We start from the raw sequence: 115,343 nt of genomic DNA on the forward strand, positions 1-115,343 counted from the left end.
CGGGCGACATCAATCAGAATCCGCTGCTCTTCGGGCTTCCCGTTCCTGATAATACAGCGCCTACGCTTCAGCGGCTAGCCTGGTACGACCGCGACAAGGGCATCTATGAACAGGCACCGCATATTCTACCCATACACCGGGAGGGTGCGGCTTCCGCTCATGCTGTGCCGGCGTCCTGGTCACCGGCGCCTTCGGTGCTGATCGTACCGACTACCCGTATCAGCTTTGCGCTATCGGCTTTCGACACGCAGAGCGGTTCGGCCAACCCCAATGGGATCTATGAGGCGGGACTGTATGTCGATGATCAACCGGTCATCGGTTTTCAAATGAACAATATCAGCTACGACAATACGCGTAACATCAATGCGCATATCGACTATCGGACGCGGGAGAAGGGCGGGCCATTCCTTCAACAGTTGTTCTTTTTACCGGGCTATCCCGCGCCTTCCATTTATAGCTGGCCCCCGGGCTCTCATGGCGACGGCGTGGTCCACCTTGAAGATCGCCGTCTCCATGCGATTCGCATCGTGGTGAAGGACCCCTATGGCAATGAATCCGACCTGCGGTTCCGGGTACGATACCTGCCGGCTCCCGGCCCCCCGCCGCCTCCGCTGGCACCGGGCGGCTTTGTGCCGGGCGGCGCCGAGCCCGTTGCCTCGCAAGCAGCGCCATCGACGGGGAAAAAATTCTACGTTGGGATGGTCGACGGGATCGAAGCTCCTGATGTCGCCTTTTTCCTTGGGGAGAAAAGCCTTTATGATTCCGTCACCATCGGCGCCGCGACAGTGGGCTATCCGGGTTCGGGGCTTTCGCTGCCCGGCGGGGTCTCCAGCGTGCAGGCCATTGGCGCGAGTTGGATACCGCTGCTGGATCCCATTCTGGTGAGGTTGCGGCCCCTGTCGCCGGCGACGGCCGACCCACCGCAGGCGGTAGCCGGAGGAAGTTCTTTAGCCGAGAGTTCGCATGCCCTGACCGGTGAAAGATCGAGGGTCGACCGGATCGTGATGGTTTGTTTCAACGGCGCCTCGAAGGATGTCGAACGCCCTCAATGGCAGGATGGCTGGGCTTCCGCCCACTTTCGGGAGTTCGGTAACTTCCAGCTGGTGGAAGACCGGGATGCGCCCGTCATTTCGTTTCCAGGTGAAGCAGAAGGAGCGAACCTGAGCAGGACCGGGAGGCTCGTCGTTTCCATAAAGGATAACCTGGGAGCGCTGCGCAACTTCCGCGCGGAGCTTGACGGCGCATGGCTTTGTTTCAGCAATGACAAAGGGCTTGCCTATATTTATAAATTCGATGAACATTGCCCGCCGGGATCGCATACCCTCCGCGTCAGCGTCGAAGACGTGGCCGGCAACCGGGCGGAAAAAGAACTTCACTTTACAAGATAAAACAGGGCGGGTGCAGACCCGCCGGCCGAAGGCCCATCATTAGACCGTGAACGGGGGGATGGGTTAATTTTCGGATAACCCATCCCGGTTCACCAGACTATGACGCAGTTACAAGAAGGCGATAAGGCCCCGGCCTTTACCGGGAAGGATGCCGCCGGCGAAAAGATCTCGCTGGCTGATCACAAAGGGAAAAAAGTAGTGTTGTATTTCTATCCCCAGGACGATACGCCCACCTGCACGGTGCAAGCCTGCAACCTACGCGATAATCTCTCCCTTCTGAAGAGGGAAGGTTTCTCGGTGATCGGCGTAAGCCCCGACGATGAGAAGAGTCATCAGAAGTTCGGGAAGAAATTCGGGTTACCGTTTCCGCTGATCGCCGATCCCGGGCACAAGATCATCGACAAATACGGTGTATGGGGTGAAAAGCAGTTGTATGGCCGCAAATACCTGGGACTGCATCGGACCACTTTTCTTATCGATGAGAAAGGCGTGATCCGAAAGATCTTTTTAAAGCCGAGGAGTAAGCAGCATGCGGAGGAAATCGTCAAGGCCTGGAAGGAGGTTCAATGAGCCATTCAACTTCACCGAAGGTAAACTGGCGGTCGATCACATCCTTCGTTAGCAGTTGGCCATGCGGGGTCACTTCTTTCACCACCGTTTTGAATACTGCATTTTCTTTTTTCAGCCGGACGTCCCGGCCGCGGCCGAATAAGTGATCGTTGTATTGCTGCAATTGCGTGATGGCGCCGCCGGTCTCCAGCTCTGTATACCGTTTATCCAAAAAAGCGCCCAACGACCGGGCGAGCTGCAACGAATCGAAGGACTTGCCCGTTATTTGACGCAGGGAAACGGGATTGCGTGCTTCGGGAGGAAATTCCACCTGGTTGATGTTGATCCCCATCCCCGCGATGGCGAAGAGCCACCGGTCTCCCTTGAAATGGTTTTCGATGAGGATGCCCCCTGCCTTTCTGTCATTCCAGTAGAGATCATTGGGCCATTTGATCGTAGTCGGCTCCTGGCCGGCATAGTGGCTGAAGAGGTCCCGACATGCAAGGGCCACGGCTACGCTGAGGCTGAACCCGGCTGTGGGGGGGAGTGCAACTGGCTCTAAAACAGCGGTAAGGATGATGTTTTCACCAGGGGTGCTCATCCAGCGGCGACCGCGCTGTCCTTTGCCGGCCCATTGGTCATGGGCAAAAACGAGGGTACCGTGCGGAGCGGCGCCTGCAGCGGCTCTGGCCATGGCATAGTTGTTGGTGCTATCCACCGACTCTAATTCAATAAAAGAGTGACCGATCGGCAAAAGATTCCTATTTTTGATAGAACTAAAATAAGATTTTTCAACAAACGCAAATTTACCTCGGTTTCTCATAAAAATTTGATTATCACAAAAACGTATTGATTATTGGAACAGCTTTCTATCCTGACTACCCGCAAGCGCAACAGCGTTGTCCGATTGACGAGGAATTCGAAAATTTTCAAAACGATTATCAAAGCAATACAGGAGAAAAAGGGTGAGGGGATAATTTCCCTGGATTTACGCAAAATCCCGGAGGCGGTAGCGGATTTTTTTATCATTTGTGAGGCCGCAAGCACCACCCAGGTAAAGGCCATCGCCGATTCGGTGGAATATGAGGTAAACAAGAATTGCGAAGAACTCCCCTATAAACACGAAGGCAGACAAACCTATCAGTGGGTTTTGATCGATTATGTGAATGTAGTGGTCCACGTGATGCTGCCGGAAAATCGCCGTTTTTATAAATTGGAGGACATGTGGAGTGATGCGCCCCAGGAGCAGCATCAGTGATAGAAAACCAGGACGAACCGACAATTTAACAGGTTATTTTGCCGTTTCATGGTTTTTTTTGAACCTTTTCACCGTATAATTTTTATTATTAATACCGCTAAACAACACGGATACATACAAAAATGCCACAAGACGATCTGAAACAAAACGATAAAAACAATTTCCCGAGATTCAGACCGAGGGGGGATGACGAAAATGGTCAGAGAAAAGGGCCAAAGTTCAGCATTTATTGGATTTGGGGGATCATTGCCGCCGTACTCATCGGGTTCAACTTGTTCGGTTCTTTCTCGCCGGATGCGCACCCTGCGGACGAGCTTGATTTTCGCAGGACCATGCTGGCCAACGGGGACGTCGAGAAGATAGACCTTATCTCCAACAAGAACCTCGTCCGGGTATACATCAAAAAGGATAGTCTCAACAAGCCTTTTTACTCGAAATATAACAAGCAAAATTCCTGGCCGGGCGGAATGAGCAAGGACGGTCCGCAATTCGAGTTCCGGGTCACTGACGTCAAGGACTATGAGAAGATGTTGCGGGAGTATTTTACCAATCACCCCAACCAGGAAGTTGCGATCAATTCCAAGCAGGAAGGCGAATGGTTCGGCCCCTTGCTGAATTTCCTGTTGCCCCTGCTGATCATCGTGCTCATCTGGGTGATGCTGATGCGAAAAATGGGCGGACAAGCCGGTTCCGGAGGACCGGGTGGCATCTTCAACATTGGCAAATCCAAGGCTACCCTCTTTGATAAAGGGACGAAGGTGACCATCACCTTTAGCGATGTCGCCGGTTTGGACGAAGCCAAGGTGGAGGTGATGGAGATCGTCGATTTTCTAAAAAATCCCAAGAAATATACGGCTCTCGGCGGCAAGATCCCCAAGGGGGCACTGTTGGTCGGCCCTCCGGGAACGGGTAAAACCCTATTGGCGAAGGCCATGGCCGGTGAGGCACAGGTTCCCTTCTTTTCGATGAGCGGTTCTGACTTTGTCGAACTGTTTGTAGGGGTGGGCGCCAGCCGGGTTCGCGATCTGTTCAAACAAGCCCGGGAAAAGGCTCCCTGCGTGATCTTTATCGATGAGATCGATGCCATCGGCCGCGCCCGTGGCAAGAACGCGATCATGAGCAACGACGAGCGCGAGAGCACCCTCAATCAGCTGCTTGTGGAAATGGATGGTTTCGGCGGCGACAGTGGAATTATCGTACTGGCCGCCACCAACCGGCCCGACGTTCTGGACACCGCGTTACTTCGTCCCGGCCGTTTCGACCGGCAGATCTCGATCGACAAACCGGATCTCAAGGGTCGCGAAGCCATCTTCAAAGTGCATCTCAAACCGATCAAGATCTCCAGCAAGCTGGATATCCATAAACTGGCCGAACAGACACCCGGTTTTGCCGGCGCCGACATTGCCAACGTCTGTAATGAAGCCGCGCTCATCGCCGCCCGTAAAGGGAAGGAAACCGTTGAAATGGAAGACTTCCAGGATGCGGTGGACAGGGTCATCGGCGGGCTGGAAAAGAAGAACAAGATCATTTCCCCAGACGAAAAGCGGATCATTGCCTATCATGAATCCGGCCATGCGATATGCGGCTGGTATCTCGAGCATGCGTACCCGCTGCTGAAGGTGACGATCGTGCCGCGTGGTGTTGCCGCGCTTGGCTACGCCCAGTATACACCAAAGGAACAGTATCTCTATAATACGGATCAGCTGTTTGACCAGATCTGTATGACGCTTGGCGGCCGAGCCAGCGAAGAGTTGAATTTTGGAAAGATCTCTACAGGTGCGCAGAACGACCTGCAGCAGATCACCCGCATCGCCTATTCGATGGTGACCGTATACGGGATGAACGATAAGGTCGGCAACATCAGCTTCTATGATCCCCAGGCGGAGAACACCTTTACAAAGCCTTATTCCGAGGAGACCTCGCGCATCATCGACGAAGAGGTGCGGAAGCTGATCGATAAGGCCTATGAAGCCACGAAGTTGTTGCTGACGGAGAAGACCAGGGAAGTGAAGTTGCTGGCGGAAGCCCTTCTGGCGCGGGAAGTCCTTTTCCAAAGCGACGTGGAAGCCCTCATCGGCAAACGTCCCTATGAAGAGAAGCGGGCGCTCGACGTTTCAGAGAATGGAGTGCCGCCCGCCGTGATCGTACCTCCCGCTACCGAAGAAGTAAAATAGACTATGAAGGTATCCTCGGCAAAAGAGAATATTCTGAAAAAGATAAGGCAGGCGTTGAGTGAATCAACGCCTATTCCTTTTCCACAAAGTGAAGGCTACGCCTCCGTTTTCCATCCTTCGCGGCAGGATCTTGAAATAGAGTTTGCCGAACAGTTTACCAAGCTGCAGGGCAAATTCATCTTCTGTGTCGACCACGCCGAACTGGTCGCCCAGCTGAACGTACTGATCGCAACCCTGGGATTAAAGAAACTATACTGTCGCGAAGAAAAACTGCGGGAGGTGCTCAAGGAGCAGGCCTTTGACGGGTTCTCCAATGCGGAACTGGGAGAATGTGATGCGGCGGTGACCACCTGTGAAGGGCTGGTGGCCCGGACGGGCACGATCATCCTCAGCAGTGCTGGGCGCAGCGGCCGGACGGTCAGCGTGTATACACCCGTGCATATCTGTGTCGCCTACACCGATCAATTGGTCTATGATATCCGGGACGGGCTCATCGGATTGAAGGAGAAATACGCGCAACAGCTTCCATCGCTGATCACCTTTGCCACCGGGCCAAGCCGGACCGCCGATATCGAGAAGACGCTGGTGGTCGGTGTACATGGGCCCAAGGAAGTGTACCTGTTTCTGGTAGATAGACAATAGAACAGGGCGGACCAGCCCGTAGGCGCAACAATATTGAACTTATGCAGATCCCGCCTGGAAAAAAAGTTTACTTTCTCTCCGACTTCCATCTTGGCGCCCCCAACCATGCCGCCAGCCTGGTCCGGGAACGACGGATCGTCGAATTCCTGGAACGCATCCGCCGGGATGCTGCGGTCATCTTCATCGTCGGCGATCTCTTCGATTTCTGGTATGAGTACCGCACCGTGGTGCCCAAGGGGTTTATCCGCATCCTCGGAAAAATGGCGGAGATAACGGACTCGGGTATTCCTATCCATTTCTTCATCGGCAACCATGATATGTGGATGAAGGGATACTTCGAGGAGGAAATGAATATCCCGGTGTATCATGAACCAAAGGAATTCGAATTCAACGGCAGGAAATTTCTCATCGGCCATGGGGATGGGCTGGGACCCGGCGACCATGGCTATAAGTTGATGAAGAAGATCTTCCGCAACCCGGTATGCCAGGCGCTCTTTGGGGTCCTGCCGCCGGCCGTCGGGGTTGGCATCGCGGGTTGGCTTAGCCGCCGCAGCCGGGCCGTTACCGGCTCGGATGATGCTATTTTCCTGGGTGAGGACAAGGAATGGCTGATCATCTATTGCCGGGAGGTGCTGAAGCGGGAGCAATTCGACTATTTTATTTTCGGGCATCGTCATCTGCCCATCGATTTTTTATTGAACAATACGGGCAGCCGCTATATCAACCTGGGGGACTGGATACGTTATTTTACGTATGCAGTGTTTGACGGGGAGCAGCTGCTGCTGGAAAGTGAGACTCCCGAAACGGCTGATAAAATCGTTCGCCAATGAACTGCCGCCTTCTTGTTCTCCTTTACCTCCTGCCGGCCCTGTTCGCCGGGGGGACGGCCCGGTGTCAGCAGGCGTCGGCGGACAGTAGCTCGCCTTTTCACCTGACGCGGACCATCGGTCAGGACATCGTCGATTTCAGTGTTGACAATCTGGGTAATATCTATGTCCTGAGTAAGGATAACCGGCTAAAGAAGCTGGGCGCGCAAGGAGATTCCCTCGCCGTCTTTAACGACGTAAGGCGGTATGGGCAGATAGCCAGCATCGATGTGACCAACCCGCTGAAGATCCTTGTCTATTACCGCGAGTTTGCGACCATCATCGAACTGGACCGGTATCTTAACATCATCAATACGATCGATCTGCGGAAGCTGAATATCCTGCAGGCAAAGGCCGTTGGGCTGGCTTATGACAACAACGTGTGGGTGTTTGATGAACTGGATGCAGTTCTTAAGAGGATTGGCGATGACGGGTCGCTGGTCGATAAGTCCAGCGATTTCCGGCAGTTGTTCGACAGTGTACCCGATCCTACCATCATCCGCGATCAGGCGGGTTTTGTCTATCTCTACGACCCTGCGAAGGGGGTCTATATCTTCGACCATTACGGCACCTTAAAAACGCATCTTGACCTCCGCGGCTGGCTGGATTTCGATGTCATCGAAAAGAACCTGCTTGGCCGGGATGACCGCAATTTCTTCCGGTATCAGCCCGGGACCCTGAACATGCAGGAGGAACCCATCCCTGCCGCTTATGCCGGCGCGATCCGCATCCACATAACGCCGTCGATCATCTATGTGTTGAAAAAGACGGGTCTGGAGATCTATAGTCGCAAATAGATATATCTATCTTTGCACCATGCACGACTTTTGGAATAGCATCGTCTTTGGCAACCCCCTGAGAACCTACGTCATCGTCGCAGCCACCATCCTTATCGTCGTCGCTCTCAAGCGGGTGATCGCCCGGCTGATCGCCCGGCTGATCTTCCGTTTTGTACGGCGGATGGGCTCGGGGCTGGACAAATCGGCCTTCCTGGATCTGCTGGGCGGCCCGATCGGGATCTTTCTGGTGTTGTTTGTTTCGATCACTTCGATCGAGAAGCTGCATTTCCCGGGCGAACTCGAGTTCGATATCTATGAGGTCAGGTCGAAGACCATCGTGCAGGCGATTGCCGTGATCGTGCTGATCGTCAGTTTTATCTGGCTGTTGCTGCGGCTGGTGGACTTTATTGCGCTGGTCCTGCGGACCAAAGCCAAGACCGGCGGCGGCGTGCGTGACAACCAGATGATCGTCTTCATCCGCGATTTTCTCAAGGCCGTGCTGGGGATCATCGGTATCCTGATGGTGCTGCACTCGGCGTTCAATGTGGACGTTTCGACCTATGTTGGCGGATTGGGTCTGGCGGGCGCCGCCATCGCTCTTGCCGCAAAGGAAAGTATCGAGAACCTGATCGCCTCTTTTGTCATCTTCTTTGACAAGCCTTTCACGGCCGGCGATGTTCTGAAGGTGAACAATATCTCGGGTACGGTGGAGAGGATCGGGCTTCGTAGTACCCGTATCCGGACCGATCAAAAGACCTATGTCACGGTACCCAACAAACAGATGGTGGACAGTGTCGTCGACAATCTCACTCTGCGGACCCAGCGAAAAGGGGAACTGCGGCTGGAGTTGAGCCTTTCTTCTTCCGCGGAGCAGCTGGATGCGTTTGTTGCCGGTATCCGCAAGATCCTGGTGAAGGACAAGGTTCAGAACAGCACGGTTTTTCTAGACAATATCACCGGCAGTGCTTATCTGGTCAATGTGGATTACTTCTCCGCGCCGGTGGTGATCGATGAGTTCAATGCCTTGAAGCAGCAGGTGAATCTCGAGGTGCTGCGGTTGATGGAGGGGATGGGACTGAGTATTGCCGGGTCGAGTACGACGATCACGCTTAGTCCCGCCACGGGCGGGACGGCCGAAGGCCAAAAATGAGCGCTTCAACTCAACCTGAGCCGGCGAAGGCACAAGAGGCGGCGGCTTGCCGGGGGCGGTGATTTTCAAGTCAAGCCGCCGTTTGGTAAAAATCTCTGGGCCGTTCCCATTTTCGCACTGTGGTAGAAGACCTGCGCGGACTTAGAAATTCTTACTCACGATATCCCCGATCTCGGCCTCCCACTGACCATTCTTCCCATATTCAACGACGCGGCCCACTTCTTTTCCTCCTTTGAGGACGATAAAAGTCGGGGTATGCGCGAGATGCATGTCCTCGGGGAGATGGTTGAGCGCGTGCTTCTGGCGATCGACGGCAACGAACCGCACCTGGTCGCTGCCGATACCGGCTGCGTCCATCAACAGGTAGAATCTGGGCAGCAGGGTCTGGGTATCTTCACACCAGGTGCCGCCTAGAACCAGGAAACTGGCCTGGCTGCCTTTGGCCCGCAGAACAGAGACCGTTTCGGTATTGGGGGTATAGCCTGCCTGGTTCTTGTGAAACCATTTGAAGGCGGTGTCGTTCTCCAGCACATCGCGTTTGACGGTGCCTTTCAGCATTTTGCTGTTGCCGTCGGTTGAGATTTCGTATTCGGATTGAGCGTGAGTGAGGATGCCGATACCGATGATGAGTACGACAAGGAGCAGATGCTTCATATTGGGGTTGATATTAAACCGGGGTTATAGGAGGACATGGGATCAGAGTTGCGCCTTCCATTCGACGAGAAAGGCCTTTATTTGTTGCAGCCGCTGGATGACTTCGAACCGATCCTCGGCTTTTTTATTCTTCTTGAGGAAATCCTTTGCGCCTTCGATGGTATATTTCTTTTGACGCAGGAGGTGGTAGATGAGGTGGAGATTCTTGATGTCCACCGGGCGGAAGTAGCGATCGCCCTTTTTGTTCTTTTTTGGCTGGAGGATGTCGAATTCCGTTTCCCAGAAGCGCAGGAGGGATTGGTTGACCCGGAACATCTCCGATACTTCGCCCATCGTATAATATTGCTTGCTGAACAGCACTTCGTCGGTTGGGATCTCGATGAGCTGGGCTTCGGCGGACACTTCCTTCAGGGATTTGCGGCCGCGCTTGGAGGGGCCGTGTTTTGCTGCCGCCGATCTGCCGGGTGGGGTCCGGCGTCGGGTGGTGGGGGCGACGAAGATGGGATCCTCCGCGGACTGCGCCGGTTCGGCTGATGCGGCGATCTCCGGTTCCGGCGTTGGCGCTGCGGCGATGGGCTCGGGCTGAACTGCTGGCTCGGGCTGAATGACGTGAACGGGGCGAACGGTGGGCTCGGGTTGAACGGCGGGAACAGGTTGAGCGGGTTGGGCGGGTTGAGCGGCGGCCTCGGGCCGAGCAGTGGGCTCGGGTTGAGCGGCGTGAACGGTTGGGATGGTATCAACGGTGTGAATCGGTGGAACAGCATGAACGGTTGCGGCCGGTGTTGCGGCCTGCGGCTCTTCTGCCAACATCTCCGACTCTTCTATCGGCGCGGGCGAACCAAAGAGATTGCCATTGGTGACCTTAACCGTCGGGCGAGTGGCTATCCCGGAGCTGGCCTCCGGGGGTGGTGATACCGGGGGCGCGGGCGGTGAAGGCTGTTTGAAGGATTTGACCCGCACTCCGACCCCGCCTGCGGCGAGGTATGGACGCGCCGCTTCATCCCCTGTTCCATTGCCCGTGGCGGGCGGAACGGGCTGTGACTGCGGCTCGGGACCGAAATCCAGTGCTATTTGGGTCAGGTTGCTGCTCATTGCACGTTTGGGGGCTCAAAAATCGAGCCGATGGCCCTTTGGGCTTTTTTTTAGGTTCCAGGATACCCAGATTAATCAAAACTTTGGTTACTCGACGCGGCCAGCTTCAGCAGGCGGTCATACTGCTCGGGGGTAATATCGTTGTAAAAATAGTAAACGGGATCGACGGGATCGCCATTGCGGTGAACCTCATAGTGACAGTGCGGGCCGGTACTCTTACCCGTACTGCCTACCCAGCCGATGATCTCACCGCGTTTGACCTTCTCTCCTGCCTTCACCTTAACCCGGAACATATGCCCATAAAGGGTGCCGTAACCATAGCCGTGGTTGATAACGACATGGTTCCCGTAACCATTGCCTGTATTGCCGGCGACTTCAACCGTTCCGTTCGCGGTGGCGTAGATGGGAGTGCCCTGGGGCGCCGCGAAGTCAAGCCCTGCGTGGAATTTCGTGGTTTTATATACCGGGTCGATGCGGTAGCCAAAGCCGGAGGCGATGCGGCTGAGGTCGTGGTTGCTGACGGGTTGGATGGCCGGGGTACAGGACAGCAGCTGTTCCTTGTTCTTTATAAATCCGTCGATCTGTATATAGGATTTTGTCTGGTTGGCCATGCGGGCCGTAAGCTGGTTGAGCGTAGCGGCAACGGACAGGTACAGGTTCTCCTGGTCCATGCCCTGGACGAGCTTCAGCTCCTGCTCCTGCTGGTTCTGCCGGGCCCGGGCGCTATCGGGGATGGGTGCCGCCTCGAAGATGGCGCGATAGACGTTGTTATCCCTTTTTTCGAGTTCGGACATCTGCTCCTGCAGTTTCTTTACCTTTTCGTCAAGGGTATAATAATTGTCCTGCAGGGCTTCATTGCGTTGCATCAGCCGTTTTTCATTGGCTGAAGGGAAGTATTTATAGGCGATGGAAACGAGTATCAGCGCGGTGACGATGGCAGCCGAAAGAAATCCCAGAACGCGCAACAAGGTCACCCGCAGGGGAGTCTCCAGCTTTTCATAGCGGAGGGTATTGGTGTTATAGTAATACTTGATCTTCTTCATCGGCTACCAGACATCCCATTCAATTGGGGGTAGAACGGTAAAACAGCCTGATTTGGTGTACCTTTGCACGGCTTTTAATTCGAAAGCCGTGCGCACAAATATAACAGGTGCGAGCCAAATAACAACCAAAGATTGTTCCGTTTATGATGACCAGTGCCGAAATAAGAAGGAAATTCCTGGACTTTTTCGTGTCGAAAGGGCATACCATCGTGCCTTCTGCCCCGATTGTCGTGAAGAATGACCCCACATTAAAATTTACTAATGCGGGCATGAATCAATTCAAAGACTACTTTCTCGGTAACCGGAAGTCCCCTCAATCGCGGGTAGCCGATACCCAGAAATGTCTTCGGGTGAGCGGAAAGCATAACGATCTTGAAGAGGTGGGCGTCGACACCTACCATCATACCATGTTCGAAATGCTCGGTAACTGGAGCTTTGGCGATCCCGCCGATCCTTCCAAGGGCTATTTCAAAAAGGAAGCGATCGCCTGGAGCTGGGAGCTGCTGACCGAAGTGTACGGCATTCCCAAAGACCGGTTATATGTCACCGTCTTTGAAGGCGACAAGGACAGTAACCTGGCGCCGGACACAGAAGCCTCCGACGAATGGAAGAAGTGGATTGCCGCCGATCGCATCCTGTTGGGCAGCAAAAAAGACAATTTCTGGGAGATGGGGGACACGGGACCCTGCGGGCCGTGCACGGAGATCCATGTCGATTGCCGCACCGACGACGAGCGTGCCCGGGTGAATGGCGCTTCTTTGGTGAATAACGACCATCCGCAGGTGATCGAGATCTGGAATAACGTGTTTATGCAGTTCAACCGGCTGAAGGACGGAAGTCTGCAACCGCTGCCCGCAAAACATGTGGACACGGGGATGGGCCTCGAGCGGCTGGTGCGGGTGTTACAGGGCAAGCAGTCCAACTACGACACCGACCTCTTCACCGGGACCATCGGCAAGGTCGCCACTATTGTCAAAAAGAGTTATACGGCCGGGGACAGCCGGCAGGATGTGGCATTCCGGGTGCTCGCCGATCATCTCCGCGCCATCTGCTTTACTATCGCCGATGGTCAGTTGCCTTCCAATACGGAGGCCGGCTATGTGATCCGCCGCATCCTGCGGCGCGCGGTCCGTTATTATTATTCTTATCTGGACTATAAGCAGCCGCTGCTGTTCCAGCTGGTGCCGCTGTTGGCGGACCAGTTTGCCGATGTCTTTCCGGAGTTGAAGCACCAGGCCGATTTTGTGGCCAAAGTCGTGAAGGAAGAAGAAGAGGCGTTCCTGCGGACCCTCGAAAAGGGGTTGAAGAAGATAGACGATATCGTTCAGGCGCGCAAGAAAGCCGGATCGGCCACCATCGACGGCTCGGCGGCGTTCGAGCTTTATGACACCTACGGCTTCCCCGAAGACCTGACGGCCCTGATCGGCCGGGAGAATGGACTCGAAGTGGATAAGAAGGCCTTTGAAGCGGAGATGCAGCAGCAAAAAGCCCGGTCGCGTGCGGCTACGGCTATCGACACCGAAGACTGGGTTGTGCTTGTCGACAACCCGCTGATGGAATTCGTCGGCTATGATTCCCTCGAGACCAACACGCAGATCGTCAAATACAGGAAGATAAAGGCAAAGGGCAAAGAGTCCTGGCAGCTGGTGTTCGAAGCGACGCCGTTCTACGCCGAGAGCGGGGGGCAGGTGGGGGATACCGGTGTCCTGCATTCGAAGGGCGAGGCCATTGCCGTGCTGGATACGAAAAAGGAAAACGATCTGATCGTTCATTTTACCGATAAGCTGCCTTCGGATGTCGAAGCGCCGGTCATAGCCACGGTCGACAGACCCAAGCGCAAGGCCACGGAGGTCCATCACTCCGCCACCCACCTTCTGCATGCTGCGTTGCGGAAGGTGCTCGGCACTCATGTCGCACAGAAAGGATCGCTGGTCAATGACGGCCAGCTGCGTTTCGACTTCTCGCATTTCGCGAAAATGACCGACGAAGAGATCGCCTCCGTCGAGGTGCTTGTCAACGAGAAGATCCGGGAAAACATCCCTGTCATCATCCGCCAGATGCCCAAGGACGAAGCGCTGAAACTGGGCGCCATGGCGCTCTTCGGCGAAAAATATGGGGATGTCGTCCGCGTGGTCATGATCGATCCGCGGTACTCGGTGGAACTCTGTGGCGGGACGCATGTCGGCGCCACGGGAGAGCTGGGCTTTTTCAAGATCCGGCATGAAGGCGCTGTTGCCGCCGGTGTCCGCCGGATCGAAGCGGTGAGCGGACCTGCCGCCGGGACCTTCCTCACGGAGCAGTTCGCGGAGCTTCGTGCTGTCCGGGAAGCCCTCAAGCACCCCACACAGCTGGCGAAGGCCGCGGAGACGCTCGTCGCCGAGAACAGCGAGCTTAAAAAGAAACTGGAAAAGGCCGAAGTGAAACAACTGGCCGAGCTGCGGCAACAGCTTCTGCAGCGCGTCCAAACTATCGATGGTGTCGCCTTTGTCGGCGAAGTCGTCGAGGTAGGCAGCGCCGAGGCGGTGAAAAAGCTTTGCTTTGATCTGAAATCCGGCCTCGCCGCGCTTCCCGGCACCCCGCCCTATCTTGCCGTGCTGGCTGCGAACATCGATGGAAAGGCGGCCGTGGCTGTCCTGCTCGATGAGCAACTTGTCGCCGGCCGCAACCTGCAGGCGCCCGCGATCATCAAGGAACGGGTAGCTCCGCTCGTCAAAGGCGGCGGCGGCGGTCAGAAGACGCTTGCGACGGCGGGTGGGCAGGATGTGAGCCAGCTGCCGCAGGTAGTTGCCGCGGTGCGGGGATTGCTGACGGTCAAATAAAAACCTCACTAGCTTAGATACCGCAAAAGAGACAGTGCATGGAAGAGCAATCGCTCCAACCCGATTCAGAAATGCTCATGACCCTTGTGACCATGAAGATGCCCTTTGGTAAATACAAGGACACGCTGCTGTGTAATCTTCCCGTATCCTACCTGGAATGGTTTCACCGGGAAGGCTGGCCCAAGGGCAAACTGGGGATGCTGCTGGCGACGATCTATGAGATCAGGATCAATGGCTTGGAGAAGCTGCTCGAGCCGCTGAAAAGATCTGCCGGCGGCTTTTAATTTTAACATTTCCGAAATCTTTCGTATTTCCGAAAATCCCCCTATATTTGATCTACGAAAATCAACGTAGATCAATCCATTCAATAATTCAAAAACTGACGTGATGAACAATCCACTCCTAAAAATGGCGGGACTTGCTGCTCTGGTCCTGTTCCTGCACACTCCGGGCGTTGCCCAGACCCAAGGCTATGCTGAGTCGGACGACAATGATACCACCCCCAACCGTACGCGCTCCTTTGACGAGATCACTATCCGGCATAAGGGCGACAAAGACGCCAAGGTGACGGTGGAAATAAAGAACGGGGAAGTATTTATCAATGGGAAGCCGGCCTCGGAATACAAAGACGAGGACCTGACCATCACCAAGCGGAAATTCAAGACCCTTGGCGGCGGCGCCTATGCTTTTTCCGACCGGGATGGGGAAGCGATGACCCTCACGCCCTTCCGCAACTTTAACGGTGGCGGCTTGAGTTATGACGTAGCGCCCCGGGCCCGCAAATCCACTTCGGGAGCTTTTCTGGGTGTGACCTCTTTAAAACAGGAGAACGGTCCCGACGGTGCCAGGGTGGGGGACGTATCCGAGGGAAGCGGCGCCGAAAAAGCGGGTTTGAAAGAGGGCGACCTGATCACGAAGGTCGATGATAAAACCATCGGTGGCCCGGAAGATCTTTCGAAAGTCATCCACGGCTACAAACCCGGTGACAAGGTGGCGATCACCTTTAAGCGCGACGGCAAAGAACAAAAGGTGACGGCCGAGCTGGGCAGATCCAGGAGCAATAATTATTCCTATGGCTTTGGCGACGGCATGCAGTATAAAATGGCTCCCGAGATCAAGCGAATGATGGTCCCGAGAGAATATAAGTATAATCTCTTTGGCGACAATTCCCTTCGTCTGGGTATCCACGCGCAGGATACCGAGGACGGCAAGGGGGTAAAGGTGTTGGATGTCGATGACGAAACCGCTGCGTCGAAGGCCGGTATCATGGAAGGTGATATCATCACCCGTTTTGACGGCCAGGAAGTTAACAGCGCCACGCGGCTCGCCGAACTGGCCCGGACGACCCGCGAGGATAGAACAAAAACCAGTATCAAGGTCAACCTGACCCGTGGGGGCAAGGCGATGGAGGTAGAGGTAAAAGTCCCGCGGAAGCTAAAGACGGCCGATCTGTAATGAGCCGTGACCGCAAATAATAAGCGTCCCCGGAGAGGGGGCGTCCCCCGGCAAAGAAGCCTCTTTACCGGACATCATGAAAAAAGGCGGTGCCTACTTTTGACCAAGGGGCGCCGCCTTTTTTTCGTAGATTTGCCAACTGCCGGCAGGCATATTCACATGGCAATCAATTACGATGCATACGAGATTGTAATCGGGCTGGAGGTGCACGCACAGCTGCTTACCCAAACAAAATTATTTTGCGGGGATCCGGCGGCTTTTGGCGGCGAACCCAACACGCATGTCAGCCCGATCACGCTGGGTCTGCCGGGCTCTCTGCCCAAGCTGAACCGGAAAGCGGTGGAGTATGCGATCCGCATTGGGCTGGCCTGTCATTGCGAGATCGAACGCAACAATTTCTTTGCCCGGAAGAACTACTTCTATCCCGACCTGCCCAAGGGCTATCAGACCTCCCAGCATACTACGCCCGTATGTAAGGGCGGCTGGGTCCGCATCAGGACCAACGCGGCCGAACGCGATATCCAACTCAACCGCATCCACCTGGAAGAAGATGCCGGCAAGAGCCTACACGATGCGATCCCGGGTGCTACGGCGCTGGATTTCAACCGGGCCGGCGTGCCGCTTATAGAGATCGTGACCGAACCCGATCTGCGCAGTGGCGATGAGGCCTATGCTTATCTCACCGAATTGCGCAAGATGCTTCGCTACCTGGAGATCTGCGACGGCAATATGGAAGAAGGCAGCATGCGTTGTGATGCGAATGTCTCGGTCCGGCTAAAAGGCGAGACCCAACTCGGTACCAAGGTCGAAGTGAAGAATCTGAACTCGATCCGCAACGTGAGAAGGGCCATCGAAATTGAAGCGCGCCGATTGATCGAACTGCTGGCCGCCGGCGAGCCGATCATTCAACAAACCCGGAGCTTCGACGCCGCGGAAGGAACTACGTTCGCGCTGCGGACGAAAGAAGAGGCCAACGATTACCGGTATTTTACCGATCCCGATCTTCCGCCCTTCCAGGTGACGGATGCTTTCCTGGAATCGATAAAGGCGTCGCTCCCCGCACTGCCGGAACAGCTGATCCAGAGATATATCCAGGAGCTGCAGCTGACGGAATATGATGCGCGCAATCTTTGTGATGACCGCGATAGCGCTGCCTGGTTCGAACAACTGATCGGCCATACTGCCAGCTATAAAGCTGCTGCCAACTGGCTGCTGGGCCCCGTGAGGTCCAACCTCAACGAAAAGGGTCTCGAATGGAAGGATTTGCCCTTGCGGCCGGAAGCGCTGGCCGGGCTGATCCGGCTGGTCGAAGAGGGGAAGCTCAGCTTCTCCATCGCCGCGGAACGGGTCTTCCCGGTGCTGATGAACGAACCACAGCGGGACCCACTGGAGGTCGCCACCGCGCTGAATCTGATCCAAAGCTCCGACACCTCGGAGATCACGGGCTGGATCGAACAGGCGCTTGCCGGAATGCCCGATAAGGTGAAAGAATATAAAAAGGGAAAGAAGGGGCTTATCGGTCTGTTCGTGGGAGAAGTGAAAAAATTGTCCAAAGGCAAGGCGGATCCCAAGCTCACCAATCAATTATTACTCGAAAAACTGGAAAATTAAGGATATGACAAAAAGAATTGCAGCGTCCGTTCTCGTGGCCTGCCTGGTCCTGACCTGGGGTTGTCAGGCGAAGAAAAAAGGAACCTTCTCCGTATCCGGCAGCTTTAAGAACGGGGATAAGCTCTCCGCTGTCGAAGGGCCGATCTCAAAGGTTTATCTGATAGAGGTGGTCTATGGAAAGGACCAGCCGCCGATCATTCTCGACTCGGCAAAGCTACCCGCCGGCAACGGCAGCTTTAATGTCGCCGGCATCGCAAGCGGCCAGCAGCTGTTCGAGCTGGTGTTCGGCAACAATGCGATCACGGTTCCGCTGATCAACGATGCGGCCGATGTGCGGGTCAACGTCGATCTCGGCAAGAAGGATGATTTTTATGAGGTAAGCGGATCGGAAGGGAGTAATCAGCTGAAAGAACTGATCACCATCTTCGGGAAGAAGAACTATGCGGTGGAAGAAAAAATGGCCGAACTCGACAGTCTTAAAGGCGCCAATGCTCCCGATAGCCTGCTGATCGCCTTCACCAATAAAAAGAACAATGCCACGCAGGATCTCAATACTTATCTGAAGCAGTTCTTCAACACCAGCAACAACGCGACGATCTGCGGGATCGCGCTTGGCTGGGCTTCCCGCACTTTTACAAAATCCGAGTTCGAAGCAACGCTGACCGATCTGCTGCATAAGTATCCCGACAACACCGTTCTGACCGGGCTGAAACAAAGCTATGATCAGCAACTTGCGACGATGGCCGAACAGGAACGCAAGAGCCAGGAGAACAGCTGGGTCGGCAAGCAGGCGCCCGATCTTTCCCTTCCCGATGTCAACGGAAAGACCGTTTCTCTTGCTTCCTACAAAGGCAAATATCTGCTCGTCGATTTTTGGGCAAGCTGGTGTGGTCCCTGCCGGCAGGAGAACCCCAACGTGGTAAGGGTCTATAATGAATTCAAAGGCAAGAATTTCGCCATCCTCGGCGTCTCCCTGGATAAAGACAAGGACAGCTGGCTGGCGGCGATCCAGTCGGACCGGCTGGCATGGACTCATGTCAGCGATCTGCAATACTGGAACAGCAAGGCTGTTCAAACCTTTGGCTTTGGCGGTATTCCTTATAATGTGCTTATTGATCCGCAGGGGAAGGTCGTTGCCGAGGGACTTCGGGGCGAGGATCTGGAAAATAAATTGAAGGAAGTATTAACTAATTGACATCAAGTATGATATTAAAAAGAGAATTCACCATTGGTGGGTTCTCCCCGGCAAGCGAAGCTTAGCCGGACATAATTGAGAAAGGGGCCGTCTATTTTTAATCATAGATGGCCCCTTTCGTTTGCACTAATCAAATACCATTAACCATTAAACCTTATCCTATTAATAAGCAAATTAAGGTCTCGCCAATATTCTGGTGTAGGGGAAACCCTACGTTTTTACACCGTTTTTGGTTAGAAAGTGTAACTTCAACGTATTAAGCTCATAGCAAATGTTCTCTATGAGACGGATAAAACGCTGGTGGAACTCGATGGTGTTTGGCGGCACCCGCCAGCTGCTTGCACATGACCCTCAAAGAAGAGTCACGATCGGCGTAAACCTGATGTCCTTATCGATAGGCATTCTCAATGTCACGATCGGCACCTTCGTATGGCTGATCACCGGAAAGGGGAATGTACTGGCCGCCGTCTCCATAGAAACCGTGCTGCTGGCGATGCCGCTGGTACTCAACCGCTACCGGAGGTACAACGAAGCCGGATTATCGATCTACCTGATCATGAGCGGGGCAACCTTCTATTTCGGCTGTGTGCTGGGCAATGCCGTCAACTCGCCCCTGATGATCACCTATCTCATCGGCGTCTCGCTCTTTATGTTCTCGAGCCTGGTTTACAGGATCATCTGCGCCAGCAGCTCCATCATCATCCTGGTCCTTATCGAACAGAACTACAAGTATGGCTTCATCCAGCCGATAGCGACGAGCTATGATAGCCAGATCATGCTGAGATGGGCTGCCTATGCCGCCATGATCATCCTGGTCATCTTCACCTTTAGTCTGTTCTGGAAGAACAACCGGATCCTGTTGATGCAGTTGGAGAAACAGACCGAACAGGTGAAAGAGAACCTGGAAAAAGAGACACAGGAGAATAGGAACAAGGACCGGTTCATCACCAACGCGAGTCATGAAATGAAGGTCTCTTTTCACAGCATTTTCTCGGTGATCAGCGTTCTTGTCAACGATGTCCAGACGGCAAGATCGCCCGAGCAGCTTATGAAGAGGATCAACGACCTGAAAGCCGCCTGCAAGATCTCCCAAAGCATCGTCGACAATATCCTCGAGTTCGAGAAATATGAGGCCGGTATTCCGACGACGACGCGGGAGAACCTCTTCAACCCGCGACTGCTGTTCCAGAACACGGTCGAGATCTACAAATACGTCGCGATGGAGAGTAAGATAGAGATAAAGACCGTTATCAGTAAGGATATCCCCGAGCATATCCGGACCGATGATATGAAGATCCGGCATATCCTGACCAACCTGCTGCACAATGCCATCAAATATGCCCCCGATTATTCGATCGTGCAGGTAAAATGCAAGGTGAAGGACAATGCGTTGGTGTTTAGCGTACATGATAAAGGCGAAGGAATCGGCAATGACGATGTCGATATCTTCGCGCCCTTCGTCAGTAAAAACCCCGATGGACTTGGGATCGGATTGTTCATAGTAAAGGAGATGATCACTGTTCTCAACGGGAAGATCGATGTGATCAGCGACATGGAGGGGACCACGTTTTCGGTGTCGATCCCGCTGCAGCCGGTGAGGTATGGCCTCTCAACGGTTTCCCCGCATCACAACTAAGAGTAAACAGCTATCCTTTCTCTGCGAACAAATCCTTAGATTAGTGTCGATTAAACCTTTCCTATATGCAACTCCATAGAATTCCCATTCTGTATTGTCCCTTCGTGGGTGCAATACATCCGCTGGTAAATGACCTTGAAGAACATAGTTTGCAGTGGCTGCTCGATCTTAAACTGGTGGGAGATCACGAGACCTATCTGCGGTACAAACGAAACAAATTTCCGTTATTCATTGCAAGGACGTTTCCGCACGGTGACTTCATCGATATCTGTACCTGGTGCGATCTGAACAGTCTGCTCTTTATCGTTGACGATCTCTTCGATGCAAACGACATCATCAAGGATAAAGATTCTTTTGAACAATTCCAAGGTGGGATCATGGATATCCTGTTACGGCGCCGATCCTGCAGCGAGGTGGAAGGACCGGTATTCACGGCCTTTGCCGATATCTGGGGACGGCTTTGTCTCCGGTCGACGGCCGCCTGGCAAAGTAAATTTATCGACTGTATAAAAAAGATGTTTGGCGGGTTGTACTGGCAGTTCAGGAATATTCATCTTGGGATCTATCCGGGTTTTGACGAGTACCTGCGGATCCGGCAATATCTCGGGGCATCCCATCTTTCCACCGACAGCCTCGAGGTAACGGGCAAGGTCTATCTGCCGGAAGAGGTGTATGAGGATGCAATCGTCAGCCGGCTGACAGAACTCAGCAGGAATTGCGTATGTTTTGCAAACGATCTCTTTTCGCTGAGCAAGGAATCCGAAGAATCGCAAAACGCGGGAGAATACAATCTGGTAGGTGTCATGAAGAGAAAGTATGGGCTTTCCTGGGAAGGTGCGATCCAGAAAACGGCGGCGTACCATGACGATCTTGTCCGGGAATTTATATTCCTGTCCTCGAAAGTCCGCTTTTTCGATGCCGGGATCGATGCCATGCTGGCAAGGTATATCCGGGAACTCGAGATCCAGATGATCGCCAATATCGAGTGGTCCACGCGGGATACCGACCGTTATCCGCATATCTACGGCGACGCCCCGGCGAGAATAGAATTATACAATTAAACCCCTGAAAGTACATGCAATACCGGATCTTGTTGGCGGATGATCACAGTATGCTTCTGACCGGACTCAGAGGACAGATAGAAACCCGGTTCGGCTATAAGGAGATCAATAGTGCAAGAAGCTGTAATAAAGTTCTGGAGGAGTTGAAGACGAGGGAATACAGTCATCTTATTCTCGATATCAGTCTTTCCGACGGCTCGTCGCTTGAGATCCTGCATGTTATCCGGGGGCTGTATCCTGCCCTGAATATCATGATCTTTTCCGCTAAGCCGGCCGCAGCCTTTGAAAAGGCCCTCAAGAAATACCAGATCCAGCATTATTTGTCCAAGGAGGCGGATGAGGAAGAAACCATCGCGGGCCTGCGGCGGTTCTTCAATAATGAACCAATGCCCTCGCGGGAGTCGACGCCCAATCCTTTTTCGAAACTCTCGCCGCGCGAACTGGAGGTGTTGCCTTATCTCTTACAGGGAAAGGGAACCAATGAGATCGGGTCGTCGCTGAATCTGTCGCCGAGTACGGTCACGGAGTTTAAGAGCCGGATCTTTAAGAAGACGGAGACGCTGAATGTCGCGGAACTGATCAATCTGGCGATGGCGTATAACATTACATAAAAATCCCCTCACAATCAATTTGTTGTGAGGGGATTCGGGTGGTCCCGTCCAGAATCGAACTGGAATCCAGGGCTTCGGAGACCCTTATACTATCCGTTGTACTACAGGACCTTACCAAAAGAAAAGCTCTTCGCGGCGGAGGAGGAGCAGGCACTTTTGGGGAGGGCAAAATTACAGAACTATTTCAACAATCCCCGCAGGTTGGTGCTAAATATCTTTACGGCGATGGCCAGCAGGATGACCCCGAAGAACTTGCGGATCGCGATCATCCCGGCCGGCCCCAGGATGCGTTCGATAAAATCCATGGATTTGAGGACGATAAAGATGAAGAGCAGGTTGACGAGGATCCCCAGCAGTACGGTGGTGGTCTCGTAGTTTGCCTTCAGGGACATGATGGTTGTCAGGGTGCCCGAGCCGGCGATCAGCGGAAAGGCGATGGGGACGACCACGCTGGCCTTGGAACCCGGCTCGCTTTTAAAGAACTCCACTCCGAGCACCATCTCCAGTCCGAGGATAAAGATGACGATCGATCCGCCGACGGCAAAGGATCGCTGGTCGACGCCGAGGATATGCAGGAATTGCTCGCCGCCAAAGAGGAAGAGGACCATGAGGGCGCCCGAGATAAGGGTGGCCTTCCCTTCGTGCAGGCCGCCGATCTTTTGCTTCAACGCATGCAGCAGCGGGATGCTGCCGATGATATCGATGACGGCAAACAGGGTAAAGGTCACCGTGAGCAGCTGGTTGAAGTCGAAGGTCTTCATAAATGCGATTTTGTGTAAAAGCTGCTGGGTTTGTGCTGCTCTTTCTCCGGGGGCGCCGGATTGGAAAGAACGGTATGCGCCCAACCGCCGGCGGCGGGTTGGATCCGGATGACACAGCCATAGTGCAGGGAGAACGCCTTAAAGCTATCTATCAGCGGGGTGCCGGTGAGCCCTGCCAGGATGCTGCGGATGACGCCGCCATGCGCGACGATCGCGATGGGCGAGTTCCCGACTGCGGCGGCGGCGATGACCTCCGCCCAACACCGGCCCACCCGGCTTTGCAGATCGATATAGCTCTCCCCGCCCGGGATGCGGATATTGACAAAATCCGCCATCCAGGGGTTGATCTCTTCCTTTGGCAGTTCGTCCCAGGTCTTCATCTCCCACTCCCCGCAATGGATCTCCATGAGTTGCTCCCGCAGAAGCACCGGCACATCGGGAAAAAGGCGGGTCGCCAGCATCGAACAACGCCGCAGCGGACTGCTGTATACCGTGGCGAACGCCGGAGGCAGGCAATCGCGGATGACCGCCACCTCTTCTTCGAAAGTGGCAGTTACATCGAGATCGGTCTGCCCGTAGCAGATGCCTTTGGCGACGTCCGGGGTAGTATGGCGGATCAAATAGATGTCTGTCATAGCGATAGTATGGGGTGGCGAGACTGGTGGCGGCCGGCCTTTCAAAGGTACCGCCAAACAATTATAAAACCGAGGTAGATAACGATCTCCGTCACTTGTTGGATCGCGCCCAGGCAATCCCCGGTATAGCCGCCGATCCACTTTTTAAAATAGCGGTAGAGTTCGTACGTGGCATAGAGGGCCGGCAACACGGTAAGGAGAAAAGGCCAGGGCAGGAAGGCGAAGGGCGCCAGCGCAAACGCCGTGGCAAGGATCAACGCGGGAATGGAGAGGCGACCGCCAGTCATGGAGACCGATTTGCTCTGATCGGGATTACCTGCATAACTGCCGGTCTGTAAGACCAAAACGGCCATCAGGCGGCTGACACTATGCGCGGCGATGAGCGCGAGGATAAAATAACGATAGTGGTAGAAGATCAGATGCGTGGGCTCGCCGGGCAGGGCGATGAAACCGGGCAGTTCCCGTAGCAGCGCAAATTTCGTCCCGAGTATAAAGATAAGCCCGATCGCCCCAAAGGCGCCGACCCGGCTGTCCTTCATGATCAGCAGGATCTTCTCCTTTGTCCATCCGCCACCAAAGCCGTCACAGACATCGGCAAAGCCATCCTCATGAAAGGCGCCGGTGACCAGCAAACTGGTACACATTGAAGCGATGATGCCCACATCGGTCGAGATATAACGGCCAAACACCAGGAAGAACAGTGCGCTGAGTGCCCCTACGATCCAGCCGACCAGCGGAAAATACCGGGGCGCCTGTTGCATCAACCCCGGCTGATGATGAATGCTCGCGGGTACCCTTATCCGCGTCAGGAACTGGACGGCTGTCAGGAAAACCTTCCATTCCTTATTCATCCGATGCTGCTTTGCTTACGCCCGCCGATTCGAAAGAAGCCATCTCGCGGAGAAAATGGATGGCAGACTGCAACAATGGATAGGCCATTGCGGCACCCGTTCCCTCGCCGAGCCGCATCCGAAGATCCAGCAGGGGCCTGGCGCCAAGGTGGTCAAGCATGGCTACGTGACCGCTTTCGCCGCTGGTATGTGAAAAGAAGCAATTGTCCTGTACGGCGGGATTCAGCAGTTTTGCCAGCATCAGCGCTGCGGTCGTGATGAAGCCGTCGACGAGCACGACCATCTTCAGCTCTGTGGCCTTTTGATAGGCGCCGACCATCATGGCGATCTCGAATCCGCCGACACAGCGCAGAATGGTCATCGCATCGAGCTGAGCCGTGATAACGGCGAGATGCCGTTCGTATGCTTTTCGCAGGGTTTGCTTTTTCAGCAGGAGCTGTTCGTCATTGACGCCGGTACCACGTCCGACGCAGTCTTCGACGGCGATGCCGGTGCAGTAACTCATGATCAGGGCTGCCGACGAGGTGTTGCCGATACCCATTTCGCCAAAGCCGATGCAGTTAGTGCCGCCGGCATAGAGTTCGGTGATCACCTGCTTGCCGAGTTCCACGGCCTTTGCGGTCTCATCGGCGGTCATGGCTTCGGTTTCGAGATAATTGCGGGTACCATACCCGATCTTTTGCGTGATCAGCTTGCCCGGGAAGAGCCCGGCTTCGAAATCGAATTTCACCCCGGCATCCACGACGGTGAGCCCGAGATGATGTTGCCGGCAGAAGACGTTGATGGCCGCTCCCCCGGTGATGAAGTTGAGCACCATCTGGGCGGTGACGGCCTGGGGGTAGGGATTCACCAGCCCGGTGGCGGCAATGCCATGGTCTCCGGCAAAGACGACGATATAGGGTCTGTTCAGCTGGGGATGGGTCGTACCCTGAATGAGTCCGATCTGCAGTGCGATCTCTTCCAGCCGGCCCAGGGCACCCAGGGGTTTTGTTTTGTTGTCGATCAGCTGCTGCAGCTGCCCGCGAAGGGCGGGCTGTGTTCCCGTTTGCATAGTTGTTTATTTTACTTTGAGCGGTAGCCCGCTGACCATAAAGATAACCTCATCGGCCTTTGCGGCAAGCGATTGATTGATCCAACCCTGCAAATCGGTGAATTTTCTTCCGCTTTCGGTATCCGCGTGGAGACCCATGCCGATCTCGTTGCTGATGAAAATAAACTGACCTTCCTGTTGCAGCAATCCCTTCACTTCCTGCTCGCAGGCGGCGAGGCAGGCGTCGATATCATATTTCAGATCGGAGAAGAAGTTGGTGATCCAAAGCGTGACACAATCGATGACGACCACTTTCCCCGCGAGCGGAAGACGGGAGAGCCATTTCTCTTCCTCCAGCAGGGTCCAGCGGTGGTCCCGGTCCTGTTGATGGCGATCGACCCGCTGTTTGAACTCGGCGTCCCAGATGCGCGCAGTGGCGACATAAACAGGACTGGCGCTCCGGTCGAGCGCCAGCTGCTGCGCGTAGCGGCTCTTGCCGCTACGCGCCCCGCCGGTGATAAAGATTAACATGTTATAAATGTACGCTGATTCCCGCCATGAAATTGAATCCAAAGCTGGTATAGCCGGGGATATCGAAATAACGCTGATCGGTGATGTTCTTGAAGTCCGCGAACAGCTTCAACATCTTCCCGAACCGGTATTCGGCATATCCATTCAGGGTGTAATAGGCAAAGCCGTCGGCCATCCCGCGTGCCCCGCCATAGATATCGTCGATCCGCTGACCCACGGTCCGCAGGGCCAGGCTGAGGAAGAGCCCCTTCGTCGCCTGCACTCCGACGGAGGCATTTACGAGATTCTTTGGCCGCTGGTACAAATTGTTAAAGGTTGTGTCCTTGGCGCCGTTGCCGGTTGTCGTCACCGTGCCGGCGGTGTAGGTGTAGTTACCTGTAAAAGACCAGATCCCGTATTTATAAGCAGCCTCCACTTCGAAGCCATGGGCATCCTCTTTGTCGAGATTCTCATATCCGCTACCCGAAAAGATGATCTCATCCCTGGAATGCCGGCGGAAATAAAGCGCCCGCAGGTTCAGGCCCGATTGGTTGTACTGGATACCGCCTTCTCCGCTGATCGTCCGCTCCGGCTTGAGGCCATCGGGGTTCCGGTAAGGCGAGTACAGCTGGTAGAGGGTCGGCGCTGAAAAGCCCGAGGACAGATCGGCAAAAAGCTTCAGGCGATCGTTGAGGACAAAAGAAGGGTTCACCGAATAGGTGAAGACCTTCCCGTACCGGTTAAAGCTGTTGTACCGGCCGCCGAGATCGAGGTTGAACCCGCCAAGATTCTTCAACAGCACCGAAGCATAGGCGGCAAACTGGCGGACCCGCGAGCTGTCACTGCTGAGTGAATCCTTATAACTGAAGACCTGTCCCGGATTATAAAAATCCTCGCTGACCCCAAAGTCGGTCTCGTTGATCCGCTGGTTGCGGTAGTCGACGCCTGCCAGGATATCGACATGTTTGGAGACGGTGATGTTGCTGTACAGATCGGCATAGTGTGAACGACCCGTGAAATCCGAGGTGCTGTAAGACCCGCCCTGCAGGATCGCCATCGAAGAGTCATCCAGGTAATGGCGGCTGACGGTGTTGTAGTTATAGTTGAAATGCAGCATGGCTGCTCCCAGCGCATAGTCGCCACCGATACCCGCCTGGGTGTTCTTGTTCCAGGAAGTGTACTTCCGGTCGTCGGTATAGGAGCCTCCGTCGAGATCGGTGGAATAACGGCTATACTGGAAGTTGGCGCGGAGCCCGAACCGGTCGGTTACCCGCTGACTGATATTGGCCATCACGAGGTTCTCGTTGAACCCGTCATGATCGAAGTTGCCTTTGCCGGTCGTGTCATAGGCAGTGGAGACCCCATCGCTGCGCAGGTGGGTATACTGAACATTATAGGCCGTGCCGCCGACCCTTCCGTCGATGCCGGCCGACCCCCTAAACGTGCCGAAGCTGCCCGCGGAAAGATTGGCCGAGGCGTTGAAGGGCTTGCCATCGCCTTTCTTTGTGATGATGTTGATGACACCTGCCACTGCATCGCTGCCATAAAGAGTGGACTGGCTGCCTTTCAGGATCTCGATGCGTTCCACCTCATCGGTATTGATCAGGTTGAGATCGAAGTTGGTGCTGGTCCCCGACGGGTCATAGGCCGGGATGCCATCGATCAGGATCAGGGTCTTGCCGGCCCCGGCGCCCTGAATGTAGACGCTTTGGACCGAACCCAGGTTGTTCTGGGCGCCCGCAACCACTACGCCGGCCTGGGTATTGAGCACTTCCGTCAGTTGTTTACCGCCGCTTTTTTCCAGCTGTTCGCGGGTGATGATGTCGAGTACCTTCCCGGTAAGCGCTTGCTTCACCGGGTATTTGGTGGCTGTTATGACCACCTGGTCCAGCTGTTTGCCGGTGGTGTCCGAAAAATTCTGGGCAAATACTGTCTGGCTGCCTGCCAGCAGTGTCAAAAAGAAAAAATGTTTCTTGCTCATTGCAGTTTTTTTGTCCGGCCGAAGGGGGATGATGCGAAGGGAATAGAAATAGACAGGGCCGTCACATAGCGCCATCAATCCCGCTTTTCACCCGAAAGCCATGAATGTTGTTTAATCGATCACTGGCAGGTCTTCTGGCTTATGTCCTCACCGGCTTACCTTCCCATCCGTGGGCCCACGGACAGTGGTATGAAGTGTTGCCGGGTGATTTTCCGCGCCGGCCGACGCCGGGAGCGGAAAGACATTTACAGCTACGGGGATAGCGCCGGATTTGCACCGGTCTTCCCTTTTAATGACGCAGGAGCGTCAACCAAGATCGGCGGCGAAAGTACGCCTTTTTCGGATGCCGGTGCGACACGGTACAAAAATTGCTGCTTAACTCGCTTATGAGAATAGACCACTTTTATGAATATTGGCCGATCATCGACCGGCCCGATATCGAGTGGCCGGGTGGCAAGCGACTGGCGGTTTATATTGGGCTGAATATCGAGCACTATGAATCCGGAAAACCCTCGGTCGGTATCCTTGAGAAGTCGCCGGGACGGGATCCCGATCCCCTCAATGAAGGCTGGCGGGACTATGGCAACCGGGTGGGGGTATGGCGGATCATGGAGTTGTTCGACCGCTTTGGTATCCGGCCCAGTGTGCTGCTCAACTCGGATGTCTGTAAGTATTACCCGCGGATCATCGAAGAGGGCAACCGCCGCAATTGGTCTTGGGTAGCACATGGCAGGAATAATTCCATGTTTGCCGGGAACAAACCGCCCCAGTTGAAGCTGGATGAGGAGCGCAACTATCTCCATGATGTTCTCTCGACGATCCAGCTGGCGACCGGCAAGGCCTGCAAAGGCTGGCTCGGACCGATGGGATTGAGCGAGACCTATGACACGGTGGATCTGCTGGCCGACGAAGGCGTGACCTATGTGCTGGATTGGATCAATGATGACCAGCCTTACCCGCTAAAAACTTTTCACGGGGAGATCATCTCGGTCCCCTATTCGCTGGAAATAAATGATTTACCGTTGTTTCTGCAACGGGGGCTCTCGGGCCCAGAGTTTGGCCAGATGATCATGGATCAGTTCGATGTCCTTCACCGGGATTCGAGTGGTATCGCCCGGGTCATGGCCATCGGCATCCATCCCTTCATCGTGGGTCAGCCCCACCGGTTCAAATATTTCGAACAGGCGATGGCCCATATCGCCCGGCAAAAAGATGTCTGGTTTACCACGAGTGATGAGATTGCTGCGTGGTATATGTTGAATTATTACCACACTCATGTCCAAAAATTACGGGAAGTGGAAATCCTTCAGGGCTTCTAACAATCCCGCGACGGAGTCGGATTGCCGGCTCCCGGCGGCGGTTTGGAGAATCCAGACAGGCCTGCCCTGCTGTTCGAGGATGGTAATGCGCGCACTCGCCGCGGCCGCGGGGACATCCGGAGCACTCGCTGTCCCGGTCATGGCGTTACTCCGATCTCCCGACATATCCGTGGCCATCCCGGCTTCCTGTACGGTAAACCCTTCGCGCTGCAGTGCCCGCCGGGTCCAGAAGGCAACCATTCCGCTGCTGGCGAGTTGAATGGAACGGTCTCCGTCGCGATGGATGCGAAATACGCCGGTGGACCTGTCGAAGCTCACGTCTTCCTTTTCAAATGCCGCCTCGAATATGCCATCGAGGACGAGGTCTTCGGGAGTACCTTTGTGCATCGGCGCCGCGGACTGGAGCAGCCAGACCTCGTCGGCCACCTGTAAGGCCAGGTCCAGTTCGTGGGTCGACAGGATGATGCCTTTGTTCATCTCCCGTGTCAGCTGGTGCAACAGCCGCATCAGCCTGATCCGGCTGGGGAGATCGAGATGCGCCGTCGGTTCGTCGAGCATCAATATGGGGGTATCCTGGGCCAACGCCCGGGCCAGCATCACCTTTTGACTTTCGCCGTCGCTCAGTGTGTGCACTTTTCTATCGACGAGGGCTGCGATATCTGCCGCGTCGATGGCCTGCCGGATGATGGCTTTATCCGTTTCCGTGAGGATGCCGAGCCAACCCGACCAGGGATACCGGCCCAGGGCGACGAGCGACCAGACATTCAGGTTACTGCCGCCGACGCGATCGGTCAATACCAGGCTGATCTGACGGGCGAGCCCGGCGGAGGAAAGTCCCGATCTTCCCGCGATCTCCACGCCGCCACTCAGGGCGGGCTGGAGGCCGGCAAGGGTCTTCAGCAACGTCGACTTGCCGGAACCGTTAGGTCCGAGCAGGCAGATGAGTCGTCCTGCCTTTACCGTCAGTTCGGGCAGCTGCGTCGAGACGAGGGTCTTCTTTCCCCCGCTGTGATACCCCGTCTGCAGGCTCCTGGTGATAAGCAGCGGTGCGGTATTCATCAGTAGACTTTTAGATTCTTTGTACGAAGGAGCAGATAGATGACCACCGGTGCACCCACCAGCGAGGTGATGATATTTATGGGCAACACGGTCTGATTGCCCGGCCACTGGGCGATGCTGTCGCAGAGCAGGAGCAGGATGGTGCCGATGAGGCAACTGGCGGGCATCAGGATGCGGTGACTGGCTGTGTTGAAGGCGCCGCGGGCCAGGTGCGGAACGGCGATGCCGAGAAATCCGATGGGGCCGCAGAAAGCGGTGATGCTGCCCACCAACAGGCTTGTACTGCAGACGATGATGAACCGGGCGCGTTCCACTGTCAGGCCCATGCTTCGTGCATAGTTTTCGCCCAGGAGCAGGGCATCCAGTCGCTTCGAGGAGAAAAAGGCCATGATCAGTCCGGTGAGGATCATGCCGGTGAAGATCGGCAGCTGACTGCCCGTCACGCCGCCCAACGAGCCGAAGGCCCAAAGCAGGTATTCCTTCACTTCTTCGGGATTGCTGAAATATTGCCAGATGCTGGTGATGGCGATGGTGATGCTGCTGATCATCAGCCCGATGATCAGCATCGTGACATTATCGCGTACCCGGCCCGAGAGCATCAGCACAAAGAACATCGCGAGGGCGGCCCCGGCGCAGGCTGCGCATGTGACCAGCCAGCTGCCGCCCACGCCTAATTCTTTTATCGCATAAAGTGTGGCTGTGCCGCCGCCGGCCAGCATGACGGCGGCTACCCCCAGGCTTGCACCGGCTGTGATGCCGAGAACGCCGGGGTCGGCCAGCGGGTTACGAAACATCGTCTGCATCTGCAGTCCGCCCACCGAGAGCCCACAACCTGCCAGCACTGCGGTACAGGCCTTTGGCACCCGGATCTTGTCGATGATATACCGCCAGGTCTCGTCCCCGGTGGAGGAGGAGAAAAGGATATGAAAGACCTCCCGCAAAGGGATGCGCACCGCGCCTGCCGAAAGATCCAGCAGGAGGGCCAGCAGCAACAAGAGAAAGAGGCCGACAAAACGTCCTTTCAGCGCGATACTCATTTCAGCTGTTTATAGTAGTACAACGTATCCTGCGGCAGGGCATCGGGGTGCAGGATACGGATGAGATCGGCCAGCACCCGCTGGGGATTCGCCGCACCCGACTCCCAATAATCATTGGACCCGATATCATTTACCCGCCGGTTGAAATTATAGACGGCGCCGGTCTTAAAGGAATGGAAGTCCGCAAACCGGCTATCTTTCTCCGCGATCTCTTTGCGGCTGTCCACATAACCGACGTTGAACCAGAAATCGGCCTTCAGGGCGATGGGAATGACGGCTTCCACATTCAGGGCGAGGCTGCCGATCCCTTTGGTGGCCGACCAGCTATAGTCGGCGCCGGCATCCCGGAGGAATTGCGCCATATAGCTTTCGCCCGCCGGCGTATACCAAACGCCTTTCCAGGGCATCGCGATAATGACCGAGGGTTTTTTCTTTGCGGCGCTGCCGATCGCGGCCAACGCAAGATAAGTCCTTTCCACGCTGTCAAACTTTTTCCCGATCTCTGCTTCCCTGTCGATCAGCGCAGCGAACAGCTTTGCCCATTCGGCGCGGCCAAGCGGTGTCGTTTCCAGCCACTCAGCGTCGGGTAGGACAGGGATGCCGGCATCGGTCAAGGTCTTATACTGGCCATAGGCGGCATCGGGATTGGTCGAGGTGATGACCACCCCCGGATGCATGGCAATCACCAGTTCGTTATTGGTATTCCCGTCGATGCCTACCTGTTTGATCCTGCCCGTGCGGATGTGTTCGCGGACGATGGGGGCATTGACATATTGAAAGTTGCCGAGTCCCGTGATCCTGTCGGCTGCGCCGGCGAAATCCGCCAACCCGATATGGATCGAAGAAAGCACGGTCATCGACCGGACAGGAGTGTGGATCACCGGGATCCCCGGGCGACCGGCGGGCGGGGTCTGGCCTTCGTCCACCAGCAGGTAGCGCAGGGTATCGATCCGGCCCGCGGCCCGGTTCAGGATGCTGACTTCGCGGTAGCCATTGCGGTTGTCGATCCGGAAGCCATGTGCATATTTCAACACGGTATGACCGGCGGCGGGCCGGTCGATATTGGTGGAATTCGAATCCGTGGCGTGGCCGGCCGGTTGCTGTGACTGGCCACAGCCGAAGGCAAACAGGGTTACCAATAGGGAAAAACGAAGGAGGCCGGGGCTTCCGGGGTTTCTGGACATAGCGTCTTTTGCTTTTTTGAGGTGTCCAGCCTGCCTTTTACCCGAAAGCCGGCTGATGGATGATCCTGGCAGGTCTTCTGGCTTGTGCCGGGCCCGTATACCTTCCCATTCCGGTTTGGCGGAATAGTGGTTAGAAGTTGGACGGGACCCCAGACTGGCACTTACAGCTACGGGTATAGCGCCGGTTTCTCACCGGTCTTCCCTTTCAAGCCGCCAACGGCGGCACCAGGATCGTGGTAAAACTAATGCATTCTGCGCGAAAAATGGCGGCGGTCCGTCAAAAACGGACACGGAAACGCCGCCGGCGGCCCGTGTTGGTTCTCAGCTATTGATCTGCTGCTACCTATCTGACTGTTTTACGGCCCGCGAAGCGGGCCGTATTTTTTTGTAGCTTGCGGGCCAGCTTTGATCGAATAACATGAGTATCCGAAAAATTTTGTTGACGTCGCTTGGTGAAAAAAGATACCTGTCCCTTTTGTCCAACAGCTTCCAGCTTTTATATCCCACGGGAATGCTGGGCAAGGACTACCAGGATATCTACTTTCTTAAAAAATTCATCCGGAGCGGGGATTGGTGTATCGATATCGGCGCCCATCTGGGCTATTTTACGATGGAGCTCAGCCGGCTTGTCAAACCCGGGGGGAAGGTGTTTGCCGTGGAGCCGATGAGCAAGTTCAACAGCGTGCTGGGCAAGCTGCTGGCCTCACACAAGGCGCAGAATGTCACCTTATATCCTGTTGCCCTGGGCGGAGACGGTGAATTCGTCGAAATGGGTATCCCCGAGGTGGGTCAGAAAAAGCGTTTTGCTTATGCCCGGGTGATGGAATCCAGCCCGCAGCTGCAATATGTCGAATCGGAGAAAGTAAAGAACTGGCAGGGAGACCAGCTGTTCAAAGACATAACGAGACTCGACTTCGTCAAGTGCGATGTCGAGGGGCTGGAGTTCAAGGTCATGTCCTCGATGATCGGGACGATCCGGAAGTATCAGCCGATCCTGTTGTGCGAATTCTTCGACCGGGACGAACGCATCCGGTTGTTCGAATTGTTACAGTCGATGGGATATCAACTCTTCAAGCTTGAAGGCGGGAAATGGCGGGCGATCGACGTTTATGCGGAAGGTGGTGTCATCTCTCAAAACAATTACTTTATTCCCCCCGCCCGGCGCGAGCAATTTCGTTCGCTGTTTGCTTAAAGCGCGTAATTGACGGAGATGCCTGCAAAATAATTCCTGCCCGGCGCGACATTATAATAACGGCCGGCGGCCGCGTTGAAATCATTTCCCAGGCTATACTTTGTATTTCCGGCATTGTCGACGGCCGTATAGACATCGAACTTCAGCTTTCCCAATACCCGCCGGTAGCCCAGGCGGCCTCCCAGCAAGCTATATGATCCGGCAAAGGCCGTATTGGCATCGTTTAGTGCGACCCGGGTGGAATACGTATAGGTCATATTGAGGTATAGGCCTGCCCGCAGCGCCATATCCAGTCCCGTTACTACCAGCTGCGGCGGCACGCTGGGCAGGCGGTGGCCGGAGAAGCTGGACGTATCCTGGATGAAACTGCTGTAGTGGAAGTCATGCCAGGTGTCGCTGACAAAGACCCGCAGATCGGAAACAAACGCTTTCGGCTGATCGATGACCCGGTAAGAAAGAAAGGTCTCGAGCCCGTGCTGATCGGTACTGCCGGCGTTGACGGAATACATCACGCCGCTGGAATCGATCCGCTGAACGATGGCATTGCGGATATGGAAGGAAAACGCATCGATGTCGAAGAAAAGCCTTCCGTTGAGGAGGCTGCCGCGGGCGCCGAGTTCGTAGTCGATGCCGTCCTCGGGTTGAAGCGGGGGGCCTACGACGCCATTGCTTTTTTCTATCTCGGAAACGGTCGGTGTGGAAAAGCCGCGGGAGGCGCTTGCATAGACGGAAATGTCGGGAGTGATCCGCTTCAACAGGGCGATACGCGGTGCAAACTTGTTATCAAAGCGAACCGGAACCATCACCGGAGGTATCGAGGAGACGCGGGTGATATCGAGGGCCGACTTGTTGAAACTTCCGCCCAGGGTGAGTGTCCAGCCGTCCTGCATCCGAAGATCGGCCTGGGCGAAGGTGAACCAGGTCCAGTTGTTGAGTTTATCATCGGTTTGCAGTGCACCTTCGACGCCCAGCTTGTTGAGGTAGTCCCGGGTCTCGAAAAATCCTTTCTGTGCTTCGGCGCCGAAGTTGACCTGCAGATTACCGATACCCAGTTCACTCTTATACTGAAAGGCCGTCCTGCCGCCGAAATGCGGTTCCTGCCGGTATTCATAGACCCGGATGCCGGGGTTTGTGAAATCGGTGTAGGCGCCATAGACCGAACTCGTATTCTGCCAGTGGGCATTGAAATGATATTCGTTGCTGATGCCGGCCGTAAAATTCTTTTGGAAGATGGCGGCCTGCGCCTGGATCGCTCCGGGCTGGGTGCCGACGGGCGGCCGGGCCATCCTTGCGTTGGAGTCGTACTCGGCCTGGTTTAGCCCACCCGGCGTCTGATAGTAGAGGTCGCCATAGAGCATGTATGCATGGATCGTTTGTTTTTCGCTGGTCTTTATCTGTGTCTCCCAGGTGGCGATGTCGCGGCGCATCCGGGTCTGCTGGCGGTAGCCGTCGCTGGTCTGATGCGAATAGGCGAAGTGATTGCGATGGTCGTTGTCACCGGTTCGCAAGTCGACATTAAAGCTATTTGTCGCAAGGTGCTTTGTGTCGTAGGCATAATTGCCGGCCGTATAGTCCGCGCTGACCCCTTTTTCCCAAACCGCCGGCATCCCGCTGATGAGTACGGCGCCGCCGATGCCTGCGCCGTAGAGACTGCCGGCGGTTCCTTTAATGATCTCGAGAGACTGGATATTATAAAATCCCAGTTGATTGAGGTAGGTGTTGCCGCCGGGATCGGTGAGCGGGATCTCGTTCCAGTAGATCTTTATATCTCTGACCCCAAAGGGCGAGCGCAGACTGCTGCCGCGGATATTGAGGCGGTAGCTGCCGGGTGAACGTTCTTCCATACGGACGCCCGGGGCCATGTTCAGGGCCGGGAGGATGCTGCCGTTGCCAAAGCGGTTGAGAGCGGCTTTGTTGATGATGTTCACCGGTGCGCCTACTTCGGTCAATTTGCGGTTCTGTTCATATGCTTTTACGACAACCTCGGAAAGCGGCCGCGTATCGGATGAATCGGTCAAAAAGGAAGATGCAGGAAGATGCTGCGCTGACAGGGACAGGAAGCAGGAGGAAAGGATAAGCAGCAGGACGTAGTTTTTTTTCATCCGATAGGAATGTCAAAAATGGACCACAGGTCCATTGGCCGAAGGCCAGTTAATAATGATTTTACCAGGAGGGCTTATTTTTCCGGAAAAGCCCTCCGGCAAAACAAATTTAGGCTATCTTCAAATGGTTTATGAGTAAAAAGCAGCTGAATCTCTTCGATCTGAGCATGATCGTTGTCAGTTTGGTGATCGGCATGGGCATCTTTCGTACCCCCGCTGTGGCGGCGGAACGGGCCGGAACATCTTCGGTTTTCTTCCTGGCCTGGGGGATCGGCGGCGTTGTCGCCTTGTGCGGGGCGTTGACCTATGCGGAGATCGGTTCCCGTTATCCGGTTACCGGAGGTTACTATAAGATCTTTTCCCTTGGCTATCATCCTTCGCTGGCGTTTTCTATCAACTGTATCGAGTTGGTCTCCAACGCGGGTTCCATTGCCGCGGTGGGGGTTGTGGGTGCAGAATACATCGGGCATTTCTTTTATTCCGGGGAAGTGCCGCCGCTCTTCCGGGGTGGGGTGACGGCAGCGGCGGTCCTTGTTTTCTATGTCGTCAATCTGCTTGGGCTGAAGATGAGCAGCCGGGTGCAGAACGTGTTGACCATGATCAAGCTGCTGATGATCCTGACGCTGCTTGCGTCGCTGTTCGGATCGCATCCGATCCCGGCCCCGGCAAAGATGGCGGCGGCTCCCGATCCTTCGACAGGATTCTTCAAATTGCTGGGCTATGCCCTTGTTGCCGTCTCCTTTAGTTATGGCGGCTATCAGCAGACCATCAATTTCGGCGGCGAGGTGCAGCGGCCGGGCCGGACGATCCCCCGCGGTATCGGGATCGGCATCTTCATTATCATCACGGTCTATCTATCGCTCAACTTTGTCTATGTAAAGGTGATCGGATTCGAGAACCTGCGCGGGGCGGATTCCATTGCCGCACAGCTGATGCTGCATCTCTTCGGGCCGGTAGGCGATACGATCCTGCGCTGTCTGATGTTTCTTTCCGTCCTGGCCTATGTCAATGTTTCGGTGATGAGCAACCCGCGGGTGATGTATGCCATGAGTACCGAGGGCATCCTTCCTGCCGTTTTCCGGAAGACGACCCCGAAGCATGGGGTCATTCTCTGGAGCCTCACCGCATTTTCGGCGACCATCATCCTCAGTCTGGTGTTCACCACGGCCGTGGAGAAAATGATCAACTATACGATCTTCCTCGACAGTATCGCCTTTGTTTTTTCTTCGGGTACCATTTTTATTCTGCGGCGCCGGCGCATGGGGGAGGACCGGGAAATTTACCGCATGAAAGGGTATCCATGGATTCCGATTTTCTTCATGCTGGCCTACAGCTGTGTGACGGTCAGCATTGCCGTCAATGATCCCGGCGCTGCGGGATATTGCCTCCTGATCTTTCTTGGATTTTTCATTTTATATTTCATTCTGAAGTCGACCCTGCGGCCCGTGGCGCCGGCTTCCGAGCAATAGTATATGGACATTTCGTATATCATCAATGAACTGGGCGAGGACAGGGACAGGGGACGCCGGAGGCGTACCGGCCGAAGGCCAGACATAAGACAATTCCGGATCAAATTTGCAACATGGATATCTCTTATATAATAAACGAATTAGGCGAGGACAGGGAATTTTACTTCAATGCGGTCGCTCCGCCCATCATTCAGACCAGCAATTTCAAGGTCGACAAGGTCGACGAGCTGAGGGCGCTTTTCGAGGACGAATACAGCGGCTATCTGTACAGTCGCGGGATCAACCCGACCGTGGATATCCTGCGGAAGAAGCTGGCGGCGCTGGACGGGGCTGAGGACAGTCTTGTCTTTAACAGCGGTGCTTCGGCGATCTTTGCCGGGGTGCTTGCCAATGTAAAGGCCGGCGATCATATCGTATCGGTAGAAAAACCCTATACCTGGGCCCAGCGGATGTTCGACGTGATCCTTCCGCGGTTTGGGGTAACGACCACCTATATCGACGGCACCCAGATCGAAAACTTCGAACGGGCCATCCTCCCCAATACAGCGCTCATCTATCTTGAGTCGCCCAACTCCTGGGATTACAAGCTGCAGGATCTGAAGGCGGTGGCCGAATTGGCCCGGAGCGAAGGGATCGTGACGATCATCGATAACAGCTACTGTACGCCGCTGTACCAGCGGCCGATCACGCTGGGGATCGATCTGGCGATGCAAACCGCGACAAAATATATTGGCGGCCACAGCGATACGGTGGGCGGGGTGCTTTCCGGCTCTTCGGCGATGATCAAAAAGATCTTCGCCAGTGAATTCTCCAATACCGGCAGCGGGATCATGCCCTTTAACGCCTGGCTGCTGATCCGGGGACTGCGGACCCTGCCGGCCCGGCTGGACAGGATCACCCAGACGACGCGGAAGGTCGCCGCCTGGCTGAAGTCGCATCCCCGGGTGGAGGCCATCCTTTTTCCTTTTGACGAGTCATTCCCGCAATTCCAACTGGCGCGGCAGCAGATGCAGGGGGCGTGTGGCCTGTTGAGCTTCTATGTCCGGGCCCGTTCCCGGGATGAAATTGTAACTTTTTGCGAGTCCCTGAAACATATATTTATGGCGGTCAGCTGGGGTGGGCACGAGTCCCTGATCCTGCCCAAATGCGCATCGCTGACGGCCGCGCAATTCGATCCCGCGGTGAGGGAGCACCGGATGCTCCGGCTTTATACCGGGCTGGAAGAGGCGGATTATCTGATCCGCGATCTGGAACAGGCCTTCCTCACGGCGTGGTAGCGTTTATACCCCAGGCCGGGCCGGGCGTATAAACCGGATTCCCATCCGCTTTTTTTTATAAATTTGTCTCTATGAGCATGAAAAAACTACTGCTGCTAACCTTAACCCTGTCCTCCCTCTACTCACCCCTAACCGGTCTTGCCCAGGACAAATGGGATCTGCGGCGGTGTGTAGATTATGCTGTAGCCAATAATATCTCTGTGAAGCAAGCCGATGTACAGGCGCGGCTCGCCAAGCTGACGCTCGAGCAGAGTCAGTGGAACCAGATACCGACCCTGGGGCTGGGAAGCCAGTTCGGGGTTAAATCGGGGAACACGCAAAACCCCAATAATTTTACGCTCAGCACACAAACTTATGCGCTCAACAACTACCAGCTCCAGACCAGCGTCACCGCTTTCAACTTTTTAAGCCTGCGCCGTGCCGTGGAAGCGAGCCGGCTTTCCTGGCAGGCGGCCCTGGCCAATACGGACCGGACAAAGAACGATATCTCCCTGAACGTCGCCAACGCCTACCTGCAGGTAGTGCTTTCTATGGAACAGACCGAGGCCTCGCAACTGCAGCTACATCTCTCGCAAAACCAGCTGGACATCACCCGTAAACAGGTGAAGGCCGGCTCCCTGCCTGAACTCAACGCCGCGGAGCTGGAAGCCCAGGTGGCGCAGGACAGCGCGACCTATATCAACAGTAAGGGAAATATCCAGCTGAACATCCTGCAGTTGAAGGCCTATATGGACCTTGACGCGTCTTTTCCCTTCGATGTCTATGCGCCGCCGGTGGAGGATATCCCCATCGAGCAGATTGCCGATCTTCAACCGGAGGCTGTGTATTCCCTGGCGCTTGCCAACCAGCCGCTGCAAAAATATGATGCCCTCAACATCGCTTCCGCCCGCAAGACGGTAGCCAGCAACAAGGGAGCCATGTATCCCACGTTGTCGGTGATCGGGCAGCTCGGCGCCGGCTGGATCAGCAATTTCCCCGAACCCGATTTCAACAAGACCCCCCTGCTTAGTGTGGATACGCTGTATGCACTGCACCAGGTCGGCTCCAACGCCGTCTTTACACAGACCAACGTTGCGGTGGCAACGAAGCAAAAGCCTTTCTTTCCACAGCTGCGGCAAACGTTTAACCAATTCGTGGGGATCAATCTCAACATTCCGATCCTCCAGAACGGCACCCTGCATATCAACTATGCGAGGTCGAAGCTCAACCTCCGCAACCTCGAATTGCAGCGCGACCAGGACAACCTCACGCTCAAGCAGAATATCTACCAGGCCTACACCGCCGCTATTACGGCGCTCCAGAAATTCGAGGCCAACAAGATCTCGGTGACTGCCACCCAAAAAAGCTTTGAGTACTCGCAAAAGCGGTACAATGTCGGGATGCTGAACACCATCGATCTGCTCACCAATCAAAATAATTTTTTCAACGCCCGGATCAATCTCCTCAGCAGTCAGTTCGACTATGTCTTCAAAATGAAGGTGCTGGAATACTACAAGGGACTGGGTATAAAACTGACAAAACAATAACCTCATGAATAAACAAGTGCTTCGCATCATTATCATCCTTGTGGCCGTGATCCTGCTGATCGTCGTGCTAAAGGCGGCAGGCGCATTCGGAAAGGATGAAGGGACGCGTGTCTCCTCCGAAAAGGTCGTTCGCCGCAATATCACGGAGATTGTCCCGGCCAGCGGTAAGATCTACCCGGAGAAGGAGGTAAAGATCAGCCCTGACGTTTCCGGCGAAGTAGTGGAGCTTGGCATTACCCAGGAAGGCGACAGCGTTCACAAGGGCCAGATGCTGGCCAGGGTATATGCGGACATCCTCACCAACCAACGGGATCAGGCCGCGGCCCAGGTGAGTCAGCAACAGGCGCTTGTTTCCAACATGGAGGAACAGCTGCCGGGATTGAAGGCTTCGATGGAGACGGCCAAGAAGACCCTCGACCGTACAAAGCAGCTGCTCGATGAGAAAGTCGTCTCCGTCTCCGAATATGAGACGGCGGAAAATACCTATCGCACCGCAACAGCCAACTATATGGCTGCCCAGCAAAGCGTTCGCGGTAATGCCGCCGGCGCCACCAGCGCCCGGTACAACCTCGATGTCGCCGCCAAGAATCTGAGCCGGAGCACGGTGGTCTCCCCTATTGAAGGGGTCGTGTCCCTTTTGAGCATCAAGAAAGGCGAAAGAGTGGTCGGCAACTCGATGATGGCCGGCACCGAAATGATGCGGGTTGCCGATATGAGCAAGATCGAGGCCATTGTCGATGTCGGCGAGAACGATATCCCCAAGGTTCACCTCGGGGATTCGGCGCTGATCACGGTGGACGCCTACAATAACCGCAAGTTCAAGGGCCTCGTCACCCAGATTGCCAGCAGCGTAACCAATGCGGCCGGCGTTGCAACGACGACCGTATCGACCAATGACGTAACCAACTATAAGGTTCATATCCGGCTTTCCCCGGACTCGTATAAGGACCTGATCGATCCGGCCAGACCGAGAAACTTCCCTTTCCGGCCGGGGATGAGCGCCAGCGCGGATATCCAGACCAATACACACGCCAATGTCCTTGCCGTGCCGATCAATGCGGTCGCTGTACGGGAAAAGAACACGGACAAAGCCGTGGTGGGTAATTCGGATGAATCGGGCAGCGACAATAAGAACGAGACCAAGGTCAACACCGCCAATTCACAGGATCTCGATGAGGTTGTTTTCCTGCACCAGCCGGGCGACACTGTCCGCAAAGTGAAGGTTCGCACGGATATCCAGGACATCAATTATATCGAAGTGGTCGACGGCGTGAAAGAGGGGGATGAGGTGATCACGGGTCCTTACAGCGTCGTCAGCAAGACGATGAGAAGCGGGATGCGGGTGAAGATCGTACCAAAAGATAAATTGTTTGAAGCAAAGAAAAACTAAACGATGGGCATGCGTTTCGGGGTGATCGGTAGCGGCAGCTGGGCAACAGCGCTGGCCAAAATTTTGACGGATAACCGGCAGTCTGTCGGCTGGTGGGTGAGGAGTGAGGCGAGTATCCGGCATATCCAGGCCAGGCATCACAATCCACAATATCTCCCTTCGGTTTATTTCGATACGAGTCTGTTGGCGATGAGCGATGACCCTGCGGCGGTGATCGCGGGTGCCGACTGCGTCGTGATGGCGGTTCCTTCGGCGTATACCGCGGCAACGTTGGAAGGACTGGACCGGAAGGCGTTGGAGGGGAAGATGGTGCTTTCGGCCATAAAGGGGATCCTGCCGGAACAGAACCTTTTGTTGAATGAATATCTGGGCAGGGAGTTCGGTTTTTCCATCGCGGATTACTATACCGTGATGGGCCCTTGCCATGCGGAGGAGGTTGCGGCCGAAAAGCTCTCCTATCTTACTTTTTCGGGTCAGGATGAAACCTCTACGCGCGAACTTGCGTCTTATTTTACGACGGACTACCTCAATACCGTTACCAACCAGGATGTTTATGGTGTGCAGTATGCGGCGGTTTTGAAGAATATCTATGCGCTTGGCGCGGGTATCGCGCATGGGCTCGAGTATGGGGATAATTTCCTCAGTGTGCTGATCGCCAATTGTGCGGATGAGATGGCGGGTTTTCTGCAAAAGGTGGGTATCCGGCATGCGGGGGTGGTTGGGGTTCATGAGGGGCCGGATGATCCGGTGTCGCACAAGCGGCAGGCGAATTACGCCGCATCGGTCTATCTGGGCGATCTGCTGGTCACCTGTTATTCACTGTACAGCCGCAACCGGACCTTTGGCAATATGATCGGCAAAGGATACTCCGTGAAGTCGGCGCAATTAGAGCTGAATATGGTTGCGGAGGGGTACAACGCCAGCAAGTGTATTTATTTGATTAACAAGGATATAAAAGCGGAAATGCCGATAGCAGGGATCATCTACCGGATATTGTGGGAAAATGTTAAGGCCGGTAGTGGATTTAAACAAATTGAGCCGTATCTTGTCTAACAAGAAAGGCCAAGGGCCTTTCGGCCAGAACCGAGCGAAGCGAAGGTTCCGGCCAAGGAGGAGCGGGACGGAGCAGCTCCGACGAAGGCCTCCAGATATTAGAGGATAATATTTGCGCCGAAGGCGCAGAGGAAAACGTAAAACTTAAAATTATGCCTTTCTCCTTCCAGGGTTTTGGTGCTGTGGCCATCCTTACGATGGTGCTCATTCTGGCGGCGGCCCAGGGGATAGAGTATTTGAAATCTCACAGACGGCATCATTAATACACCGAAGTAATCATCTTTTTTATTTTGTGAAGTTCTGGGTTACTAATTAAATTAGTAGCTTTGTGAAGTTAACTTGTTGCTATGGAGGATAGGGCAAAATATTCAAGAGTTGGCTATACAAGGGACCAGATCGATAAGATAGGTAATACCATCATTTATTTAGCCCAATACATAAACGACCTGACCAAAACGAAGGTCCTCAAGATATTGTTTCTTCTTGAAGAGGCTTCCATCAAAACTACAGGTCAGCCGTTCATAGGAATAAATTTTCAGCTTTGGAAGCTAGGGCCTGTTGCGAAAGATGTCTTTATTGATCTTTCTTCGGACGAATCTCCGGCATTACTCCATTCTTACCTCGAAAGAGATCCGGCTGACAATAAGATATTTAGAGCAAAAGTGCCTTTTAACAATGATGAATTCAGTGTGAATGATCTCAGATTGATGGATACCATTATTGAATTTGTCAAGGATAAGCCGGCTGCCTATCTGATCAAACACACTCATGGCCCCAATTCGTTATGGAGAAGATCGGCCATCCAATATGGTGTATTGGAAGCGCTCGAAAAGGAGTTGGTCAATAGCACTGAATACGAGGTAGATTTTTCATTGTTGTTCCCCAATCCGTCCTATTTGTCCGAGAGGTATGCGGAGTCCAGGGAGAATCTTCAATTTATAAGGACATTAAAAGACTAAAGGTGTTTCTCCCGGGTCAGATCCTCTATTTCAATTCCTTTCAATTTAAGAATGGCGATACTCCAAAACCCAAGTACTTCATTGTGCTTGCCAGGGTGAAGGAAGCTGTTATAGTCGCCTCGCTGCCTACGAGGACCAATCTAGTACCCTCCTTTGTAAAGACTGATCATGGATGCATAAATATTGATGAGCGTTGTTATAATAGCTATCTATTTGAGAAGCATAGAGTTGTTGGAGAAAAGGGGTTTGCTTTCGACATGCCTACTTTTATTTACGGCGACCAGGTCGAAGACTACGAGCAAGCTCTTTTTGAATCCAATTACATGGAAGGGATAGACTATGTGATCCTTGATATTCTTGTTAAAAAGGAGTTTGACGCAATCATCCATTGCTTCAGGAATAGCAATAGTGTCCGATTCAAGATTAAAAAGATGATCGGCTGATCTTACTTCGATTGCGTATCAAAGAACAGGTCCGCGGCGATCCCGTCCGCGAGTAATTTCCCCTCCATTGTCAGTTGAAGCCTTTCTTCCGCCAGCCGGAGATGCGACCCTATTATATGCTTCTCCGCCCGTTGCCGTAGTTGGGCGGCGCGCTGGGGACCGAAGCGGTGGGCGAGTGTCTGCAGATCGATGCCTTCCAGGGTTCGCAGCGAGATCATGATATATTCGTTGACCTGCTGGTCGGGCGTCAGGATCTCTTTTTCGGTTACCAGGCCGGGTGCGGCGATATATTGGGCGTTGTTGGCGACATTCCATTCGCGTGAGACGCCGTTGTAGGAGTGTGCGGATGGGCCCAGCCCGAGATATTTTTTCCCCTGCCAGTAGGCGGAATTATGGCGGCTCCGGTGGCCCGGCTGCGCGAAGTTGGATATCTCGTAATGTTCGTAGCCTGCGGCGGCCATCCAGTCCATCAGCAGCAGGAACTGCCGAGCCTGGTCATCGGGGCTGACCTCCGCCACCTGATGGCGCCGGATCAGGGTGTCCAGGGCAGTCCGGGGCTCCACGGTCAGTGCATAGCAGGATAGGTGTGGGATCCCCAGGCCGATGGCCCGCTCCACGTTTTGCTGCCAATGGCTGTCGGGGAGGGTTGGCCCGCCATAGATCAGATCGATGCTGATATTGTCTAACCCTTCCTCCTGCGCCAGCCCGATACAGTCCAAGGCCTGACGCGCATCATGCGCGCGGTTCATCCAACGGAGGTCTTCCTCGAAAAACGACTGGACGCCAATGCTGAGGCGATTGATCCCGGTTTCCCGCCAGGACCGCAGGCGGGCCGTTGTAATATCATCCGGGTTGGCCTCGAGAGTGACCTCGGCGCCGGAGACGAGCGGATAGAGGGCGCGCAGCTGTTGCAGAATGGTCGCTATCTCCTCCGTGGCGAGCAAGGAGGGAGTGCCGCCCCCGAAATACACCGTCTCGATCGGCTCGGCTTCGAGATAATCCTTTCTTGCCGCTATTTCCTTCAATAAAGCGGAAATAAAATCGTTTTTACGGTTCAGTGACGTGGAAAAATGGAAATTGCAGTAGTGACAGGCCTGCCTGCAAAACGGAATATGAAGATAGATACCTGCCATCAATGACAAAGGTACGGCGATATAGTCGCACAATCTTATGGGTTCTCTGTCTGCTTCCGCTTGGCGGATGGGCGCAATATGTCCTGCGGATTGAGCCCGTCGATAAAGATCCCGAGTTCATCCGGACAAAGTTGGGGATCACCACCAGTTTTCGAAGCCGGGAGGTCTGTACCGAATACATCTATAACCTGATCCCCCTTTTACAGGCAAAAGGCTATTTCACCGCGTCGGTGGATACCGTCAGCTATGGTCCGGCGTCGGCAACCCTGCGGCTTTTCCTGGGTCATGCCTGGCGCTGGGCGGCCATCGACACCCGTCGGGTGGACCCGACCCTGCTGGCGGCCGTGGCCTGGAACCCGAAGACCTTTTCCCACCGGCTGCTGGACTTCCGGCAATTCGAGAACCGTCAGCAGCTGATGCTCGACTACCTGGAAAACAACGGCTATCCTTTTGCGCGGGTCAGCCTGGACAGCGTCGCGCTGCGGGACTCGGGAGAGGTATCGGCCGTTCTCCAGGTCGATAAGGGGCCGCTCTACAAGATCGACAGCATCCGCGTGTATGGAACGGCGAGGATCTCCACGGAATTCCTGCAACGCTATCTCAATATTCCCGTCGGAAGCATTTATCGGAAGGACAGGCTGGAGGCGATAACCAAAAAACTGCTGGAGCTGGCCTATGTGCAGGAGCAGCAACCCTGGAACCTGACCATGCTTGGCGCGGGGTCTATCATCAACCTTTATCTGAAGCCAAAAAAGAGCAGCCAGATCAATGCCCTTGTGGGTTTTCTGCCCAGCAGCGATCCCACGCTCGGCAATAAGATCCTCGTCACCGGCGAGGCGACCATCGCCCTGAAGAACGCCCTCGGCAACGGGGAGTCGATCGGGCTCAACTGGCAGCAGTTGCAGGCCGGCTCGCCCAGGCTCAACCTGTTGTTCAACCAACCCTATCTCTTCCATTCCCCCTTTGGGCTGAATGCGACCTTTGATCTGTACAAGCAGGACTCTTCCTACATCAACGTCAACCTGACGGTGGGCGCCCAATACGCGCTTTCGGCCAATCAGAGCGGATCGGTCTTTATCCAGGAGGCGAGCTCGAGTCTGCTGAATGTGGATACCCTTTCGATCATCGCGTCACATGCCCTGCCGGCGACGGCCGATATCAATGCGGTGAGCATCGGGATGACCTATGACCTCAACAATACCAACTATCGGTTCAATCCGCGGAGCGGCAACGAGCTTAGCTTCCTGGGTTCGGTGGGGACCAAGACCGTCAAGGAAAATTCGCTGATCGCCCAGCTGAAGGACCCCAATGATTCGAGCTTTAATTTTGCTTCGCTGTACGACACGGTGAAACGGCATTCCTATGAATTCCTGGCCAAGCTGGCGGCGGCGCATTATTTCCCGCTGAGCCGCGCATCCACCCTGAAGCTGGGTATCAATGGCGGGGTCTTCAGCAGTCCCAAGACCTATCGCAACGAACTGTTCCTCCTCGGCGGCTACCGGCTTCTGCGGGGATTCGATGAACAAAGTATCCTTGCGTCCCAGTATGCGGTGGGCACCTTTGAATACCGGTATCTGGTAGGGCTCAATTCTTTTCTCTTCACCTTTCTTGACGTCGGATGGGCTAAGAACGATGTGCCGGGATATAACCTGAATAACACGTTTATCGGGACGGGGCTCGGGATGGCCTTTGAGACAAAGGCGGGGATCTTTAATATTTCGTATGCGTTGGGAAAACGGGATGATACCAACTTCAATTTTCACGACGCGAAAATTCACCTGGGGTATGTGAGCTTTTTTTAAGTGGATACCCGCTATTTTTGCCAAGCCTATGCATAAAGCCTTTTTGTTGTTTTTTTGTTTGCTGATACTAACCCGGGCCGGGGCGCAGACGGATACGGCCAAGCCGCAGACCGTGCAACCGGACTCTCCTGTCGTCCGGCTTACCTATGCCGACTCGGTGCGGCGTGATTCAGTCGCCCGGATACGGCGAGCCCGCCGCGACTCGATCCGGTTGGTCAGGCTGGCTATGAAAAGGGACTCGATCGCCGCCGTACAAAGAGATTCGGCCAGCCGAGCAGCGGTCGCTAACAGGGCCGCGGCCAATCCGGTGGCGGCCAACACTGCCGCTGCGAAGAAGGATTCGCCGGTGGTGCGACCTGCCGCCGCAGGCCCCCCCGCGCGGCCGCCGGCCGTCCGGGAAGGGCCGCCGGCCTTGGTTTTCTGGCAGCACGTGCTGGGGATCAACACTTCCTTCAATTTTACCGGCAGGCCCGTGGTGGAGATCTTCGAGATCCATCATTCCGACTCCAAGGACGGCTTCTTCTATTTACTGGTCGGTATCCTCTTCTACTTCGCGTTGGTGCGCATCTTCTTCGAGAAATACTTCAGCAACCTGATGACCCTGTTCTTCCGGGTCTCGCTGCGGCAACAGCAGATTCGTGAGCAGGTGCTGCAGACCCCGCTCCCTTCTTTGCTGCTCAATATCCTCTTTATCATCAGCGGAGGACTGTATGCCTGCTATCTGTTGCACTATTCACGGTTTGGCGAGGGGATCCGGTTCTGGGTACTCTACCTGTATTGCATGGCGCTGCTTGCGGCCATCTACCTGGTCAAATTCGTCGTGTTGAAATTTACCGGCTGGGTGTTCTCCATCTCCCGGGCGACCGATATTTACATCTTTGTCGTCTTTTTGGTGAACAAAATGCTGGGAATTTTTCTGCTTCCGTTCTTGATCTTAATCACTTTTTCGGGTGATCAGCTTCGTGAAGTTCTTATAACTATCTCATTGGCAATGGTCTTTGTACTATGGGCGTACCGGGCCCTGGCTGGTTACCGGCCGGTGAGGAACGAAATAAAACTAACGCCGTTTTACTTTTTTTTGTACCTTTGCGCCTTCGAAATAGCACCACTTTTATTGATTTACAAGGTGTTGTTGGCATATTTGGAAAAAGTGTATTAAGTGCGCCGTATCCAAAAGTGTATTAATTTTGCTAATCCAGAGGGGGAACTCATGATTAAAAACGGGGATAAAAAAAGGATTTTAATCACACAACCCAGACCTGAAACAGACAAGTCACCGTATTTTGAGCTAGCCAAAAAATACGACGTCGAGCTTGCGTTTCATCCTTTCATCCGCCTGGAGCCAATCCCTGCCAAGGAATTCCGCAAGCAGAAAATAGATATTGCTCTGTTTAGCGCGGTCATCTTCACCAGCCGGAATGCCATCGACCATTTTTTCCGCATTTGCGAGGAAATGAAGGTCATTGTTTCCCAGGACACCAAATATTTCTGTATCACGGAGGCTGTCGCCCTCTACCTTCAAAAGTTCATTCTTTACCGGAAGCGGAAAGTATTCTACGGGGCGGATGGTCTGAACAAGAGCATGTTCGACGTGATCAACAAGCACAAGGAGAACGAGAAGTTCCTCTATCCGTGCAGCGAGAACCAGCAGGATAACGAGATCGTGAATTGGCTGAAGAATAACAATTGCGGTTTTGCCACACCCTTTATGTACCGGACGATCAGCAACGATCTGAAGGGCGTTCTCAGCGACAGCGAATACGATATCATCTGTTTCTTTACACCGAGCGGGGTTAAAAGTCTTTTTGACAACCTTCCCAAGTTCAAGCAAAACGGTACCAAGATCGGCGCCTTCGGCAGCAATACTTCCCGTGCTGTCGAAGAACACGGTCTGACCCTCGATATCAAGGCTCCGCAGCCGCAGGCTCCCTCCATGGTCTCGGCGCTGGAGAAATACCTTTCCGTTACCATCAAGAAAAAATAGTCCTTCCCTGCCCCCAAGTTCGAGCGGGGCCCAAAGTTTGCAGCATTCAACATGACCAGCCCGGTCGTATAATTATGAGTCGTCCGAACCGTCTTGCCAGCGAGACAAGTCCTTATTTACTGCAACATGCCCACAACCCGGTGGATTGGTACGCCTGGGGCGAAGAAGCCCTGGAGACTGCCCGTCGGGAAGACAAGCCCATCCTGGTGAGTATCGGTTATGCCGCCTGTCACTGGTGTCATGTGATGGAACGGGAAAGCTTTGAAGATGCCGAGACTGCGCGTTTTATGAACGAGCGGTTTGTGAATATCAAGATCGATCGCGAGGAGCGGCCCGATCTGGATCATATTTATATGGATGCGGTGCAGGCCATGACGGGGAGCGGCGGCTGGCCGTTAAACGTCTTTCTTACCCCCGAGGGCAAGCCTTTTTATGGCGGGACCTATTTCCCGCCCCGGTCCTTCCCCAACCGCAACAGCTGGCGGGAGGTACTGACGGGCGTCTCCACAGCCTTTCACGATCGCCGGGCCGAAGTAGAGCAACAGGCGGAGAACCTGACCCGGCATGTTGCGACGACGGGCGGCTTCGATATCGGGATCGATAAGGCGGATGCCGGGGCTGCGCCGGTCTTCACTCCCGAAACCCTGCAGCAGGCCAGGGACCAGCTGCTGGCGTCAGCGGACAAGGAGGAAGGCGGTTTTGGCGGGGCGCCTAAATTTCCGCAGACCTTCTCCATCCGGTTCCTGCTCAATCACTACTATTTCACCCGGGACAGGGCTGCGCTGGACCATGCCTGTCTCAGCCTGGATAAAATGATCGTTGGCGGGATCTACGACCAGTTGGGTGGTGGTTTCGCCCGATACTCCACCGACCGGGAATGGCTGGTGCCTCATTTTGAAAAAATGCTATATGATAATGCGCTGCTGATCACTGTGCTTAGTGAAGCCTATCAGCTGACGCATAAGCCGCTTTACCGGGAAGCGATCGAACAATCGATCGCTTTTATTGACAGGGAGTTGAGTAATGTGGAAGGAGGTTTTTATTCCTCGCTGGATGCCGATAGTGAAGGAATAGAAGGAAAATATTATATATGGGATAAGGCGGAGATCGACGTTGTTCTCGGCAGTGATGCCGCGGTGTTCAACTCTTTTTATGGTGTGACGACGGAGGGCAATTGGGAAGGCAGCAACATTCTTACCCGGCAGGTGGAAATTCCCCAGGGACCAACGCGGGAGACGCTGGAGGCGGCCCGGCAGCGGCTGTTGAAGCATCGGTCCGGCCGGGTCCGGCCGGCGCTTGACGACAAGATCCTGCTTGGCTGGAATGCCCTGATGAATATCGGGCTTTCAAAGGCTTATGCGGCTCTTGGCGAGGAGCGTTACCGGGAAATGGCGATTGCGAACATGCATTTTATCCGGCATCGGTTCAAGGGGGAGGGGATCCATTTCTACCATCATGCGTATAAGGGGGAAGCCCGGGTTCCGGCCTTTCTGGACGATTATGCCGCGCTGATCGGCGCCCTGTTGCAGCTGCAGGAGATCACGGGAGACAGCGGTTACCTGGAGGAGGCCAGGGATATTCTGCGGTTTGTGACCGATCATTTCAGCGAACCCGAAACGGGGTTCTTTCTTTACACTCACGACGGGCAGAAAGATATCCTTTTACGCAAAAGAGAGATTTACGATGGAGCCACGCCATCGGGAAATTCCATGATGGCAAGCAATTTGTTATATCTGGGAATCGTGTTCGACGAAAAGGATTGGATTCAGCGTGCCGGCGGGATGGCAGCAGCCCTTCACCGGCCGGTCGTTAGCTACCCGGGGTCTTTTGGCGTTTGGGCAACCATCGTTCAGGCCCTTACGTATACTATTCCGGAGGTAGTTATTACCGGCCAGCGGCCGGAAAATGCCCGGAAGGAGTTTCTAGCGCACTTGATTCCTTACCGGGTTTTCCAGTCTTCACAGGCTGAAAATACCCAATTTCCCCTATTGAGGGACAAGCCGGCAGGTCAGGATCCCCTGATCTTTGTGTGCCAGGACTACGCTTGTCAACTCCCTGTGAATGAAGTCACTACAGCAATCCGTCTCGTCGAAAATGTGCATAAAATCAAGGTTCAGAATGTACAATAATCCGTCACCGGTGGCGTTTAATACCTTAGCATCTGGAAACCAGGTTAAAGCGTATAATCAGCCGGTCAAAACCAAGGAAACGATCGGCGGGGTGCTTTGACTTTCGAAAAAATAATTTTAAACTTGTAGCGAGATGTTGTCAAAAGACTTTTTTTGCCCAATACCCTTTAATATTATGAAAATGAAAAACCTATCCGTTTTAATGGCCTGTTTTGCCCTCTTTATGGCAACGGGCTGTAAACTAGGTGGAAAATCCGGCAAAGGATTACAGGACAATGGTCAGCTACATGGCGTAGCTCCCGCAGGTGCGTACAATCTTTCCAAACCTCCAGGCATGGTCTATATCCCACCGGGAACCTTTCATATGGGTCCCAGTGATGAGGATATGAACTATTCCTATACTGCCCGTAACAGGCAGACTTCGATCAGCGGTTTCTGGATGGATGCTACCGAGATCACCAATAACGAGTACCGGCAGTTTACCAACTGGGTGAGGGATTCGATCGCTGCAACCCTCATGCAGTATGGCAAGGATGTCGATGGTCGTTTCGCGATCGACTGGAAGAAGGCGGCCACCATCAAGTGGGGTGACAAGGCGACGATCGAAAAGATCAATGCCATCATCGTTACTCCTGAGAACCGCATCTTCGGGAAGAAAGAGATCGATCCTGCCAAGCTGGAGTATCATTCCGAAACTTTTGATCTGAAAGAGGCTGCTGCCAAGGGAAACGAGGGCAAGCCCCGCAGTCAGTTCATCCGCAAGCATAATGTCAAGGTTTATCCCGACACCCTGGTGTGGATCCGTGATTTCAGCTATGCGTATAATGAGCCCATGACCAAACGGTACTATTCCCACCCAGCTTTCGGGAACTATCCCGTCGTTGGGGTCAACTGGAGCCAGGCCACCGTATTTTGCGAATGGCGCACCAACTATCTGAATGCTTATCTCGAGAGCAAGAAAATGGCCACCGAGTCCAGCTTCCGTCTGCCGACCGAAGCGGAGTGGGAATATGCAGCCCGTGGCGGCCGCTCTCAGTCGATGTACCCCTGGGGTAACTACTACCTTAGAAATAAGCGTGGTTGTCTCCTCGCCAACTTCAAGCCCGGCCGTGGTAACTATCCCGAAGATGGGGGTTTCTATACGGTACGTGCGGATGCTTACTGGCCTAATGATTTCGGTCTGTATTGCATGGCAGGGAACGTCGCAGAATGGACTTCTTCCTTCTATTATGAAGGCGCCTATAATTTCCAGCACGACATGAACCCCGACATTCGCTGGAATGCCAATGACTCCGATCCTCCCCGTATGAAACGTAAGGTCATCCGTGGCGGTAGCTGGAAGGATGTGGGCTTGTACCTGCAGACCAGCGCCAGGACGTACGAGTACCAGGACACTTCCAAGTCGTATATCGGCTTCCGCTGTGTGATCGATCTGTCGCCGACTGTGACCAATAACCGTCGATAGGCATCCGGATTATCTTTATCGAGTGTTAAAATATTTATCGTAGAAGTCACGTTTTTAATTATAGAGAAAAGAACTCAACAGGAAGCCGTTTTCCATAACCCTTTAAAATCCCTTTAAAAACAATTTAAAAATTAATCACTATGAGCGCTGGAGTATCAAAATCTACCGAGAGACTTATCAATATCATCGTGTGCGTTGGCGCGGCTGTCGTTATCTTCGGCGCCCTTCAAAAGATCCTGCACACTGCGTTGGCCGACTTTTTCCTTACCGCGGGTCTGCTGACGGAAGCCCTTATCTTCCTCATCTATGCGTTCCTGCCGCCTCCCGGTGGTGAGATGCATGCCCTGGTAGAAGCGCTTCCTAAACTGGCCGGCAGCGGTCCTTCCGGTAACCCGGCTCTGGAGAAAATGGACAAGATGCTGCAGGACGCCGATATCACTCCGGCAAACCTTACCAAGCTGAGCGACGGTTTCAAGAAGTTTGGCACTACTGTAGAAAAGATCAGCGACGTCTCGGGCGCCCTGTCTGCCACTACGGACTATACGAACAAGACCAAGGAAGCGGCTCTGGCCCTGGACAGCATGAAAGGTGCTTATCAGAACGCGACCAATACGATCACCAGCTTTAATGCTGCTGCTGACAGCACCAAGCAATTCCATTCTCAGGTGCAGGTTCTGACCAAGAACCTGGGTTCGCTGAACGCCATCTACGAACTGGAACTGCAGGATACCAACAATCACCTGAAGGCCATGAACAGTTTCTACGGCAACCTGGTGAAGGCTTCCGAAACGATGCAAGGCAGTGTAGCCGACGCTAAGAAAACACAAGAGCAGATCGCTCTGCTGGCCAAGAACCTGGGTAATCTTAACCATGTTTATGGCAACATGCTGAGTGCCATGCAAGGCCGCCAGGCTTAATATAAGCCACTGCCTGAGCCCGTTTTTTCCGGCCCGCATGAACACAATATGAAAAACTATTATAACCAGCACAATTAATTACTGACCCATGTCTCTCCCAAAAGAACCGAGGCAGAAGATGATCAACATGATGTACCTGGTACTGACCGCGCTGCTCGCGCTGAACGTATCGGTGGAAGTGTTGAACGCCTTCAAGACCGTCAATCATAGTATCGAAAAATCCAATTCGGTCATCGACGAAAAGAATAAGCTGACCTACGACGCGTTCGCCCGCGAAGTGAACGATCAACAGACAATGGCCAAAGCCAAGGTTTGGCAGCCTTCCGCGCTGCAAGTACAAAAGTTATCGGCAGATCTCTCCATTTATCTTGATCAGCTGAAGGAAAAGCTCATCGCCGAGTCTTCTCCCAAAGTGAACAAAGAAGGCAAAAGAGAATTTGCGGACGGTAACCTGGATGCTGCTACCCGTCTGATGGACAAGGACGGTGAAGGCCCTAAACTGTACGCAAAACTGAAACAATATCGTCTCGACCTGCTGGGCGTTATCGACCCTTCCAAGTTCCCCAATGAGTCCGATAAGACCAAGGATGACCTGAAGAAACAGCAGGATGAGTTTGCTCACCGGCTGCCGTTGGATACGCGTATCCCGCCCTCCGAGTCAGGCAACACTGCTATCAGCAGTGATAGCGGCAAGAACTGGACTGTCCGGTACTTCCATATGACCCCCACCATCGCCGCTCTGACCATCCTCAGCAAGTTCCAGAGCGATGTGAAGAACTCCGAGTCGCAGGTTGTAGATTTCCTGCACAAGCAAGTCGGCGAGGTAAAGGTTATATTCGACAAGTTCGAACCCCTGGTATCCCCCAGCGCAACCTACCTGATGCCGGGTGACATACTGGAAGTAAAGGCTGGTATCGGCGCCTTCAGCGCTGCAGCAAAGCCCAAGATCTATATCAACGGATCCGTCCAGACCGTAGGCGATGATGGCACCGCTGACTGGAAATCCCCGGTCAATTCTACCGGTAACGTCAACGTAAAGATCGAGTATACCAAGCCCGACGGCAGCATCGGGACGATCACCAAAGACGTGAAATATACCGTAGGTCAGCCTTCCGGCGCCTCCGTTTTCCTCGAGAAAATGAATGTTCTCTACGTCAAGGAAGAGAACCCCATCAAGATCTCCGGGGGTAGCGTCGGCCGCGAAAAGGTACATGTTAGCTTCACCAATGGGGAGATCACCCATGGTGACGGCGACGAATGGATCGCCGTCCCGACGACTCCGGGTATGGGCAAGATCATTGTCGACGCCGACGGAAAGAAAACGTATTTCGATATGCGCGTCAAATACCTGCCGAACCCGACCGGTTTCGTAGGTGGCAAGACGGGTGGTGGGATCTCCGCTGCCGAGTTCAAGGCCAATGGCGGGATGATCGCCAAGCTGGATAATACGGAGTTCATCTCCCCCTTCAAAGTGGTGAGCTACAAGGTAGCTGCCCTGGGCGGACCGATCTCTGCTTACCGTGAAGCTAACAACGAAGGTAACCGATGGTCAGGCGCTGCCGCTTCGCTGATCAGCCAGGCCGGTCCCGGTACCAACGTATTCTTTGACAACGTCCGGGTTGTGGGTAAGGACGGTCGCGTTCGCGAACTCCCTCCCATGGTCTTCAACCTGAAATAAGTTTTACCAAACCTGTCCGCGCGAGCGGACAGGTTTAAATAAAAAAGAGATGAAGAAGCATTTTATCAGATTATGTATGCTGGCGATGGCGGTCCTGATCGTGACCGGCAATGTCGATGCGCAGACAAAGAAGCGTACAGTGAAAAAGAAGGCGCCCGCGAAAAAGACAAACATCGCAAAGAACAAGCCGGCCGATGCTACCGTCGCTCCTGCCAAGGATACGACGGCAAAGCCGGTAGCCGTTCTGGATGCGGACATCAAGCTGGATACTCCCCGCCGGTCTCTCCGCAACGATGCGATCATCGAGCGTAATCTGGTAAAGGATCGTACGCCTCTCCCTTACGAGCATATCCGCGAGGATGATGCCGTTTACCGTCAACGGGTATGGGAGGAGATCGACGTACATGAGAAAATGAACCTGCCATTTGTTTACAGGGCAACTGAAGACAATGGCAACCAACGCTTTATTAATATTCTGCTGAATGGTATCAAAGCTGGTCAGATCACGGCCTTCGATCCGATCGATGACCGGTTCACCACGCCGATCACCTTTAAGCAGATTGCCGGTAACGTTGTGGCAAAACCACACATTGTACAGGTGCCTGATCTCGACAAGGACCCCGACGGCTCCAAAGGCCTGATGCGGGATACTTTGATCCAGGAAGAGTTCAACCCCGATGATATCGAGCGCTACCAGATCAAGGAAGAGTGGGTATTCGACAAGGAATCCTCCCGGCTGCATGTCCGTATCCTGGGCATCGCTCCTGAGAAGACCGTTCGCAACGCCGATGGTTCTTTCCGCGCCGTAAACACGATCTTCTGGGTGTACTATCCTGATCTGCGTCCGCTGCTGGCCCGCTATGAAGCTTACAATGGTAAGAACTTCGGGGCGAGGATGAGTTGGGAAGAGCTGTTCGAAAGCCGGATGTTCTCCGCCCGCGTGGTGAAATCCAGCATCGACAATCCTGGCGATCAGCCGATCGACTCTTATATCAAGGACCCGATCCTCCGTTTGCTGGAGGGGGATAATATCAAGGAAAAGATCTTCAATTACGAACAGGATCTCTGGTCGTACTAAGCTGCAAAATATTCAGATGAATCGAGGCCCCACTTTTAACCGGTGGGGCCTTAATCGCAAAAAAAGCCGCAGGCTTTTTCAAAGACAAAAGAGATAAACGATGAGGCCCCACTTTTAACCGGTGGGGCCTTAATCGTTTTAGCAATGCAACGACTCTGCAACAAGTTTGCGTTGCTCAAATAAGTAACTATAAATTAATTAGTTATTCCCGAAAAAAATTTTTAAAAATACCCAATATCGGGTATTGTCGAATAGATTTCTTTTACTATTTTTACAACGGTTTTTCATAGGATATTGGATTTTAAAAACGGGGCTGGATGTCTATCCGGGCCCCTTTTTTTATGCCTGTTCCTGAAGGCAGCAAGTTTTACTCATTCCCGCTCATTAACAACCCAAAAAGGGTCCTTACCGGTTGGTTTCTACGACATTTACGGCTGTTTTGCGATGCCTTTACGGGCTTTCCCGGGAGAGCTTTCCGGCTGATGCTGGTCGTCTTTTAGGGGCGGGTGGTGGATGGGTCTTGAGGCGCGTCCAGTACGGTAAAATGCGCGCGGATGAGTTTGGCGCGGGTGGGGCCGATGACTTCGGAGAGCTCCTCCTCGCTTACCTGGCGGATCTTATTGACGGATCGAAACCGTTTCAGCAGCAGATCGGCCGTCTTCTTCCCGATGCCTTCGATATGCTCGAGCTCATTGGTAAACGTGCCCCGGCTTCGCTGCTTGCGGTGAAAGGTGATGCCAAAGCGGTGTACTTCATCGCGGATACGGCGGACCAGATGCAGGCTCTCGCTGTTATAAGGGAGTTTGATCGATTCGGTATCGCCGGGAAAAAAGATCTCTTCTTCATTTTTCGCGAGGCCGACGACGGTCATCATCCCGGTGAGACCCAGGTCGGTGATGCTTTCCATCGCCGCACTCAGCTGGCCCTTGCCGCCATCGATGATCACCAGCTGCGGCATGGACTGCTTTTCTTCCATCAGCCGTTTGTAGCGGCGATGGACCACTTCTTTCATCGTGGCGAAGTCATTGATCCCCTGTACGGTCTTCACATTGAAATGCCGGTAGTCTTTCTTGCTTTCGACTCCATCGCGGAAGCAGACCATCGCCGAGACCGGATAGCTTCCCTGGAAATTGGAGTTGTCGAAGCACTCGATATGAACCGGCAATTCAGAGAGTTGCAGATCCTCCATTAGTTGTACGAGCACCTGCCGGCGCTCGTCGGGGGTTTTGCCCTGCAACTGCAGCATCTGCTTGCGGCGCAGCTCTTCCCGGAAATACTGCACGTTCTTTTCGGAGAGCTCGAGGAGCTTCTTCTTGTCACCACCCTTTGGAATGGTCTGAACGATCCCGTCTTCCGGATATTCGATGGGCATGGGAAGGATCAGCTCCTTCGCCATACTGTTGAAGGTCTCCCGCAGTTGGGCAGCAGTGAAGGCCAGCACTTCTGCATCGGTCTCCTGGAGATGGGTTTCCACTTCTGTTGTGTGGGTTTGCACGATGGTGCCCGTCTCCACCATCAGGTAGTTGATATAGGCGAGATCGCCGTCCCGGGCGATGGAGAAGACATCGGCATTGCTCAGATGTTTGCCGACGATGACCGACCGGGCCTCATAGGACTCGAGATGCTGGATCTTCTTCCGCGTGATCCCGGCCTTCTCGAACTGCATATTGGCAGCATATTGGCGCATCTCTTTTTTGAACTGCTGCATCAGGGGACCCAGGTTGCCTTTGAGAATATTCCGCAGCTGAACCAGTCCTTCGGCATAGTCTTCGGCCGTCTGGAGGCCTTCACAGGGACCCTTGCAGTTGCCGAGATGGTATTCGAGACATACCTTGTATTTTCCTTTTTTGATCTGCGAGTCCGCGAGATTGAGCTGGCAGGTGCGTAACTGGACATTGCTCTTGACAAAATCGAGCAGCTCTCTTACGCGGCCTACCGAAGTAAAGGGGCCAAGATATTCCGACCCGTCATTGATCTTTCGCCGGGTGAGGAATACGCGCGGAAAGGGTTCGTTCTTGATGACGATAAAGGGATAGCTTTTATCGTCCTTGAGGTTGATGTTGAACTTCGGCTGAAACTGTTTTATCAGCGAGTTCTCCAGCAGAAAGGCATCCTGTTCCGAGCCGACGATGGTGAATTCGATGCGGCGGATACGCTGAACGAGTTCGTGCGTCTTGTAGGTCGTAAAGGTCTTTGTGAAATAGGAGCTGACACGTTTGCGCAGGCTCTTGGCCTTTCCGACATAGACCAGCTCATCCTTTTCATCAAAGTATTTGTAGATACCCGGATTTAGGGGTATCGTCGCGGCGATCTGGCTAAATTGTTCGGCTGTCATAGTTTACTCTTCCTCTTCCCCGCCATCCCATACCACCCGTACCTGGTCTTCACCGGCTTGTTTTCCTTTTACGCGGACCATCGTAGTGATCTGGCAGCTGTGCTGCGCCCGCCAGAACAGTTTCTGGAGGATCACGCTGTCGCCGGATGTGCGGGTTTTTTCGAGATAGACGCTTCTTACCTGCTGGGCCCGGAGGCCAGCGATCGTCATCACGTCCACGCGTTGCAGGTTCATGTTCTTATTGACCGGGGAGTAGGTAAAGGTGATGGACCGGGTCGCTTTATCCTGGAAGGCGGTCTCGGTAAAATTTTTTTCAAAGCTGCCGTCGGCGAGTTCCCGCGGGACGAACTGCAGCGCGAGCTGGTTGAACTCCGGGACCAGGATAAAGACGGAGTCGGTATGGCCGTCGCGGATGGTGAACTTCTTCAGCGCCATCAGGGAAGAGTCCACATGCAGGATCTCGGCTTCCAGGTATTCGGCGACGGGGAAGAAGGCATTCTTGTTGGCGCCGGAGTCAGCCTGGGCCAGGGAATCGTTTGAGGCAGGGGCCGGCTGTTTAGGGTTGCCACAGGCGCAAAACGCGAAGGCGCCGGCAAGACAAAGGGCGATGAGCAATTTCATGGCGCAAAGATATAGCATATGGCCCGCTTTGCGAGGCATGGGCCCGTGGACCGACCAGGCGTGGCGCGACCGGGTGCGGACTGACTAAGCGTGAACCGACCAGGTGCGGACCGACTAAGCGTGGACCGACCAGGGCAGCATCTTCCTGCTAGGGCAACATCTTTGTAATGCCGATCTTCAGCCCGTAGGTCTTGAGGTTCTCGCTGATGAAGGATTGGGACGTGTAGGTGGACTTCAGCTGATAGCGGAACTCGGGCCCGATCTGCCAGCGGATATTGCCAACCCGGTAGGAGAGGAAGGCTTCGACGCCGCCGCTGATATTCCATTTCCGGTACATGTTGGGCTCTTTGTTATAGTGGGTCATTCCGTCCGTCAGCATATAGGAGCTCGTGCCGAGCAGATAGCTGGGGGCTATCGTTGCTCCGACATTGAATTGAAGCCGTTCGTTCCCGAGTACCCGCAGCTCCATGCCGATGGGCGCGGAGAGTTGATAGTAATCGTTGTTCAGCGTCTGCATGGTCACCGGACCGCTACCGGTGGCGCTGGAACGCTGCGAGATGCCGTTGTTCCTGCGTACCAGCGAGTCCACGACATAACCATAGTAACTGCTGAGGCTGACGCCCTGCGGTGCGCCTGGATCGTTGCTGGCGAAGGCCGTGATCTTATAGCGCGCGAAGTTGAACAGGAGGCCGCCTTTTACGGAAAGGTTACGTGTCAGCCGGTAGAGGATGCTGCCGCCGAATTCGAATCCATAAGCCGGGGAGTGATTCATCATCTGGGACGGGCTGCCGTTGAATCCGTTGATCGGGCCCCATTTCTCGTAGGACGGGTCCACCCCGTTGAGGCTACGGTAATTGAGCGTTGGCGCCAGCGTCAGCTGAAAAAAAGTCCTTCCCCGTTTTGCCGGGTCCGGCAGGGTATTCATTGCATAGTCATGCAGCCAATTGATCCGTTGCCGGTCGCGGGTTTCCGCTATCGCGCCTGCCGATGCTTTGGACGCGTTGGAAACGGTTTCGGATATCAGGCCGTCAGCCGTCACGGTTCCGTTGTCTTTATTTTTTGCCAGGTGTCCGCTAACCCGTGCGTTGCGCGCCTGTTCGGGGCCTCTTGCACTGAGGCTTTCCAGGACTGAGCGGGCGCTGAGCCCATCGGCATCGGCGGCTTCCGCCGGCTCGCGCGAGCCTTCTACCCCATCCCGGAGGGAGGCCTGTTCGGATCCTGGTCTGATGCCAACCTTAGCCGCGTCTTCCGCCGGCCTGCCGCCGTCCCCGGTGGCGATCCGGGCTGCGATGACGGGGATCTCGGGTGCATGATCGGGCAGTTGGACACGGCTCAGCCAATCGGAAAGATCGGAGGGATCGATGACGGGATGACTGAGTGTGATGGAAATATCTTTGTAGGTGGGATCCAGACCTGCAGAGTGGTCATCCGCAGCTGCGTCGTTGTGCCGGGTGGAGGAAGAAGTGTTGGCGGTGGAGTGGAAGGAGGTGAGGGCAGCGTGAGGGAGATGGGCGGCGAGATAGGGTTTTTGTGCTTCGGCTATGGAAGCCGCTGTGGTAGCGGGTTTGCGGACAAAAGAGGTATGAGCCGAAGGTGTGATCAATTCCCTACCGGCAAAAAAGAGTATCCCCGTAACCAGCAAAGACATACTCCCGATGAACCACCTTCTCTTCGTGTGTAATGAGTTGTGAACCCCTTTCCATACGCGTTCGGAAGGGTACATTTTGTATTGTTCTGTCTTTTCCCGGATCAGTTGCTCAAAATCATCCCTATAGAAGTTGCTCTCCTTCATTTCTCAATCAGTTTTAGGCAGGTTTTCATAAGATCAGGATCCCGGCTTAGGATTACTTCTAACGGATAGCGACCAGCCAATCGGTCTTTTCTCTGGGCTTTGTCAGGATCTTCTTTCGGATCAGGATCTCTTCCAGCATCTGCTTTGCCCTCGTATATTGTGAACGACTGGTACTCTCTTCGATGTCCAACATATCGGCGATCTCCTTGTGCGAATAACCTTCAATTGCGTAAAGGTTGAGGACAGTGCGATAACCGATCGGCAGAATGCGGATGCATTCCACTATCTGTTTGGCCTGAACGATGGAAGGGACACTCTCTTCGCGCACCTGCACGCCACTTGCGTGCACGATGTCCAGGCTTTCATTGAACCGCTTGTTCTTTTTGAGGTTGTTGATACAGGTATGAACGATGATACGCCTGATCCACCCCTCGAATGCACCCTTGTTCTGAAAGGTGTGTATTTGGGAAAATACTTTTATAAACCCCTCCTGTAACATATCCTCCGCATCTTCCCTGTTGTGGGCGAACCGGTAACAGACGGCCAGCATCTTCGGGCTGTAGCGATTGTACAGTTCCCGTTGGGCGGCAGCCTCGTTTTTTAAACAGCCTTGTAAGATGGCTTCTTCGGTCATACAAACCGCAGTTGGTTGCCCTGTAATTTAGACAATTTTTGTGAGGTAATGCTGCGCACGAATAAAAAAAGAAGGGGAGCGCCCATCGGTTAAAACCGGGCGCTCCGCTTCTTTTTCAACCGGCTGGAAGCCGCGTCAGATCAGTATTTCACCTGTCATCTCGGCCGGGATGGGCAAACCCATCATTGTCAGGATGGTAGGCGCCAGGTCGCCCAGCTTGCCGGTCCGGAGACCGCCTTTCCAATGCTTATCGATGATAAAGAACGGAACGGGATTCATCGTGTGGGCGGTGTTGGGGCTGCCGTCCTCGTTGACCATAAAATCCGCATTGCCATGATCGGCCGTCAGGAAGACCGTATAATCGCTGTCGAGAGCTGCCGAGACGACGCGCGAGACGCATTGGTCGACCGTTTCGGCCGCTTTGATCGCCGCCGTCCAGACACCTGTGTGCCCGACCATATCGGTATTGGCGAAATTGAGGCAGATGAAATCCGCGGTCTTATTCCTGATCTCGGGGACGATGGCGTCGGTGAGTTCGTTTGCGCTCATTTCGGGCTGCAGATCATAGGTTGCCACCATTGGTGAGGGGACCATGATCCTGTTCTCCCCATCAAAAGGAACCTCCCGGCCGCCGCTGAAGAAGAAGCTGACGTGGGGATATTTTTCGGTTTCGGCGATGCGGATCTGTTTCAGACCCTGGCCGGCGATGATCTCGCCAAGGGTATTCTTGAGGTCGTCGTTCTCAAAGATCACCTTTACCCCCTTGAATTTTGCATCATATTGGGTCATGGTGGTATAGTTCAGGGAGAGCTTTTTCATCCCGGGATCGGGAAAGTCCTTCTGGGTCAACACCTCGGTTATCTCCCGGCAGCGATCGGTGCGGAAGTTGAAGCAGAGGGCGTAATCCCCGTCCTTTATCGTTGCCAGCGGCTGGCCGTCCTCGCCGGTGATGACCGTCGGCTTGATGAACTCATCCGTGATCCCGGCATGATAGGACTGTTCGATGGCGGCCAGGGCATCGGTCGCCTTTTCCCCTACCCCCCGGACGAGGGTGTTGTAGGCAAGCTGGACCCGTTGCCACCGTTTGTCCCGGTCCATGGCATAGTACCGGCCGCTGACGGTGGCGATCCTGCCGGTCGTCTTATCGAGGTGGGCCTGGAGATCCCGGACGAAGCCGAGACCGCTTTTGGGATCGGTGTCCCGGCCGTCGGTAAAGGCATGGATAAAGACCTCTTTCAGTCCTTCCCGCAGGCAGGTGTCGACGATGGCCTTCAGGTGCCGGGTATGGCTGTGTACCCCGCCGTTGCTTACCAAACCTAGCAGGTGCAAGGGTTTACGGTCGTTTTTAGCGGCGCGGATCGCTTCCAGCAGGACCGGGTTCCCGGCAAAGGACCCGTCGCGGATGGCGACATTTATCCGTTGCAGTTCCTGGTTGACGATCCGGCCGGCTCCCAGGTTCAGGTGGCCTACCTCGGAGTTGCCCATCTGGCCTTCGGGCAATCCTACCTGTTCGCCGTAGGTAATCAGGGTCGTATTGGGGTATTGCTGGTAAAGACTGCTGACGAAGGGGGTCTGGGCGTTGCGGATGGCGTCGGCGGAGGGCTGGCCGCCAAGGCCCCATCCATCCATGATGACGAGGATAACTTTCTTCTGAGCTGACATATAAGTGGATTTTGACTGTTCGCCTGAACGGCAAAACTAGGGCATTCACCCCGACAACCCGGTGTTTTTTTAGGCCTTGGGCCTATTGGAAAAAGTGGGCCCGGGCCTAAAAACGGCTAATGATGGCCCTTCGGGCAACGGGGTTGTACCCGTTTTATGCATTTTAATTGCCTTTGTGGCAGTTTGGCATATTTTTGGGATTAAGCAGGGCGACTAATATTCTATTAACATGAAAGGCATATTTGGGTTGGCCGTGCTGACGATCTCGCTGGTCCTGGTTTCGTTCCGCCCCACGTATACGCTTGACGAAATAACTGCTGCCATCAAAGTTGGAAATGCCGGTGAACTCTCCCGGTATCTGGATAACCGGGTGGATATCTCCCTCCCCGAAAAGAGCGACAGCTACAGCAGGATACAAGCGGAAATGATCATCCGGGACTTCTTCTCTACCAATGGGGTACAGAACTTCACGGTCAAACACCGTGCTCCCAATGGCGGCGGTTCAGAATTCTGTGTCGGGGTGCTTCAGACCCATAACGGCGATTATCGCACTACCTTATTTCTAAAGCAAAAGGGCGACAAGCAGCTGTTGCAGGAACTCCGGTTCCAGGCGCAATAGCCTAAACATATTGGAGACGGTAAACAGGGCAAGGTCCGGTCACTACAGTGACCGGGCCTCTTTTTTTGTACTTTTGCGCCATGCCCAATCAATTTGACGAGCAGCTGGGGTTTCTGATCAGCAGTGCCCTGAAGGAAGATATCGGTGACGGGGATCATACCACTTTATCCTGCATCCCGCCCGACGCCCGGGGAAAGGCGATACTTCACATCAAGCAGGACGGGATCCTGGCGGGGATGGAGATCGCCGAGAAGATCCTGAAATTCAAAGAGCCGGGAGCCCAATTCACGGCCTATAAGCGGGATGGGGAGGTTATGCGGGACGGAGAAGAAGCCTTTGTCGCGGAAGCCACCATCCACAGCATCCTGCAATGCGAACGGCTTATCCTCAACTGCATGCAGCGGATGAGCGGGATCGCCACCCTGACCCGGCAATATGTCGACCGCCTGCAGAAATATAAGACACGTGTCCTGGACACCCGCAAGACGACCCCCAACTTCCGGCTGCTGGAAAAAGAAGCGGTGCGCATCGGCGGCGGCCTCAACCATCGCTTTGGCCTGTACGACATGATCCTTTTAAAGGACAACCACATCGACTATGCCGGCAGCCTTGAAGCAGCGATCGAAAAAGCGAGTGCCTACCGTCAGGCGCATAAGCTTCACCTGAAGATCGAGGTGGAGACCAGAAACCTTGACGAAGTGAAAAGGGTGCTGGCCATCGGGAAGGTGGACCGGATCATGCTCGACAATTTCACTCCCCGGCAGCTGGCCGAAGCGTTGTCGCTTATTGGTGAGCGTTTTGAAACGGAAGCCAGCGGCGGCATCAATCTGAACAACATCGAAGACTTTGCCCGCACCGGCGTCGACTATGTAAGCGTCGGAGCGCTGATCCATCAGGCCAGGAGCCTCGACCTCAGCCTGAAGGCAGTTATCGTATAAACGCATGTTATGAGCAAGAAAAAATCCAACAACAGCGGCATCGTTTACTCCACCAATCCTGAATTCCGGATGGAGGAAGAAAGCCTCCCCCAGGAGAGCCTGACGTCCCGGCAACAGAAATTAAAGGTGCGGCTGGATACCCGGCAGCGGGCGGGGAAAGCCGTTACCCTTGTGGCAGGGTTTATTGGGCCCGAAAGTGAATTGGACAGCCTCGGCCGTCAGTTGAAAACGCATTGCGGCACCGGCGGCTCGGTCAAGGACGGGGAGATCATTATCCAGGGGGATCAGCGGGATAAGATAACGCAATGGCTCATTGCAAAAGGGTTCACCGCAACCAAACGTATTTGAGTTGCTGTTCACGCTCTATATTATTGCGGCCATCGTTTGCGCCGTGATCGCGGTGGTCGCGTTTTTTCAGTATGTGCGGTTCCGGATGGCCGATAAACCTGAGCTCGAGAAGAAATGGATGGCGGTGCATTTTATCACGCTGGCGCTGTTTGTTCTTTTCGGGGTGCTGATCCTGGTGCATTTGACCAATACGTTGAATGGGCGGCATCAGTTGTAGAGGGGGCCGGCGGTGCCGGCCTATTGACCCTGGGCCAGCGAATAAGCCTTCTTCCCACCCCACATATTCAGCAGTTCGGAAGAGCAGATCCTGAAATCGCCGCTCAGGCTGACATAGAGTCCCAGCACATCCTGCTGGTTCAGCGGGCTGCCGTCGATACTTTCGAAGCGGACATTGTACTGGTTCACGAGATTCGTATATACCGAACCGGTGGGCCATACCTGAGTTCCGCGGTTGCTGATACTGATAAGGTTGAACTTTACACCGGCATGGCGCTGGCATTTCTTTGCGATGAAATCCGGCTGTCCCGAGCTTTCGATAAAAAGGTCGACCCCTACGATCATTTCCTGCTGGGTCTCTTCGGTGACCATCATCTCATTACTGTTGAGCTTGAACGCTGTTTGGGTGACCGGGGCATTGGGCAGCAGCGGTCTGGCCATATGGACAGGGGTCTTGCCAAAGGCGCCGATGATGGCATCGGCAAAGGCCGTGGTGTTCAGGGCGGGGATGCTCTTATCCCCGAAATCCCCGGTGTGCACGCCTTGTTCGAGTGTATACAAAAGGGCGTTTTCGATGATGGCGGCGTTCTCCATCAGCCCCAGATGGCGCAGCATCGCGATCCCGCTGAGCAGGAGGGCGGTCGGGTTGGCGATATTCCTGCCGGCGATGTCGGGCGCGGTCCCGTGAACGGCTTCAAAGATGGCGATATGGTCACCGATATTTGCAGAGGGGGCGAATCCGAGTCCGCCAACCAATCCCGCGCAAAGATCGGAGATGATATCGCCCTGCAGATTGGTAAGGACGACGACGTCGAAGTCCTGTGGCCGGACAACCAGCTTCATCGCCAGGTCGTCGACGATGATATCGTCTGATCTCAGTTCGGGATACTCTTTCGCCACTTCCTGAAAGCATTCGAGAAACAAGCCGTCGGTCAGCTTCATGATATTCGCCTTGTGGCCGCAGGTGATGCGGCGAGCGCCATTCTTCTTCGCCATCTCGAAGGCATACTTGATCACCTGCAGGCTGCCGGGCCGGGTGATGAACCGCCGGCTTAGCGCCACGTCCTGGGTCAGCATGTGTTCGATACCGCCATAGGTATCTTCGATATTTTCCCGGACGATGGTGATGTCGATGGGAATGCCGGCTTTTGAAAATACGGTGTCCACTCCGTGCAGGGATTGGAACACGCGTTTATTCGCATAGGTGTTCCACGTTTTGCGCGCAGTGACGTTGACGCTTTTCACTCCTTTTCCCTTGGGTGTTTCCATGGGGCCTTTGAACAGGAGACCTAATTCTTCGATCGTATGTTTGGCCTCCGGGGTCATGCCGTTGGAAAATCCTTTATCGAATACCCACTTACCCATGTCCACAAACGTATATTCCAACGGCACTTTGCCCGCGTTGAAAATTTTCAAAACCGCATCCATGATCTCTGGTCCGATACCATCGCCTTTTGCAACTGCTATCTTCATATTTTTGAATTTTTTTATTTCCTGGCCTATGCGGCTGGCAATCGGCAAAATTACTGTCCTTTTTTACGTAAACCGTGCCCTATTTTGTATAACTTTAGAGAAATTACCTTGGTTGATGGCAAACAAGATCTCAGAAGGAATGGAGGTGAGCGTCGAGACCTTTTACCAGCCGGATTATTCCAACCCGATATCCGGGGAATATATGTTTGCCTATCGGATCACCATCGAAAATCATAACAATTTCTCGGTCAAGCTTCACCGCCGTCACTGGCATATCTTCGACAGCAACGGCAGCTTTCGGGAAGTGGAGGGCGAGGGCGTGGTCGGTGTCCAGCCCATCCTTCAGCCGGGCGAAAGATATCAATATGTAAGTGGCTGTAATTTACGCACTGAAATGGGGAAAATGTATGGTTCCTATACCATGGAAAATCTCAATAACAAGAAGACGTTCGAGGTAAATATTCCCATTTTCGAGATGATCGTTCCTTTCAAGATGAACTAACGCGCCGCCCCGGCCCGCAAACTGACGCGCAATTTGCTCCCCGCTCCCCCGCTGATTTAACGTTTTCCACGCAACGGTTACCCTCTTTTCCGTGTCATTTGGGTAGAACAACCTGCCATGAAAAAGATACCAGGCTTTTTACTGCTGATACTCATCGCCTTACAACCCGGCTGTAAGAAAAATAACGAAACCATCAGCGAGGTCAATGCACATATCCGTTTCTCCGATCCGGCTGCGGACGGGATCGGCTATTTTATAAATATGGACTCTACTCATGAAACCGTCATTCCCGTCAATCTTCCTTCCGGCTATAAATATAAGGAGGTGAATGCCGCGGTGTCGGTTAAACTGGTTGATGCGGCCAAAAGATTTTATTATGGGATGTCGACCTTGCCCAATCCCGGTATTCGCGGGGTGTATATCGTTACGATCCGGAAGATATAGATTCAGGGCAGACTTCTTGTTTGCCGGCCGAAGGCCGGACATAAGATGATTCGGGCCGGGGGGGTATTTTTATTGAATCCCCTGATGGCTCGAATCCCTGGCGGCGCCGGCGCGGTAAAGGAAAAGCCCCATCACCGCGAAGAAGGCGAACCCCAGCAGGTAGTAACCGTTTTCTCCGAGCAGGCCCGTGAGTCCCTTTTCGATGCTGAGTTTCTCCATGAAGGCGACCGTTGACTGCGGCACTTTGAGAAAGGCGAAGATAACACCCATCAGGGCGCCTCCCGCCACGAGTCCGGTGGCAAACAGATTTCCTCTTTCCAGGTCTTCCTCTCCTTCCTTTATCACCGCTCCGCGTTTCTTTTTCACTTTGTCTACTGCGCCACGGATCGCGCCACCCAGAAAGATGGGGAACGTGGTAGAGAACGGCAGGTAGACGCCGATGGCAAAGCTGAGGGAGCGGACGCCGCAAAGTTCCATGACGAGGGCGAGGGCGGCGCCGGCCAGTACGAAATTCCAGTCGAGATTTTTGGACAGGATCCCGCGGATCAGTGTAGCCATCAGCGTGGCTTGCGGAGCATTGAAGACGCTGCCGATCTTATGATGGATCCCCTTTGCCAGCAGGTCTGGACTGGGGATATCCAGGATCTTGATCGTAAAGCCGACGGCCAGTGCCGAGACGATGACGCCGACAAATAAGGCCAGCTGCTGGTATCGCGGGGTGGCGCCGACGAGGTAGCCCGTTTTCAGATCCTGCGAGGTGCCGCCGGCATTGGAAGCGGCAATACAGACCATGCCGCCGACGACAAGCGCCATCGGCTCATAGACCTTTCCTGCCCAGCCGACGGCCAGGAAGATAAGGCAGGTACCCATCACCGTAGCGATGGTCATCCCCGATACGGGGCTGTTGGAGGAACCGATAAGCCCCACGATCCGGGAGGCCACCGTCACGAAGAAGGCTCCGAACAGCAGGATCAGCAGGCCGATGAGCAGGCGGTTGAAAAAGGAATCTCCGGGGATGATCGTCAGGAAGCCGATGAGGATCACGAGCCCGAGGCTGCCAAGGCCCACCACTTTCAGGCTGAGGTCGCGTTCCGTCCGCAGCCGGCCGGCCGAACCTGCTTCCTTTACGGAGCCGATGCTTTCTTTAAACGATGCGACGATGGTCGGAATGGTCTTGATCAGGGTGATCAGTCCGCCCATCGCTACCGCTCCCGCACCGATCAGCCGGACATAGGCGCGGTAGATGGCCGAGGCGGGGTCGGCAAAGGTCCGGGTCGCCGGATCCCAGCCGCCGTAGCCGCCGGTTGAGCCGATATCCTTTAGAAAGCCCAGCTTTACCTGTTGTTGGGCGATGGTCGCCGGATCGATGAGCGAGGCGACCAGCGGGTGGAAAACGAGCCAGCTCAGGACGCTGCCGGCAAACAGCACTCCGGCGATCTTTGGTCCGATGATATACCCTACTCCCATGTATTCGGGGGTGATATCCGCCGAGATCTGGGCGGAGGGGAAGATCTTATTATAAACCTTGCTTTTTACGGTGTCAAAAACGGGGGTTTCCGCGACCACCCGGAACAGTTTCTGCAGAACGGCATAGACAAAGGCGAATCCGAGGCCCTGAAAGGCAGCTTTGGCAAAGTCTCCGCCCTTCTCGCCGGCTTTTAGCACCGCGGCGCAGGCTGTCCCCTCCGGGTAGGGAAGGGTCTCGTGTTCTTTTACGATGAGGCTACGGCGCAGTGGGATCATCAGCAGGGTGCCCAGCATTCCGCCGAATATGGCCAGGATAAAGATGACACCATAATTAAAGTAGTTGCCGGCTTCCGCGGTCGACAGAAAGAAGAAGCCCGGCAGGGTAAAGACGACGCCCGCGGCAATGCTTTCACTGGCGCTGCCCGTAGTCTGGATGATGTTGTTCTCGAGGATGGTAGTCTTGAAAAGCCGCCGGCCGATGGTGATCGCCATCACCGCGATCGGGATCGACGCCGAGACGGTCAGTCCTGCATTCAGCGCCAGGTAGACTGTTGCGGCACCAAAGGCGATGCCGAAACAGCTGCCCAACAGCAGCGCCTTGAGGGTGAATTCCTTCATCTGCGTTTCCGGGCTGACGAACGGCACGAACTTCTTTTCAGACATGCGGGTGGGTTTTGAGGTTATATCAGGCTTCGCCGGTCTTATCCCGAACCGTCGCGTTAAGGGTTCGGATCCGGCTGAACAGCAGGACGGAGCCCAGGATGCCGGCGACAAAATAGATGAGGAAATACACCTTTTTGTCGGGGAACTGATCCCAGCTGCTGGTCATCAGGCCGGCGATCTTGCTGCCCAGGGACATGGTAAGGAAAAAGCCGCCCATCAACAGGGATGTGAGCCGGGGCGGCGCCAGTTTGGAAACCATCGACAAGCCCATGGGGCTGAGGAAGATCTCGGCCGTGCATATGACGAAATAGGTGCCCCATAACCAGTTGGGGGAAACCTTGTCATGGTAGATGGAGGACACTGAGAGGACGGCGAAGAACATCACGAGCGATGAGATCCCCGACAGGAACAGTGCGATGCCGAACTTGGCGGGGGTGGTGGGTTCGCGCTTTCGTTTTCGAAGCCAGGAGAGAAGGGCCACCAGGAGCGGTGTCAGGCTAACAATAAAGAACGGCACGATCGAGGTATAGAGTTCCGGGTTGGCGACCTTCAGTCCATGGCCTTCGGGCGGCCACTTCTCTTTGGGGAGGTTCTGGAAATAGGGATCGGGTCCCATGGTCTGGATGATGTGCCCGCCAGCGTCAACCACCGGCATCAATTGGGCATTGACGGAGTCCACCTTCCTGGGTTCGGTATTCACTTCCTGCAGGAGGCCCATAAAATCGGCGCCTTGCCGCAGGACGGGGGAATTGATGGTCCGGTTGGTATATCGGTCGGTCCAAAGCGTGTAGCCGGTGAAGATCTGGTAGTAGAGCGCCCAGAAAATGATGGATACTGCGAAGATGTAGAGCAGGGCGCCGATGCCGCGTTTGTCTTCTTTATTCGCTTTTACCCAGATAGAGATGAAAAAGCCGATGATGGGGATGCAGGCAAAGACGAAGGCATCGCTTGATGGGGAGCCCATGAAGGTGTGGTGAAAGACCGCGCCGGGCACATAAAACCCGACGATGGCTGCGATGATTGCCGGGACGAAGACATAGCCGGCGATGCTGCCCAGACCCATGTCCTCTTTCTGCGCCGGTTTGCGGACGTTGCCTTCCCGGATATGTTTCAGGTTGGCCCCGAATACGATAAGCCCGATGATCATCCCGATGCCGGCGGCGCCAAAGGCCCAGCCCCAGCTGTATTTATTGCGGAGATAGGCGGCTGCGAAGTTGCAAAGGAGGGCGCCGACGTTGATCCCCATGTAGAAGATATTATAGGCCGTATCCTTCAGGGGTTTTAGTTCTGCCTTATTATAGATGTTCCCCAGCAGTGTGCTGATATTGGGTTTGAAGAAGCCGTTGCCGCAGATGATCAGCCCGAGCGAAATGTACATGGAGGTGTTGCCGGGGAGGATGAGGCCGAGATAGCCGGCGGCCAGCAGTGAGCCGCCGATGAAGATGGATTTGATATAGCCGAAGTAGCGGTCGGCGATCATCCCGCCGATAAACAGCGGCAGCCAGATAAGGGCCAGGAAGGTTCCGGTGATATCGGCGGCGTCCTTTTCGGTCAGTCCCTTGCCGCCGGTTTGGTTATCTTTCAGGTAGAGGAGGAGAATCCCGGCCAGGAGATAGTAGGCAAACCGTTCCCACATTTCGGTCATGGCAAGAATGTAGAGGGCTTTAGGGTGTTTGGCTTTGCCGGGGGTGGTTTGGATCATGCGATTAAAAAATTAGCACGTAAAGTACGGAGAAATCATAATTTCGAGCTTTCTATGAATATTTTAATATTAGGCTCTGGCGGTCGCGAACACGCGCTGGCATGGAAACTCGTTCAAAGCAGCCGTTGTTCCCGCCTGTTTATCGCTCCGGGCAATGCCGGTACCACCCGCTGTGGCGTCAATGTGGACCTCAATCCCCTGGATTTTGAAGGGATAAAGAAGTTTTGTATCCAGGAGGGCATCGGGATGGTAGTGGTAGGCCCCGAAGAACCGCTGGTTCGCGGGATCGTCGATTTTTTTGCCGCGGACCCTGATGGGCAGAAGATACTGGTCATCGGTCCTTCCGCCGGCGGCGCCCGGCTGGAGGGCAGCAAGGCATTCTCCAAGAAGTTCATGGCGCGGCATAGTATTCCTACGGCAACTTACCGGGAGTTCAGCGCGGCCGATCTTGCTGAAGGGATCAGTTATCTCCAGCAGCACTCACTGCCGGTGGTCTTAAAGGCCGACGGCCTGGCTGCGGGCAAGGGGGTGGTCATCTGTCAGAGTACGATCGAGGCGGTGGCGGAGTTTGAGCTCATGCTTCAGGGGAATAAATTCGGGGAGGCCGGGAGCAAGGTGGTGGTGGAAGAGTTTCTCACCGGGATCGAGCTGTCGGTGTTTGTGCTTACGGACGGAAAACATTTCGTGACCCTGCCGGAGGCCAAGGATTATAAGCGTGTGGGGGAGAACGATACCGGGCCCAACACCGGTGGGATGGGGGCCGTCAGCCCGGTGCCTTTTGCGGATGCCGGATTCATGAAGAAGGTTACCGACCGCATCATTATCCCGACTGTCCGGGGGATCGAAGCGGAGAATATCGACTATAAGGGGTTTATTTTTATCGGCGTGATAAAAGTGGGGGAAGACCCTTTTGTTATCGAATACAACTGCCGCATGGGTGACCCGGAAACGGAAGTGGTCATGCCCCGGCTGACGAACGATCTTGTCGAATTATTCCTTGCTGTCGGGGATCAGACCCTGGACAAGCAGACCATCGGTCAGGAAGAGCGGATCGCCTGTACGATCGTGGCGGTGAGCGGCGGGTATCCCGGCGCCTATGAGAAGGGGGTGACGATTACCGGGCTCGACCGGCTTCCGGCCGGGACCGGCGACAGCCTTGTGTTCCATGCCGGCACCCGCGCTGAAAATGACGAGGTTCTTACCAATGGCGGGCGGGTTCTTTGCGTGACGTCTTTTGCCGAGACCGTCTATGAGGCGGTGGACAAGTCCCGGGACGTGCTGGAGAAGATCTATTACGATGGGATCTACTATCGCCGCGACATCGGCTATGAATTCTTATAGCCAGGTCCGGGCACAGCCCGGACGGCCGAAGGCCCGACATTAGACGCTTTTGCGCCGCGGAGTTATATTTGCCAAAAAACGCAGCGGCGCAAAACATGCACTATAGCGATTACTTACAGCTTGACAAGATCCTCCACGCCCAGCAGCCTGAGAGCGACCGGCTGGGAATGCCTGCCCATGATGAGATGCTTTTTATCGTCATCCACCAGACCTATGAGCTATGGTTCCGGCAGCTGCTTTTTGAGACGGACTCCGTGATCGCCATCCTTGGTCAACCCACGCTAAACGATAATTCCCCGGAATTGCAGACCATCGTTCACCGGCTTTCCCGGTGTGCGACCATTCTCAAGGTCCTGGTTCACCAGATAGATATCATGGAAACCATGACCCCGATGGACTTTCAGGACTTCCGGGATCTGCTGCGGCCGGCATCGGGGTTTCAAAGCGTGCAGTTCAAGCTGCTGGAAGCGAGGCTGGGACTTCGTTTTGAACATCGGTTCGGCCAGGGGTATTACCTTTCTCAGTTGCGGCCGGCAGAGGCGGACCTGATCCGGGCTGCGGAGCAGTCGCCTACCCTCCTGCAGTTGCTCGATGCGTGGCTGGAGCGGATGCCTTTCTTCGATGCGGCGGCGGCCGAAGCCTTCTGGGCGGACTACCGTCACCGCTATGCCGAAAGTCTTGCCGAAGGGGAGAAGGGGAATCTCGGCGGGTTTGACAAGGTCTTTTATGGAATGGAGGCGGGCAGGAGCCTTTCGGCCGCCGCCAGCCGCTCTGCGCTGTTCATCATGCTGTATCGCGGGTATCCTTTGTTGCAATTGCCGTTCCAGGTGCTGCATCAGCTGCTGGAGATCGACGAGCAGCTGAGTACCTGGCGCTATCGTCATATGAGTATGGTCCACCGGACGATCGGCAGCCGTGTGGGCACGGGAGGCAGTACCGGCAAGGATTATCTCGCTTCGGCACTCGAACGCCATCACCTCTTCCGGGAGATCTCGGCGTTGACCAGCTTCGTGCTTCAACGGAAAAGGCTACCGGAACTTTCGCCTGAGATGCAGCGCCGGCTGGGGTTTGCGGGGGTGTGAGCCGCTGGAAGCGGCCCGGCAGAAGGCCGGACATTAGCGCTTCATTAAGAGCCGCCGAAGGCGGCAACAGAATGCAATGACTGTCAGAATACAATTAATACCCCTTGAAGATACGATGACGATTATTTTATCGTTTCTGCTTTATCCGCATCATATGGGGAAAATAATCCATCGAATCAACCGTTTCGCCTTGTTAATTCAGATTATTTCCTTCAATTTTGCTGGCAATATCCTGATAATACATAAAATCTCGACCTTTTAAAATGGGCTTATTCAATTTCCTTACGCAAGAAATAGCCATGGACTTGGGTACCGCCAATACCCTGATCATACATAACGACGAAATTGTGGTGAATGAACCGAGTATTGTTGCTCTGGATCGCAATAACCCCAAAAACGTGCTGGCCGTTGGCAAACGTGCCCTGATGATGCACGAAAAAACCCATGAGAGCATTCGCACGGTGCGGCCTCTGAAGGATGGCGTTATCGCGGACTTCAATGCTGCCGAGTTGATGATCCGGGAGATGATCAAGATGATCTATCCCAAGAAACCGTTGTTCCCCCCCAGCTGGCGGATGATGATCTGTATCCCTTCCAGCATTACGGAAGTGGAGAAAAGGGCCGTCCGGGACAGCGCCGAGCAGGCGGGCGCCAAGGAGGTCTACCTCATCCATGAACCGATGGCCGCCGCCCTGGGTATCGGCATCGACGTAGAAGAGCCGGTGGGTAACATGATCATCGACATCGGTGGTGGCACCACCGGTATTACCGTCATCGCGCTTGCCGGGATCGTCTGTGACCAGTCCATCCGGATCGCCGGTGACGAATTCACGGCCGATATCATGGAAGCCCTTCGCCGTTATCACTCCCTGCTCATCGGGGAAAGAACGGCAGAACAGATCAAGATCCAGATCGGCGCCGCGCTGAAGGATCTCGACAATCCGCCGGATGACATCCCGGTAAACGGCCGGGACCTTGTGACCGGTATTCCCAAGCAGATCATGGTCTCCTACCAGGAGATCGCCGAAGCCCTCGACAAGAGTATCTTCAAGATAGAGGAGGCGATCCTCAAGGCTCTGGAAACGACGCCGCCCGAGCTGGCCGGTGATATCTACCGCCGCGGGCTTTACCTGACCGGTGGGGGTGCGTTGCTGCGGGGCCTGGACAAACGGCTGAGTCAAAAGATCAAACTGCCTGTGCATATCGCCGACGACCCGCTGAAGAGCGTTGTGCGCGGAACCGGTATCGCCCTGAAGAATTACGATCGCTATCCGTTCGTTATGAGATAATTGACCGAGAGCCTGTCAGCAACTACAAAAAACATATTTTAATCAGAGACCGGTGCGTAACGTATTTCTCTTCATCAGAAGGCATTTCAACTTCCTCTTCTTCCTGGTGTTGCAGATAATCGCTCTTTCGTTCCTGTTCCGGTTCAACAAGTTTCACGAAGCCGCCTTCCTCAATGTCAGCACGGAGATCACGGGCCGGTTCTATCAGCGGTACAATAATATTGAATATTACTTTCAGCTGAAGAAGACCAATGAATCGCTTGTGCAGGAGAATCTCCAGCTGCGTCAGCAATTGAAAGACAACTATGAGGCGCCCGACTCGGTCCGCCGGCTGATCCATGATACCCTCAAGGTAGACTCGCATACGGTGATCAAGTATCTGATCATGGAAGCGAAGGTGGTCAACAACACTACTTCCCAGCAGGCGAACTATCTTACGATCCATCGCGGTTTTGCGCAGGGTGTCCGGCCCAATATGGGGGTCACCGGTCCGCAGGGTATTGTCGGGTCCGTGGTCAACGTCAGCAAGAACTTCGCGACCGTCCAAAGCATGCTGCATTATCAGTTCAAGCAGGTGGCAAAGCTCAAACACAACAATGAGACCGGGACCATTGAATGGGATGGCGTGAGCCCGCTCTATGTCACCCTGAAAAATATCCCCAAGAGCGTCAAGGTTACGATCGGCGATACCGTAGTCACTACCCAGCTGTCTTCCATCTTTCCGGCCAACCTGATGATCGGCACCATCACCGACATCGTCCCCGACAACTCTTCCAGCTTCTATACGCTAAGGGTGAGGCCGGCCACCAATTTCGGTACCATTGAATACGTGTATGTGATTGACAACCTTCAATATGACGAGCAAAAGCTGCTGGAGGATTCGACCCGCAAAAAGACCCAATGAGTGAGCTGCTGAAAAATACGATCCGGTTTATTCTCTTCATCCTGGTGCAGGTGTTCATCCTTTTCAAGATGCCGCCGCTGCATCGGTTTGTCGCCCCCTATCTTTACTATCTCTTTATTCTCTGGCTGCCTTTCAGCCTGTCCCGGATGTCGATCACCTTTATCGGCTTCTTTTTCGGGCTTTGCCTCGATTATTTTACGAAGACCCCCGGCCTACACGCTGCGGCCTGTACGCTTATCGCCTATGTCCGGCCTTTTGTCATCGGGTTGCTGATCTCGCAGGAAGGTGCCGACAAGAACTATGTCTCTCCTTCGATCGTCAGCATGGGTTGGGCGCCTTACGCCACGTATGTTCTTGTGCTGACGTTGCTGCACCATTCCTATCTTGTCCTGCTGCAATGGATGGGTTTCGGCAGTTTTGTTTTCTTCCTTGGAAAAGTGATCGCGTCGACGGCTGTCAGCCTTTTGCTGGTGCTATTGACCGAGCTCTTGTTCTTCCGCAAACAAAAGTTCAGGACCAATACGATCTAAGCGAAGTTTCACGTTTAATATGGATATGTCGTAACTTGTGGGGGTAAACCAATATGCCTGTATTTAATCAATCGCGCAGCAATATAGTCCGGCTCATTTTCGCCGGCATGTTCCTGATCATTATCGCCCAGTTGTTCCACCTGCAGATCGTTTCCAAGAAATACAAACAGCAGGCTCAGGAGAATGCGCTTTTCCGAAAAAGCGTCTATCCCACCCGGGGGATCATCTACGACCGGAAGGGCAAGGCCATCCTCAACAATACGATCCTTTACGACCTGATGGTCACTCCGGCTCAGGTAAAGAATATCGACACGGGTTATTTCTGTCAGCTGGTGGGTATCGACACTGCCGAGTTTCGGCGCCGGATCATCGATGCCCGGTTCAAGAACGGGCCTTTCCGGCCTACCACCTTCGAAGATCTTTTACCTCCGGAGATGTATGCCCGGATGGAAGAGAATATCTGGAAATTTCCCGGCTTCAACCTGCAGGAACGTCCCGTCCGGATCTATCCCTATAATGCCGCCGCGCATATCATGGGTTATGTCGGGGAGGTGGACTCTGCCATCCTGCGCCGGAGCAATAACTTCTATCAGTTGGGTGACTATGTCGGCCGCGCCGGGCTCGAACAGAGCTATGAGAAGGCGCTGATGGGGCAGCGGGGGATCGAATTCTGGATCAAGGACAACAAGAACCGGCTGGTGGGCCGTTATCAGGACAAGACACTCGATACCCCTGCCATCGCGGGGAAGAACCTGCATACCTATCTCGATATAGAACTGCAACAGCTGGCCGAGCGCATGCTGTATGGCAAGACCGGCGCCGTCGTCGCCATCGAGCCTTCCTCGGGCGGCATTCTGGCGATGGCTTCCGGCCCGAGCTACGACCCGAATTCACTGACCGGTCCCGATAAACAGTCCAACTACGCCCGGCTGGCGCTGGATGCTTCCGGTCCGCTGCTCAACCGCGCTATCAAAGGACAATACCAACCCGGCTCCACCTATAAACCCGTCGGCGCACTCATCGGGCTTGATGAGAATGTGATCACCCCGGCCAGCGGTATCAACTGTCTGGGATCCTATAATGCGTGTACCAAAACCGTCAGATGTCTGGAGACCTGGGCCGGTCATGCGGCCAACCTCCGTTTGGCTATCGCCCACTCCTGCAATTCCTTTTTCTGTAACACCTTTCGCCTGGAAGTCGACAACCCGGAGTATCACAGCGTACGCCGGGGATTGACCAGATGGAAGGAATATGTCAACGCCTTTGGTCTCGGACACCGGCTTGGGGTCGATCTTCCCAGTGAGGATGGCGGCAATATCCCGGATACCCTTGTCTATGATAAAGACTATAACCATGCCTGGAATTCCTGTACGATGGTCACCATGGGCATCGGCCAGGATAAGATGCTTGTCACGCCGCTGCAGATGGCCAATGCCATGTGCATCGTTGCCAATAAAGGGTATTATTATACCCCGCATTTTGTAAAGACGATAGAAGGCGCGCCGGAGGATGATACTTTGCTCAGCCGCTTTCATCAGAAACACGAGCCGGTGTCACATATTTCCGACGCGGCCTATGAGGTCGTTCACAGTGGGATGCAGGATGTGGTCGAGATCGGCACTGCGAAGGTCGCCCGGGTCCCCGGCATCGACATGTGTGCGAAGACCGGTACGGCGGAGAACAAACAGCGTATCGACGGCCGCGTTCTCAAACTGAACAACCACTCGGTATTCGTTTGTTTTGCCCCCCGGGAAAGCCCCAAGATCGCCGTTGCCGTCATTATTGAAAATGGGGGTTTCGGAGCTGCCCAGGCAGGGGTTATCGCTTCCCTGCTGGTAGAAAAATATCTCAATGACACTATCGCCACCCCGAGGCTTGCGTTATTGGACGACATCACCAATCGTAACCTGATGCCGGGTTATCTGGTGCGGCTGCAATTCAGGGATGACTCCAACCGGGCCGCGTTGTGGGCCAAACAGTCCGGCGACAGCAGCCGGTGGTTGAAATACCAGACGCCTTCTTTCCGGTATATGATGCTCGATACCCTGGCCGGTTCGAAGAGCCCGTTGTACCAGGCCTTGCACAAGCCCTCTCCTTATAAGAGTGCTTTGGCGGAACGACTGGCTAAACAAAAGGCGCAGGCCGCGGCCGCGACCATTGGACTGGATTCGGCGATCAAATCCAGCGCGGGCGCTTCACCGGGGGACAGCATCCGGCCACGAACGCCAAAGCCGCCGCGGAAAGATTCGGGCGCGAGTCCGCCTGTTCATCGAGCGCCACCCAAGCCTGATTCCAACAAACAAAAAGATTCTACCCCTGCCAAATGAGCCAGAGAAATCCTTCCATATCGAAAGGTGTTGACTGGTCCCTGGTGTGGATCTGGTTCATCCTTTGCGCCATTGGGATCACCAGCATTTTTGCCGCCTCCTATCACGACGGCGATAATGTCGTACAGGGGTTTATCTCGTTGAAGACCGATTACAGCCGGCAGTTGCTGTTCTTCGTTCTCTCAGGGATCCTTGGCACTTTCATCCTGCTGACCGACAGTAAATTCTTTACCGCCACGGCCAACCTGGGGTATGCCTTTGGGATTTTCCTGCTGCTGTTGGTGTTCCCGTTTCACTCGCGGGTAAAGGGTACCGAATCCATCATCCGCTTTGGCAATGCTTTCCAGATCCAGCCCGCCGATATCTGTAAGCTCTTTGTCAACCTGGCCCTGGCCAAATATCTTTCACGGGTGGAGACCAACTTCACCCGGCCACGTTCGCAATTGATCGCGGCGGTGATCGCGCTGGTACCGGCCATGTTCAGCATCATGCAGCACGAGATGGGGTTATCGCTGGTGTATTTCTCCTTCTTCCTCGTGATGTTCCGTGAAGGCTTGCCGGCCTCGGTGCTCGTGATCGGCTTTTCCTTTTCCGTGCTGGTCGTTGCCACGCTGCTGCTTGAACCCAATACCCTGGCGCTGATCCTTACGGGTGTCGCGCTGGCGGCTATCTTCTTCCTGCGAAAGCTTATCAAGCGCAACCGGAGCATCCTGTTTATCATCGCGGGCATCTGGTTTGTCTGTGTGGGGGTACAGCGATTCGTCGTTCCTTTTGCCTTTGATCATGTGTTCAAACCTTACCAGGTGAAGCGCATCTATGACGCCATCGGCAAGGACTATATTCCAAAAGACCAGGCCACCGAAGTGGCCCTGGAGAATGAGCAGCGCCGGAGTGGCAAGAAGGGCAATGACAACTACAATGTCAAGCAGAGCAAGATCGCTATCGGCAGCGGCGGGTTTATCGGGAAGGGGTTGTTGAAGGGCACCCAGACCCGATATGACTTCGTGCCCGAACAAAAGACCGACTTCATCTTCTGTACTATCGGGGAGGGGTTTGGCTTTTTGGGGAGCGTCCTGTTCCTTGGGATCTATATCGTGCTGCTGATGCGGATCGTGATGATCGCCGAGCGACAGCGAAGCGTCTTCAGCCGATGTTATGCTTATGGGGTTGCCAGCGTGTTGTTCTTCCATATCGTCATCAATGTTTGTATGACCGTGGGTCTTGCGCCGGTTATCGGCATTCCGTTGCCGTTTATCAGTTATGGCGGCACCTCTCTCGTCACCTTTAGCGTCATGCTGTTTATCCTGGTCCGGCTGGATGCCGACCGGCAAATGGTTTTGAGATAGTACCTTCGTGCCCGGATCAATCCACACAACATGCAAGTCATTCCATTATCCGAAGGAGCTTTCACGATAGACAGGAGCAAGAAATTCATTCCTTTTAATCTGGAGACCGACGATCTGCAACAGCGGCCTACGGGCAGTCTGCTGGTCGAAATACAGCCGTTTGCGATCGTCACGACGGAAGACGTCCTCGTCCTCGATACGGGGCTGGGTTTCGAGCAGGACGGTGTCCTGCAGATTCATCGCAATCTGCGCAAGGCAGGCATCGAACCGGCGCAGGTGACGAAGGTGCTGATGAGCCATCTGCATAAAGATCATGCCGGCGGGATAACCGAGCGAAGCGAAGGTTACGAGCGAGGAGGGGCTTGGCGAAGCAGCTCCGACGAAGCTCTGGGTGCAGCGGCGGGCTTTCCGGGTGCAGCGACAGGGATTGCCGACGCAGCGACAGGAGTCGCGAGTACTGCGGCGAACCGGCCGTTATCGTTTCCGAATGCGCGGTATTATGTGCAACGGCGTGAGTTGGAATATGCGTTTGAAAAAGGGCCGACCTCTTATATCACCGATGAACTGGAATGTCTCAAGACTTCGCCGCAGGTGGAGTTTCTTGATGGGGATGGCGTGATCGACGGCTATATAAAATATCAGGTGACGGGGGCGCACTGTCCCTGGCATCAGGTCTTTTGGATCATCGATGGCGGAGAGACGGTTTTTTTTGGCGGTGATGTGGCGCCGCAGCTGCAGCAAATGAAGAGCCGATTCGTGGCGAAGTATGATTATGATGGCAAGAAAGCGATGGAGCTTCGGCAGCTATGGTGGGAGCAAGGGCAGCGTGAGGGATGGACTTTTTTGTTCTATCACGATGTTAAGACACCGACTTTCAGCGCCCGCTGAAAACCGCGCCCGGCGTGCCCTACATTAAAATCAGATTAAAATGGGATTAACGCTAACGTCTGTCCTTGCGGACATGTGGCCATGGGCCACATAAGAAAAAGGCCTGCCCTGGAAAGAGCCGGCCGTTGCTAACCTATGAAAAACACCAAGTTCAAATATCGTATTTCAGAAAGCTTTCAATAAAATTTTTCGGCGAATGAGGCAAATGTTGGGGTCAGCATTTGGGCGCTCCGACTATTCGCCAAATTTTCGTCGTTCGCGCTCCAATATTTTATGTCGGGCCTTCGGCCAACCTCGCTGTGCTCGGTTTTGGTTAATGGCTTGACCGGTTGTTGAGCGATGGGTTTGCGGCGGGTTAGTGATCGGTTGAGGGATCAGTTGACCGGCTGAAATCGTCGCCCCTGCATTTGTCTTCGCTGCAGTTCGCGTTGTATGAATACATTAAAATCTTTTTCGGCGCGGAAGAAATCATTGATCTTAGGAGGAGGGATGGCTTTGAGGAATTCCACGCTATATTTTTTCCGGATATTCAGGAGATTTTCTTCGAGTCCGAGCTCGTTATGATCGCTACGGTACGCAAAATAGGCCTGCCGCACTTCATTGCTGTATTGTTTGTAGATGGGCCAGAATTTTTGGGCCTCCTCCGGCGTCAGGTTAAGCCGGTTGGTGATGAAGCCAATCTTCATAGATTCGAGACCCCCGGCGCCAGGCCGTTGTTGTGTCTGGCCCTGTGAATGTGCGGGTGGGGTCAGCCAGCAGAGGATCACCAATACGGAAAATAATTTTTTCATTGTTGCTGCTAATTCGTTGCAATGTCATTCGGCCCCCCATGATCTTCCATATATTGCTTCAGATCTCCGTCGGGTATATCCCCGAGTAAAGATTTTACGTCATTGTCATTGAAGTCCAGCGTTGCCGTGTTGTTGGTCGGCAGTGCCAGGGTGGTATCCTGGTCGGCCAGGAAGCTTTGCAGATCCTGGTCGCTGACCTTGGTCAGGCTGGAGGCGATATCGGGGGTTTGGCCCTGATGTCCACCGTTGACGTGCAAGCGCAGCCAGCCGATGGTCAGGATCAGCCCGGCCACGACGGCTGCCGCCGAGTATTTCCACCAGTTGGTCCTGCGGCCGCCAAAGGCAACAACCTTTGCGGGCGCCCGTTGGGCCTCTGCTGCTGCTTCCAGCACCTTCTCCTCTATTTCAACGGGCAGCTGGCGAAAGTATTCATCCGGAACAGTATAGGGGTTTTTGTCTCTTGCTGCGACCAATATGGGCGAAAGCTCTTCAAAGTACCCTTCGGGCAGCCGGTAGGTCCCGAGGGGCCTGAGCTGTGCTAAAAGGGGGGATAGCGCGGCCAGTTCTTCGGCGGCGGTTTCCGGGGCAGTCCGCAGCGATTTCGCTTCGGGTGCCTGGTGGGAGGCGTTGCCCCCAGCCTTGATACGGGCCAGCACTCCTTCGGCAAATCCCTCGAAATATCCCTCGGGCACGTTGAATGCCAGTGGCTTATGCTGGGTTTTGATCCGAAGCAGTATCCGGCTGGAAAGGTCTGCAAAATAGTCATCCGCCACCCGGTAAGGGGTTTGGCGGCTGATCGTGGCGACGAGCTCACTCAGCGACCTCAATTCTTCCGATATGTCCTTGCTCGCGTTCATCTATTTTCAGACCCTTTTCATTAATCAAGGTTTAATGATTTAGGATGTAATCCTCTATTTTTTTGACGGCATGATGATAGGAGGCTTTGAGCGCACCTTCGGAGGTATCCAGCACCCGGCTCATCTCCTCATAGGGCATCTCGTCATAGTATCGAAGGGTAAATACAATTCGCTGTTTTTCAGGGAGTTGCTGGATGGCCAATTGCAGCTTCCATTCGAGCTTATTGGGATCGAAATGCTTGTCCGCGACGATCTTATTACTCAGGCCGGATTCCATTTCGTCCAGGGACAGGGTGGACTTGCGTTTTCGCTGTTCGAGATAGCTGAGGCACTCGTTGGTCGCTATCCGGTAGAGCCAGGTGTAGAGCTGGCTGTCCTCCCGGAAGTTTTCCAGGCCGTTCCATACCCGGATAAACACATTCTGTAATACGTCGTTGGCGTCCTCGTGTTCCACAACCATCCGACGGATATGCCAATACAGCTTCTCCTGGTATTTCCTGATGATAGCGGTGAATGCCCGCTCTTTGGTTTCAGGATCACGGAATTGCAGAAGCAGCTCGGTGTCTTGGATGGTCACTATACTATTTGTTTTTTCTTGCGATTACCTTTTCGGCGGCTGTGACGATATTGGGCGTATCCAGGCCATATTTTTTCAGCAATTCATCGGGCGTGCCGCTTTCCCCGAAGGTGTCGTTCGTTCCGACGTATTCGATGGGGATGGGGGTGTTCCTGGCCACCGTCTGTGCGACGGCGTCGCCGAGGCCGCCGATGACATTGTGTTCTTCGGCCGTGACCGCGCATTTGGTCTTTTGTACGGATCTGATGATCGCGGCGGTGTCAAGCGGCTTGACGGTATGCAGGTTGATCACTTCCGCGGAGATGCCTTTTTGTTCGAGGATCCGGGCGGCTTCGATGGCCTTCCAGACGAGATGGCCGCAGGCGAAGATGGAGACATCGGATCCTTCGGTGAAGACCTGGGCCTTCCCGATCTGAAACTCCATGCCGGCGGTGAATATCGGCCAAACGGGCCGGCCGAAGCGCAGATAGACGGGACCCTGATAGTCGGCGACCGCCATCGTTGCGGCCTTTGTCTGCGCATAGTCGCAGGGAACGATCACGGTCATCCCCGGCAGCATTTTCATCAGGCCGATATCTTCCAGGATCTGATGGGTGGCGCCATCTTCACCGAGCGTCACGCCGGCGTGGGAGGCACATATTTTCACGTTCTTCCCCGAATAGGCTACGGACTGACGGATCTGGTCATAGACGCGGCCGGTGGAAAAGTTGGCAAATGTCGTTGTGAAAGGGATATGTCCGCCGATGGTGAGGCCGGAGGCGATGCCGATCATATTGGCTTCTGCGATACCGCACTGGACAAAGCGTTCGGGAAATTCCTTGATGAAGGCCTGGAGTTTCATCGACCCGGCCAGATCGGCGGTGAGGGCTACAATGTTAGAGTTTTTGCGTGCTGCTTCTACGATCCCATCTCCAAATCCGCTGCGTGTGTCTTTCTGTCCTGTTACCTGAATATCTTTTAACATTGTCGTTTGATTTTAATCCTTACAAAGTAACTGAATTGCGGTAAAAAAATCCGCAAAAATATTTTTTCTAATTGAAACTCGAGAACTTTCCGTTGTAGAATTTCTCGTCCGCTTTCAGCTTCTGTTCCCATTTCCACGCCGTGGACAGCATGTCTTCAAGGTTGTATCCGGTGGTCCAGCCAAGCATTCTCCTGGCCAGGTCGTTATTGGCATAGATGGCGATGACATCACCGGGGCGCCGCGGTCCGATCTGGTAATTCAGGTTTACGCCACTCACCTTTTCAAAGGCCTTGATCGCCTCCAGTACGGTGACGCCGTTCCCTGTACCGAGATTGAATACTTCCGCGCGATTGATGTTCTTTTTATCGATCATATACTGTATCGCGAGGGTATGAGCATGAGCGATATCGCTGACATGGATAAAGTCGCGGATACAGGAGCCGTCGCGGGTGGGATAGTCGTCCCCGAAGACGGTCATCGAGGGCAGCTTGCCGATAGCGGTCTGCGTGATGGCGGGGACGAGATTGGCCGGCTTGCCGATCGGCATCTCACCGATCAGGATACTCGGATGGGCGCCGACGGGATTAAAATAACGCAGCAAAATGCTCTTTGTTCGGGTGGCCGACTTACAAAATTCGTTGATGATCTGTTCGCCCATCTGTTTTGTATAGCCATAGGGCGACTCGGCCGGTTTTGGCGGCGACAGTTCTGTCACCGGGATCGAATCCGGGTTGCCGTACACCGTACAGGACGAGGAAAAGACAAAATGCGGAACTTCGAATTCCTGGGCCACCTTCAGCAGGTTGATCAGGGATACGAGGTTATTCTCGAAATACATGAGCGGCTGTTCGACCGACTCGCCGACGGCTTTATAGGCGGCAAAGTGAACGATGCCGGCGATATTCGCATTCTCCTGAAAAATGGCGCAGGTGTCGTCGTAATTGCAAAGATCGACCTTATAGTTCTTGATCTTTTTTCCGGTGATCTTCTCCACTCCCTCGAGTATGCGGGGAGAGGAGCGTACATTGTTATCGACACAAATTACTTCAAAGCCATTGGCTATCAGGTCCACAATCGTGTGTGAACCGATATAACCGCATCCGCCTGTAACAAGGATCTTCTCCATAACAGCAATAATGATCTATTTTGTTATAAATTAATCAGATTGATAAGGTACTGGCCGTATCCGCTTTTCAGCAGCGGCTGGGCGATCTTCTCCATCTGCGTCTTATTGATGAATCCCTTCCGATAGGCGATCTCTTCGATACAGGCGATCTTGATGCCCTGGCGCTGTTCGATCACCTGTACAAACTGCGAGGCTTGCATCAGTGAATCGAAGGTTCCGGTGTCGAGCCAGGCGGTACCGCGATCGAGGATCGACACTGTCAGCTTTCCCTGGCGCAGGTATTCTCTATTGACATCGGTGATCTCGTATTCGCCGCGGGCGGACGGCTTTAAGGCGGTGGCGATCTCCACGACCGAGTTATCATAGAAATACAACCCCGGAACGGCATAATTGCTTTTTGGCTTCGCCGGCTTCTCTTCGATGGAGATGGCCTTGTTGTTCGAGTCGAACTCTACGACCCCGTAGCGTTCGGGATCGCTTACCTGGTAGGCGTAGACAATACCGCCTTCCGGCCGGGTATTCTTCTCGAGCTGCTTGCCGAGGCCCGCACCGTAGAAGATATTATCGCCCAGTACGAGGGCCACGGGGTCATTGCCGATGAATTGCCGGCCTATGACGAAGGCTTGCGCCAGTCCATTTGGCAGCGGCTGCTCGGCATAGGAGAAGTTAAGACCCAGCTGCGACCCGTCTCCGAACAATTTTCTGAACAGCGGCAGATCGTGCGGAGTGGAAATGATCAGGATATCTTTTATCCCTGCCAGCATGAGTGTGGAGAGGGGATAGTAGATCATGGGCTTATCATACACCGGCATGATCTGTTTGCTGATGGCATAGGTTATCGGATGCAGACGCGTACCGGATCCTCCAGCGAGAATAATTCCTTTCATAGTAAGAAAACTGCGTTTTGAAAATCCTCGAAAGATAGGAAGTTTTGGCCAACTAGCGGAAGAAACTAACGATAAAATAAACCAGGGCCGCCAATAAGGCGCTTACCGGGATCGTCAGTACCCAGGCCCAAAGGAGGTTGATGGTCACCCCCCAGCGTACCGCCGAGAGCCGCTTGGTGGCGCCGACTCCGATGATCGACCCGGTGATGGTATGGGTCGTGCTTACCGGGATCCCCAGTTTATCGGAAATGAAAAGCGTGACGGCGCCTGCTGTTTCGGCGGCGACCCCTTCCAGGGGCGTCACTTTTGTGATCCGGGTACCCATGGTCTTTACGATCTTCCAGCCCCCGCTAAGCGTTCCCAGGGCAATAGCCGTAAAGCTGGCCAGCGGAACCCACATATTCGAGTCGATAAATTGTCTGAATGACATTTCCTGCCCCTGCGACTTGTGATACCAGATCATGGCCGCGCCGATGATGCCCATCACCTTCTGGGCATCGTTGCTGCCATGGCCCAGGCTGAGCAGACCCGAAGAGATCAGCTGCAGCCGGCGGAACCAGTTATCGGCCCGGTAGGGATTGGCCCGGCGGCATACGTTCAGGATGAGGAGGGTGATGATAAAGGCCACCAGCATCCCGATGAACGGCGCTACGAAAATGAACAAAAAGATAGGGATCACCTTGGCATAGTTGATGACATTGACCCCATTGTGGCTTAAGGCCCCGGCATGGGCCAGTGCGGCGCCCACGAAGCCGCCCAGAAGGGTATGGGAAGAACTGGAAGGGATGCCAAACCACCAGGTCAGCAGGTTCCAGCAGATGGCCGCGATCAGCCCCGAGAAGATGACCTCCAGGTTGATGAATTCCTTGTTGACGCTGCTGGCGATGGTGTTGCCGATCTTAAACTCCTTCAGGACATAGCGGGCGAGAAAAAAGGCGGCGAAGTTGAAAACGGCGGCCCAGAGGACGGCCTGAAACGGGGTGAGCACCTTGGTGGAAACGATGGTCGCGATGGAATTGGCGGCGTCGTGGAAACCGTTGATATAATCGAATACGAGGGCCAGTACGATAATGATAACCAGAAACGACATGGGGCTCAGGCGTATTTAATGATGATCGATTCGATGACGTTGGCTGCATCTTCACATTTGTCGGTCACGATCTCCATCACCTGGTAGATCTCCCGCTTCTTGATCACCTCTTTGGCATCCGGTTCGGATTCAAAGAGGCGTTCGATGCTGAGGTCGAATATATCATCCGCCTGATTTTCAATACTGTTTACTTTAACAAGGGCATCGGTTATCTTTCTCATGTCCCGCATATTGCGCAGTTCTTTCACGGCGATCTGGATCTGCATAGCGCCCTGATCGATCAGATCGGCCAGTTTCTGAATGCCGGTGTCGTTGGGATTTACCTTGTAGAAATTGATCTTCTTTACGGCTGCGTAGATGTAGTCGCAGATGTCATCGAGGCTGCTGGCCAGATAGTGAATGTCTTCGCGGTCGAAGGGGGTGATGAAATTGCGCCCCAATTCGGTGAAGATGCGATGAGTGAGGTCGTCATTGACATGCTCCTGATCTTCCACCTGCGAGCTGATGGCTGCCCGTTTGTCGGCGTCCGGTTCGGCTACCGCCTCCTTCATTAGTTTACCCATTTTTGCTACGCTGTCGGCCACCTGTTCGAACAAAGAATAGAAAACCCGGTCTTTTGGGGTAAAAAGCTGGAGAAAGGACTGAAAAGCCATGCCACAAAATTTGGCGCAAGATAGCATTATTCGACCGCTTTGCCGCAAATAGTACTATTCGACCCCGGTGACGGTCTTTGGCGTGCCGGCCAGGTCGGTAAGGGGGCCGGCCACGGGGAAATGGATCGCCTTGCCCGGAGGATGGCCCGGGGCGATGGGATCGCCCAGCAAAGCGGCCATGGTGGCTGCCAGCTGTTTCTGATAGACCTGGCCTTTGCTACGGATCTCACCTTCCGATTGAATATCAGGACCTAACACCGCCATCCAGATATCCCCCGAACCCTCGGCCCAGAAGCCATGGGTGGTCCATTTATTGGGCTTCCATCCCCGGCCATGGTCGGTGGTGATCAGAAGGGTCGTGCTGTCCTTATAATAAGGATCGGTTTGAACCTCATACCAGAGATCGGCGATCATCCGGTCGATGTCGGCGGCCTGCTGAAGGTAGAGATCATAGCGGCCGGCGTGTGCGCATTCATCCGTTTCGCCAAACCCGAGGTAGAGTACGGATGGATGGTGTTGCCGCAGATATTCGCGCGCGCTGCAAAAAGTAAGATAATCGTGCCGGGTCTTTGTCGGATGCATCGTCGTCATCACGCTGTCGATGAGTCCCGCTTCCGCGTCACCGCTCTCCCCTAACCGCTCATATCCGCTGTTGACGGGCAGGCCGCTACGTTCTTCGTTCAGGATAAACGGGAATACATTCCAGGAAGTGAAGACGGCCACTTTGCCATGATATTCGGGAGCGCTGTTGAGATACTCGAGCACGTTGACGTGCTTGTTGTTGATGGGAATATTGGGGCTGCTGATCGCATCTGTGTGCCCCGTGAAGATCTCGTTATAACCCGGATAGGAGATCTTGTAGAAATTCCGGACGTTTACTTTGTTCCCATAAAGCCGGTTACCATACAACCTTCCCTTTGCCGCAAGCGTCCCCCAGAAAAAGGGCAGGAGTTTTTTGCGGCGAAGTTCGGCCGAACTGTCCCAATACATTCCGCGCGTGAGCGCGGTATCGCGGACGTATTCGGGATTGCTTACCAGTTGTGCGTCGGCACCCGTAAAGACCTCCTGCCAGCGAAAACCGTCAATGGTAATGATGAAGAGGTGCTTTGTCCGGGCAACAGGCTGAGCGGCAGCGGAGAGGCATAGCGCTCCCGCTAACATTGTTGTGAGGATACCTTTCATTTTAATGGGTTTGTCAAAATTAGCTATGGGGTATGACCGCATGTTTATGGGAAGATTAACTTATGGTTACCCCCGTGCGATGACATAGTTTTTTAAATTGGATAGGATTAGTTTTAATGTTCAATAGCGCCGTATGCCTTTGTTACAATGGTTGGATAATCTCGATAGGATGCTCTTTGTGCTGGTGCAGCACGATGCGGATCATTCCATTCTCGATGCAGTGATGCCGGTAGTGCGGAATCCTTTTACCTGGGCGCCCTTTTATGCTTTCATGATGTATTATGCGTTCCGCATCGGGAGGCAGGCGCAGGCCGGTTCCGCACCGGACGGAGCCCGGTCGAAGGCCTGGGCCTTTATCCTGTTGAGCCTGGTCACTTTTGCCATCACCGACAGTCTTACGGCGCAGATCTTAAAACCGCTTTTCGAACGGCCTCGTCCCTGCCACGATCCCGAACTGCAGACCTATCTGCGCGGCATCGTAGATTGCGGCGGTCTGTATTCGATGCCCTCCAATCATGCGGCCAATCACTTTGGTCTCGCCACTTTCTGGTATTTCTCCATCCGCGCGATCAACGGCCGGAAATGGGCCTGGCTCTGGCTTTGGGCCGCCCTCATCTGCTATGCCCAGGTCTATGTGGGAAAGCACTATCCTTTCGATATCCTTGTCGGCGCCCTCGTCGGCACACTAACGGGGCTGGGTATGTCCCGGATCTTTGTCTTCTGGGATCACCGGCAGGGTCAGCGTCCCGCGATCCGCAAGGGGAAAACATCCCACACCGGACAGAGTCCGGTGAGTATGTGAGCCCATGGCGAAACGTACAGACATCATAGGGCTTGCGGCAAAAAATTATTTTTTTTGCAATTTTTTGCCACAAGCCGATATTTGAAGGGATGATATCGCCCCACCAATCCGAATGGGAGACCTGGCTTCAAAAATGGTTCATCCCTTTTCTGATCGCTGCCGTCGTGGTGAATGCCGGCGGCCTGCTGATCCCCATCCTCGAACCCGATGGTTCGCTCTACGCCACCATTGCAAAGACCATTGCGCAGACCGGTGACTTTATCCATCTCCGCGTGGAAGGGAAGGACTGGCTGGACAAACCCCATTTTCCTTTTTGGATGGCGGCCCTCAGCTTTCGGCTGTTCGGCATCAATGCCTTTGCATATAAATTTCCGGCCCTGCTGTTCTGGGCCGCGGGCGCCTGGTATACCTGGCGGCTGGCGCTTTCGCTCTATGGCAAGCCGGTGGCCCAACTGGCCGTGCTGATCTATGTATCGGCGGCCCACCTGGTCATTTCCAACAATGATGTCCGGGCGGAACCCTATCTCACGGGACTCATTATCGGCTCGATCTATCATTTCTACCGCGCATCCCGAAGCCGGCCGGGGCTTCATCTGCTGGCCGGGGCCTTTTGCGCCGGCTGCGCCTGTATGACAAAGGGGCCCTTTGTACTGATCACGATCGGCGCCGGGTTTATCCTTGACTGGATCTCCGGAAAAGAATGGGAACAGTTTCGTCATCCGCGCTGGTGGATCGCGATCGGGCTGACCGGGTTGTTTATGCTTCCCGAGATCACCTGTCTTTATCTCCAGTTTGATCTCCATCCCGAAAAGATCGTGTTTGGCCGAACCGGGGTATCGGGTGTCCGTTTCTTTTTTTGGGATAGCCAGTTTGGGCGATTCTTCAACACCGGTCCCATCAAGGGTAGCGGCGATCCTTTTTTTTATTTTCATACGCTGCTGTGGGCCTTTCTCCCCTGGAGTCTTTTGTTGTATGCCGCCATTGTCCAGAAATGCCGGAGACGCCGGGCCATTCCGGGTGACATGATCTGTCTCGGTGCAGCGCTGGCCAGCTTTGTCGTCTTTTCTCTTTCGCGGTTCCAGCTGCCGCATTATCTGAATATTCTTTTTTCCCTGTTTTCGATCCTGACGGCCGAGTATCTTCATTCCGTCCGCCGGCGATGGACGCAGAAGACCATCCGCGTTCTGCAGAACAGTATTGCCGTGCTGCTGCCTGTGCTGTTGCTGGTGTTGTGCTGGTTCTTTCATTTCGGCGGCTGGGTACTGATCATGATCGTCATCGCCGGGCTCGCGGTGTTGCCCTTTTTGCTTTTCCGGGGGCCGCTGATGTCCGTGCCGATCGGTCGCAGCTTCTGGATGGCTTTGCTTGTTTTCTCCTTTGTCAATTTCATACTATATCCGGCCATTCTGGAATACCAGGCGGGGACGGTCGCCGGCGGCTATACCCGCAACCTGTCACCGATCGCGCAACCGGTGTATCTTTTAGAGGAGGCGCCGGTGAGTTATTCATTCGAATTCGACTGTCCCCACCCGGTAGAGCGTGTCCCGATGGACAGCCTGGCGGCCGCTTTGCGACGCGGGCAGGGATTGGCGGCCGACACGCAGGAGCCGGCGGCCGGCGGGCAGGGGGTGCTCGTTTTTGCGCCGCCGGCTTTTAGCGATTCGCTGGCTTTGCGTGGGTACCGAACTACCGCGCTGCGATCCTTCCCCAATTTTCACATCAGCCAGCTGACCGGAAAGTTTATTGATTATCACACGCGGGCTTCGGTGCTGACGCCCTGGGCGTTGATGCGGGTTGCCGCGAGGTAACAGCAGGTGGGGGTGCGGGGTAACGACGGTGGGCTCAGGAATGGCGGACTTCCAACGGGTAACAGCGGCGGGCTCCGCCGGATGGTGGTCGGCTTTTTGCATATTTATCCAAAAGCAATACCCATGAGCACGCAGCGAATCTCTCCCACAAAGACAAGAGGAACAGGGGTTTCTATCGAACCCTACACGATCTCCATCTCACCATTTGTCATAGAAGATCTGCGGGAGCGGATCGGCAGGGCCCGCTGGCCGGATGAGATCGGCGGCAGCGGTTGGCGCTATGGTACGAATGAGGAATACCTGAAGCAGCTGTGTACGCATTGGGCGAATGGCTTTGACTGGAAGGAACAGGAAGACCAGCTCAACGCGCTGCATCATTTTCGGGCAACGATCGACGGTATCAATCTGCATTTCGTTCATGAAAAAGGCAAGGGCCGCAAGCGGGTGCCGCTGATGCTTATCCATGGATGGCCGGACTCGTTTACGCGGTTTCTGAAAATGATCCCGCTGCTCGCGGCCGAAGGACCCGACGGTATCTCGTTTGACCTCGTCATCCCTTCGATCCCGGGGTATGGATTTTCCGACCGGCCCGGGGAGGCCGGGATGAATTTCACGCGGGTGGCTGAATTGTTCGGGCGGCTGATGCGTGAACTGGGGTATCCGCAATACATGGTCCACGGCGGTGACCTGGGGAGCAGCATCGCCGAACAGCTGGCCATTGCCTATCCCGAAGCGGTGTTGGGAATCCACCTGCTCGATGTTCCGTACATGCATTTCTATTCGTTGAAGCCCGAGGAGCTTACCCCGCCGGAAAAAAAGTATATCCAGGCGGGTCAGCAATGGCAGATGCAGGAGGGGGCCTATGGATTGTTGCAAAGCACGAAACCGCAGACGCTTGCCTATGCCCTTAATGACTCACCCATCGGGCTTGCCGCCTGGATCATCGAAAAATTCTACAGCTGGAGCGATCAGCCCGGGGATCTGGAAAAAGTATATACCCGGGATGAATTGCTCGTCAACCTTACGATCTATTGGGCTACCCAGACCGTGGGTTCGGCGGCCCGGATCTATTACGAGTCGATGCACACCCAATTGCGGCAGGCCAAGGGCCGGCTCGATACGCCTACGGCGGTCTGTATCCCGCCAAGAGATATGGTGCCTGCCCCGCGCGAATTTGCCGAACGGTTCTTCAATATCATGCAGTGGACCGAGCTTGGTTCCGGCGGTCATTTTGTGCCGATGGAACGGCCTGATGTGGTTGCCGGCGACCTCTTCCACTTCGCGACGAAGTTGTGGTAGGATCAGATCTTGGACTTCATAAAGACGCTGCCATCCGCGAGCGCGATCACGGATTTCAGCATCTCGCGTGTGGATTTATCCACCCAATAGAGGATATTATAACCGTTGGATTCAACATGCACCAGCCAGATCTCCACCGGCTGGCCGTTTGGAGAAAAGACAACATCGGTCATCACTTCTTTTATCCGCACGGCAAAGGTCTGCCCGGAATTGGTGGTAAACTGTGTCGTATAACCGGCCTTTAGCGGCAGTGCGCCGATGAGATAATCGGTGAGATAGCTGTCGAAGGACGCCGGCGACAGTTTTGCCATGCTGTCGGCCACGACCTTTCCGTTAGCGGTGCAAAACACTTTTACGCCGTTGCCGGACTGAAAATCATAGCTTTCCCTGTGGGAGCCGGCGGTGGTGGATGTATACACCGGCTTCAGATCGGGCCAATGGGCGACGGTGGAATCCCGCTTGCCGTCATTGCGCAGCTGGAGATAGATCAGGTGTTGATGGACGGAATCGATCAGGGTGACGCAATTGAGTGTGGCGCTGGCGGTTAGATGCCCGGATGGGTCGATCCAGCTGAGCCGCTGGAAGACCGAGCGGTTGACGAGATAAGCACGATCGATCCCGGGGCTGCCCACGCCGACTTCGGCGTCCTGGGCGGTGGTGTCGGTACAGGCGAGCAGGAGTATGGCGAGCGAACAAAGCAAAAATTTCATTTATGGACGATTAAAGATGAAGAAGGATGTAAAGATGGACGGCGTCGCCGTTATGACAAAAGCGATTCAATTCCTTTACATCCTTCTTCAATCTTTCAGAGCTGTTGTTCAACCACGGATTCTTCGGCGGGTTGGAATTCGTGTTCATCCGCGCTGGGGCCATAGCTACCGGGAATGGGGATGTCCAGCAGGCGGAGAAAGACGCCCAGCTGAGCACGATGGTGAACGATCTGACAATAAGCCATGCGGATGACCTCGCCCTTGGTTGCGACATATAGGATATCGCTGCCGTTGCGCAGGGTCCAGGGCTCTGCCAGCGTTTCCTCTTTTGCGGCGGTGAGGTGGGCCCGGCCGTCTGCCAGCGACCGCTCAAAATAGCCGAGCAGGTCCTCCGTATTGCTCACGTCCTCGGGTTTGTAGGGATTGGCGGCAAAATCCAGCTCGTCGGTGGTGACGGCCATGGTGACCCAGCTGGGCAATTCTGCGATGTGCGTAGCTAATTGTTTAATAGTCATGCTCTTTTGATGCGGGCGCCAGGAGAAATAGGCGGTCGGGACGCGTTGGAGCATTTTGCGGGTGGTCTGGGCTTCCTGATCCATTTCTTTTAGAAGCGGGCTGATCGTTGACATAAAAAATAGGTTTTTGTTGTTGGAACAAAGTAAAGCCGGGGTAGTGTCAGCCCTATGTCAGCAGGTGTCAGGAAAAACTTAACATTGATTTTGATCCATTCAGATTAAATTTAGGTTATCATATTATTATCAAAAACACTTTCGTATGAATCAACAAGAAACAGCGAATCCCGCGACTCCGAACAAAAAGCAGGTTCGGAAAGAGATCGGGGAGAAGCTGGCGGGGGCCCTGGCCGAATATAAACAAGAGATTGGTGAGAAGAAGCTGGCCACCCATGTAAAGAAGGTCAGTAAACTGATCAGCCGCGATCTGCTGAAGAGCAGCAAAAAGCAGAGGAATGAAAAGAAGAGGGCGGCAAAACCTGCAAAAAAGGTTGCGAAAACCGCTGCAAAAATTGCTGCAAAAAATTAGCGGCAATCATCGATATTTTCTTTTCGGCATTGTGCAAAAAAGCGACCGGTACTTTCCAACAACCGGTCGCTTTTTTTGTTAGCTATAGGACAAAATCGAATCACTATGGCCAGCTTCGGAGAATTAAAGCTCAATACGTATTACCTTATACAGGTAGATGCCGAATCCGACATCGAATTGGTGTCTGTGATCCTTCATACAAAAGAGACGACCCTTCTGCGCAGCTATTTGCCACAAGCGGAGGATTTTTTCAGATACCAGGACGAGTCCATTTTCAAACTGGTGGAGGAAGTGGATGAAGAGACGGCCGAACAGCTGGAGAGTCTCTACCAGGGGCAGGCTGTTACGGAGGAGTTCATCGAGGAAGAAGAGGAAGAGTAGCCCTCAAAAGTTTAGGAGAATGACCAGCAAAACGATGACCGTTAACACGGCATACAGGTAATCTTTTTCCAGTAAATAACCGACAAATGAAAAGATGATCCGGGCGATGGGTGTCGCCACGAGGATCAGCAGTCCCAGTTGTATCAGGGGGCGACCTTCGCCATGCCATACGGCTTCCCACATCAGGATGGGCTTGCGCATCTTGTCCGGCTCGCCCCGAAACTGATGGTATTGCGGATATTGTGCTCCATGGCGGATCAGGTAGACGATGCCGCCGGCCAGCACTACCAGGGAGGAGGCCAGTACGCCATAGCGTAATAATGAACCAATGATCTGTTCGAGGTCCGCATCCCGGAACTTTCCCGTCAACCGTCGTGGTTTATTTGTTGTATCCATCAGATGTTATGGTTGATACCGTTATAGATCATTTCCGCCGCCAGCACCAGGACCACGGCTGCAAACAGCATCTTCAGGCTTGCGGTCTTGGTTTTTGCCAGCATCCTCGACCCCAGGAAGGCGCCTCCCAGGACTCCCAGCATAACGGGCATGGACAGACCCGGGTCGATATAGCCGCGTTTCAGATAGATCCCGACGCTGGCGGCAGCCGTCACTCCGATCATGAAATTGCTGGTGGTGGTAGACACTTTGAAGGGAATGCGCATGACATTGTCCATGGCGATGACTTTCAGCGCTCCCGAGCCGATGCCCAGTAATCCGGAGATCATCCCGGCGATGTTCATCATGGCGAATCCGCCGATCACGTTCTTCACAAGATAGTGCTTTGTGCCTTCCGGTGTGGGGAAGCTATTGTTCAGCCGCAGTTTTTTCGATAGGGCGCTGGGCTCGCCCGCCGTTACGGGGTCGGCCGGCCGGGCGAAGGAAAGGAATGCCGAGAGGATGAGGATCGCGCCGAAGAGGATGGCGATGACCGATGTCGGAAGATAGGTGGACAGGAAGGCTCCGCCGATCGCCCCGGCGGTGGTCGCCAGTTCGAGAAACATTCCCAGCCGGATATTGGTGATGCCCTCTTTTACATATGCCGCCGCTGCGCCCGACGAGGTCGCGATGACGCTGATCAGGGAAGTGCCGATGGCATAATGGATATCGACTTTAAAGACGAGGGTTAGCAGCGGGATGAGGACGACACCGCCCCCGAGGCCGGTGAGCGAGCCCAGTAGTCCTGCCGCCAGAGCCCCGGCGAAAAGGATGCCGCTAAAGACGAGTATAGTCATGGTGGTGCAAATATAGAAAAAGGGCCGGTTCAGAGAACCGGCCTTTTTTATCGTCCTGATCATTTCAGGGTGATCCCTTCTTTTATCTCGTCGTTGGCATTGGCGACGACCTGGTCGCCGGGCTTCAGTTCACCCAGCACTTCGATTAGGCTGCTGCCTTCGTTGCCCGTCGTGACGTCCACTCTTGTGGTGCGGCCATCCCGGATGGCGATGACGTATTTCCGTTCGGTAGAGGTGACCACGGCGGTCTTGGGGACGGCCAGTGCATTGGGGTTGCCTTTGCTGTCAAAGAGCACGTCGGCGTACATCCCGGGTGCGAGCTTCTCGTCGCGATTATACACGTCCAGCTCGACGGGTTCCGACCGGTATTGCTGGTTGATGTTCATCGATTTCCGGGCGATATGCCCGATAAACCGTTTTCCGGGGAAGCTGCTGAGGTAAAAGGAGATGGTATCATTCTCGCGCAGGGTGCCGGCCATGCTTTCGGGGATGGATACCTGTAACCGCAGGCGCTGCACTTCCTTCAACTCCAACATCGGCTTACCGTCCCTGGCTTCCGCGCTGACGAGTGCGCCGGGGTGAACGTTGCGTTGGGTGATGACCCCTTTGAACGGCGCCGTCACCTTCAGGTAGGCGAGCATCACCTGCTGTTGCTGCCAGGCTGCTTTCTCTGCGTTGCATAGAGTGCTATCGGCTTCCGTCTTGGATCTGGCCGTGGCCAGGTCCATCGGCGAGATCGCGCCGGGCGTCTTTGCCGCCTGTCTCAGGCGTTCATAATTTTCGCGGCTGATGGTATATGACGAGACGGTCTCGAAATATTTTTCCCGGGCCTGGGCCGCGGCCTGTTCCAGCTCGGGGTCTTCCAGCACCATGAGCAGCTGGCCGGCGCTGACTTGCGAGCCGATGTCCACGAGGACGGTTTTTACATAGCCGTTCACTTTCGGGAAGATGCTGACTTCCTGATAGGCTGCGAGCTGGGCCGGGAGCTTGTAAACCTGTTGGACATTTTGTTTTTCGGCGGTGGCCAGTGCGTAGTGGGGTTCCGCGGCAGGCGTGGATTTCTTCTCTGCCGCATGGTTGTCGGAGCAGCCATAGACGAGAAGCGAGATCGGTAAAAGCATTAAAAGGATATACTTGTTCATATAGTTTGTGTATTATCATCTTCAGGTAAAAGGGAAACTGTATCAAGAGAGGCGCCTTGCCGGATCCAGCCGTACACCAGCGGAACGATAAACAATGCGGCGAAGGTAGACGCTGCCAGCCCGCCGATAACTGCGCGACCCAGCGGAGCCGACTGATCACCTGCTTCGCCGAGCCCGCTTGCCATGGGGATCATCCCGGCGATCATTGCCAGCGAGGTCATCAGGATCGGCCGGAGCCGGATGCTGGCCGCGGCGATCGCCGCCTTGAAGGGATCGCGATATTCCAGCCGCAGCTTCTCGGCATTGGTCACGATGAGGATCGCATTGGCGACCGAGACGCCGGTGGACATGATGATACCCATATACGACTGGAGATTCAGCGTCGCGCCTGTAGCCAGCAACAACAACATTGCCCCCAGCAGCACGGCCGGTACCGTTGCCAGCACCGAGATCGACACCCCAAACGACTGATAATTCGCTGCCAGCAGCAGCAGGATCACCACGATCGCTGCCAGCAACCCCGTTTGCAGCGAGTTCAGGGTCTCCACCAGCAACGAGGACATTCCTTTGACCTCCGCGACCAGGCCCGTAGGCGGCGTACCCAGCTGGTCGATCGCTTTTTGAACCGCCGTCGTGGCCGAACCCAGATCTTTTCGGTAGATATTGGCGCTGACGGTGACATAGCGGCGTGGTCCGGCCCGATCATATTCCCCGGGTAAGGTATCGACCCGGAGGCTGGCGACATCCGACAACACCGGCCGGTTCTGCCCCGGCACCAGGGACACCGACTGCAATTGCTGCGTGGAGTTCATGATGTATTCCGGCACCTGCACCTGGCTTTGGTACGTATAGGCCGCGCGTTCATCCAGCCAGAGGTTCTTGTTGGTATAGCGGCTGGAGGAGGTGACGTCCGTGATGCTCTTCGACACGTTGTCGATGGTGAGACCCATCAACGCGAGCTTGTTCCGGTCGACATCGATCTGCACGGACGGCATATGCAGCGGCTGGGCGATCTGTACGTCCCGCAGGAAGGGCACGGCCTGGAGGGCCCGGAGCAGCTTCCCGGCATAGGACTCGATATCGCCCATGTTCTTCCCGGCCACCCGCACTTCGATGGGTGTGGAGGCGCCCTGTGCCATGATCTTCTCCGTCAGTTCGATCGGCTCGAAGGATAGCTTTAACTCCGGATAGGCGGCGAGGATGTTCTTGCGCAGCGTTTCTTTCAGGTCTTCGATCCTGACCTTGTAGTCCTCATTGAGATTGATCTGGATCACCGATTCATGCGTTCCGCTGTTGAAGATATAGAGATTGCTGGAGCCGAAATTACTGGGCACCAGTCCCACATAGGCGGAAGAGATGGCGATGTTATGATCCACCGTGCTGTCGATGATACTGAGGACGCCCTGGGTTACCCGTTCCGTCACCTCCAGCCTTGTCCCATCGGATTCGCGCAGCCGAAGCTGGAGCTGGCCCGTGTTGGTCTTTGGCAGGAGATCCTTTCCGATGATGGAAAAGCAGAAGCCGGCGGCGCCAAACGCCAGGATCAGATAAATGATGACGATCAGCTTGCGGCGCGGCATCCATTTTTCCAGCCGCGAGGCCAGCCCGCTTTTTACCCGCTGGAAGAACCCATTGTCCTCCTTGTGTTCCTGTTCCTGCCGGCCATGCTGATCGACTTCCTGCCGTTCGCCGCTGTTCAATGCGAGACCGGCGTGGGCGTGAGGACCCTGGTGGTGATACTGGAATTTTTCCGCCTTCAGCAACCACACGCTGATCACCGGAACAAGGGTTTGCGCCGCGACGAAGCTGACGATCATCGCGAAGGCGATGGACAGGGAGAGCGGCAGGAACATTGCCTTCGGCACTCCCGACATGACAAAGGCCGGGGCGAAAACGGCCAGGATACAAAGCAGGATCAGCAGCAAGGGAAAACTGATCTCCGAACACGCGTCGAGGATCGCCTGTTTTTTATTGGTGCCCATTTCCAAATGCTGGTGGATATTCTCGATGGTCACGGTTGCCTGGTCGACCAGGACCCCGATGGCCAGAGCGAGCCCGCTCAGGGTCATGATATTAACGGTCTGTCCTGCCAGCTTCAGGAAAAAGACGGCGCCCAGCACCGAGACGGGAATGGTAATGATCACCACCAGACTGCTTCGCCAGTCCCGAAGGAAGAGCAGCACCATCAATCCGGTGAGCACCGCGCCCAGGATCCCTTCGGTCATCAGACTCTTGGCGGAGTTGATCACAAACACCGACTGGTCAAATTCATAACTGATGTTGACATCGTCGGGTAGCAGGCTCTTCATCTCGGGAATACGCTTGCGCAGGGTCTGCACCACTTCCCAGGTGGAGGCATCGGCTGTTTTGACGACGGGAATATAGACGCTTCGTTTTCCGTTGACCAGCGCATAGTCCACGGTGATATCTGCGCCGTCGGCCACGGTCGCCACGTCGCGTACATAGACCATGCTGCTGCCGTTGCTCCGGACGGGGATATCCTCAAAATGCTGCACTTTGCCTTCCAGCGAATTGATCGACGTGACATACATCGTGCTGTCGACCCGCAGGTTGCCTGAAGGCGTGATGGCATTGTTACGGGCAATTGCCTGTACGACCTCGTCGGCGGACAGGTTGAACATCCGGAGCTTTTCGGGATTGACATTGATCAGCACCGAGCGGGCGTTGGAGCCGAAGGGTGGCGGCGCCGAGAGTCCGGGAACGGTGGCGAAGAGCGGCCGCACGCGGGTAAGGGCGAGATCGAAGATATCCTTCAGGGGCCGGGTCTTGCTGCTGAAGACGAGCTCACCCACCGGCAGGGAGGAGGCGTCAAAACGAACCACCTGCGGCGGGAGTGCACCGGGTGGAAAGAAGGCCGCACTCCGGTTCACCTGGAGGGCCACCTGTGCGGAGGCTTCGGCCATATCCGTGTTCTCATAGAAGGTGAGTTTGATCATGGACAGGCCCTGGATACTGCGGCTCTCGATATTCTTGATGCCGTTGACATAGAGAAACTGATCCTGCAGCCGGGTGGCAAAGAAGCCTTCCATCTGTTGGGCCGACATCCCGCCATACTGCTCGATCACATAGATCGTAGGCGAGTTCAGCTTGGGAAAGATGTCGATCGGGATGCTACGGATCGCCATGACCGAGAACAACAGCAGCCCCAGGAACAGAACGACGATGGTAATAGGTTTTTTTAAAGCTGTTCGTACCATTATAATAATTATTTGATAGATTGGATGAATTGGTCCAGCGACCCGGAGGCGGAATACTTATCCAGGTTGGCCAGCAGCCAATCACTCAGGGTCTGTACATAGTCCGACTGCGACCGGTAGAGGACAAACGAGGCATTGGTGAGATCGACCAGGTTGATGATCCCAGCTTTGTACTGGGCCGTCTTCTGGTTGAACGCATCCTCGGCGGCGCCGATCTGTACCGGGATCTCGACCAGGTTCCTGGTTGCCGTCCGGATGGCCTCATCGGCTTTGTTGCCCACGTTCTGCAGGGATAGCTGCTCCTGCTGAAGACCATAATCGCTGGCCAGGGCGTTGTTCCGTGCGATGCGCTCTTTGTCGCGGCGGTGTACGATGTTAAACAGATCGTACTCCAGTGTCAATCCGGCGAGGTAATTGAATCGCTGGTAACCCAGCCCGCTGGCGGCGGAAGACTTATAATTATCGGTATAGTCGATACTGGAACCTCTGGCCCAGCCTACGCCGTTGATCAGCACCCGGGGCAGATAACTCTTCTTCACCAGCTGTTCCCGCTGCAGATAAAGCGCCTTTTCCTTGTCGAAAAAATCGATCAGCGGATTGGCTCCGGCCCCTGCCGCGGGGTTCGCGGCGGCATTCAAACCGGACAGATAGGTGCGGGTATTGGAAGTGTCGATCCCCACCTCGTCGACCGGGATGCCGGAAAGATAGGATAGCTGCTGCTGCAATTGCCGGATCCCGCCGAGGGTTTGGTTATAGGTGGTCCGTGCCTTGGACAGCTCGGCTTTTGCCAGGGAGGAGTCCGCCCCCGGCTTGATCCCGCTTTCGGTCACTGCGCGGATCACGGTGAAGACCGTGTCATACCGGCTGGTGTTTTCCTGGTCGATGGCCAGTTGGAATTCACTTTTCAAGATGTCGAGATAGAGTCTGGCTACCTGCCATTTGATCAGATAAGCCTCCCGGTCCCGGTCGGCCTGGGTCACCTGTAAATAGGCCTGGGCGTTGTGTACGGTTGCCTTTTTGAGCCCGAAGTCGAGCAGTTCATACTGATTATAAAAGAAGCCGATATTGCCGATGGCGGACTGGTAGAGATTCGAAGACCGGACGCCGCTGGAACTCGAAGGGATGATGCCAAACGAGATATAGGACCCGGGAATCGAATTGTCCGTCCCGGCCGTCACCTCGTCACCGATATACGAGGTCGGCAGGAAGGCGTGCCGGGCATCCGTGACCCCGGCTTTGGCGGCATCGACGAGTGCCTGTTTTTGCAACAGCACCGGCAGGTGACGCTGTGCGCTGTCGATGAAGTCACGGAGAGAATATTTTCTTTGTTGTGCAAATAAGGAAAGTGAGGGCATCAGCAGGAATAAGCCGATAGCCCGACGAAACTTTCCTGTACAGAAAGTGCTCATACAAACTGGAATGAATTAAGAAATATGGAGGTCGGTCAGGAGGTAAATGTTCAGACGACGGCGGGTGGGCCTCGTAATTGTGGATGGAGGAGAACGACGGCGGGCAGGGGTCGTACGCGGAAGGCGCCCAGTTCACGGGGGGTTACGATGACCACGGGTGCGGGAGCCTCATACACGATGCAGGGAGGGAATTCTTCCTGATGGTACCGCTTGTTGAGCCGCACCCTCGTCTTGTTCGAACCAGGATAGTGGACATGAGGGGCTTTTATTCCGGACTCGATGGAATTGGCGTGGAGATAGGAAGAAAACCGGATGATCTCGCGCGCATCGGAATGGCCTTCGAAATTATAAAAGGATTCGATGGAAAAGAATACAGTGTATACCGCCAGGATCAGCGTGTAAAAAAAGAGCCTATGTATCCTCCTTTTATTCATCAGTCAGCGAAGTTAACGATAATATGAGTTATCAAGGAGTTATAAAATAGCTGCTGTGAGCCAATAGATTGCAGCGGCAAGCCCCGCGCTGACGGGGATGGTGAGGATCCAGGCCCAGAGAAGATTGATCGTGACGCCCCAGCGCACGGCCGACATCCGTTTTGTCGACCCGACGCCGACGATGGCGCTGGTGATCGTATGGGTGGTGCTGACCGGAATACCCAGCCATTGGGTGAGGAAGAGGGTGATGGCGCCGGCGGTCTCCGCGCAAAACCCTTCCATCGGGCTGACCTTTGTGATCCGTTTGCCCATGGTTTTTGCGATGCGCCAGCCGCCGCTCATCGTGCCCAGGGCGATAGCCGCAAAGCAGGAGAGCGGTACCCAGCGCGGGATATCGTGTATCCCTTCCAGGTCGCCATGGGCGATGAGGGCGGCGACGATGATCCCCAGGACCTTTTGTGCGTCGTTGCTGCCATGGCCGAGGCTGAGCAGCGCCGAGGATACCAGTTGCAGCCGGCGGAACCAGCCCTCCGCCTTATAAGGATTGCTCCGTTGAAAACAATTGATCACCAGGACGGTGATGATCAGGGCGACAAGGAGCGCGATCAGCGGCGCCAGGACGATAAAAAGAAAGGTGGGGATCACGCTGCCATAGTCGATAACGGTCCGGCCCTGAACGGTCCAACCGCCTGCATGCGCAAGGGCTGCACCTACAAACCCGCCCAGCAATGTGTGGGAAGAGCTGGATGGGATCCCGAACCACCAGGTGAAGAGATTCCAGGCGAGGGCCGCGATGAGTCCGGCGAAGATCACGGGCAGGGTGACGAATTCCCGGTTGACGAGATGCGCGACCGTATGGGCGATGCGGAACTCGCCGATGAAATTGCTGAAGATGAAAAAGGCCGCAAAGTTGAAGATGGCGGCCCAAAGCACGGCCTGGAAGGGGGTAAGCACCTTTGTGGAAACGACTGTCGTAATGGCGATGGCGGCATCATGAAATCCGTTGATGTAATCGAAGATCAGGGCCAGTACAATGATAGTGAGCAGAAGGATCAACGCTGGCCGGTTTAGGCGTATTTAATGATAATGGATTCGATCACGTTGGTCGCATCCTCGCATTTGTCGGTGACGATCTCCATCACCTGGTAGATATCGCGCTTTTTGATCACCTCTTTGGCATCCGGTTCGGTCTCGAAAAGGCGTTCGATACTCATGTCAAAGATATCGTCCGCCTGGTTTTCGATACTGTTCACGCGGACCAGTGCGTCCGTAATCGTCCGCATATCCCGCATATTCCGCAATTCTTTCACGGCGCCCCGGATATGCTGGGCGCCTATCTCGATAAGATCGGCCATCTTCAGGATACCGGGGTCGTTGGGGTTCACTTTATAGAAATTGATCTTTTTCGCCGCGGCATAGATGTAGTCGCAGATATCGTCGAGGGCGCTGGCCAGGTAATGGATGTCTTCCCGGTCGAAGGGGGTGATGAAATTTCGGCCCAGTTCGGTAAAGATGCGGTGTGTGAGATCGTCGTTGACATGCTCCTCGTTCTCCAGTTGGGAGATCAGCGCGGCCCGTTTGTCGTAGTCCGATTCGTTGACCACCTCCTTTAATAATGTTCCCATCCTGGCCACGCAGTCGGCCACCTCCTCGAAGAGTGAGTAAAAGACCTTGTCTTTCGGAAGAAATAACTGAACAAATGCGTTGAAGCCCTTCATACCATGAAAAAGAGTACAAGTTAATCCGAATGCGGGCGGCTAACGGGCAGGGACCATTTTGGTAATAATTTCTTAACACTAAGACAATAGTGCGCAGCCAACCGGTAACGAAAATGAGCCCCATGTTTTTCCATTATAATTTCTTTATCTTCATAACTCCATCATAAACAGCCCTTAAATCGACCGCGTTTTGCAGTTGTTGCTCTCATTTGATAAGTGTTAACGTTAAGGTAACATTCCGGTAACATTCGGGTCATTGCATAGATTTTGTTTTGCAGCGGATTTGGGAACGTCGAACCGCAATAACTTAAATTTTAACGAACCAAGACTTTTATGAAACGCATCTTTGCAAGACAATTTCTATTCATCGCTATCCTTTTTCTAATAACCACCGCCACGCAGGCCCAATATCTTTGGAACAGCGACTCTTCTTTCAAAGCGGGCCGGGCCAACTCCGGACGGCTCTGGGGTTATGGCTTCGGGGATTACTATGTTAAAGCGCATAGCGACTCTCTGCAACGCGGGAACGCCAACCAGTACAGCGGCATTCCCAAAACACGCGATGCCTTCCAGTTCCGCCGGATCTATCTGGGTTATGATTACAACATCACCGATAAGTTCTCGGCAGAGTTGTTGTTGGCTGCGGAAGACAACTTTCCGGCAGGTAACCCTCCCGGAGGTACGACCGCCACTGGCGACGAGTTGGCAAATAACAAGGAGTCCTTTTATATTAAACTGGCCAACGTCCGCTGGAAGAACATCTGGAACGGTACCGACCTCATCGTTGGTCAACAGGCTACACCGGCCTTCCCCCTGCTTTCGGAAAAGATCTGGAACTACCGCTCGATCGAAAGGACCATCGCCGATATTCGTCGTACTCCTTCCTATGATCTGGGTGTAGGGCTGCAGGGTACCTTCGATCCCAAAACCAAGAACTTCGGGTACAACCTGTTGGTCGGCAACGGCAGCAGCGCCAAGCCCGAAGCCGACAACTTCAAATGGTTCTATGGGGATGTATTTGCGATGTTCCTGGACAAGAAGCTGATCGTCGACCTGTATGCCGACTACGAAAGACTCGGCTGGGTTCCTGAGAACGGTGACATCCAATATGGACACGTTTCCCGCCAGATGACCAAGGCTTATGTGGCCTATAACACGCCCGCGCTGACTGTCGGTGTGGAGGCGTTTGTCAACCACCTGCAAGACGGGGTTGCTGCTACCAACAAATCGGACGGTAAGACGACGTACCTCTCTCCCAATGCAACAGGTCTTTCGATCTATGTTCATGGCAATATCGTCAAGAATTACCTGCGTTTCTTCGCCCGCTGGGACAACTACAACCCGAACAGCAAAGTGGACAACAGCCTGTACAGCTCCTATAAGGCAGGTGTCTCTTCCGTGGGTAACTATGTCGACGGCACGCCGATCGGAACCGTCAACGACATTACCTACAAACAGCAGTTCATCACCGCCGGTCTGGACTTCACGCCGGCCAAGAACGTGCATTTTATGCCCAATATCTGGTATAACCACTATGCGACCCAACTGAACGGCCTCAACGGCAAGATCAATGGGGATTATGACATGGTCTACCGGATGACCTTCTACTTCGTATTCGGGAAATAAAAAAATAGTATAGTCTAACGATTATTATATTCTTAACTACCAATTTACACATCATGAAGCAAAATTCTTTTAAGTTCAAACGCAGCCTGGCTGCCGGAGCCTTCTTCGCCCTCTTCAGCTTTAGCCTGGTTTCCTGCGGCGGCGGCGGCGGCGCAACCGGTTCGGATAGCACTGCTTCAGCGGGCAGCAGCAGCGATAATATGCTTACGGGAGCAGGGAGTTCTTTCGACAACCCTTTATTCTCCAAGCAATTTTCCGAGTATGACAAGACCAACAATCAGAAGATCAACTACCAGTCTATAGGTTCCGGCGCGGGGATCTCCCAGCTGACGGCAAAGACCGTTGAGTTTGGCGCTTCCGACGCTCCGATGAATGGCAAGCAGGATTCGGCCCTTTCCGCCCCGGTTGTTCATGTTCCCATCACAGAAGGCGCTGTTGTACTGAGTTACAACCTGCCCGATGTAAAGGATACGCTGAATATCACCCCCGCTGTTCTGGCCGATATTTTCCTGGGTAAGATCACCAAATGGAACGATCCGAAGATTGCCGCCGCCAATAAGGGCGTTAAGCTTCCGGCTACGGGCATCACGATCGCCCACCGCAGCGACGGCAGCGGTACTTCCAATATCTTTACGACCTATCTGGCCAAGGTTAGCGACGAATGGAGTACCAAGGTGGGCAAGGGTTCTTCCGTCAACTGGCCTGTCGGTCTCGGCGGCAAGGGTAACGAAGGTGTTGCCGGTTTGATCAAACAAACACCGGGTGCGATCGGTTATATAGAGTTAGCCTATGCCGTTCAGAACAATATGGCTTATGCCAAGGTTCAGAACAAGGCCGGAAACTTTATCACGCCCAGCATTGCCAGCGTGACTGCTGCCGCCAATATCACGATCCCTGCCGATACCAAGGTATCGCTGACCAACACGGAAGCCGCCGATGGGTATCCCATCTCCAGCTTCTCCTGGGTTATCATCTACAAAGAGCAGAAGTATGGCGACCGGACGCTTGACCGTGGTACCCGCCTTGTAAAACTGCTCTCCTGGATGATCCATGACGGCCAGCAGTACAGCAGCGCACTGACTTACGCTCCGCTCTCTCCTGCCGCCGTCAGCGCCGGGGATGCGGTTCTGAAGTCCGTCACTTTTGATGGCAAGCCGATCTTACAATAGTAGTAGTTATATTTGAACTTATGGATACATCTGTAGAGAATGGGATGATTACCCGCAGCGACCTACCGCTGCGGGTAATTAATTCTTCGCCCGATGCGATCGCAAAGGCAAAAGCGCGGGCAAGACGGTCTTTCCGGCAAATACGCACGGAAAATGTTTTTAAGCGTACGCTGACGATCATGGGTCTGATCATCATCATCCTGGTGCTTGGCATCATGGTGACGCTGGCCTGGCAATCCCGGCTTTCGATCGCGGCTCTTGGCCCGAAGTATCTTTGGGGCAAGGTCTGGGACCCGGTGCAGGATGTGTATGGCGCGTGGCCGTTCCTTTTGGGGACCCTTCTCACCTCCTTTCTGGCGCTGATCATCTCGGTCCCATTTTCGGTCTCGATCGCCATTTTTCTTGGTGAATACCATCCCAAGGGCTGGCTGCCGAACTTTCTGAAGAATGCGGTGGAACTGATCGCCGCGGTTCCTTCGGTGATCTACGGGTTTTGGGGTCTGGCCGTGCTGGTACCCATTGTGCGCAGTTTTGAGTCCAGCATCGGCGTCGAGCCGGTGGGTGTCGGCATCTTCAGCTCTTCGCTGATTCTTGCGGTGATGATCATCCCGTATGCCGCCTCGCTGGGCCGGAGCATGATCTCGCTTGTGCCGTCGCATCTGAAGGAAGCGGCCTATGGGCTGGGCGCCACCCGTTGGGAGGTGATCCGCAGCGTGGTGCTGCCATATACCAAGTCGGGGTTGTTTGCCGGGGTGTTGCTTTCGCTGGGCCGGGCTCTTGGGGAGACGATGGCCGTCACGATGGTCATCGGCAATACCAGCCTGATCCCAAAGAATATTTTTTCTCCGGGAAATACTATGGCCAGTGTCATCGCCAATGAGTTTACCGAGGCCGATAAACCGGTATATCTGTCGGCGCTGATCGAGCTGGGGCTTGTCCTGTTTTTGGTAACCGTTGTGATCAATCTTATCGGCAAGAAAATCATTGATCGCTTCACCAACGAATAACCTATGGATGGAAAAAATGTAAAACTCCGTCTCGGCAAAAGTTACGGCTTTCAGTGGCTGATCTATGTACTTGCTTTTGCCTGTCTGGTCCCCCTGCTTGCGATCCTTTTTTATATCGTCAGGGCGGGGATCACCAAGATCAACTGGCATTTCCTTGTGAATATCCCGAAGCCTGTCGGGGAGTCCGGGGGCGGGATTGCCAATGCGCTGGTCGGCAGCACGCTGATCATCTTTGTGGCGGCCGTCATTGCGATCCCTATCGGGATCATGGCGGGGGTATATCTGAGCGAGAACCGGAAAAGCCGGCTGGCCTATTGGTGCCGGTTGTGTACGGATATCCTGCAGGGCGTTCCTTCGATTGTGGTCGGCATTGTCGCGTATTTCTGGCTGGTAAGGCCCTGGGATATCGGCCCGATCCATCATAAGGGCGGGTTTTCTGCTCTTTCGGGGAGTGCGGCTTTGGCTATCATGATGTTGCCTATTATCATCCGCTCGACGGAGGAGACGCTGAAACTGTTGCCGGATTCGTTAAAGGAGGCTGCACTGGCGCTTGGGATGCCGTTTCACCGGGTGATCTTCAAGGTCGTGGTACCGGTGGGGATCAGCGGGATCCTTTCGGGCGTCATGCTTTCCGTCGCGCGTATTACGGGTGAGACGGCGCCGTTGCTGTTCACGGCCTTTGGCAACCCTTATCTGTCCGTCAACATTGGCAAGCCCATGCAAAGCCTGCCGCTGATGATCTTCAACTATGCCACCAGCCCCTATACCGATTGGCTTAACCTGGCCTGGGGTGCTTCGCTGATCCTTCTGGTCTGGGTTTTATTGCTGAATATCTTTACCAAGGTTATAACAAGAAAATGGAAAGTACAATTATAAAGAGCAGGAATTTCAACGCTTCGTTTGGCAGCAATCACGTCGTTAAGAATGTCAATATCGATATCCCCCGGAACCATATCATCGCTGTAATGGGCCCTTCGGGATGCGGCAAGACCACTTATCTGCGTTGCGTCAACCGGATGCACGAACTGATCCCCGGCGCGAGCTGCAACGGCGAGATGAAGCTCAATGATGAGGATGTTTATCAGATGCATCCCATCTTTGTCCGGCTCAAGATCGGCATGGTCTTCCAGCGGCCGAACCCCTTCCCCAACCTGAGCATCTATGATAATGTTATCGCCGGCTATAAGCTCAACGGCATCAAGATGCCGAAGGCCGAAAGGGACCGGATCGTCGAGCAATCCCTTACCAAGGTGGCCCTGTGGAAGGAGGTCAAGGACTCCCTGAACAAGAAGGGCTCCTTTCTTTCCGGCGGTCAGCAACAGCGGCTTTGCATCGCCCGGACCGTGGCCATGGAGCCTGAAGTGATCCTTTTCGACGAGCCCACCTCCGCGCTGGACCCGATCTCCACTTCGACCGTGGAGGAGTTGTTCCACGAGCTGAAGGCGAACTACACCCTGATCATCGTGACCCATAATATGCAGCAGGCGGCCCGGGTAAGCGACAAGACGGCCTTTTTCTTCCTGGGCGAGTTGGTGGAATACGATGAGACCAAGACGATGTTCACCAACCCCAAGGATCAGCGTACGCAGAACTATATTACGGGCCGGTTCAGCTAGGAAGCACGGGCGGGGCTTACGGCCGGTATTTATTATCTTTATACACACTACATTACATCAAAGTAAACCATGGCACAACTAGAATCCGAATTACAACTGCTGAAGACGGAGGCCATCAACATGTGGACGCTGGTCAATTCCCAGCTGAGCAAGGCCCGGCAGGCCTTTGTCACGTTTGACAAGGATCTTGCGCGGGAGGTGGTCTTAAAGGAAAAAAGGGTCAACGGAAGCGAACTCAAGATCGACCGGGACTGCGAGAACATCTTTGCGTTGTTCTGCCCTGTAGCCATCGACCTGCGGTTTCTGTTGGCTGTATTAAAGATCAATTCGAACCTTGAGCGGATCGGCGACATCGCGGAAGGCATTGCCAAGTACATCATCGATACCGACTCCCCTTTCTCCGAGGAGCTGCTTAAGGTCAGCCGCATCCTGCCGATGTACGAGGAATCGGTGAATATGCTTTCCGATACGCAGGATGCTTTTGAGAAAGAAGATACGATCCTTGCGCGAAGCGTCTTCAAGAAAGATGACTTTCTGGATAATGTGAACCGGAGCAGCCACCGGGTGCTGGAAGAGTATATCAAGGCTCATCCTGAAGAAACTTCGCAGGCGCTGTGGATCCTGTCGACCATCCGCAAACTCGAACGCGTGGGCGACCAGGCGAAGAATATCGCCGAAGAGATCATTTTCTATCTGGAGGCAAAAGTGCTGAAGCACAAGGGCAAGTTCGTCTAGGCGATAATATTAATAATATTCCGATAATGATTCAGTAAACTCTCCATAATACGGAGAGTTTATTTTTGTATATAACCTTCCCGACCGGGGAGTTTATCCAACCTTGTTAATCGATGGTTTATATATGTAGAGTTGAATTTTCTCATGCAGAAGTCCTTTCATTTCCATGAAGGGACTTTTTTTTGATCGCTGCTCCGCTACGCCGTCGTTCCGACGGCTATGCCGGGGCTAATTATTTTTTACCAGGCAGGCCTGTGACCTGCCGCTTTTTCGGTAACTGGCTGAGTGGCCTGCCTAATTGAACACGGCTTCGGGATACAGCATATCCAGGGAATCGGCTTTCTCCAGATGGCTGTGATGCATTAAATAGCTGACGATCGCTTCGGTGGAATAATCGAGATGAAGACAGGGTTTCCGCCGTTGTTCTATCCAGGGGCGGAAGGCGGCGGGGAAGCCGGCATCGAGGGCCTTGAGGACCGGAACGCCCATTTTCCCGAGGGCGGCGGCATTGCAAAACTGTTCGTATTGACCGCGGATGGGAATGACCATCAGTTTCTTACCGAGATACAGCGCCTCTGCCGGGGTCTCGAAGCCGGCGCCTGTAAGGATGCCTTTACAGGTGATCAGACTCTTGTTAAAGGCGTGTTTGCCGACGGGCAGGAAAAGGATATTTCCGTCCTGCGTGGGTTTTTTCACCTCTTTGGAGAACACCTGGAAATTGAAATCGCTGAGCGGCTGGAGATGCCTGCGTACGGTGGCGTCGCTATAGGAGGAGAGATATACCGTGATATGCCCTTTGTCTGCCGGCTCGGCCTGCAGGATTTCCCGCTTGATCACCGGGGGCAGGATGAAATCGTCGTATTGCTTGAAATGAAGTCCGACATACTGCGAAGCCCGGGCATAGTTGCGGAGGATCCATTCGCCCATCCATTCCGGTTTTTCGGGGCGGGGAACTTTTGGGGAGATGAAGCTCGCCTGGTGGCCGAAATTGACGGACGGCACTTTCTTGAGCATACAGGCCAGGGATGTAATGGACTCGAAATCGTTGATCACGAGGTCATATTTTTCCACCGGCAGATCGCGCACTTCTTTCCAGACCCGCAGCGGGGACAGCTGGCGCGTTATTTCCCAATAATTCAGGCCGCCGCACTGGCTATAGAAGAGACTCAGGCCCCGGCTGCGGTATTTGACCGAGGCGTCGAGGGCAAGACTGTTGTTCGCGCCGCTGAGAAAGATATCTACCTGGCCGTAGCGCTGGAAAAAGGGGAGTAGTTCCATCGCCCTGCTGATATGGCCGTTGCCCGTTGCCTGTACTGCGTAGAAGATCTTCATAAACGGTTATATAGGGTTATATAGCTGCAAGAGAATTGATGTAAAAATTGATCTCGTCGGTCAGCACGCTGACGGAAGGCTTCATTTCGACGGTTTGCGTCACGGGGAAATCCTTCTCATTGTACTCGAAGATGGTCCATTCGCTTTGATGATATTCCAGCGCCGTGCAATGTTCGACCCAGTCGCCGGAATTCAGATAGGTGACCTTTCCGTCCTTTGTCTCCACGATCTTTTTCTGCGGCTGGTGGATATGCCCGCAGATGACGTAGTCGTATTTCTTTTCTATGGCCAGTTCGGCGGCGATGAGCTCGAAATCGTTGATCTTGCTGACGGCCTTGTTGACCTCCGCCATTACCCTTTTCGAGATGGACACCCGTTCGCGCCCCATGGATTTCAGGATGAAGTTGATGAACCGGTTGAATCGTATCAGGAGGTTATACCCGCTGCTTCCGAGTTTGGCGAGTATCCTGGCACTCCCTTTGGTAGTATTGTCGAAAACATCGCCATGGAAGATCCAGGTCATTTTATTATCGATCTCGAGAACGAGCTTATCGGTAAGGGTGAAATTCCCCATCTGGATATCCGTATAGCGCCGCATCATTTCGTCGTGATTGCCGGTGATATAGAAAACCCGCGTTCCATTGGTGATAAACTGGATGATCTCCTTTATGACCATCATATGGGCGACGGGGAAGTACCGTTTTGTAAACTGCCAGCCGTCGATGATATCCCCATTAAGGATCAAGATGTTGGGAGTGATACTCTTTAGGTAGTTGACGAGTTCTTTTGCCCGGCATCCGTATGTTCCGAGATGAACATCGGAGAGAACAACTACATCTACGGGTCGTTTTTCCATTATTGTGGTTTCCCAAAGTTCTAAATAAGATATTATTACTATTTTACCCCCAGGTTAACAAATTGTAAGCCTTGTGTTAATCCAGTGTTACCATTGACCAATAAATTACCTTTGCGCCCATGAAAAAATGGTTCTTCCTTGTTTTCACCGCCCTAGCCCTATTCCTAACCGTAAGGCCTATTGCTTCCGATGCACAGCCTCTGCGTTATACCGTCGCGAACACCCATTCCCATAACGACTATGAGCAGGCGGCGCCCTTCTGGGCGGCCTGGCAGCAGCGGTTTGGCTCTATCGAAGCGGATATCTGGCTGGTGCAAGGAAAGGTTATCATCGGACACGACACCACCGAGATAAAGGCGGGCAGGACCCTGGAAGAATACTATGTAAAACCGCTGCTGGCCTGCATCGAAAGGAATCACGGCTATCCCTATGCAGACAGCACGCGGCGGTTGCAGATACTGATCGATGTAAAGGCCGATTCCGTTGCCGCGCTGGCTGCGTTGATCGCGCTTCTCGACAAATATCCCGCGCTGGAACGCTGTGCCTGTTTGAAGTGGGTCATCAGCGGTAACCGCCCCGATCCCGCGCAATACCCCTCCTATCCTTCCTTTATCGCCTTCGACGGCATTCTTCATGCGCGATACACCCCGGCCGAACTTGCCCATATCGCCATGATGAGCGACGATCTTCGTTATTATACCCGCTGGGATTCCCGTACGGGTCTCCCGGACAGCGGTCTCGACTCCCTGAAGGAAGCCATCACGCAGAGCCATGACCTTCATCTCCCCGTCCGCCTCTGGGATGCGCCGGATTTTCCCGTAGCCTGGAACCAACTGATGCGATTGAAAGTGGATTATCTTAACACGGATCACATCACCGATTTGGCGGCGTATCTGAATTCCCTTTAATTTCGTGGGATGCACGAAGAACTCCTTCTCCTTATCGGCGAGAAGATAAAGACCAAGCGGACGCAAAAGAATGTCACCCTCGAACAACTGGCCACCAGGGCCGGCGTCAGCAAAGGACTCATCTCGCAGATCGAGAACAACCGTACCGTCCCTTCTCTTCCTGTTCTGTTCAATATCATCCATTCCCTCGAGGAGGATCTTCGCACTTTCTTCGAGGACATGCATGACACCATCAATGGCAGCCATGTTCTGATCGCCAGGAAGGGTCAGGAAAAACTGTTCACCAAGGAGCCGGTAAAAGGCTTCTCCTATAAACGTATCCTCACCAGGAGCATCAGTTCACAGGCCGCCGATGTCGTACTGCTCGAGCTGAAGAAGAATGCAGGCCGGAAGCAGTTTATTCAGACCGATGCGTATGAATGCAAGTATATATTGAAGGGCGATATCGAATACCAGGTAGGGGACGAGATCTTCACCCTGCATGAGGGGGATACGCTTTTCTTTGACGGCCGGGTAAAGCACCGGCTCAAGAACATCGGCGCCACCGAAGCCCTCATTCTTGTCTTCTATCTTTTCTGACCGCAGCCGATCAGCAGTCTCCTTAGTCCACGAAATTTATCAAGTAATAACAGGGGGTTGCCCATTTACAAATACTTAACATTGGTTTAGTATTTGTAAACTGTTAACATTTACTTAAATCAGCCCTAACCTTTCAGTCATATTGCCCGGATACCTTCGCCGGGAGATTCACACGCATCATCTTCAACTAAAATCATACTGTATTATGAGTAAGAGATCCTTCTGCTCCATGGGTGTATTATTAGCGGTCTTTCTTCTTCCGCTTGCCACCCTTGCACAAAAAGCCATAACAGGGCGGGTACTGTCAAAGGCTGACCAGTCCCCGATCCCCGGCGCATCGATTTCCATTAAAGGCACGAGAACGGGGACGTCGACGACTGTCGACGGCAGCTTTACGATCAAGGCAAAGGACGGCGATGTACTCGTCGTTACCGGCGTTGGGGTCGTTTCCCAGGAGCAGACGGTCAGCGGCGGAGACATCACCATCTCGGTAGCGGCCGATCAGCGGAACCTGAATGAAGTTGTTGTTACGGCATTGGGTATTAAGAAAGAGGCCAAGCGGCTGGGTTATTCCGTTCAGGAGGTGAAGGGCGCCGATCTGCTAAAGGCCCGGGAGTCGAACCCCATCAACGGCCTCGTTGGTAAAGTAGCCGGGCTGAACGTGGGCATCAACCAGGAGTTGTTGGCTGCGCCTGCCGTGTTATTGCGCGGTTCGCCCCTCAACTTTTACGTTGTAGACGGTATCCCCATCAACTCCGATACCTGGAATATCAGCCCTGACGACATCGAGTCGTACACGGTATTGAAAGGTCCCACCGCTGCGGCTTTGTATGGCAGCCGGGGGATCAACGGCGCCATCCTGATCACTACCAAGAGGGGCTCCAAGAGTAAAAAAGGATTTACGGTAGAGTTCAATACGAGCAACCAGTTTAACAGAAGTTTTATCGCCAATCCCAAGGTGCAGAACGAATATGGCGGCGGGGAAAGAGAACAGTATGCTTTTGGCGACTACAACAGCAACGGGAACTCGGTCGATGGGACCAACGATGAGGACTATGATGTGTGGGGGCCTCGCCTGGATATCGGGCTGATGCTGCCCCAGTTTGACGGAAAATATGATCCCA

105 protein-coding genes, 1 tRNA gene and 2 riboswitches (2 of these 108 cut by a window edge) are annotated in these 115,343 nt (G+C 54.3%); of the genes, 61 read left to right on the forward strand and 45 right to left on the reverse strand.

Going from position 1 to position 115,343, the window contains the following annotated elements; genetic code table 11:
- A protein-coding gene (locus tag VGM48_RS12660) for a M23 family metallopeptidase (protein ID WP_331579625.1) crosses the window boundary here: on the forward strand, positions 1-1,388 show its 3' portion. 445 nt of this gene lie to the left of the window's left edge; only the last 1,388 of its 1,833 coding nucleotides appear in the window; its start codon lies off the left edge, out of view; the stop codon is at positions 1,386-1,388.
- 99 nt (positions 1,389-1,487) lie between these two features.
- Positions 1,488-1,958, forward strand: a complete 471-nt coding sequence (gene bcp / locus VGM48_RS12665) for a thioredoxin-dependent thiol peroxidase (RefSeq protein WP_331579627.1) — start codon at positions 1,488-1,490, stop codon at positions 1,956-1,958.
- Here bcp and VGM48_RS12670 read toward each other — a convergent pair.
- The gene (locus tag VGM48_RS12670; protein WP_331579629.1) at positions 1,933-2,691 is read right to left on the reverse strand and encodes a biotin--[acetyl-CoA-carboxylase] ligase; all 759 of its coding nucleotides are present in this window, start codon (positions 2,689-2,691) and stop codon (positions 1,933-1,935) included. The two genes, bcp and VGM48_RS12670, sit on opposite strands and share 26 nt — an antisense overlap.
- Before the next feature lie 102 nt (positions 2,692-2,793).
- Between VGM48_RS12670 and rsfS the strand changes: the two genes are divergently transcribed.
- From rsfS to VGM48_RS12700, 6 genes are all read left to right on the forward strand, one after another.
- Positions 2,794-3,195, forward strand: a complete 402-nt coding sequence (rsfS, locus tag VGM48_RS12675; RefSeq protein WP_331579631.1) for a ribosome silencing factor — start codon at positions 2,794-2,796, stop codon at positions 3,193-3,195.
- Between the two features lie 122 nt (positions 3,196-3,317).
- The gene (ftsH, locus tag VGM48_RS12680; RefSeq protein ID WP_331579633.1) at positions 3,318-5,369 is read left to right on the forward strand and encodes an ATP-dependent zinc metalloprotease FtsH; all 2,052 of its coding nucleotides are present in this window, start codon (positions 3,318-3,320) and stop codon (positions 5,367-5,369) included.
- A gap of 3 nt (positions 5,370-5,372) precedes the next feature.
- Positions 5,373-6,011 (forward strand): LutC/YkgG family protein, encoded by a 639-nt coding sequence (locus VGM48_RS12685; protein WP_331579634.1) that lies wholly within the window; start codon positions 5,373-5,375, stop codon positions 6,009-6,011.
- A 41-nt stretch (positions 6,012-6,052) separates the two neighbouring features.
- Positions 6,053-6,841 carry a UDP-2,3-diacylglucosamine diphosphatase gene (locus tag VGM48_RS12690; protein WP_331579635.1) on the forward strand — a complete coding sequence of 263 codons (789 nt, stop codon included), beginning with the start codon at positions 6,053-6,055 and terminating at the stop codon, positions 6,839-6,841.
- Positions 6,838-7,674 carry a hypothetical protein gene (locus tag VGM48_RS12695; protein ID WP_331579636.1) on the forward strand — a complete coding sequence of 279 codons (837 nt, stop codon included), beginning with the start codon at positions 6,838-6,840 and terminating at the stop codon, positions 7,672-7,674. The genes VGM48_RS12690 and VGM48_RS12695 overlap by 4 nt, the downstream gene beginning before the upstream one ends.
- Positions 7,675-7,693: 19 nt before the next feature.
- Positions 7,694-8,806: a mechanosensitive ion channel family protein gene (locus VGM48_RS12700; RefSeq protein ID WP_331579637.1), complete on the forward strand. Its 1,113-nt coding sequence runs from the start codon at positions 7,694-7,696 to the stop codon at positions 8,804-8,806.
- 141 nt (positions 8,807-8,947) lie between these two features.
- On the opposite strand, the gene VGM48_RS12705 is transcribed toward VGM48_RS12700, so the two are convergent.
- The 3 genes from VGM48_RS12705 to VGM48_RS12715 all read right to left on the reverse strand — a co-directional run bounded on the left by VGM48_RS12705 (position 8,948) and on the right by VGM48_RS12715 (position 11,595).
- The gene (locus VGM48_RS12705) at positions 8,948-9,460 is read right to left on the reverse strand and encodes a thioredoxin family protein (protein ID WP_331579638.1); all 513 of its coding nucleotides are present in this window, start codon (positions 9,458-9,460) and stop codon (positions 8,948-8,950) included.
- Positions 9,461-9,502: 42 nt separating this feature from the next.
- Positions 9,503-10,552, reverse strand: coding sequence for a MerR family transcriptional regulator (locus VGM48_RS12710; RefSeq protein WP_331579639.1), 1,050 nt, complete (start codon positions 10,550-10,552; stop codon positions 9,503-9,505).
- Between the two features lie 71 nt (positions 10,553-10,623).
- On the reverse strand, positions 10,624-11,595 hold the full coding sequence (locus VGM48_RS12715; RefSeq protein ID WP_331579640.1) for a peptidoglycan DD-metalloendopeptidase family protein: 972 nt from the start codon (positions 11,593-11,595) through the stop codon (positions 10,624-10,626).
- Between the two features lie 146 nt (positions 11,596-11,741).
- On the opposite strand from VGM48_RS12715, the gene alaS reads away from it, so the two are divergent.
- From alaS to VGM48_RS12755, 8 genes are all read left to right on the forward strand, one after another.
- On the forward strand, positions 11,742-14,414 hold the full coding sequence (gene alaS / locus VGM48_RS12720; RefSeq protein WP_331579962.1) for an alanine--tRNA ligase: 2,673 nt from the start codon (positions 11,742-11,744) through the stop codon (positions 14,412-14,414).
- Positions 14,415-14,452: 38 nt separating this feature from the next.
- Positions 14,453-14,698, forward strand: a complete 246-nt coding sequence (locus VGM48_RS12725) for a DUF3820 family protein (protein WP_331579641.1) — start codon at positions 14,453-14,455, stop codon at positions 14,696-14,698.
- A gap of 103 nt (positions 14,699-14,801) precedes the next feature.
- Positions 14,802-15,869 (forward strand): PDZ domain-containing protein, encoded by a 1,068-nt coding sequence (locus VGM48_RS12730; RefSeq protein ID WP_331579642.1) that lies wholly within the window; start codon positions 14,802-14,804, stop codon positions 15,867-15,869.
- 159 nt (positions 15,870-16,028) lie between these two features.
- Positions 16,029-17,480 (forward strand): Asp-tRNA(Asn)/Glu-tRNA(Gln) amidotransferase subunit GatB, encoded by a 1,452-nt coding sequence (gatB, locus tag VGM48_RS12735; RefSeq protein ID WP_331579643.1) that lies wholly within the window; start codon positions 16,029-16,031, stop codon positions 17,478-17,480.
- A 4-nt stretch (positions 17,481-17,484) separates the two neighbouring features.
- On the forward strand, positions 17,485-18,675 hold the full coding sequence (locus VGM48_RS12740) for a TlpA disulfide reductase family protein (RefSeq protein WP_331579644.1): 1,191 nt from the start codon (positions 17,485-17,487) through the stop codon (positions 18,673-18,675).
- A 280-nt stretch (positions 18,676-18,955) separates the two neighbouring features.
- Positions 18,956-20,311, forward strand: coding sequence for a HAMP domain-containing sensor histidine kinase (locus VGM48_RS12745; RefSeq protein ID WP_331579645.1), 1,356 nt, complete (start codon positions 18,956-18,958; stop codon positions 20,309-20,311).
- A gap of 65 nt (positions 20,312-20,376) precedes the next feature.
- A complete protein-coding gene (locus VGM48_RS12750; RefSeq protein WP_331579646.1) occupies positions 20,377-21,372 on the forward strand; it encodes a terpene synthase family protein in 996 nt (331 codons plus the stop codon).
- Between the two features lie 14 nt (positions 21,373-21,386).
- The gene (locus VGM48_RS12755; protein ID WP_331579647.1) at positions 21,387-21,983 is read left to right on the forward strand and encodes a response regulator transcription factor; all 597 of its coding nucleotides are present in this window, start codon (positions 21,387-21,389) and stop codon (positions 21,981-21,983) included.
- 39 nt (positions 21,984-22,022) lie between these two features.
- On the opposite strand, the gene VGM48_RS12760 is transcribed toward VGM48_RS12755, so the two are convergent.
- The 7 genes from VGM48_RS12760 to VGM48_RS12790 all read right to left on the reverse strand — a co-directional run bounded on the left by VGM48_RS12760 (position 22,023) and on the right by VGM48_RS12790 (position 27,751).
- Positions 22,023-22,094: transfer RNA gene (locus VGM48_RS12760), tRNA-Arg, on the reverse strand.
- A gap of 68 nt (positions 22,095-22,162) precedes the next feature.
- Positions 22,163-22,744, reverse strand: a complete 582-nt coding sequence (locus tag VGM48_RS12765) for a MarC family protein (RefSeq protein ID WP_331579648.1) — start codon at positions 22,742-22,744, stop codon at positions 22,163-22,165.
- On the reverse strand, positions 22,741-23,379 hold the full coding sequence (cobC, locus tag VGM48_RS12770) for an alpha-ribazole phosphatase (RefSeq protein WP_331579649.1): 639 nt from the start codon (positions 23,377-23,379) through the stop codon (positions 22,741-22,743). The genes VGM48_RS12765 and cobC overlap by 4 nt, the downstream gene beginning before the upstream one ends.
- Positions 23,380-23,420: 41 nt before the next feature.
- Entirely contained in the window at positions 23,421-24,230 is an 810-nt protein-coding gene (locus VGM48_RS12775) for an adenosylcobinamide-GDP ribazoletransferase (protein ID WP_331579650.1), read from the reverse strand.
- Positions 24,223-25,281 (reverse strand): nicotinate-nucleotide--dimethylbenzimidazole phosphoribosyltransferase, encoded by a 1,059-nt coding sequence (cobT, locus tag VGM48_RS12780; RefSeq protein WP_331579652.1) that lies wholly within the window; start codon positions 25,279-25,281, stop codon positions 24,223-24,225. Before cobT ends, VGM48_RS12775 begins: the two co-directional genes overlap by 8 nt.
- 6 nt (positions 25,282-25,287) lie before the next feature.
- On the reverse strand, positions 25,288-25,791 hold the full coding sequence (locus VGM48_RS12785; RefSeq protein ID WP_331579654.1) for a bifunctional adenosylcobinamide kinase/adenosylcobinamide-phosphate guanylyltransferase: 504 nt from the start codon (positions 25,789-25,791) through the stop codon (positions 25,288-25,290).
- 1 nt (position 25,792) lies between these two features.
- On the reverse strand, positions 25,793-27,751 hold the full coding sequence (locus VGM48_RS12790; RefSeq protein ID WP_331579656.1) for a TonB-dependent receptor plug domain-containing protein: 1,959 nt from the start codon (positions 27,749-27,751) through the stop codon (positions 25,793-25,795).
- Between the two features lie 107 nt (positions 27,752-27,858).
- A riboswitch (cobalamin riboswitch) is annotated at positions 27,859-28,081 on the reverse strand.
- A gap of 56 nt (positions 28,082-28,137) precedes the next feature.
- Here VGM48_RS12790 and VGM48_RS12795 point away from each other — a divergent pair.
- Entirely contained in the window at positions 28,138-29,070 is a 933-nt protein-coding gene (locus VGM48_RS12795) for a polysaccharide deacetylase family protein (protein WP_331579658.1), read from the forward strand.
- On the opposite strand, the gene VGM48_RS12800 is transcribed toward VGM48_RS12795, so the two are convergent.
- Genes VGM48_RS12800 through VGM48_RS12810 form a run of 3 tightly spaced genes read right to left on the reverse strand, consistent with a single transcriptional unit; the run spans position 29,038 to position 32,350 of the window.
- Positions 29,038-30,129 (reverse strand): ABC transporter ATP-binding protein, encoded by a 1,092-nt coding sequence (locus VGM48_RS12800; protein ID WP_331579660.1) that lies wholly within the window; start codon positions 30,127-30,129, stop codon positions 29,038-29,040. The genes VGM48_RS12795 and VGM48_RS12800 overlap by 33 nt on opposite strands.
- Positions 30,129-31,166: an iron ABC transporter permease gene (locus VGM48_RS12805; RefSeq protein ID WP_331579662.1), complete on the reverse strand. Its 1,038-nt coding sequence runs from the start codon at positions 31,164-31,166 to the stop codon at positions 30,129-30,131. The genes VGM48_RS12800 and VGM48_RS12805 overlap by 1 nt, the downstream gene beginning before the upstream one ends.
- A complete protein-coding gene (locus tag VGM48_RS12810; protein ID WP_331579664.1) occupies positions 31,163-32,350 on the reverse strand; it encodes an ABC transporter substrate-binding protein in 1,188 nt (395 codons plus the stop codon). The genes VGM48_RS12805 and VGM48_RS12810 overlap by 4 nt, the downstream gene beginning before the upstream one ends.
- A 50-nt stretch (positions 32,351-32,400) precedes the next feature.
- Positions 32,401-32,595: riboswitch (cobalamin riboswitch) on the reverse strand.
- A 173-nt stretch (positions 32,596-32,768) separates the two neighbouring features.
- Between VGM48_RS12810 and VGM48_RS12815 the strand changes: the two genes are divergently transcribed.
- Positions 32,769-33,542 carry an FkbM family methyltransferase gene (locus VGM48_RS12815; protein ID WP_331579666.1) on the forward strand — a complete coding sequence of 258 codons (774 nt, stop codon included), beginning with the start codon at positions 32,769-32,771 and terminating at the stop codon, positions 33,540-33,542.
- On the opposite strand, the gene VGM48_RS12820 is transcribed toward VGM48_RS12815, so the two are convergent.
- The gene (locus VGM48_RS12820) at positions 33,539-35,644 is read right to left on the reverse strand and encodes a TonB-dependent receptor (RefSeq protein ID WP_331579668.1); all 2,106 of its coding nucleotides are present in this window, start codon (positions 35,642-35,644) and stop codon (positions 33,539-33,541) included. The genes VGM48_RS12815 and VGM48_RS12820 overlap by 4 nt on opposite strands.
- Before the next feature lie 131 nt (positions 35,645-35,775).
- Here VGM48_RS12820 and VGM48_RS12825 point away from each other — a divergent pair, with 131 nt between their 5' ends.
- From VGM48_RS12825 to VGM48_RS12855, 7 genes are all read left to right on the forward strand, one after another.
- Entirely contained in the window at positions 35,776-37,113 is a 1,338-nt protein-coding gene (locus tag VGM48_RS12825; RefSeq protein WP_331579670.1) for an APC family permease, read from the forward strand.
- Positions 37,114-37,226: 113 nt separating this feature from the next.
- Positions 37,227-38,390, forward strand: coding sequence for an aminotransferase class I/II-fold pyridoxal phosphate-dependent enzyme (locus VGM48_RS12830; RefSeq protein WP_331579672.1), 1,164 nt, complete (start codon positions 37,227-37,229; stop codon positions 38,388-38,390).
- A 77-nt stretch (positions 38,391-38,467) separates the two neighbouring features.
- Positions 38,468-39,916, forward strand: a complete 1,449-nt coding sequence (locus tag VGM48_RS12835; RefSeq protein WP_331579674.1) for a TolC family protein — start codon at positions 38,468-38,470, stop codon at positions 39,914-39,916.
- 4 nt (positions 39,917-39,920) lie between these two features.
- Positions 39,921-41,306 carry an efflux RND transporter periplasmic adaptor subunit gene (locus tag VGM48_RS12840; RefSeq protein WP_331579676.1) on the forward strand — a complete coding sequence of 462 codons (1,386 nt, stop codon included), beginning with the start codon at positions 39,921-39,923 and terminating at the stop codon, positions 41,304-41,306.
- Between the two features lie 3 nt (positions 41,307-41,309).
- Positions 41,310-42,359: an NAD(P)H-dependent glycerol-3-phosphate dehydrogenase gene (locus tag VGM48_RS12845; RefSeq protein ID WP_331579678.1), complete on the forward strand. Its 1,050-nt coding sequence runs from the start codon at positions 41,310-41,312 to the stop codon at positions 42,357-42,359.
- Between the two features lie 347 nt (positions 42,360-42,706).
- Complete coding sequence (locus VGM48_RS12850) at positions 42,707-43,318, forward strand: Panacea domain-containing protein (RefSeq protein WP_331579680.1); 612 nt, start codon at positions 42,707-42,709, stop codon at positions 43,316-43,318.
- Positions 43,319-43,575: 257 nt separating this feature from the next.
- Positions 43,576-43,761, forward strand: coding sequence for a hypothetical protein (locus VGM48_RS12855; RefSeq protein ID WP_331579682.1), 186 nt, complete (start codon positions 43,576-43,578; stop codon positions 43,759-43,761).
- Positions 43,762-43,763: 2 nt separating this feature from the next.
- On the opposite strand, the gene hemW is transcribed toward VGM48_RS12855, so the two are convergent.
- Positions 43,764-44,894: a radical SAM family heme chaperone HemW gene (gene hemW, locus VGM48_RS12860; RefSeq protein ID WP_331579684.1), complete on the reverse strand. Its 1,131-nt coding sequence runs from the start codon at positions 44,892-44,894 to the stop codon at positions 43,764-43,766.
- A 2-nt stretch (positions 44,895-44,896) separates the two neighbouring features.
- Here hemW and VGM48_RS12865 point away from each other — a divergent pair, with 2 nt between their 5' ends.
- From VGM48_RS12865 to gldN, 8 genes are all read left to right on the forward strand, one after another.
- A complete protein-coding gene (locus VGM48_RS12865; RefSeq protein ID WP_331579686.1) occupies positions 44,897-46,696 on the forward strand; it encodes a BamA/TamA family outer membrane protein in 1,800 nt (599 codons plus the stop codon).
- A 58-nt stretch (positions 46,697-46,754) separates the two neighbouring features.
- Positions 46,755-47,855, forward strand: a complete 1,101-nt coding sequence (locus VGM48_RS12870) for a DUF4271 domain-containing protein (RefSeq protein WP_331579688.1) — start codon at positions 46,755-46,757, stop codon at positions 47,853-47,855.
- Between the two features lie 51 nt (positions 47,856-47,906).
- Positions 47,907-48,680, forward strand: a complete 774-nt coding sequence (locus VGM48_RS12875; protein ID WP_331579690.1) for a uroporphyrinogen-III synthase — start codon at positions 47,907-47,909, stop codon at positions 48,678-48,680.
- A gap of 74 nt (positions 48,681-48,754) precedes the next feature.
- Positions 48,755-50,809 (forward strand): thioredoxin domain-containing protein, encoded by a 2,055-nt coding sequence (locus VGM48_RS12880; RefSeq protein WP_331579692.1) that lies wholly within the window; start codon positions 48,755-48,757, stop codon positions 50,807-50,809.
- 181 nt (positions 50,810-50,990) lie between these two features.
- Positions 50,991-52,274 (forward strand): SUMF1/EgtB/PvdO family nonheme iron enzyme, encoded by a 1,284-nt coding sequence (locus VGM48_RS12885; RefSeq protein WP_331579694.1) that lies wholly within the window; start codon positions 50,991-50,993, stop codon positions 52,272-52,274.
- 140 nt (positions 52,275-52,414) lie between these two features.
- A complete protein-coding gene (gldL, locus tag VGM48_RS12890; protein WP_331579696.1) occupies positions 52,415-53,191 on the forward strand; it encodes a gliding motility protein GldL in 777 nt (258 codons plus the stop codon).
- 88 nt (positions 53,192-53,279) lie between these two features.
- The gene (gene gldM, locus VGM48_RS12895) at positions 53,280-54,869 is read left to right on the forward strand and encodes a gliding motility protein GldM (RefSeq protein WP_331579698.1); all 1,590 of its coding nucleotides are present in this window, start codon (positions 53,280-53,282) and stop codon (positions 54,867-54,869) included.
- A gap of 49 nt (positions 54,870-54,918) precedes the next feature.
- Positions 54,919-55,947: a gliding motility protein GldN gene (gene gldN, locus VGM48_RS12900; RefSeq protein ID WP_331579700.1), complete on the forward strand. Its 1,029-nt coding sequence runs from the start codon at positions 54,919-54,921 to the stop codon at positions 55,945-55,947.
- A 496-nt stretch (positions 55,948-56,443) separates the two neighbouring features.
- On the opposite strand, the gene uvrC is transcribed toward gldN, so the two are convergent.
- The 5 genes from uvrC to gpmI form a co-directional block, all read right to left on the reverse strand.
- Entirely contained in the window at positions 56,444-58,282 is a 1,839-nt protein-coding gene (gene uvrC / locus VGM48_RS12905; RefSeq protein ID WP_331579702.1) for an excinuclease ABC subunit UvrC, read from the reverse strand.
- A 3-nt stretch (positions 58,283-58,285) separates the two neighbouring features.
- A complete protein-coding gene (locus tag VGM48_RS12910; RefSeq protein WP_331579704.1) occupies positions 58,286-58,903 on the reverse strand; it encodes a hypothetical protein in 618 nt (205 codons plus the stop codon).
- A gap of 148 nt (positions 58,904-59,051) precedes the next feature.
- Positions 59,052-60,695, reverse strand: a complete 1,644-nt coding sequence (locus VGM48_RS12915) for a hypothetical protein (protein WP_331579705.1) — start codon at positions 60,693-60,695, stop codon at positions 59,052-59,054.
- Between the two features lie 58 nt (positions 60,696-60,753).
- On the reverse strand, positions 60,754-61,329 hold the full coding sequence (locus VGM48_RS12920) for a sigma-70 family RNA polymerase sigma factor (protein WP_331579707.1): 576 nt from the start codon (positions 61,327-61,329) through the stop codon (positions 60,754-60,756).
- 135 nt (positions 61,330-61,464) lie between these two features.
- A complete protein-coding gene (gene gpmI / locus VGM48_RS12925) occupies positions 61,465-62,991 on the reverse strand; it encodes a 2,3-bisphosphoglycerate-independent phosphoglycerate mutase (RefSeq protein ID WP_331579709.1) in 1,527 nt (508 codons plus the stop codon).
- Positions 62,992-63,220: 229 nt separating this feature from the next.
- On the opposite strand from gpmI, the gene VGM48_RS12930 reads away from it, so the two are divergent.
- From VGM48_RS12930 to VGM48_RS12945, 4 genes are all read left to right on the forward strand, one after another.
- Positions 63,221-63,610: a DUF4783 domain-containing protein gene (locus tag VGM48_RS12930; RefSeq protein WP_331579711.1), complete on the forward strand. Its 390-nt coding sequence runs from the start codon at positions 63,221-63,223 to the stop codon at positions 63,608-63,610.
- An 80-nt stretch (positions 63,611-63,690) separates the two neighbouring features.
- Positions 63,691-64,548: a carboxylating nicotinate-nucleotide diphosphorylase gene (gene nadC / locus VGM48_RS12935; protein ID WP_331579713.1), complete on the forward strand. Its 858-nt coding sequence runs from the start codon at positions 63,691-63,693 to the stop codon at positions 64,546-64,548.
- Between the two features lie 9 nt (positions 64,549-64,557).
- Positions 64,558-64,896: a translation initiation factor gene (locus tag VGM48_RS12940; protein ID WP_331579716.1), complete on the forward strand. Its 339-nt coding sequence runs from the start codon at positions 64,558-64,560 to the stop codon at positions 64,894-64,896.
- 1 nt (position 64,897) lies between these two features.
- Complete coding sequence (locus VGM48_RS12945; protein ID WP_331579718.1) at positions 64,898-65,113, forward strand: hypothetical protein; 216 nt, start codon at positions 64,898-64,900, stop codon at positions 65,111-65,113.
- 20 nt (positions 65,114-65,133) lie between these two features.
- On the opposite strand, the gene VGM48_RS12950 is transcribed toward VGM48_RS12945, so the two are convergent.
- Positions 65,134-66,585, reverse strand: a complete 1,452-nt coding sequence (locus VGM48_RS12950) for an NADP-dependent isocitrate dehydrogenase (protein ID WP_331579720.1) — start codon at positions 66,583-66,585, stop codon at positions 65,134-65,136.
- A gap of 115 nt (positions 66,586-66,700) precedes the next feature.
- Here VGM48_RS12950 and apaG point away from each other — a divergent pair, with 115 nt between their 5' ends.
- Together apaG and VGM48_RS12960 are read left to right on the forward strand one after the other, a co-directional pair.
- Positions 66,701-67,087 carry a Co2+/Mg2+ efflux protein ApaG gene (gene apaG / locus VGM48_RS12955; protein WP_331579724.1) on the forward strand — a complete coding sequence of 129 codons (387 nt, stop codon included), beginning with the start codon at positions 66,701-66,703 and terminating at the stop codon, positions 67,085-67,087.
- A gap of 117 nt (positions 67,088-67,204) precedes the next feature.
- Positions 67,205-67,531 (forward strand): hypothetical protein, encoded by a 327-nt coding sequence (locus VGM48_RS12960; protein ID WP_331579726.1) that lies wholly within the window; start codon positions 67,205-67,207, stop codon positions 67,529-67,531.
- Positions 67,532-67,600: 69 nt separating this feature from the next.
- Here the strand turns inward: VGM48_RS12960 and VGM48_RS12965 are convergent, their stop codons facing one another.
- Positions 67,601-69,661 carry an OPT family oligopeptide transporter gene (locus VGM48_RS12965; RefSeq protein WP_331579728.1) on the reverse strand — a complete coding sequence of 687 codons (2,061 nt, stop codon included), beginning with the start codon at positions 69,659-69,661 and terminating at the stop codon, positions 67,601-67,603.
- A 22-nt stretch (positions 69,662-69,683) separates the two neighbouring features.
- Entirely contained in the window at positions 69,684-71,363 is a 1,680-nt protein-coding gene (locus tag VGM48_RS12970) for a peptide MFS transporter (RefSeq protein WP_331579730.1), read from the reverse strand.
- Between the two features lie 54 nt (positions 71,364-71,417).
- Between VGM48_RS12970 and purD the strand changes: the two genes are divergently transcribed.
- From purD to VGM48_RS13010, 8 genes are all read left to right on the forward strand, one after another.
- The gene (purD, locus tag VGM48_RS12975; RefSeq protein ID WP_331579732.1) at positions 71,418-72,704 is read left to right on the forward strand and encodes a phosphoribosylamine--glycine ligase; all 1,287 of its coding nucleotides are present in this window, start codon (positions 71,418-71,420) and stop codon (positions 72,702-72,704) included.
- Positions 72,705-72,799: 95 nt separating this feature from the next.
- Positions 72,800-73,786, forward strand: coding sequence for a tryptophan 2,3-dioxygenase (locus VGM48_RS12980; protein WP_331579734.1), 987 nt, complete (start codon positions 72,800-72,802; stop codon positions 73,784-73,786).
- Positions 73,787-74,049: 263 nt separating this feature from the next.
- Entirely contained in the window at positions 74,050-75,075 is a 1,026-nt protein-coding gene (locus VGM48_RS12985; protein ID WP_188933768.1) for a rod shape-determining protein, read from the forward strand.
- Positions 75,076-75,127: 52 nt separating this feature from the next.
- Complete coding sequence (gene mreC / locus VGM48_RS12990) at positions 75,128-75,979, forward strand: rod shape-determining protein MreC (RefSeq protein ID WP_331579738.1); 852 nt, start codon at positions 75,128-75,130, stop codon at positions 75,977-75,979.
- Positions 75,976-76,509, forward strand: coding sequence for a rod shape-determining protein MreD (locus VGM48_RS12995; RefSeq protein WP_331579740.1), 534 nt, complete (start codon positions 75,976-75,978; stop codon positions 76,507-76,509). The genes mreC and VGM48_RS12995 overlap by 4 nt, the downstream gene beginning before the upstream one ends.
- Positions 76,510-76,562: 53 nt before the next feature.
- A complete protein-coding gene (gene mrdA / locus VGM48_RS13000; protein ID WP_331579742.1) occupies positions 76,563-78,836 on the forward strand; it encodes a penicillin-binding protein 2 in 2,274 nt (757 codons plus the stop codon).
- Positions 78,833-80,182 (forward strand): rod shape-determining protein RodA, encoded by a 1,350-nt coding sequence (rodA, locus tag VGM48_RS13005; protein ID WP_331579744.1) that lies wholly within the window; start codon positions 78,833-78,835, stop codon positions 80,180-80,182. Before mrdA ends, rodA begins: the two co-directional genes overlap by 4 nt.
- A gap of 30 nt (positions 80,183-80,212) precedes the next feature.
- Positions 80,213-81,070 (forward strand): MBL fold metallo-hydrolase, encoded by an 858-nt coding sequence (locus tag VGM48_RS13010; protein ID WP_331579746.1) that lies wholly within the window; start codon positions 80,213-80,215, stop codon positions 81,068-81,070.
- A gap of 374 nt (positions 81,071-81,444) precedes the next feature.
- Here the strand turns inward: VGM48_RS13010 and VGM48_RS13015 are convergent, their stop codons facing one another.
- From VGM48_RS13015 to VGM48_RS13055, 9 genes are all read right to left on the reverse strand, one after another.
- Positions 81,445-81,861, reverse strand: a complete 417-nt coding sequence (locus VGM48_RS13015) for a hypothetical protein (protein WP_331579748.1) — start codon at positions 81,859-81,861, stop codon at positions 81,445-81,447.
- Positions 81,862-81,869: 8 nt separating this feature from the next.
- Positions 81,870-82,718, reverse strand: coding sequence for a hypothetical protein (locus VGM48_RS13020; protein ID WP_331579750.1), 849 nt, complete (start codon positions 82,716-82,718; stop codon positions 81,870-81,872).
- A gap of 31 nt (positions 82,719-82,749) precedes the next feature.
- Positions 82,750-83,295: a sigma-70 family RNA polymerase sigma factor gene (locus VGM48_RS13025; protein ID WP_331579752.1), complete on the reverse strand. Its 546-nt coding sequence runs from the start codon at positions 83,293-83,295 to the stop codon at positions 82,750-82,752.
- Between the two features lie 4 nt (positions 83,296-83,299).
- Positions 83,300-84,259 carry a transketolase family protein gene (locus VGM48_RS13030; protein WP_331579754.1) on the reverse strand — a complete coding sequence of 320 codons (960 nt, stop codon included), beginning with the start codon at positions 84,257-84,259 and terminating at the stop codon, positions 83,300-83,302.
- A gap of 67 nt (positions 84,260-84,326) precedes the next feature.
- Positions 84,327-85,385: a UDP-glucose 4-epimerase GalE gene (gene galE / locus VGM48_RS13035; RefSeq protein ID WP_331579756.1), complete on the reverse strand. Its 1,059-nt coding sequence runs from the start codon at positions 85,383-85,385 to the stop codon at positions 84,327-84,329.
- 23 nt (positions 85,386-85,408) lie between these two features.
- Complete coding sequence (rfbA, locus tag VGM48_RS13040) at positions 85,409-86,272, reverse strand: glucose-1-phosphate thymidylyltransferase RfbA (protein WP_331579758.1); 864 nt, start codon at positions 86,270-86,272, stop codon at positions 85,409-85,411.
- Between the two features lie 52 nt (positions 86,273-86,324).
- Positions 86,325-87,362 carry an inorganic phosphate transporter gene (locus VGM48_RS13045; protein WP_331579760.1) on the reverse strand — a complete coding sequence of 346 codons (1,038 nt, stop codon included), beginning with the start codon at positions 87,360-87,362 and terminating at the stop codon, positions 86,325-86,327.
- Positions 87,363-87,367: 5 nt separating this feature from the next.
- Positions 87,368-88,015 carry a DUF47 domain-containing protein gene (locus VGM48_RS13050; RefSeq protein ID WP_331579762.1) on the reverse strand — a complete coding sequence of 216 codons (648 nt, stop codon included), beginning with the start codon at positions 88,013-88,015 and terminating at the stop codon, positions 87,368-87,370.
- Positions 88,016-88,069: 54 nt separating this feature from the next.
- A complete protein-coding gene (locus VGM48_RS13055; protein WP_331579764.1) occupies positions 88,070-89,197 on the reverse strand; it encodes a hypothetical protein in 1,128 nt (375 codons plus the stop codon).
- A gap of 133 nt (positions 89,198-89,330) precedes the next feature.
- On the opposite strand from VGM48_RS13055, the gene VGM48_RS13060 reads away from it, so the two are divergent.
- The 3 genes from VGM48_RS13060 to VGM48_RS13070 all read left to right on the forward strand — a co-directional run bounded on the left by VGM48_RS13060 (position 89,331) and on the right by VGM48_RS13070 (position 93,106).
- Positions 89,331-89,999: a phosphatase PAP2 family protein gene (locus tag VGM48_RS13060; RefSeq protein WP_331579766.1), complete on the forward strand. Its 669-nt coding sequence runs from the start codon at positions 89,331-89,333 to the stop codon at positions 89,997-89,999.
- Between the two features lie 89 nt (positions 90,000-90,088).
- Entirely contained in the window at positions 90,089-91,807 is a 1,719-nt protein-coding gene (locus VGM48_RS13065) for an ArnT family glycosyltransferase (protein ID WP_331579768.1), read from the forward strand.
- Between the two features lie 123 nt (positions 91,808-91,930).
- Positions 91,931-93,106 carry an epoxide hydrolase family protein gene (locus VGM48_RS13070; RefSeq protein ID WP_331579770.1) on the forward strand — a complete coding sequence of 392 codons (1,176 nt, stop codon included), beginning with the start codon at positions 91,931-91,933 and terminating at the stop codon, positions 93,104-93,106.
- A 2-nt stretch (positions 93,107-93,108) separates the two neighbouring features.
- On the opposite strand, the gene VGM48_RS13075 is transcribed toward VGM48_RS13070, so the two are convergent.
- Both VGM48_RS13075 and VGM48_RS13080 read right to left on the reverse strand, forming a co-directional pair.
- Positions 93,109-93,816 carry a hypothetical protein gene (locus tag VGM48_RS13075; RefSeq protein ID WP_331579772.1) on the reverse strand — a complete coding sequence of 236 codons (708 nt, stop codon included), beginning with the start codon at positions 93,814-93,816 and terminating at the stop codon, positions 93,109-93,111.
- A 95-nt stretch (positions 93,817-93,911) separates the two neighbouring features.
- Positions 93,912-94,445: a DinB family protein gene (locus tag VGM48_RS13080; protein ID WP_331579774.1), complete on the reverse strand. Its 534-nt coding sequence runs from the start codon at positions 94,443-94,445 to the stop codon at positions 93,912-93,914.
- 145 nt (positions 94,446-94,590) lie between these two features.
- Here VGM48_RS13080 and VGM48_RS13085 point away from each other — a divergent pair, with 145 nt between their 5' ends.
- Complete coding sequence (locus VGM48_RS13085; RefSeq protein WP_331579776.1) at positions 94,591-94,857, forward strand: hypothetical protein; 267 nt, start codon at positions 94,591-94,593, stop codon at positions 94,855-94,857.
- Between the two features lie 105 nt (positions 94,858-94,962).
- Positions 94,963-95,238 (forward strand): hypothetical protein, encoded by a 276-nt coding sequence (locus tag VGM48_RS13090; RefSeq protein ID WP_331579778.1) that lies wholly within the window; start codon positions 94,963-94,965, stop codon positions 95,236-95,238.
- 3 nt (positions 95,239-95,241) lie between these two features.
- Here VGM48_RS13090 and VGM48_RS13095 read toward each other — a convergent pair whose 3' ends face one another.
- From VGM48_RS13095 to VGM48_RS13130, 8 genes are read right to left on the reverse strand one after another with little or no spacing between them, the layout of a single operon-like run.
- Positions 95,242-95,634, reverse strand: a complete 393-nt coding sequence (locus tag VGM48_RS13095) for a DUF1634 domain-containing protein (protein WP_331579780.1) — start codon at positions 95,632-95,634, stop codon at positions 95,242-95,244.
- Positions 95,634-96,470, reverse strand: coding sequence for a sulfite exporter TauE/SafE family protein (locus tag VGM48_RS13100; protein ID WP_331579782.1), 837 nt, complete (start codon positions 96,468-96,470; stop codon positions 95,634-95,636). Before VGM48_RS13100 ends, VGM48_RS13095 begins: the two co-directional genes overlap by 1 nt.
- 59 nt (positions 96,471-96,529) lie before the next feature.
- The gene (locus VGM48_RS13105; protein ID WP_331579784.1) at positions 96,530-97,612 is read right to left on the reverse strand and encodes an efflux RND transporter periplasmic adaptor subunit; all 1,083 of its coding nucleotides are present in this window, start codon (positions 97,610-97,612) and stop codon (positions 96,530-96,532) included.
- Positions 97,609-100,830 (reverse strand): efflux RND transporter permease subunit, encoded by a 3,222-nt coding sequence (locus tag VGM48_RS13110; RefSeq protein ID WP_331579786.1) that lies wholly within the window; start codon positions 100,828-100,830, stop codon positions 97,609-97,611. The genes VGM48_RS13105 and VGM48_RS13110 overlap by 4 nt, the downstream gene beginning before the upstream one ends.
- 8 nt (positions 100,831-100,838) lie before the next feature.
- Complete coding sequence (locus VGM48_RS13115; protein ID WP_331579788.1) at positions 100,839-102,239, reverse strand: TolC family protein; 1,401 nt, start codon at positions 102,237-102,239, stop codon at positions 100,839-100,841.
- A 50-nt stretch (positions 102,240-102,289) separates the two neighbouring features.
- Positions 102,290-102,673, reverse strand: a complete 384-nt coding sequence (locus VGM48_RS13120; RefSeq protein WP_331579790.1) for a hypothetical protein — start codon at positions 102,671-102,673, stop codon at positions 102,290-102,292.
- Positions 102,674-102,712: 39 nt separating this feature from the next.
- On the reverse strand, positions 102,713-103,729 hold the full coding sequence (locus tag VGM48_RS13125; protein WP_331579792.1) for an inorganic phosphate transporter: 1,017 nt from the start codon (positions 103,727-103,729) through the stop codon (positions 102,713-102,715).
- A gap of 11 nt (positions 103,730-103,740) precedes the next feature.
- Entirely contained in the window at positions 103,741-104,391 is a 651-nt protein-coding gene (locus VGM48_RS13130) for a DUF47 domain-containing protein (RefSeq protein WP_331579795.1), read from the reverse strand.
- 333 nt (positions 104,392-104,724) lie between these two features.
- On the opposite strand from VGM48_RS13130, the gene VGM48_RS13135 reads away from it, so the two are divergent.
- From VGM48_RS13135 to phoU, 6 genes are all read left to right on the forward strand, one after another.
- Positions 104,725-106,017, forward strand: a complete 1,293-nt coding sequence (locus VGM48_RS13135) for a hypothetical protein (RefSeq protein WP_331579797.1) — start codon at positions 104,725-104,727, stop codon at positions 106,015-106,017.
- A gap of 53 nt (positions 106,018-106,070) precedes the next feature.
- Positions 106,071-107,186, forward strand: coding sequence for a phosphate ABC transporter substrate-binding protein PstS (gene pstS / locus VGM48_RS13140; protein WP_331579800.1), 1,116 nt, complete (start codon positions 106,071-106,073; stop codon positions 107,184-107,186).
- Between the two features lie 20 nt (positions 107,187-107,206).
- Positions 107,207-108,193 carry a phosphate ABC transporter permease subunit PstC gene (gene pstC / locus VGM48_RS13145; RefSeq protein ID WP_331579802.1) on the forward strand — a complete coding sequence of 329 codons (987 nt, stop codon included), beginning with the start codon at positions 107,207-107,209 and terminating at the stop codon, positions 108,191-108,193.
- Positions 108,194-108,196: 3 nt separating this feature from the next.
- Positions 108,197-109,069 carry a phosphate ABC transporter permease PstA gene (gene pstA, locus VGM48_RS13150; protein WP_331579804.1) on the forward strand — a complete coding sequence of 291 codons (873 nt, stop codon included), beginning with the start codon at positions 108,197-108,199 and terminating at the stop codon, positions 109,067-109,069.
- Complete coding sequence (gene pstB / locus VGM48_RS13155; protein WP_331579806.1) at positions 109,051-109,809, forward strand: phosphate ABC transporter ATP-binding protein PstB; 759 nt, start codon at positions 109,051-109,053, stop codon at positions 109,807-109,809. Before pstA ends, pstB begins: the two co-directional genes overlap by 19 nt.
- A 69-nt stretch (positions 109,810-109,878) precedes the next feature.
- On the forward strand, positions 109,879-110,544 hold the full coding sequence (gene phoU / locus VGM48_RS13160) for a phosphate signaling complex protein PhoU (RefSeq protein WP_331579808.1): 666 nt from the start codon (positions 109,879-109,881) through the stop codon (positions 110,542-110,544).
- Between the two features lie 294 nt (positions 110,545-110,838).
- Here the strand turns inward: phoU and VGM48_RS13165 are convergent, their stop codons facing one another.
- Both VGM48_RS13165 and VGM48_RS13170 read right to left on the reverse strand, forming a co-directional pair.
- Positions 110,839-111,876: a glycosyltransferase family protein gene (locus VGM48_RS13165; RefSeq protein WP_331579810.1), complete on the reverse strand. Its 1,038-nt coding sequence runs from the start codon at positions 111,874-111,876 to the stop codon at positions 110,839-110,841.
- Positions 111,877-111,892: 16 nt separating this feature from the next.
- On the reverse strand, positions 111,893-112,732 hold the full coding sequence (locus VGM48_RS13170; protein WP_331579812.1) for a UDP-2,3-diacylglucosamine diphosphatase: 840 nt from the start codon (positions 112,730-112,732) through the stop codon (positions 111,893-111,895).
- A gap of 119 nt (positions 112,733-112,851) precedes the next feature.
- Here VGM48_RS13170 and VGM48_RS13175 point away from each other — a divergent pair, with 119 nt between their 5' ends.
- The 3 genes from VGM48_RS13175 to VGM48_RS13185 form a co-directional block, all read left to right on the forward strand.
- Positions 112,852-113,640, forward strand: coding sequence for an alkaline phosphatase (locus VGM48_RS13175; protein ID WP_331579814.1), 789 nt, complete (start codon positions 112,852-112,854; stop codon positions 113,638-113,640).
- Positions 113,641-113,649: 9 nt separating this feature from the next.
- Entirely contained in the window at positions 113,650-114,219 is a 570-nt protein-coding gene (locus VGM48_RS13180) for an XRE family transcriptional regulator (protein WP_331579817.1), read from the forward strand.
- 205 nt (positions 114,220-114,424) lie between these two features.
- On the forward strand, positions 114,425-115,343 hold the 5' portion of the coding sequence (locus VGM48_RS13185) for a SusC/RagA family TonB-linked outer membrane protein (RefSeq protein ID WP_331579820.1). Its footprint extends 2,444 nt past the window's final position; the window shows 919 of its 3,363 coding nt (coding positions 1-919); it begins with the start codon at positions 114,425-114,427; the stop codon falls past the right edge of the window.

This window comes from Puia sp. (assembly GCF_036500295.1).
GTDB lineage: Bacteria > Bacteroidota > Bacteroidia > Chitinophagales > Chitinophagaceae > Puia.

Coding starts and splice junctions, on each gene's coding strand:
- bcp (WP_331579627.1), top strand. CDS start 1,488: ATGACGCAGTTACAAGAAGGCGATAAGGCCCCGGCCTTTACCGGGAAG.
- ftsH (WP_331579633.1), top strand. CDS start 3,318: ATGCCACAAGACGATCTGAAACAAAACGATAAAAACAATTTCCCGAGA.
- VGM48_RS12685 (WP_331579634.1), top strand. CDS start 5,373: ATGAAGGTATCCTCGGCAAAAGAGAATATTCTGAAAAAGATAAGGCAG.
- VGM48_RS12690 (WP_331579635.1), top strand. CDS start 6,053: ATGCAGATCCCGCCTGGAAAAAAAGTTTACTTTCTCTCCGACTTCCAT.
- VGM48_RS12695 (WP_331579636.1), top strand. CDS start 6,838: ATGAACTGCCGCCTTCTTGTTCTCCTTTACCTCCTGCCGGCCCTGTTC.
- VGM48_RS12700 (WP_331579637.1), top strand. CDS start 7,694: ATGCACGACTTTTGGAATAGCATCGTCTTTGGCAACCCCCTGAGAACC.
- VGM48_RS12705 (WP_331579638.1), bottom strand. CDS start 9,460: ATGAAGCATCTGCTCCTTGTCGTACTCATCATCGGTATCGGCATCCTC.
- VGM48_RS12710 (WP_331579639.1), bottom strand. CDS start 10,552: ATGAGCAGCAACCTGACCCAAATAGCACTGGATTTCGGTCCCGAGCCG.
- VGM48_RS12715 (WP_331579640.1), bottom strand. CDS start 11,595: ATGAAGAAGATCAAGTATTACTATAACACCAATACCCTCCGCTATGAA.
- alaS (WP_331579962.1), top strand. CDS start 11,742: ATGACCAGTGCCGAAATAAGAAGGAAATTCCTGGACTTTTTCGTGTCG.
- VGM48_RS12725 (WP_331579641.1), top strand. CDS start 14,453: ATGGAAGAGCAATCGCTCCAACCCGATTCAGAAATGCTCATGACCCTT.
- VGM48_RS12730 (WP_331579642.1), top strand. CDS start 14,802: ATGAACAATCCACTCCTAAAAATGGCGGGACTTGCTGCTCTGGTCCTG.
- gatB (WP_331579643.1), top strand. CDS start 16,029: ATGGCAATCAATTACGATGCATACGAGATTGTAATCGGGCTGGAGGTG.
- VGM48_RS12740 (WP_331579644.1), top strand. CDS start 17,485: ATGACAAAAAGAATTGCAGCGTCCGTTCTCGTGGCCTGCCTGGTCCTG.
- VGM48_RS12745 (WP_331579645.1), top strand. CDS start 18,956: ATGAGACGGATAAAACGCTGGTGGAACTCGATGGTGTTTGGCGGCACC.
- VGM48_RS12750 (WP_331579646.1), top strand. CDS start 20,377: ATGCAACTCCATAGAATTCCCATTCTGTATTGTCCCTTCGTGGGTGCA.
- VGM48_RS12755 (WP_331579647.1), top strand. CDS start 21,387: ATGCAATACCGGATCTTGTTGGCGGATGATCACAGTATGCTTCTGACC.
- VGM48_RS12765 (WP_331579648.1), bottom strand. CDS start 22,744: ATGAAGACCTTCGACTTCAACCAGCTGCTCACGGTGACCTTTACCCTG.
- cobC (WP_331579649.1), bottom strand. CDS start 23,379: ATGACAGACATCTATTTGATCCGCCATACTACCCCGGACGTCGCCAAA.
- VGM48_RS12775 (WP_331579650.1), bottom strand. CDS start 24,230: ATGAATAAGGAATGGAAGGTTTTCCTGACAGCCGTCCAGTTCCTGACG.
- cobT (WP_331579652.1), bottom strand. CDS start 25,281: ATGCAAACGGGAACACAGCCCGCCCTTCGCGGGCAGCTGCAGCAGCTG.
- VGM48_RS12785 (WP_331579654.1), bottom strand. CDS start 25,791: ATGTTAATCTTTATCACCGGCGGGGCGCGTAGCGGCAAGAGCCGCTAC.
- VGM48_RS12790 (WP_331579656.1), bottom strand. CDS start 27,751: ATGAGCAAGAAACATTTTTTCTTTTTGACACTGCTGGCAGGCAGCCAG.
- VGM48_RS12795 (WP_331579658.1), top strand. CDS start 28,138: ATGAGAATAGACCACTTTTATGAATATTGGCCGATCATCGACCGGCCC.
- VGM48_RS12800 (WP_331579660.1), bottom strand. CDS start 30,129: ATGAATACCGCACCGCTGCTTATCACCAGGAGCCTGCAGACGGGGTAT.
- VGM48_RS12805 (WP_331579662.1), bottom strand. CDS start 31,166: ATGAGTATCGCGCTGAAAGGACGTTTTGTCGGCCTCTTTCTCTTGTTG.
- VGM48_RS12810 (WP_331579664.1), bottom strand. CDS start 32,350: ATGTCCAGAAACCCCGGAAGCCCCGGCCTCCTTCGTTTTTCCCTATTG.
- VGM48_RS12815 (WP_331579666.1), top strand. CDS start 32,769: ATGAGTATCCGAAAAATTTTGTTGACGTCGCTTGGTGAAAAAAGATAC.
- VGM48_RS12820 (WP_331579668.1), bottom strand. CDS start 35,644: ATGAAAAAAAACTACGTCCTGCTGCTTATCCTTTCCTCCTGCTTCCTG.
- VGM48_RS12825 (WP_331579670.1), top strand. CDS start 35,776: ATGAGTAAAAAGCAGCTGAATCTCTTCGATCTGAGCATGATCGTTGTC.
- VGM48_RS12830 (WP_331579672.1), top strand. CDS start 37,227: ATGGATATCTCTTATATAATAAACGAATTAGGCGAGGACAGGGAATTT.
- VGM48_RS12835 (WP_331579674.1), top strand. CDS start 38,468: ATGAAAAAACTACTGCTGCTAACCTTAACCCTGTCCTCCCTCTACTCA.
- VGM48_RS12840 (WP_331579676.1), top strand. CDS start 39,921: ATGAATAAACAAGTGCTTCGCATCATTATCATCCTTGTGGCCGTGATC.
- VGM48_RS12845 (WP_331579678.1), top strand. CDS start 41,310: ATGGGCATGCGTTTCGGGGTGATCGGTAGCGGCAGCTGGGCAACAGCG.
- VGM48_RS12850 (WP_331579680.1), top strand. CDS start 42,707: ATGGAGGATAGGGCAAAATATTCAAGAGTTGGCTATACAAGGGACCAG.
- VGM48_RS12855 (WP_331579682.1), top strand. CDS start 43,576: ATGCCTACTTTTATTTACGGCGACCAGGTCGAAGACTACGAGCAAGCT.
- hemW (WP_331579684.1), bottom strand. CDS start 44,894: ATGGCAGGTATCTATCTTCATATTCCGTTTTGCAGGCAGGCCTGTCAC.
- VGM48_RS12865 (WP_331579686.1), top strand. CDS start 44,897: ATGACAAAGGTACGGCGATATAGTCGCACAATCTTATGGGTTCTCTGT.
- VGM48_RS12875 (WP_331579690.1), top strand. CDS start 47,907: ATGATTAAAAACGGGGATAAAAAAAGGATTTTAATCACACAACCCAGA.
- VGM48_RS12880 (WP_331579692.1), top strand. CDS start 48,755: ATGAGTCGTCCGAACCGTCTTGCCAGCGAGACAAGTCCTTATTTACTG.
- VGM48_RS12885 (WP_331579694.1), top strand. CDS start 50,991: ATGAAAAACCTATCCGTTTTAATGGCCTGTTTTGCCCTCTTTATGGCA.
- gldL (WP_331579696.1), top strand. CDS start 52,415: ATGAGCGCTGGAGTATCAAAATCTACCGAGAGACTTATCAATATCATC.
- gldM (WP_331579698.1), top strand. CDS start 53,280: ATGTCTCTCCCAAAAGAACCGAGGCAGAAGATGATCAACATGATGTAC.
- gldN (WP_331579700.1), top strand. CDS start 54,919: ATGAAGAAGCATTTTATCAGATTATGTATGCTGGCGATGGCGGTCCTG.
- uvrC (WP_331579702.1), bottom strand. CDS start 58,282: ATGACAGCCGAACAATTTAGCCAGATCGCCGCGACGATACCCCTAAAT.
- VGM48_RS12910 (WP_331579704.1), bottom strand. CDS start 58,903: ATGAAATTGCTCATCGCCCTTTGTCTTGCCGGCGCCTTCGCGTTTTGC.
- VGM48_RS12915 (WP_331579705.1), bottom strand. CDS start 60,695: ATGAAGGAGAGCAACTTCTATAGGGATGATTTTGAGCAACTGATCCGG.
- VGM48_RS12920 (WP_331579707.1), bottom strand. CDS start 61,329: ATGACCGAAGAAGCCATCTTACAAGGCTGTTTAAAAAACGAGGCTGCC.
- gpmI (WP_331579709.1), bottom strand. CDS start 62,991: ATGTCAGCTCAGAAGAAAGTTATCCTCGTCATCATGGATGGATGGGGC.
- VGM48_RS12930 (WP_331579711.1), top strand. CDS start 63,221: ATGAAAGGCATATTTGGGTTGGCCGTGCTGACGATCTCGCTGGTCCTG.
- nadC (WP_331579713.1), top strand. CDS start 63,691: ATGCCCAATCAATTTGACGAGCAGCTGGGGTTTCTGATCAGCAGTGCC.
- VGM48_RS12940 (WP_331579716.1), top strand. CDS start 64,558: ATGAGCAAGAAAAAATCCAACAACAGCGGCATCGTTTACTCCACCAAT.
- VGM48_RS12950 (WP_331579720.1), bottom strand. CDS start 66,585: ATGAAGATAGCAGTTGCAAAAGGCGATGGTATCGGACCAGAGATCATG.
- apaG (WP_331579724.1), top strand. CDS start 66,701: ATGGCAAACAAGATCTCAGAAGGAATGGAGGTGAGCGTCGAGACCTTT.
- VGM48_RS12960 (WP_331579726.1), top strand. CDS start 67,205: ATGAAAAAGATACCAGGCTTTTTACTGCTGATACTCATCGCCTTACAA.
- VGM48_RS12965 (WP_331579728.1), bottom strand. CDS start 69,661: ATGTCTGAAAAGAAGTTCGTGCCGTTCGTCAGCCCGGAAACGCAGATG.
- VGM48_RS12970 (WP_331579730.1), bottom strand. CDS start 71,363: ATGATCCAAACCACCCCCGGCAAAGCCAAACACCCTAAAGCCCTCTAC.
- purD (WP_331579732.1), top strand. CDS start 71,418: ATGAATATTTTAATATTAGGCTCTGGCGGTCGCGAACACGCGCTGGCA.
- VGM48_RS12980 (WP_331579734.1), top strand. CDS start 72,800: ATGCACTATAGCGATTACTTACAGCTTGACAAGATCCTCCACGCCCAG.
- VGM48_RS12985 (WP_188933768.1), top strand. CDS start 74,050: ATGGGCTTATTCAATTTCCTTACGCAAGAAATAGCCATGGACTTGGGT.
- VGM48_RS12995 (WP_331579740.1), top strand. CDS start 75,976: ATGAGTGAGCTGCTGAAAAATACGATCCGGTTTATTCTCTTCATCCTG.
- mrdA (WP_331579742.1), top strand. CDS start 76,563: ATGCCTGTATTTAATCAATCGCGCAGCAATATAGTCCGGCTCATTTTC.
- rodA (WP_331579744.1), top strand. CDS start 78,833: ATGAGCCAGAGAAATCCTTCCATATCGAAAGGTGTTGACTGGTCCCTG.
- VGM48_RS13010 (WP_331579746.1), top strand. CDS start 80,213: ATGCAAGTCATTCCATTATCCGAAGGAGCTTTCACGATAGACAGGAGC.
- VGM48_RS13015 (WP_331579748.1), bottom strand. CDS start 81,861: ATGAAAAAATTATTTTCCGTATTGGTGATCCTCTGCTGGCTGACCCCA.
- VGM48_RS13020 (WP_331579750.1), bottom strand. CDS start 82,718: ATGAACGCGAGCAAGGACATATCGGAAGAATTGAGGTCGCTGAGTGAG.
- VGM48_RS13030 (WP_331579754.1), bottom strand. CDS start 84,259: ATGTTAAAAGATATTCAGGTAACAGGACAGAAAGACACACGCAGCGGA.
- galE (WP_331579756.1), bottom strand. CDS start 85,385: ATGGAGAAGATCCTTGTTACAGGCGGATGCGGTTATATCGGTTCACAC.
- rfbA (WP_331579758.1), bottom strand. CDS start 86,272: ATGAAAGGAATTATTCTCGCTGGAGGATCCGGTACGCGTCTGCATCCG.
- VGM48_RS13045 (WP_331579760.1), bottom strand. CDS start 87,362: ATGTCGTTTCTGGTTATCATTATCGTACTGGCCCTCGTATTCGATTAT.
- VGM48_RS13050 (WP_331579762.1), bottom strand. CDS start 88,015: ATGGCTTTTCAGTCCTTTCTCCAGCTTTTTACCCCAAAAGACCGGGTT.
- VGM48_RS13055 (WP_331579764.1), bottom strand. CDS start 89,197: ATGAAAGGTATCCTCACAACAATGTTAGCGGGAGCGCTATGCCTCTCC.
- VGM48_RS13060 (WP_331579766.1), top strand. CDS start 89,331: ATGCCTTTGTTACAATGGTTGGATAATCTCGATAGGATGCTCTTTGTG.
- VGM48_RS13065 (WP_331579768.1), top strand. CDS start 90,089: ATGATATCGCCCCACCAATCCGAATGGGAGACCTGGCTTCAAAAATGG.
- VGM48_RS13070 (WP_331579770.1), top strand. CDS start 91,931: ATGAGCACGCAGCGAATCTCTCCCACAAAGACAAGAGGAACAGGGGTT.
- VGM48_RS13075 (WP_331579772.1), bottom strand. CDS start 93,816: ATGAAATTTTTGCTTTGTTCGCTCGCCATACTCCTGCTCGCCTGTACC.
- VGM48_RS13080 (WP_331579774.1), bottom strand. CDS start 94,445: ATGTCAACGATCAGCCCGCTTCTAAAAGAAATGGATCAGGAAGCCCAG.
- VGM48_RS13085 (WP_331579776.1), top strand. CDS start 94,591: ATGAATCAACAAGAAACAGCGAATCCCGCGACTCCGAACAAAAAGCAG.
- VGM48_RS13090 (WP_331579778.1), top strand. CDS start 94,963: ATGGCCAGCTTCGGAGAATTAAAGCTCAATACGTATTACCTTATACAG.
- VGM48_RS13095 (WP_331579780.1), bottom strand. CDS start 95,634: ATGGATACAACAAATAAACCACGACGGTTGACGGGAAAGTTCCGGGAT.
- VGM48_RS13100 (WP_331579782.1), bottom strand. CDS start 96,470: ATGACTATACTCGTCTTTAGCGGCATCCTTTTCGCCGGGGCTCTGGCG.
- VGM48_RS13105 (WP_331579784.1), bottom strand. CDS start 97,612: ATGAACAAGTATATCCTTTTAATGCTTTTACCGATCTCGCTTCTCGTC.
- VGM48_RS13110 (WP_331579786.1), bottom strand. CDS start 100,830: ATGGTACGAACAGCTTTAAAAAAACCTATTACCATCGTCGTTCTGTTC.
- VGM48_RS13115 (WP_331579788.1), bottom strand. CDS start 102,239: ATGAGCACTTTCTGTACAGGAAAGTTTCGTCGGGCTATCGGCTTATTC.
- VGM48_RS13120 (WP_331579790.1), bottom strand. CDS start 102,673: ATGAATAAAAGGAGGATACATAGGCTCTTTTTTTACACGCTGATCCTG.
- VGM48_RS13130 (WP_331579795.1), bottom strand. CDS start 104,391: ATGAAGGGCTTCAACGCATTTGTTCAGTTATTTCTTCCGAAAGACAAG.
- VGM48_RS13135 (WP_331579797.1), top strand. CDS start 104,725: ATGAAACGCATCTTTGCAAGACAATTTCTATTCATCGCTATCCTTTTT.
- pstS (WP_331579800.1), top strand. CDS start 106,071: ATGAAGCAAAATTCTTTTAAGTTCAAACGCAGCCTGGCTGCCGGAGCC.
- pstC (WP_331579802.1), top strand. CDS start 107,207: ATGGATACATCTGTAGAGAATGGGATGATTACCCGCAGCGACCTACCG.
- pstA (WP_331579804.1), top strand. CDS start 108,197: ATGGATGGAAAAAATGTAAAACTCCGTCTCGGCAAAAGTTACGGCTTT.
- pstB (WP_331579806.1), top strand. CDS start 109,051: ATGGAAAGTACAATTATAAAGAGCAGGAATTTCAACGCTTCGTTTGGC.
- phoU (WP_331579808.1), top strand. CDS start 109,879: ATGGCACAACTAGAATCCGAATTACAACTGCTGAAGACGGAGGCCATC.
- VGM48_RS13165 (WP_331579810.1), bottom strand. CDS start 111,876: ATGAAGATCTTCTACGCAGTACAGGCAACGGGCAACGGCCATATCAGC.
- VGM48_RS13170 (WP_331579812.1), bottom strand. CDS start 112,732: ATGGAAAAACGACCCGTAGATGTAGTTGTTCTCTCCGATGTTCATCTC.
- VGM48_RS13175 (WP_331579814.1), top strand. CDS start 112,852: ATGAAAAAATGGTTCTTCCTTGTTTTCACCGCCCTAGCCCTATTCCTA.
- VGM48_RS13180 (WP_331579817.1), top strand. CDS start 113,650: ATGCACGAAGAACTCCTTCTCCTTATCGGCGAGAAGATAAAGACCAAG.